Source organism: Pseudomonas benzopyrenica, assembly GCF_036884265.1.
GTDB lineage: Bacteria > Pseudomonadota > Gammaproteobacteria > Pseudomonadales > Pseudomonadaceae > Chryseomonas > Chryseomonas benzopyrenica.
The window spans coordinates 4,405,185-4,519,383 of sequence record NZ_CP145723.1; the positions used below are offsets into that span (position 1 = coordinate 4,405,185).

Genomic DNA, 114,199 nt, shown 5'->3' on the forward strand with positions numbered 1-114,199 from the left:
TCCCGAAGCCGCGTTCCGACGCGGCTTTTTCATGCCTGGCGCTTTTCCACGGGTCGGATACGCGCCGCCTCGCCTGGCAGGATCGGCGGCGGCGGACAATAGTTATCCCTAGCGCTGGAGACCGCAGTACCGGCACGCCCCCACGCCAAGAGGTGTCCCGATGAAGCCCGCCCTGTCACGTCGCCAACTCCTGCACTGCGCCTGCTGCCTGCCGGTGGCCGCTGCCCTGGCCCCGTTGGCCCTGCCTGCCCTGGCCGCGCCGGCCAAGGCCCACACCACCCTCACTGCCGAGCAGGCCCTGCAACGGCTGATCGACGGCAACCAGGGCTTCATGGACGACCAGCCCCTGCATGGAGAAACCAACCGCGATCGGCGTCTGGCGATCGCCAAGGGCCAGACGCCCTTTTGCGTGCTGGTGTCCTGTTCGGATTCGCGGGTCTCGCCGGAGCTGCTGTTCGGCCGTGGCCTGGGCGAGCTGTTTATCGTGCGCAACGCCGGCAATACCCTGGACACCACCGCCCTGGGCTCGGTGGAATACGCCATCAGCCAGCTGGGCGTGCCACTGATCGTGGTCATGGGCCACGAGAAATGCGGCGCGGTGGAAGCCGCGGTGGCGGTGGTGGAGCAGAACGCCCTCTATCCCGGTGCCATCGGCGCCATGATCGAACCCATCCTGCCGGCGGTGCTCAGCGCCCGCGCCGGCAATCCAACGGATCTGTTGGAAGCCGCGGTGCGCAGCAATGTGCAGCGCACGGTCCGGCGGCTGCGCGCGGCCTCCGAGCCGACCCTGCTCGCGCCGCAACAGGACGGTCGGGTCAAGGTGGTGGGCGCCTACTACACCCTGGAAAACGGCCATGTGGACTTCTTCGACGTCTGAGGCGGGCACCCCGTGCTTCAGGTGCGGTCTAGGGCTGTATCCCCTATATGGAAAGCCCCATGAGCAAAGACGCGATCGCCCACCAGTACTACGAGACCGTCACCGGCCGCTGCTGGCTGGATGACGTGCGCGAATGGCGCCGCTTGCAGGCCGAAGCCCAGGCCGCCGCCGATCGCTACCTGGCCTGTCCGGACGACCTGGGCACGCCCGAACGCGAGCGTCTGGAACAGCGGTGGCGCACCATCAACGAAGAAGCCGGCGCCTTCTGGCAGCGCATGTGGGCGAATCTGGATCGCTAGTGAGCGGCAAAGGCCTCAGGTAGTGCTGGTGACAAGCTCCAGCAAGCCTTCGGGTACCAGTCGGCAGGTGTCGTCAAAGGAATCGAGCGAGCGCCAGGTGGCCATGAAGGCTTCACCATCGCTCTCCTGACCGGGCAGCTCGGTCTGCGCATAGAGCTGCCGATCGGCAAATTCGGCCCGGTAGACCAGCACCACCTCGTGACCCGGCCGTCCCGCGTAGCTGAACAGCGATTCCAGGGTGCCCAGCAGCCTCAACTCGGCCAGCTCGACGCCCAGTTCTTCGCGGATCTCGCGACGCACGGCCGCCTGGCTGGTTTCACCGAACTCCACGCCACCGCCCAGAGGCCGGCAGAAACTCCGGCCATCGTGCGGATCCTGCGTCTCACGCACCAGGATGCGGTTGCCCTGACGCAGGACACAGAGCGCCAGGACGCGGATCTGGCCGTTCATCACACCAGCCCTTCCGCCTTCAACTCGCTCTTGAGATAGGCGTAATACACCGGCGCCGCCACCAGCCCCGGCAGGCCGAAGGCCGCCTCGAACACCAGCATGGCCACCAGCAACTCCCAGGAACGGGCGCTGATCTGGCCGCCGACGATGCGAGCGTTGAGGAAGTATTCCAGCTTGTGGATGGCGATCAGGTAGCCCAGCGCCGCCACCGCGACCCAGATCGACAGCGACAGGCCGGCGATGAAGATCAGGGTGTTGGACATCAGATTGCCGATCACCGGCAGCAGGCCAAGGATGAAGGTGAGGATCACCAGGGTCTTGGCCAGCGGCAGATGGACATCGAACAGCGGCAACACCCCGAGCAGGAAGATGCCGGTCAGGGTGGTGTTGAGCAGGGAGATCTTGATCTGGGCGAAGACGATGTTGCGAAAGGCCTGGGCCACCAGGCCGAGCCGCACCAGCAGCGCGCCGGACAGCGGGCGCAGGCGCTCGGGATCGGGGGTGGGCTGCAGGGCGACGATGGCGCCGAGGATCATGCCGATCAGCACGATGACGAAGGTTCGCGCCGCATCCCGACCGAACAGCTGCAGTTGCGCCACATGGGCGCGCACCCACTCCACCAGCTCCTGCTTCATGCTGTCGGCGTTGGCTGGCAGGTAGGCGTCCAGCGAGGGCGGCAACTGGGCGCGTGCACGCTCGGTGAGCACCATGAACTTGTCCAGCAGTCGTCCGGGATTCTGCACCTCCTGGATGATGAAACTGGTGAACCAGACGAAGAACAGCGTCAGCAGGCTCACCACCAGGGTGCCGAGCAGGGCGACGGCGAGCCAACGCGCGCCGCCGCCGGGCAGATGGCGCTGCAGGCGCCCGGCCAGGGTGTTGACCAGTTCGTACACCAGCAGGCCGGCCAGCAGGCTGGGCAGGAGCTTGAGCGGGAGAACCAGATAGAGCGCGGTGAAGACGATGATCCAGCTGGCCAAGATGGCCTGGCGTTGCGTGAAGGCGTACATAGATTACCGGCGGCAGAATCCCTGCCCGCAGTCTGACAGTCTGCCGCCTCGCCGCCCAGCCTGGACAGCGAAGAAAGCCCGGACCTCTGTTACCCGGCATTACCCGGGCGGGCGCTGTTCAACCCATCTTCCTAGCCGGCCAGTTCCGCGGCGCAGACCTGCGCGCGGCCCTGGTGCTTGGCCGCATAGAGCTGCGCATCGGCGGCGGTGATCAGGGCGGCCGGATCGACGGCGGTGGGCGGCAGCGCGGTGGCCACGCCCAGGCTCAGGGTGACGTAGCCGGTCACCGAGGAATAGCCGTGGGTCAGACGCTGGTCGCGGACCTGCTGCAGCAGCCGCTCGGCGACCTGGCTGGCCCCCTCCAGATCGGTGCCCGGCAGCAGGCAGCCGAATTCCTCGCCGCCATAGCGCGCCAGCAGGTCGTAGGGGCGGAACAGGCCCTGGCCCAACGCCTGGGCGACCTGACGCAGGCACTGGTCGCCGGCCAGGTGGCCATAGTGGTCGTTGTAGGCCTTGAAGTGATCGATATCCATGAGGATCAGCGAAAACGGCGTGCCTTCGCGCTGGCTCTGGCGCCAGCCGCGCAGCAGCGCCTCGTCGAACTGACGCCGGTTGGCGACGCCGGTGAGGCCATCGACCAGGGCGATGCTGCGCAGGGCGTCACGTTGCGCCTTGAGGGTCAGCTGGGTGCGCACCCGGGCGCGGACGATGACCGGATTGATCGGCTTGCTGATGAAGTCCACCGCGCCCAGCTCCAGACCGGTCACCTCTTCGTCCGGGCCCTCCTGGCCGGTGACGAAAATCACCGGGATGGCGGCGGTGGCCGGATCGGCCTGCAGCCGGCGCAAGACCTCGTGGCCGTCGAGCTGGGGCATCATCACGTCGAGCAGGATCAGGTCGGGCTGCTGGGCCAGGGCCAACTGCAAGGCCTGGGCGCCGCTGGTGGCCATCAGGGTCTCGCAATCCTGGCGAAAGAGTTCGTGGAGGATGCGGATGTTCAGCGGTTGGTCGTCGACGATCAGCAACTTGGGCTTGCTGCGCCGCCCGGCGGCCTCGGCGGTCGGCGGTGTCATAGGGCTTCCTTCAGATCAGGCAGGGTGGTGAGCGCCGCGGCGAAGTCGAGGGTCTCGACCTGGGCGCGCAAGAGGTCGTAGCGCACCTGGGCCTCGGCGCGGCAGTGCACCGGCAGCTCGGCGACCAGGTCCAGGGCGTCGAGGCTGCCCTGGCTGAGCAGCTGTTCGAGTTCGTCCAGCCGGGCGGGCCAGTCGACCTGGGTGTAAGTGTCAGGGTCGGTGTCCGCGTCGGTACGCACCGGCGGCGGCAGGATGTCGGCCAGGGCGACGCGCAACTCGGCCAGGGCCTCGTCGAGCAGCTGTCGCAGAGTCGCCACTTCCATCGCCACCTCCGTGGGCACGCCCGCCCCGGCCTTGCCGGCGCGTTCGCCCTCGGCGGCGCGCGCGGCCAGGCGCTGGGCACCCATGGTGCCGGCGCTGCCCTTGAGGGAGTGTAGTACGGCGATCGCGGCTTCGCTGTCGGCGGTATGCCAGGCCCGGGCGAGGGATTCCAGCAGACCGGCGGAGTCCTCGGCGAAGCGTTCCAGCAGCGAGCCGAACAGCCGGGCATCGCCACCGAAGCGACGCAGGACGATGCTCAGGGGTTCCACCTGGCGATCCTCGGCGACCGGCGCGGACGTGGGCGCGGCGTTCACCTCCTGCCCGGTCAGGCGCTGCAGGCGGGCGACCAGCAATTCCAGGTCGATGGGCTTGCCGATATGGTCGTCCATGCCGGCGGCCAGGCAGGCGTCGCGGTCGGTGTGGGAGGCATTGGCGGTCATCGCCAGGATCGGCAGGGTGCGGAAGCGACCGTCGGCGCGGATGCGCCGGGTGGCTTCCAGACCATCGATGTCAGGCATCTGCATATCCATGATGACCACGTCCAGCGGCGCGCCGGAGAGCACCCGCTCGACGCCTTCCAGCCCGCCCTCCGCCAGCTCCACCTGGGCGCCCTGGGCCAGCAACAGCTCGGCGGCCACCTGACGGTTGAGGGCATTGTCTTCCACCACCAGCAGGCGCAGCCCGACCAGGCGACGACTTTCGTCGACCACCGCGGCGGCGTGCACGCCAGCCGGGATCTCGGCGCCCAGGGCGCGCTCCACCACCTCGACGATCTGCGCCGGGGTCACCGGCTTGGTCAGGTAGTCATCGAAGGGAGCGTCGGCGCTCTGCTGGGTTTCGGTGAGGAAGTCGCGGCCGAAGCCGGTGAGCATGATGACCTTGGGTCGATTGGCCTGCTGGTGCTCGCGCAGTTGCCGGGCCGTGGCCAGGCCATCGCCGTCGGGCATGCGCCAGTCCATGAGCACCGCCTCATAGGGCTGCACCTGCTGTTGGGCCTGGGCGACCTGCGCCAGGGCGGCGGCGCCGCTGGTGACCAGATCCACCTGCCAGCCAAGGGCCGCCAGGGTCTCCACCAGCACCTCGCCGACCAGGATGTTGTCGTCGGCCAGCAGCACCCGGCGACGGACCGGCGCCAGCTGGGCCTCGCCCTGGCTGTCCACCGCCAGGGTGGCATCGAACCAGAAGCGGCTGCCCACTCCCAATTCGCTTTCCACCTGCAACTGGCCATCCATCAGCTCCACCAGGCGCTTGCAGATGGCCAGGCCCAGCCCGGTGCCGCCAAAGCGCCGGCTGATCGAAGCCTCGGCCTGGGTGAAGCCCTGGAACAGCTGCTCCTGCTGGGCCGGGCTGATGCCGATGCCGGTGTCCCGCACCGAGAATTCCAGGCGCAGCTGGCCGTCCACGCGGGACAGCTGGCGCACGCTGACCAGTACCTGCCCCGCCTCGGTGAACTTGAGGGCGTTGCCGGCCAGGTTGATGAGGATCTGTTGCAGCCGCAGGCTGTCGCCGATCAGGGCGGTGGGCAACCCGGCGTCGAGGTGATAGTTGATCTCGACGTTCTTCTCGCCGCTGTTGCCGGAGAGCACCACGCCCAGGTTGCGCAGCACCTGCTCCAGGCTGAAGGGGTGCACATCCAGCTGCAGCTTGCCCGCCTCGATCTTGGAATAGTCCAGCACGTCGTTGAGCAGCCCCAGCAGCGAGCGCGCCGCCTGCTGGGCCTTGGTCAGGTAGTCGTCCTGACGAGCGTTCAGCGTGGTGCGCTGCAGCAACTGCAGCATGCCCAGCACGGCATTCATCGGCGTGCGGATCTCGTGGCTCATGTTGGCCAGGAAGGACGATTTGGCCTGGCTGGCCAGGTCGGCGCGGGTGCGTTCCTCGCGCAACCGGTTCTCCAGTTCCAGCTGTTCGGTGATGTCGCGGTTGATGCCCACCACCCGCAGCACGCGCCCGCGCGGATCGCGCTCGGTGCGGGCACCGGCGATGATGTGCCGCAGCGAGCCGTCCTGACGACGCACCCGGAACACCGGATCGAACACCGCGCGGCCGGCCATGGCGGCGCCCAGGCGCTCTTCGGCGCTGACCAGGTCGTCGGCGTGCACACGGTCGCGCCAGTCGTTGTAGGTGATGCCGTTGGCGCGCTGGGCCTCGGTCCATTCGTAGAGCTCGAACATCCGCTCGTTGCACTGCACCTGGCCGGTATCGGGCTGCCAGCACCAGATGCCCAGCTGGGCGACGTCGGCGGCCATGGTCAACTGGTCGCGGGCCTGCAGCAGCGCCTGGCGCTGGCGGCTCTGTTCGGTGATGTCGGCGATGATGGCCACCGCCAGGCGCTCGCCGTCGGTCCACATCACCCCCAGGCTCAGGGTCATGGGGAAGACGCTGCCGTCCGCGCGACGGCCTTCCATCTCCTGCCCCTGCGGGCCGGCCTGGTCGTCGGGGATTTCCTGCGGACAGCTGAACAGCGCCTCGTAGCCGGCCAGATAGCCGGGGATCAGGCGGCGGATGGGTTGGCCGACCACCTCGTCGGCGCGATAGCCGAAGATGCGTTCGCCGGCCGGGTTGAAGGAGCGCACCAGGCCATGGCTGTCCACGGTGACGATGGGACTGACCGCGGTATCCAGGATCGCCCGGGTCAGGGCCAGGCTGGCGGCCAGCTCCTGTTCGGCGGCCTTGCGTTCGGTGACGTCCGAGGCGATGCCCAGGTAGCCGCTGATCTGGCCGGCGGCATCGCGCATGGTGGTCACCACCAGGCTGACGTCGCGGTGTTCGCCGTCGCGGCGGACGAAGGTCCACTCCCGGGCGTCGGCACCGGCGCGCTCGGAGCGCTCCACCAGCACCCGGAAACCGGCGACCGGCAGGCCGTACTCGGCTTCCAGGGCCACACCCCGGGTCGCCAGCTCGTCCGGCAGATGGAAGTCGCTGGCCTGCCAGAGTCCCACCACCTCGGCGGCGCGATAGCCGAGCAGCCGCTCGGCGCCTTCGTTGAACAGGGTGATGCGACCGGCGCGGTCGGTGGCGATGATGCCCACCTCGGATGCCGCGCGCAGCACGTCGCCGAGCAGGCGGTTGGTCTGGCTGAGTTCGGCGGTGCGCTGGGCCACCTGCTCTTCCAGTCGGGCATTGAGGGCCAGGATCTCAGCCTGGGCGGCCTTTTGCAGCGAGATGTCGCGCACCGTCTTGGAAGCGCCGACCACCCGGCCGTCACGACCGCGCATGGGCGAGACGCTGACGAGGACGTCGATCAGGTGACCGTCGCGGTGCTGACGACGGGTCTCGAAGTGCGGCACCGGCTCGCCGCGGCCGATGCGCGCGAGCACCGACCACTCCTCGTGCTCAAGCTCCGTGGGCACCACCAGATCGAGCAGGCGCTGGCCCACGGCTTCGCTGGCACGGTAGCCGAACAGCTCTTCCGCGGCGTGGTTCCAGCTCAGCACCACGCCCTGGAGGTCCTTGCTGATGATGCCGTCGGAGGAGCTTTCCACCACCGCGGTGAGGTTGGCCTGATCCTGCTGATACTGGCGGCGCCGCTGGCGGGTGGTGAACAGCGCGAAGGTCAGGCCGGCGGCAAGCAGGCTGACCAGCTTGCCGACCAGATGCACCAGGGGTATCGAGACCAGGTTGAGGCCGGCGATGAAGGCCGGGGTGGCGGTAAACGCCATCTGCCAGCGCCGCCCATAGACATCACGGGTGGCGCTCACTTCCGAAAGTCCCTCGGCGACCGGCTCCCGGGTATCGCCGCGGGTATAGAACAGCGTGGGCCGCGCCGGCTCGGTCACGTCGGTCAGGCGGATCAGCAGACCCGGGATATCCAGGCGCAGGCTGCCGAACAGTTCCTCGATGCTCAGGGGCACATAGGACCAGCCGAGGGTAGCGGCCTCGCGGCGCGCCGGGTCCTTGGGCAGCAGGCCGTCACGGTAGATGGGCAGCATCAGCAGCAAGCCGCGCTCGGGCGGTTGATAGGCCTGTAACTCCACAGGCCCCGACAGGTGCATGCTACCCCGCTGCATGGCCAGCACCGCCGTCTCGCGGCGTACCGGCTCAGACGCCGCATCCATGCCGACGGCACGCTGGTTGAGCGCCACCGGCTCGACGTACTGGACGACGAATCTGTCGCCGCCATGGGGCGCGAAACTGCGAATGGCGAAGTCCGGCCAGCCATCGGCGCGCGCTTCGTGGACGAAGCGCTCTTCCTCGTCGACGGGAACCCGGCGGATGAAGCCTATGCCACGGGCCCCGCGAAACTCCTGGTTCAGGTCGTGGGTACGACCGTAGTGCTCCAGCAATTCCCGCGACAGCCCCGCGCCGGCCACCACGATGACGTCACGCATGCCGCTCAGGCTGTACTCATAAACCCGCAGCCGCTCGGCGATCTGCTCGCGCACGTCGGTCGCCGCCGCGTTGAGGGCCGTCTGTACCTGTCGCTCGTTACGCTCGGTCAGATGGCGCATGGTCAGGCTGGTCAGCAGGACGCCGAACAGAAAGACGCCGAGGCTCCAGCGTACGCGAGAGGATTTGCACAGCCTGCTGAACATGAAGCCCCTGGTGGCAAAGGGTGCCACGCCGTAGGTTAGGCGGTGCCAGGCCGGGCCGGCGCCGTGCTGGACGCGGGCCGCTAGCAGACCTGGCGGTAACGCTTAGCCCATCGGCGGGAAAAAAGACTTTCTTGATGCCATAGATCGCCGGCCTGGCTAGACCCCAGCGGCGAAGGCGCTAAAAACAGCAGACCAGAGCGAGTTCGCGCGCTAATTAGTTTTACTTTTTCTGACGAATGGCAAGCAGACCACGGCGTTCATGCGCGCGTTGCTGACCCGCCGGACAACAAAAAGGGAGAGCCAACCTGAGGTCAGCTCTCCCTTTCGAGGGTTGCCGCGAGGGCTAGATGCGGAAGCCGCCCACCAGCCGCTGCAGGCGACCAGCCTCGGCTTCCAGCGCGGTGCAGGCCGTCAGGGTCGCCTGGAGGTTGTCCACGCCCTGCTGGTTCAGCAGGTTGATCTCGCTGATGTCCATGTTCAGGGTCTCCACCACCGAGGTCTGTTCCTCGGTCGCCGTCGCGACGGACTGGTTCTGGCCGTCGATCTCGCCGATGCGCTCGGTCACGCTGCCCAGCCGCTCGCCGGCGCTCTTGGCCACCTGCATGCTGTGGGCGCTCTGCCGCTGGCTTTCCTGCATCAGGGCCACGGCGTCGCGCGAGCCGGTCTGCAGTTCCTCGATCATCTGCTGGATCTGCTGCGCCGAACTCTGGGTACGGCTGGCCAGAGAACGTACCTCGTCGGCCACCACGGCGAAGCCACGCCCGGCTTCACCAGCCCGAGCGGCTTCGATGGCGGCGTTGAGCGCCAGCAGGTTGGTCTGCTCGGAGATGCCGCGGATGACTTCGAGGATCTGGCCGATGTTGGCCGTCTTGCCGTTGAGGGCTTCGATGTGTTCGCAACTGGTGCCGATCTTGCTCGACAGCGCCTGCATGGCGTGCAGGGCCTCGTCGAGCACCTCGCGGCCCTCCTCGCCCTGGGCGCGGGCCGTGCTGGCCTCGCCCGAGGCGTGGGCGGCGTTGCGGGCGATCTCCTGGGCGGCAGCGCCCAACTCGTTGATCGCCGCGGCCACGCTGGTGGTGCGCTGGGCCTGCAGATCCGACTGCTGCATGGAAGATTGCGAAGACTCCAGCACGCGCCGAGTACTCTGATTCAACTCACCGGTGGTCTGGGCCACGTCGCGGATCGAGGTATGGATCCGCGCCACGAACTTGTTGAAGGCCTCGGCCAGGGCGCCGAATTCGTCGCGAGCCTGTACCGGCAGGCGACGGGTCAGATCGCCCTCGCCTTCGGCGATGTCCGCCATGGCGCGGGTCAGGTCGTGCAGCGGGCGCAAGAGCACGCGAATCAGCAGCCCCAGCAGCAGGATGATGGCGACCACCGCCACCAGGGTGGCGACGATGGCCAGGTTGCGCGCCTGGGTCACCGGGGCATAGGCCTTGGCCTGGTCGATGGACAGACCCAGGTACCACTTGACCGAGGGCAGCCCATTGACCGGGGTAAAGCTCACCAGGCGGTCACTGCCATTCTGGGTGACGGCGTGCAGACCGGGCTGCAGGGACGGGGTCTGCTGGGGGAAGACGTCCTTGAGGGTCTTGAGCACCTGCTCGGGATGGCTGCTGACCAGAATCTTGCCGTCACCGTCCACCAGGAAGGCTTCGCCGAGGCCGCCGACGTTGAGCGAGGTGATGATCTCCACCAGCGCCGAGAGGTTGAGGTCGCCGGCCACCACGCCGGCCAGCTGGCCGTCACGCTGCAGCGGGGTGGCGATGGTCACGCCCAGCTGTCCGGAGGAGGCGAAGATATAGGGCGGGGTCAGCACCGTGGTGCCGGCGGCGGTGGCGGCCGCGTACCAGGGCCGCTTGCGCGGATCGTAGCCGGCCGGCAGGTTGCGCAGCGGTCGGGTGGTGTAGGTGCCGTCGACTTCGCCTAGGTAGGTGGAGTCGAAGTTGCCGGTATAGATCTTCTGATCCAGCAGGCCCACCAGCCCCTCGGGCGAGCGGTCGCGTGCCAGGGTCTGGGCCTCGCCTTCGATGAGCTTGACCCGGGCATCCAGCCAATAGGCGATGTTGCCGGCGGTGACCCGACCGGTTTCCGCGAGGTTGGCACTCAGGCTCTGATCAATGGCCTGACGTTGCAAGTAGGCATTGAAGCCGGCCGAGGCAGCCAGCGCGGTGGTGATGACCAGCGCCGCGACCAGGAGGATCTTGTGGCTGAATTTCAGGTGTCGCTTCATACAGGTCTGCGTCCGTAGCCAGGGGGAGCCATGCCGTGTGCGAGGCATGGCCTATCGCCCTCGTTATCGGGTATCAATCAGACTACTTGAGCGTAGCGGCGATACCTTTTTACCTTCCCCTCTAGATCCGGAAGCCGCCCACCAGTCGCTGCAGGCGACCGGCCTCGGCTTCCAGGGCGGTGCAGGCCGCCAGGGTGGCCTGGAGGTTGTCGACGCCCTGCTGGTTCAGCAGATTGATCTCGCTGATGTCCATGTTGAGGGTCTCCACCACCGAGGTCTGTTCCTCGGTCGCGGTGGCCACCGACTGGTTCTGGCCATCGATCTCGCCGATGCGCTCGGTCACGCTGCCCAGGCGCTCGCCGGCGCTCTTGGCCACCTGCATGCTGTGGGCGCTCTGCCGCTGGCTTTCCTGCATCAGGGCCACGGCGTCGCGCGAGCCGGTCTGCAGTTCCTCGATCATCTGCTGGATCTGCTGCGCCGAACTCTGGGTGCGGCTGGCCAGGGAGCGCACCTCGTCGGCCACCACGGCGAAGCCACGCCCGGCTTCACCAGCCCGCGCCGCCTCGATGGCGGCGTTGAGCGCCAGCAGGTTGGTCTGCTCGGAGATTCCGCGGATGACTTCGAGGATCTGGCCGATGTTGGCGGTCTTGCCGTTGAGGGCTTCGATGTGTTCGCAACTGGTGCCGATCTTGGCTGACAGCGCCTGCATGGCGTGCAGGGCTTCGTCGAGCACCTCGCGCCCCTCCTCGCCCTGGGCGCGGGCCGTGCTGGCCTCGCCCGAGGCGTGGGCGGCGTTACGGGCGATCTCCTGGGCGGCGGCGCCCAGCTCGTTGATCGCCGCGGCCACGCTGGTGGTGCGCTGGGCCTGGACATCCGACTGCTGCATGGAGGACTGCGAGGCCTCCAGCACCCGGCGGGTACTCTGATTCAGCTCGCCAGTGGTCTGGGCCACATCGCGGATCGAGGTATGGATCCGCGCCACGAACTTGTTGAAGGCCTCGGCCAGGGCGCCGAACTCATCGCGAGCCTGTACTGGCAGGCGACGGGTTAGATCGCCCTCGCCTTCGGCGATGTCCGCCATGGCGCGGGTCAGGTCGTGCAACGGACGCAGCAGCACGCGGATGAGCAAGCCCAGCAGCAGGATGATGGCGATCACCGCCACCAGGGTGGCGCCAATGGCCAGGTTGCGCGCCTGGGTGACCGGGGCATAGGCCTTGGCCTGGTCGATGGACAGACCCAGGTACCACTTGACCGAGGGCAGCCCATTGACAGGGGTGAAGCTCACCAGGCGGTCACTGCCGCCCTGCAGGACGTGATGGAAGCCCGGGGCCAGGCTCGGGGTCTGCTCGGGGAAGACGTCCTTGAGGGATTTCAGCACCTGGTCGGCGTGGCTGCTGACCAGGATCTTGCCATCGCCGTCCACCAGGAAGGCCTCACCCAGGCCACCGGCGTCCAGCGAGGTGATCATCTTCATCAGGCTGTCCATCACCAGGTCACCGGCCACCACGCCGATCAGCTTGCCGTTCTGCAGGACCGGCGCGGCGATGGTGATGCACAGGAAGCTCTGCGGCGGTGCGGTGAGATAGGGCTCGGTGAGGATGGGGCCACCGGCGCTGACCGCGGCCTTGTACCAGTCGCGCTGGCGAGCGTCGTAGCCGGCCTCCATGGGGGTATGGGGGCGGTCGGTAAAGGTGCCGTCGACCTCACCCAGGTAGGTGGAATCGAAGTTGCTCGTGTAGAGCTTCTGTTCGAGCAGGCCTGCGACATTGGCCGGGCTGCTGTCGCGGCTGAGCGCCTGGGCCTGGCTGTCGATCAGCTTGACCCGCGCATCCAGCCAGTAGGCGATGTTGCCGGCGGTGATGCGGCCGATCTCGCCCAGGGAGGCTTCGAGACTTTGAGTGATGGCCTGGCGCTGCAGATAGGCGTTGAAACTGGCGAAACCGGCCAGGGCGATGGTCACCACGAGGGCAGCCGCCAGCAGGATCTTGTGGCTGAATTGGAGCGAGCGTTTCATGGATACCACGCGAAAGGCTTAGGAAAGGGCAGCCGCACTCCTCGCACATGCTGATTACGATAATTATCTGGAGGGCAAACCGACCTGGGACGGTCGAGAGCGCACTATTACGGTAAAATCTGACTGTTAGCTGGCACCAGCCGATAAACGCTCTCACAACGCCGATGCCCGGCCAGCACGCCCTACAACAGGCTGAATCCTTTCAGTAGCAGCAGGCCCAGATTGGTGGTCAGCATCCCGCCCAGGGTACTGAGCACCACGATGGTGGCCGCCAGCTGGGCATTGCTGCCGGCGGCGCGGGCCATGACGAAACTCGAGGCGGCCGTCGGGCAGCCCAGGTAGAGGAAGAGAATGCCCAGCGCCGGCCCCTGGATGCCCAGCGCCAGGGCGCCCAGCACGCCCAGCAGCGGAATCCAGACGATCTTCCACAAGCTGGCACCCACCGCCAGGCCACTGCTTTCGCGCAGCGAGGCCAGCGACAGGGTGGCGCCGATGCACATCAGCGCCAGCGGCAGGGTTAGCCCGGCGAAATAGCGCGCCGAGGTGTCCAGCCAGCGTGGCAGCTGCCACTGGAAATAGGCGAAGGGAATCGCCACCAGGATGCCGATGATCAGCGGGTTGCCGAGGATGCTGCGCAGCAGGGTGCGCCAGTTGGCCTCCAGCTGCGGACTATAGAGCGCCAGCACGATGGTCGAGAGCACGTTGTAGAAGAGGATGACCATGCCGGCCATGATCCCGCCCACCGACAGACCGTAGTCGCCGTACTGGGTGGCCGCGAGGGCCAGGCCGACGATGCCGCAGTTGCCGCGGAAGGCGCCTTGCACGTAGACCCCGCGATCGGCATGAGGGCAGCGCCAGATCGCCCAGCCCCAGGCAGCGAGAAAGCTCACCACCGTGGCCAGGGCGAAGTAGCCCAGCAGCAGCGGTTGCAGGGCCTCGCCGAGGTCGGCCTTGAGGATGCCAAGAAACAGCAGAGTCGGCATGGTGGCGCGAAACACCAGGGCGGACGAGGTGTTGATGAAGGCGGTATCGATCCAGTTCAGCCGCTTGAGCACACAGCCGAGCAGCACCAGGGCGAAGACCGGGGCGGTGACGTCGAAGGTCGCCTGGACCAGGGCAAGCACGTCGAACATGGCAGAAGGCATCGCGGAAACGGCTCGCGATGGTAGCAGGCACGGCGCGCCACGGGTCCCTTCCTTCCGTCATCGCGAAGTGACATCAATCAATGCTTAGCTTACTATCTACCCGCCCGATTCAGACGACGCCCCCGATCCATCCCTCGCTTCGCCTCAGCGCGACCGCTCTAGCCTCCTGCCAAGGAAGCCGGCGAAGGGGTGGAACAATAAGACAGACAACAGGTTCAGACGTAGCAGACGACAGATCCGCATGCGGTTCCGATTTGCGATGTCGTCGATCGAGTCGAAGTCTCTTTTCACGATTGCATTGCGAGCGCTGCCATGACTGTCACTTCCAACGCGAGACCGGGAGGCCTGCCTGCCAGGTTACTCGGCATCCTGTTCATGCTCCTGGGCCTGGGCCTCTTGGGGCTGGGCATCAAACTGGCCACCCTCGGGGGCTCCCTGTACTACCTCGGCGGCGGCGTGCTGCTCGCCCTGAGCGGTTACCTGCTGTGCATCCGGCGGGCCAGCGGGGTCTGGGTCTATGCCTTCTTCCTGGTGGTCTCCACCGCCTGGGCCGTACTGGAAGTCCAGTTCGACTGGTGGCAACTGGTACCGCGCCTGGCGCTCTGGTTCGTCCTTGGCCTGGTCCTGCTGATCCCGGTGTTCCGCCGCCCGCTGGACAGCCGTAGCGGCGGCCTGCCACTGGTCGGCTCGCTGGTGATCGCGGCGGTCGTCGCCCTGGTCGCCCAGTTCGTCAACTACAACCGTCTGGACGGTGACCTGGGCCGCGACACCGCCGGCACCGAAAGCGCCGCCCCGACCGCCGCCGATGGCGACTGGCCCTCCTATGGCCGCACCGCCTTCGGTGATCGCTACTCGCCGCTCAAGCAGATCGACGTCAACAACGTGAAGAATCTGGAGCCCGTCTGGACCTTCCGTACCGGCGACATCCCCGGCCCGAACGATCCCCAGGAGACCACCGCGGAAAACACCCCGCTCAAGGTCAACGGCATGCTCTATGTCTGCACGCCGCACAGCCAGGTGATCGCCGTGGACCCCGACAGCGGCAAGGAAATCTGGCGCTTCGATCCCAAGCTGAGCACCCAGCACGCCGACAGCTTCAAGGGCTGGGCGCACATGACCTGCCGCGGCGTGGCCTATCACGACGACGCCACCTACGCCGGCACCACCACCGCGGGCCAGAGCCCGGCCACCGGTAGTGCCGTCCCGGTCGATGAGCAGAGCACCCCGGCCGCCAGCAGTTGCCCGCGGCGTCTGTTCCTACCCACCGCCGACACCCGCCTGATCGCCATCAACGCCGACACCGGCAAGGTGTGCAGCGACTTCGGCGACAACGGCCAGGTCGATCTGACCGCCAACATGGGCAGCTTCACGCCCGGCGGCTACTACTCCACCTCGCCGCCGGCGGTGACCCGCAACCTGGTGATCATCGGTGGCCACGTCACCGACAACGTCTCCACCGACGAGCCGTCCGGCGTGATCCGCGCCTACGACGTGCACACCGGCAAGCTGGTGTGGAACTGGGACAGCGGCAACCCGGACGCCACCGCGCCCATCGCCGCTGACGGCATCTATACCCGCAACTCGCCCAACATGTGGTCGATGATGGCGGTCGACGAGAAGGTCGGCATGGTCTATCTGCCCATGGGCAACCAGATGCCCGACCAGTGGGGCGGCAACCGTACCCCGGCGTCCGAGAAGTACAGCGCCGGCGTGGTCGCCCTCGACATCGCCACCGGCAAGGTGCGCTGGAACTATCAGTTCACCCACCATGACCTCTGGGACATGGACGTCGGCGGTCAGCCGACCCTGGTGGACATCAAGACCGCAGGCGGCGTGAAACCCGCACTGATGGCCTCGACCAAGCAGGGCAGCATCTATGTGCTGGACCGCACCAATGGTCAGCCCATCTACCCGATCACCGAAACCCCGGTGCCCCAAGGCGCGGTGGAAGGCGATCGCACCTCGCCGACCCAGCCGGTCTCCTCGATCAACCTGGCGGCGCCGACCCTCAAGGAAAGCGACATGTGGGGCGGTACGCCCTTCGACCAGGCGCTGTGCCGTATCGCCTTCCGCGAGCACCGCTACGAGGGCATCTACACCCCGCCGTCCACGCAAGGGTCGATCGTCTATCCGGGTAACTTCGGCGTGTTCGACTGGGGTGGTATCTCGGTCGATCCGGTGCGCCAGATCGCCTTCCTCAACCCCAGCTACATGGCCTTCACCTCCAAGCTGGTCCCCCGTGAAGAGATCGCCAACCAGCCGGCGCGCAAGAGCGAGACCGAGGGCATCCAGCCCAACAAGGGCGCGCCCTACGGCGTGATCCTGTCGGCCTTCCTGTCGCCCCTGGGCCTGCCCTGCCAGGCACCTGCCTGGGGCTATGTGGCCGGTCTCGACCTGACCACCGGCAAGCTGGTCTACAAGCACAAGAACGGCACCGTGCGCGACAACTCGCCGGTTCCGCTGCCCCTGCCCATGGGCGTGCCCAGCCTGGGCGGCACCGTCACCACCGCCGGTGGCGTGGCCTTCCTGAGCGGCACCCTGGACCAATACCTGCGTGCCTATGACGTGAAGAACGGCAAGGAACTGTGGAAAGGCCGCCTGCCGGCCGGTGGCCAGACCACCCCCATGACCTACACCGGCAAGGACGGTCGCCAGTACGTGCTGGTCTACGCCGGTGGCCATGGCTCGCTGGGTACCAAGCAGGGTGACTACGTGATGGCCTTCGCCCTGCCCGAGAAGAAGTAAGGGCGCTTGCGCCCGAACTCCCCTCTCCTCCGGGGGAGGGTCCGGGGCGAGGATGCTTCGAGCACGTTGACATCCTGTTGGAACCCCCCTCGCCCCACCCCGAAATCCCGGCCTGGCCGGGATTTTTTTCGCCCGGGTTTTTCTTTCTATGAAAAGAGCCCCCTGGCACCTAAGGCCCAGCGGAAAAGGCTGCGCCGTTCTCCACGCTACGGGGTCAAGACCGTGCCTCGAACGCTCCCTCTCCCCCTGGGAGAGGGCTGGGGTGAGGGCAAACCCCGCTCCATCCCGTCCACCCGACTCGGTTAAGCTACCCCCATGCCCAGCTCCCCGCCCCACCACCGCCGCCTGCGCCTGGCCAATGGCCTGGCCGTCGCCCTGCTGCACGATCCCGAGCTGCCCCAGGCCGCCGCCCTGATGCGCATCGGCGCCGGGAGTCACCAGGCACCGCGGGCCTATCCGGGGCTGGCGCACTTTCTCGAACACCTGTTCTTTCTCGGCAGCCGTCGCTATCCGGCGACGGACGGCTTGATGCCGCTGGTGCAGCGTCTGGGCGGCGAACTCAACGCCAGCACCCGCGAGACCACCACCGACTTCTTCTTCGCCCTGGCGCCCGAACACCTGGCCGCCGGCCTCGCTCGCCTGCTGGACATGCTCGCCGCACCGCTGCTGGCAGCGGACGCCCAGCGCCGCGAGCGCGAGGTGTTGCACGCCGAATTCATCGCCTGGTCGCGCAGCGCCGATACCCGCCGCGACCTGGCCCTGGCAGCCGGATTGCCCACGGACCATCCAGCCGCCGGCTTCCATGCCGGCAACCGCTACAGCCTGCCGCTGCAAAGCCCTGCCTTCCAGAGGGCGCTGCGCGACTTCCAGCGCCAGCAGTACTGCGCGGAGAACGCCCTGCTGGTGCTGGCCGGGCCGCAATCGCTGGCCGAACTGGCAGAGCTTGCCCGCGAGCACGGTGCCCTGCTGCCCTCCGGTCCTGCACCCAGCAACGCAATGCCTCGATCACTCCCGGCCACAGGCGAACACTGGCAGACCAGCAGCGCCTCGCCGCCAATGCTGGCCCTGCAATTCGCCCTCAACGACCTGCCGCCTGGCAGCTGGGAAGCGGTGGAGCTGCTGGAAGCCCTGCTGCTGGGCGACCATCCCGGCGGTCTGCCCGTGACCCTGCGCCAGGCGGGCTTGGCCGAACGCCTGAGCCTCGCCTGGCCCTATCGCCAGGCACGCCAGGGCCTGTTCCGGCTGGATCTCTTGCCCGGGGCCCAGGCCAGCCCCAACGATCTGACCGGCGCCCTGTTCACCTGGCTGGCTGCCCTGCGCCAGACGCCCCTGGCTGCCTTGCAGCAGGGCCATGCCGAACGCGTCCAACGCCAATGGGCCACCCTGCCCGCCCTGGCGCGGGTGCGGCGCCTGGGCGAACGCCTCTGGCTGGATCGGCAGGGAAACACCTGGCCACAACCGGTCCTCTCGGCTGCCGCCCAGACGGCCTGGCCACGGCTACTCGCCCAGTTGCTGCCGGAACGGCTCACTGGCTTCGCCGCTGGCTTGGCCAATCCACCGAGCGTGCCGGCCCCCGTGGCCACCACCTTTGCCCTGCCCCCGCCCAATCCGCTGCTCGCTGACCCAGGCACTCCAGGTACCCCGGCTACGCAACCCTGGCCAATCAGCCCCGCCCTCGCGCCCCAGCAGCGCGAAGGCCTGCTGTTCCTGGGCTGGCGGTGGCCGGGGCCGGTACCGGTCGCGCCCGACGCCAGAGTGCTGGGCGCGTTACCGCGGCTGGCCGCCGAGGCGGGCGTGAGCCTACGTTGGAGTCCGCCCGGGGCACCCTGGGAATTGCGGCTGCAGGGCTGGGCCGCGGCGCTGCCGGCGGTGCTGGAGCAGGCGCTCGACAGGCTGGTGGCAGAGCTGGATAACATCGGACCGGCATCGGTGGTACCACCCGAACCCATGCTGATCCGCCAGTTGCTCAAGGTCCTGCCCGAGCGACTGCCGAACGGCATGGCTTTAACCGTCAGTGAAGGCGGACCGCGCTGGCAAGCCCTGGCCTGCGGCCTGCCCAAGGCGACGCAGGCATCCCTGGCCGCCGTTACCCCGCCGCCTCGGCCCCAGGCAGGGCCGCTGGGCGAGTCGCACAGCTTCACCGGTCGCCACTGGCACCCCGAACCCAGCGCCGACGCCCAGCAGGCGTTGCTGCTGTTCTGTCCGCAACCCGATGCGCGCCCCACCACCGAAGCCGCCTGGCGGCTGCTGGCGGCGCGCCTGCAGGGACCGCTGTTCCAGCGCCTACGTAGCGAGCGGCAACTGGGCTATGCGGTGTTTTCCGCCTATCGCCAGCTGGGCGATCAGAGCGGCCTCTTGATCGGTGTCCAGTCGCCCCATGCGCGGGCGGCGGAGATCCTGGCGGAAATCGAGAGCGGTTTGGCTGACAGTCTGGCCGCCATACAGGCCGAGTCCGCGACGCTGGCGCAAGACATCCGCCAGCTGGTACGCGACTTCAGCCCCGCCACCACTCAACGCGCCGCTCTGGCCGAGCGCCTCTGGTGGGGCTTCCAGCGCAGCGGTGCGCTGGATCTCGCGCCCTTGCAAGCAGCCCTGGCCGCCCTGGACGACAAGGCCCTGCAGCAGGCCTGGCAGCAGCTCACCGCCGCCGAGGCGCCGCGCTTCGTCCTGGCCAATGCCGCCGCACCATCCGGCTGGATGTCATAGCTTTCAACACTTTCCCGGGAGCGTGGGCCGCTGCTGGCGGTCAATCTGTTGCAGGATCGGTAAGACAGTTATGTCCGCCGGACCGCCGGCGATTCGTCGCGGCAAAAACCCTTAGCTAGGTAACATTTGTTAAACTCAGCGACCGGATCCATCCGGCTTTCGCAGTCAAAGAGGAGACCTCCCATGTGGACCAAGCCTGCCTACACTGACCTGCGCATCGGCTTCGAAGTCACCATGTACTTCGCCAACCGTTGATGCGCCCCACGCCCCGGTCCGCCGGGGCGTACTTTTTTCAGGTTCGACCTTTCCCATGCATATCCAGATTCTCGGCTCCGCCGCCGGCGGCGGCTTTCCCCAGTGGAACTGCAATTGCCCCAATTGCGACGGCTTCCGCCAGGGCACCCTCAGGGCCCAGGCCCGCACCCAGTCTTCCATCGCCCTGTCCGACGACGGGGTGAACTGGATCCTGTGCAACGCCTCGCCCGACATCCGCGCCCAGCTGGCCGGCTTCGCCCCGCTGCAGCCGGCGCGGGCCCTGCGCGACACCGGCATCCGCGCCATCGTCCTGCTGGACAGCCAGATCGACCACACCACCGGCCTGCTCAGCCTGCGTGAAGGCTGCCCCCACCAGGTCTGGTGCACCGAGATGGTCCACCAGGACCTCACCACCGGTTTTCCGCTGTTCAACATGCTGGAACACTGGAACGGTGGGCTCAGCTGGCAGCCCATCGCCCTGAGCGGCAGCTTCACCATTCCGGCCTGCCCGAATCTGGAGTTCACGCCCTTTCCGCTGCGCAGCGCCGCGCCGCCCTATTCGCCCCATCGCCACGATCCGCACCCGGGCGACAACCTGGGGCTGCTGGTCCATGACAGACACACCGGCGGCAAGCTGTTCTATGCCCCGGGCCTCGGCCAGCCGGACGCCGCCCTGCTGGAGCTGATGGGCCAGGCCGACTGCCTGCTGGTGGACGGCACCCTCTGGACCGACGACGAGATGCAGCGTCGCGGCGTGGGCACCCGGACCGGCACCGAGATGGGCCACCTGCCGCAGAGCGGTCCCGGCGGCATGCTGGAGGTGCTGGCCGGCTTCGCGCGCCAGCGCAAGGTGCTGATCCACATCAACAACACCAATCCGATCCTGGACGAAGACTCCCCCGAACGCGCCATCGTCGCGCGCCAGGGCGTGGAAGTTGCCTGGGACGGGATGTCCATCGAGTTGTGAACGCCATGCCCAACGCCCTCACCCCCGCCGAATTCGAAGCCGCCCTGCGCGCCAAGGGCGACCTCTACCACATCCACCACCCCTATCACGTGGCCATGTACCAGGGTCGTGCCAGTCGCGAGCAGATCCAGGGCTGGGTGGCCAACCGCTTCTACTACCAGGTCAACATCCCGCTCAAGGACGCCGCCATCCTGGCCAACTGCCCGGACCGCGAGATCCGCCGGGAGTGGGTGCAGCGCATCCTCGACCACGACGGCGAGCCCGGCAGCGAAGGCGGCATCGAGGCCTGGCTGCGCCTGGCCGAGGCCACCGGCCTGGACCGCGAGCAGGTGCTCTCCCAGGAACTGGTGCTGCCCGGGGTACGCTTCGCGGTGGACGCCTACGTCAACTTCGCCCGCCGCGCCTCCTGGCAGGAGGCCGCCAGCAGCTCCCTGACCGAGCTGTTCGCGCCGCAGATCCACCAGTCGCGGCTGGACGCCTGGCCGACCCACTACCCCTGGATCGATCCGGCCGGCTACGAATACTTCCGCACCCGCCTGGGCCAGGCGCGGCGCGACGTCGAGCACGGCCTGCAGATCACCCTGCAGCACTACACCACCTGGGAATCCCAGCAGCGCATGCTGGAGATCCTGCAGTTCAAGCTGGACATCCTCTGGAGCATGCTCGACGCCATGAGCATGGCCTACGAACTGCACCGCCCGCCCTATCACAGCGTCACCGCCGAGCGTCGCTGGCACCGAGGAATCGACCTATGAGCTTCGACCGCACCCAGGTGCCGCGCTGGCGTCCCGGCTACCGCTTCCAGTTCGAGCCGGCGCAGCACGCCCATGTGCTGCTCTATCCCGAGGGCATGATCAAGCTCAACGACAGCGCCGCCGCCATCGGCGGGCTGATCGACGGCCAGCGTGACGTGGCCGCCATCATCGAAGCCCTCGACGAACGCTTCCCCGGCGTCCCCGAACTGGGCGCCGATGTCGAACAATTCATGGAGGTCGCTCGTGCAGAGCACTGGCTCCTGCTCGGCTAAGCCTTGTTTGAGAAGTCGCCGAGCGAAGGTCAGGCAAGGCAGAAACCAGCGAGGAAGCGGAGTTTACAAATGGTAAATGAGCATTCCGAGCAGGTTTCTAACGCAGCATCACTGAGCGCAGGCACTTCTCAACTGCCTGGAGTGCCCATGCAACTCCCGCAGCCGCCGGTGGTAGCCAAGCCGAATGTCGGCCTGCCGCTATGGCTGCTGGCCGAGGTCACCTATCGCTGCCCATTGCAGTGCCCCTATTGCTCCAATCCCCTGGACTTCGCCGCCCAGGGTCGCGAGCTGACCACCGCGCAGTGGTTCAAGGTCATGGCCGAGGCACGGGAGATGGGCGCGGCCCAGATCGGCTTCTCCGGGGGCGAGCCCCTGGTGCGCCAGGACCTCGCTGAGCTGATCCGCGAGGCGCGCCGGCTGGGCTACTACACCAACCTCATCACCTCCGGCATCGGCCTCACCGAGGCGCGCATCGCCGAATTCAAGGAGGCCGGCCTGGACCATATCCAGATCAGCTTCCAGGCCAGCGACGAACAGGTGAACAATCTGCTGGCCGGCTCGAAGAAGGCCTTCGCCCAGAAGCTGGCCATGGCCAAGGCGGTCAAGGCCCATGGCTACCCGATGGTGCTCAACTTCGTCACCCACAGGCACAACATCGATCGCATCGACCAGATCATCGACCTCTGCCTGGCGCTGGAAGCCGACTTCGTCGAACTCGCTACCTGCCAGTTCTATGGCTGGGCCGAGCGCAATCGCGCCGGTCTCCTGCCGACCAGGGCCCAGCTGGAGCGCGCCGAAGGCATCACCAACGAGTACCGCGCGCGCCTTAAGGCCGAGAATCATCCCTGCAAGCTGATCTTCGTCACCCCGGACTACTACGAAGAGCGCCCCAAGGCCTGCATGGATGGCTGGGCCAAGCTGTTCCTGACCATCACGCCGGACGGCACCGCTCTGCCCTGCCACGGCGCCCGGCAGATGCCCATCGCCTTCCCCAACGTGAAGGAGCAGGATCTGCGGCACATCTGGTACGACTCCTTCGGCTTCAACGTCTACCGCGGCTACGACTGGATGCCCGAGCCCTGCCGCTCCTGCGACGAAAAGGAAAAGGACTACGGCGGCTGCCGCTGCCAGGCCTTCATGCTCACTGGGGATGCGCGCAACGCCGATCCGGTCTGCGCCAAGTCACCGCACCACGACCTCATCCTCGCCGCCCGCCAGGAAGCCGAGACCGCGACCCAGCGGATCGAGGACCTGCAATTCCGCAACGAGCGCAATTCGCGGCTGATCGCCAAGGCTTGAAGCCAGCGGCGGCGCCAGGCACGCCAAGGTCGTCGGCGGAATCCAGTCCCCCACAGCCTGGGCGCAGGCTTGCCGAGGGGACTCACCACCCACGGCTCCGGGGCATTTGCCTCCCGGCCGGGCAGTGACCATACTGCCCGGCCGGACCTTTTCCCCTCATCGTCATGCCTTCGATACGCCCGCTGCGCCCTGCCGACATCCCGGCCGTTCTCGACATCCAGGCGGCCAACTACCCCGCCGACCTGCTCGAAGACCACGCCTTCTACGCCAATCGCCTGGAACTCGCCCCGGAACACTGCTGGGTGGCGACCGATGCCGAGGATCGCCTGCGCGGCTATCTGATCGCCTATCCCTGGGACGACGGCCTACCGCCGGTACTGGGTGCTCCTCTCAAGCAATTGCCAGGCGCGGCCTCGACCTGGTTCCTGCACGATTGCGCCGTGCATCCCGAGGCCCAAGGTCAGGGCGTGGCGGGGCGTCTCTATCGTCACGCCAAGGGCCAGGCCCGACGCGCCCGCCTGCGCCAGGGGCGGCTGGTGTCGCTGTCCAACGCCATCGGCTACTGGCAACGCCACCACTATCAACCGGTCCCGGCCGACGCCGCGCTCAAGGCCAAGCTGGCCGGCTATGGCGCCGGCGCCTGCCTGATGCAGCGCCCGCTCGATACCCCGGATGCCGAGCACGCGTAAAACTTGCAAATCTAAATGCAAGTATTTCGCTTTCGCCTTAACATGGCCTGGCCCAGGAGGGCCTCCGCTGCCCGGCGCTCTGGCGCGGGTATCTTGATCGCCGCTACAAGGAATCCCTGATGAATATCGCTCCAGCGTCTTCGGCCAAGGGCCGGCGCTTCTTTTCCGTCACCCTGCTGGCCGGTCTGCTGGCGCTGGGCGGCCAAACCGCCCAGGCGCGCTCCAGCTTCGAAGCCCCCGATCCGGACTACCGCGGCGAGATCAAGGCCAGCCCCGTCACCGGCACCGCCATCCTGGCCGGCAGCGAGGTGGCGCTGGACGGCCGCGGCTTCACCCCCGGTCAGCAGATCACCCTGTCCCGCGGCGGCGTGGCGCTCAACCCCGATGCCGCCTATGTGGCCGACGCCCAGGGCACCTTCAAGGCGACCTTGCGCATCCCCGAAGACGCCGCCCCCGGCCAGCACCCCATCGTCATCAGCACCGCCCAGCCTTCGGGTGCCGCGGTCTTCCCGCTCAAGGTCTCGCCGGTGGTGCCGCTATCCGGCGCCGACGCCTATAGCCTCACCGCGGTCAAACTGGTCCCGGGGCTGTACCAGGTGGACATCAGCGCCAAGACCGGCGCCCTGTTCGTCACCTCGGCCGTGGGCCGCCCGCCGGTCAAGGTCTCGCAACTGCTCAAACTCGATCCCAAGGACCTGTCCATCCAGCGCCAGATCACCCCGGCCGCCGCGCCGGGCAGCGACGCCGGTGTCTACGCCGTCTACGGCGTGGGCGTGGACGATCGCAACGGCCACGTCTGGACCACCAGTACCCGGCAGAACACCGTGGCGGTCTATCGCCAGAGCGACCTGGGCCTGGTCAAGCAATTCGAACCCGGCCTCGTGCCCCATGCCCACACCGTGGTGGTCGACGAGAAGCTCGACCGCGCCTTCGCCTCGGCGGCCATGACCCCGGACATCATCAGCTTCGACGCCAAGACCCCGGCCGTGCGCAAGCACATCACCATCGAATCGGGCGTGCGCGGCGAGCAGTTCGCCGTGGTCGGCATGCACCTGGACCCGGCGGTTCACAAGCTCTACGCCGTCAGCCTGAAGACCAACGAAGCCGCGGTGATCGACGCCAAGACCGAGCAGGTCGAGAAGGTCTTCCCGATCCAGGGCGCCAAGACCCCCATGGGCGTAGCCCACGATCCCCAGACCGATCGCCTGTTCATCACCGCCCAGGGCAGCGACAACCTGCTGATCGTCGACGCCAAGACCGGCAAGACCCTGCACAACGTCACCACCGGCGCCGGAGCGCTGAACGTGGCCTTCGATCCGGTCAAGCGCCTGGCCTACGTCACCAACCGTGGCGCCGGCACCCTGACCGTGGTCGACCCGGACGGCACCATCAAGGCCAACCTGGAGCTGGGTACCTACCCCAACCACGCGGTGGTGGACGCCAAGGGCGTGGTCTACGCGGTCAACAAGGCCAAGGGCCAGGATGATGCCGAGGGGGATCGGATTACGCGGGTGATGGCCAAGTAAGAGGCTTGCCCCTGGCCTGGACAACCTTCTTATCGCGGCCATGGGCCGCTCCTACAGGTGAGCCCCCTGCTGTAGGAGCAGTCCATGACCGAGATAAAGGCGTGATTCCAAGCTTGAGTTGAGCGCCAGCGAAACCCAATGCCTTTGGGCTATCGGTGGCTAGCTGTTTATCGCATTTTGCTGATGTTTTTTGTTTCGCCCACCCGGGCGAGTCACTTTTGTCAGTCGCGACAAAAGTAACCAAAACCGCTTGCCCCGACCATCCGGCCCGTCGCTTCGCTGCGGGTCCGCTCACGCCAGCGCCGTTCCGGGGTCGGCCTACACGGGCCGTCCATGGCCCGTTAGGCCTCTCGCCGCATCCATGCGGCTCGACCCCTCCACGTCGCTGGCGTTCGCCCTCCTGAACGGGGCGATTCGCTAGCCTGAAAGTGTTGGTTGAAAAGCCATAACCGTTTGTAGCGTGGACAACGGCGAAACCTTGTCCACAGGGATCGACGTTACGCGCCAGTGGAAAACGCTGCGCGGTTTTCCACGCTACGACTGACTCTGGCTCTGCCTGTAAGCACCGCAGTCTCAGGCTGGCGCCCCGTCCCCGTCAGTGAGGCCGAGTGCAGGTGTTGCGGAGGGGGATGCGAGGCAGGACGCCGAGCAAGGCGCGAGGGGCAGGAGGCCCCTTCGTGCCGTGCCCCCGGAGCGGCGCCGGAGCGAGGGCACCCGGAGCGAAGCGGAGGGCCGAACTGTCGGGGTGTGCTTTCTTTTGCTTACTTTTCTTTGCACCGGGCGGCGATCCGCAAGCAAAGAAAAGTAAGTCGCCGGCCAGGCGAAACAAGGATCTTCAACAAATCGCGATGATCAGCTTAGGCAACAAAATCCAACCTCCTCCCTCCCACAAAAAAACGCCCACCAATCCAACCCGGCGGGCGCCATTCAAGGGGGCGACTGAGGGGAAACTCACCCCTCCAACGACTCCACCCCCAACTCATCCCATACCGCCTCCGCCAAATGGAAGGTGGCATTGGCCGCCGGGATGCCGCAGTAGATGGCGCTCTGCATGATCAGCTCCTTGAGCTCCTCCCGTGTCACCCCGTTGCTGCGCGCGGCGCGCAGGTGCAGGCGCAGTTCGCCCTCGCGATTCATGCCGATCAGCATGGCGATGGTGATCAGGCTGCGGGTGTGCCGCGGCAGGCCCGGGCGGGTCCAGATGTCGCCCCAGGCGTGGCGGGTGATCATCTCCTGGAATTCTTCGTTGAAGGGGGTCAGCTTTTCCAGGCTGCGATCGACATGGGCGTCGCCCAGCACGGCGCGGCGGACCTGCATGCCGGCTTCATAACGTTCTCTTTCGTCCAAGATCGACTCCTTCAGGCGCTGAGAAAGGCCAGCACGCGCTGGGTAAAGGCATCGTCCATCTGCACGTTGGACAGGTGGGCGGCGGGAAACTCGACGTACTCGGCGCCGGGAATACGCTCCTGCAGGAAGCGCCCGTCGGCCGGGGTGGTCACGGCGTCATGGGTGCCGGCGACGATCAGCGTCGGCGCACGGATGGCATCCAGCACCTCGCGGAAGTCGGCATCGCGCACCGCCGCGCAGTTGGCCGCGTAACCCTGGGGCGAGGTCCCGGCGAGCATGGCGACGATGCGGTCGACCCGTTCCGGCTCGGCGCTGGCGAAGTCGGGGGTGAACCAGCGACCGATGGAGGCGTCGCGCAGGTCGCGCATGGCCTGCTCGCCGCTGGCTTCCACGGTCTGGATGCGGGTGTTCCACACCTCGGGGGTGCCGATCTTGGCGGCGGTGTTGCACAGCACCAGGCGGGTGACCCGCTCGGGGGCGTTGATGCCCAGCCACTGGCCGATGGAGCCGCCCATGGACAGGCCGCAGAAGGCGAATTGGTCGATGCCCAGGGCGTCGGTCAGGGCCAGGACGTCGCGACCGTTCTCGTCCATCCGATAGGGACCGGGGGTCACCAGGGAGGCGCCATGGCCGCGGGTGTCATAGCGCAGCAGGCGAAAGCGCTCGCTGAAGGCGGCGGCCTGGTCATCCCACATGGCCAAGTTAGTGCCCAGGGAGTTGGACAGGATCAGCACGGGGGCGCCCTCGGGGCCCTCCAATCGGTAGTTCAGGTCGCCATCGGCGAGACGTACGCTGGGCATCAGGCAGTCCTCTGGTCTAGGGATGGGCAAGCAGGGTGCGGTGTTCAGCCAGGGCGCGGGTTACCCAGGCGCGGGCCTGGCCCTGGTAATGGGCGGGGTCCAGCAGGCGATCCAGCTCGGCGCAGGAGAGTTCGGCGGTCACTTCCGGCGTATCGCCCAGTACCTGGCGCAGGTGACGCCCCTCCTGGACGGCGCGTTTGCAGCTCTGCTCCACCAGGTGGTGAGCGGCCTCGCGCCCCAGCCGTCCGGCCAGGGCGATGCTGACCGCCTCGGCCAGCACCAGGCCATGGGTCAGTTCCAGATTGGCCTGCATGCGCGCGGCATCGACCTCCAGCCCGGCGACGATGGCTTGGGCCTGCTGCAAGGCGCCGGAGACCAGACAGAACAGTTCCGGCAAGGTCTCCCATTCGGCGTGCCAGAGGCCCAGGCTGCGCTCGTGCTCCTGGGGCATGGCGGACAGCAGCGTACTGACCAGTCCCGGCGCGCGGGTGGCGGCGGCGATCAGCACGGCTGCGCCCACCGGATTACGTTTGTGCGGCATGGTGGAAGAGCCCCCCTTGCCCGGCGCCGAGGGCTCGAAGACCTCGGCGGCTTCGGTCTGCATCAGCAGCGACAGATCCCGTCCCAGCTTGCCCAGGCTGCCGGCCACCAGGCCGAGCCAGGCGCCGACCTCGACCAGGCGATCACGCTGGGTATGCCAGGGTTGCTCCGGCAGGTTCAGGCCCAGCTCGCGGGCCAGGGCCTCGGCCACCGGCAGGGCGTCATCGCCCAGGGCGGCCAGGCTGCCCGAGGCGCCGCCGAATTGCAGCACCAGCACCCGTGGTCGCAGTTCGGCCAGGCGCTGGCGGTGACGGGTGATGGCGCCCAGCACCCCGGCCAGCTTCATGCCCAGAGTCACGGGCGTCGCATGTTGCAGCCAGGTGCGCCCGGCCAGCACGGTACCGGCATGGCGCTCGGCCTGGGCCGCCAGGGCCTCGGCCAGGTGCGCCAGATCAGCGTCCAGTAGGTCCAGCGCCTGGCGAGTCTGCAAGACCAGACCGCTGTCCATGGCGTCCTGGCTGGTCGCGCCGCGGTGCAGATGGCGCTCGGCCTCGGGGTCCTGGGCGGCGATCTGCCGGCCCAAGGCCTTGACCAGGGGAATGGCAGAATTGCCGGCGCTGACCACAGCCTGGGCCAGCTCGGCGGCATCGTATAGTTCGGCGCGGCAGGCGGCGGCGATGGGTGCCACCGCCGTCAGCGGGATTACCTCCATCGCCGCCTCGGCGCGCGCCAGGGCCGCCTCGAAGTCCAGCATGCCCTGCAGTCGGCCGTGGTCACAAAACACCGCGCGCATGGTGGCGCTGGTGAAGTAGGCATCGAACAGCAGATTGGACATGAGGGTTCCTCGGGCTTAGTGATCGTGATGCAGGTAGGTAGCTTGCCGCGGCAGCCGCAGGCTGACCAGGAAGGCCACCGCCAGCATCACCGAGACATAGATGTAGAACACCTCTTCGTGCCCCTGGGTCTTGAAGCTCAGGGCGACGAATTCCGCCGAGCCGCCAAAGATCGCATTGGCCACCGCATAGGACAGGCCCACGCCGAGGGCGCGCACCTCTGGTGGGAACATCTCGGCCTTCACCAGCCCGCTGATGGAGGTGTAGAGGCTGATGATGGCCATGGCCAGGCAGATCAGCAGGAAGGCCACGAAGGGACTCTGGACGCTGGCCAGCGCGGTGAGGATCGGCCAGGTGCAGACCGTGCCCAGGCCACCGAACAGCAGCATGGAGGCGCGCCGGCCGATGCGGTCGGAGAGCATGCCGAACAGCGGTTGCATCAGCATGAACACCAGCAGGGCGCAGGTCATCACGGCGCTGGCGGTCTTGGCGTCCATGCCGCTGGTGTTGACCAGGTACTTCTGCATGTAGGTGGTGAAGGTATAGAAGATCAGCGAGCCGCCGGCGGTGTAGCCGAGCACGGTGAAAAAGGCCGCCTTGTGATGCTTGAACAGGCCGCTCAGGGTACCGGCCTCCTTGTTGGCGCGGGTCTCGGCGGTGGTGGTCTCTTCCAGCGAACGACGCAGGAACAGCGAGATCACCGCCGCGGCGGCGCCGACCAGGAAGGGAATCCGCCAGCCCCAGGCGCGCAGATCGGCGTCGCTCAGGACCTGCTGCAGGATCACCACCACCAGCACGGCCAGGAGTTGGCCGCCGATCAGGGTGACGTATTGGAAGGAGGCGAAGAAACCGCGCTGGCCACGCAGCGCCACCTCGCTCATGTAGGTGGCGGTGGTGCCGTATTCACCGCCCACCGAGATGCCTTGCAATAGGCGCGCGAGCAGCAGCAGCGCCGGCGCCGCGACGCCGATGCTGGCATAGGTGGGCAGGCAGGCGATGGCCAGGGAGCCGGCGCCCATCATCAGGATGGAAATGACCATGGAGGTGCGCCGACCGTACTTGTCGGCGACGCGCCCGAAGATCCAGCCGCCCAGGGGCCGCATGAGGAAGCCCGCGGCGAACACCCCGGCGGTGCTGAGCAGCTGCACGGTGGGATCGCTCTTGGGGAAGAAGGCGGCGGCGAAATAGATGGAGCAGAAGGCGTAGACGTAGAAGTCGAACCATTCCACCAGGTTGCCGGACGAGGCGCCGACGATGGCGAAGATGCGCTTCTTGCGCTCCTCGAAGCTGTAATGCGGGTGAGTGCTCATGGAGATCCTTAATTATAGGTATGGATGGACGGGGGACAGCCTACCGCCATCGGACCAGGAGAGACACACGCGGTTACAGGTAGGTGTGGGCATGGGGTGAATGAGATTTGGTTGTTTGCTCAAGCAAAGGCTCTACGATCGGCCCCGAGAATCGCGGCCATGGGCCGCTCCTACAGGCGCGGCACGTGTAGGAGCGGCCGCATCGGCGGACCGCCATGGCCGCGATTTGTCGCTGCGACAAAGCCTCAGATCCCGTCCACCCGCTCCACCGCCAGCGCCAGCCCCTGGCCGACGCCCACGCACATGGTGGCGAGCCCCAGGCGGCCGCCGGTCTTTTCCAGGTGGTGCACCGCGGTGAGCACCAGGCGGTTGCCGCTCATGCCCAGGGGATGACCCAGGGCGATGGCGCCGCCATTGGGATTGACCTTGGGGCTGTCGTCGGCCACGCCCAGCTCGCGCAGGACGGCGATGCCCTGGGCGGCGAAGGCCTCGTTGAGCTCGATGACGTCGAAGGCCTCGATGGACAGGTCCAGTTGCTGCAGCAGCTTGCGCACTGCCGGGGTCGGACCGACGCCCATGATGCGCGGCGCCACCCCGCCGCTGGCCATGCCGAGTACCCGGGCGCGGGGCGTGAGGCCGTGCTTCTGCACCGCTTCCGCCGAGGCCAGGATGATCGCCGAGGCGCCGTCGTTGAGACCCGAGGCGTTGCCCGCGGTCACGGTCCGGTCCGGGCCGTTGACCGGCTTGAGCTTGGCCAGGCCTTCTGCGGTGGTGTCCGGACGCGGATGCTCGTCCTGCGCCACCACCAGGTCGCCCTTCTTGCCCTTGATCGTCACCGGGACGATTTCCTCGGCGTAGTAGCCGGATTCCTGGGCCGCCGCGGCGCGCTGCTGGCTGCGCAGGCCGAAGGCGTCCTGGTCGGCGCGGCTGACGCCATAGTCGGCGGCGACGTTGTCGCCGGTGACCGGCATGCTGTCGACGCCGTAGGTCTCTTTCATCGCCGGATTGACGAAGCGCCAGCCCAGGGTGGTGTCTTCCAGCTTCTGGCCGCGACCGAAGGCGCTGTCGGCCTTGCCCATCACATAGGGTGCGCGGGTCATGGATTCCACCCCGGCAGCGATCACCAGCTCCATCTCGCCGAGGGCGATGGCGCGATAGGCCTGGCCCACCGCCTCCATGCCCGAGGCGCAGAGGCGATTGAGGGTCACGCCCGGCACCGTTTCCGGCAGCCCCGACAGCAAGACCGCCATGCGCGCCACGTTGCGGTTGTCTTCGCCGGCCTGGTTGGCGCAGCCCATGAACACCTCGTCCACCGCCGTCCAGTCCACCTGGGGATTGCGCTCCTGCAATGCCTTGAGCGGAATGGCCGCCAGGTCGTCGGCGCGTACCGCCGAGAGACCGCCGTTGAGCCGGCCGATGGGGGTCCGAATGGCGTCGCAGATATAGACGGGGCGACTCATTCCTCAGCTCCTTTCTGGCCGCCGTGGGCGGCATTGGTCCGGGCCTGCAGATCACGCAGGGCGTCGAGTTCGGTCGCCGTCGGCGCTGCGGTGGTGGCGACCTGGTCGGCGAAACGGATGGCCCAGCCGGTGGCGGCCACCACCTGTTCGCGGGTCACACCCGGATGCAGGGCGGTCACCACGAATTCGTGGGTGCCCGCTTCCGGCTCCATGATGCAGAGGTCGGTGATGATGGCGGTCGGACCCTTGCCCGGCAGGCCCAGCTGCTGGCGGTGATCGCCCCCCTCGCCGAAGCCCACCGAGGTGATGAAGGCCAGCTTGTCGACGAAGCTGCGGTGCGACTGCTTGAGGATGATCAGCACCTCCTTGGCCGAGCCGGCGATTTCCGGGGCCCCGCCGGCGCCGGGCAGACGCACCTTGGGCTGGTGGTAGTCGCCGATCACCGTGGTGTTGATGTTGCCGAAGCGGTCGACCTGGGCCGCACCGAGGAAGCCCACGTCGATGCGTCCGCCCTGCAGCCAGTAGCGGAAGATCTCGCCGGTGGGCACCACGGTGTCGGCGGTCTCGGCCAGCTCGCCGTCGCCGATGGACAGCGGCAGCACCGAGGGCTTGGCACCGATGGGGCCGGATTCGTAGATCAGCACCACGTCCGGCGCATGGGTCAGGCGTGCCAGATTCGCCGCGGTGGATGGCAGGCCGATGCCGACGAAGCAGACGCTGCCATTGCCAAGGCGACGTGCCGCAGCCACGGTCATCATTTCATTGGTGGTGAAGTCGCTCATGATTCAGGCCTCCGCAGCCAGCTTCGCCTGGAAGGCGGCGAAGTCCGCGGTACCGCGGATGTAGGTGTCGATCCACTGGGTAAAGGTGTCGCGGTCGCGGGCGATCGGGTCCCAGGCCTGGTAGAAACGGTTGTCCCGCTCGTAGTAGCCGTGGGCATAGGACGGATGCGCCCCGCCCGGCACCACGCAGACGGCGCTGAGCGCCCAGGTCGGCAGCACGCAGGCGTTCATCGGCGCCTGCAGGTCGTCGACGATCTCCTCCACGGTGACGATGCAGCGCTGGGCGGCCAGGGCCGCTTCCTTCTGCACGCCGAGGATGCCCTGGATCAGCACGTTGCCCTGGCGGTCGGCCTTCTGCGCATGGATGACGGTGACGTCGGGGCGCACGCTGGGCACCGCGGCGAGCTGCTCGCCGGTGAAGGGGCAGGCGATGAACTTGATGTCCGGATTGACCTTGGCCAGGTCCGAGCCCTGGTAGCCGCGCAGGACGGCGAAGGGCAGGTTGGAGGCGCCGGCGACATAGGCGTTGGCCAGGGCCGCGTGGCTGTGCTCGGAAATCTCCAGCTTGTGCGGCCAGCCTTTTTCCACGGCGTCGCGCAGCCGGTGCAGGGAGCCGACCCCGGGATTGCCGCCCCAGGAGAAGATCAGCCGCTTGGCACAGCCGGCACCGATCAGCAGGTCATAGACCAGGTCGGGGGTCATGCGCACCAGGGTCAAGTCGCGCCGGTTCTGGCGGATCAGCTCGTGGGCGGCGGCGGTCGGAATGAGATGGGTGAAGCCTTCGAGGGCGACGGTCTCGCCATCGTGGACGAAGCGCTGGATGGCTTCGCTCAGGGACAGGATCTGGGCCATGGATTGTCGACTCGCGTCTTTGTTGTCGGCGCCGCCCGGTGCGGCGGTCTGGAGTCAGACTACAAAGCCCCACCCGCGCAAACAATCCGATAATCGACTAACAGTTCGATTATCGAACAGCATCGCTTTATGGACTATCGACCCCTTCGACGCGCAGTGAGCCGTTGCAGCGGCTACACTGCCCTCCCCTCATCCAGAGCCCAGCCGATGTCCGACAAGCCCCGTGCCTCCCTCGAAGGCATCACCCTCGAAGCCCTGCTCACCCGCCTGGTGGAGCATCACGGCTGGGAAGAACTCGGTCGGCGCATCCCGCTGCGCTGCTTCACCCATGAGCCCAGTATCAAATCCAGCCTGACCTTCCTGCGCCGCACGCCCTGGGCGCGGGAAAAGGTCGAGCAGCTTTACCGGCGCCTGCCCCGGCGCTAATAGCCTGACTAGAGCCTTTCGCCCCTGTCGACACCGCAGCAACCCTGCCCTATAGTCGAACGAACCACTGCGCCGTAGGCGAATACGCCGGCAGGGAGACAGGACCTGCTCGAGAAAGCACTGCTCGTCGATGCTCAAGGGCGGCCGATCGCCCAGCACCACAAGGTCTTCTCCAACGCCTGGGACGAGATCAAGGCCTGGTCGAGCGAGGTGTACATGCCCTACGACGTGGCGCCCATCGGTCGCCACATCGCCCCGGCCTCGACGATGCACTCGGCGAAGATCGGCGCCATCACCGCCACCCGCTTCGCCTATGGCATCCCGGTACACATCAAGGATTGGGACCAGGACGCCGGCAACGCCTTCGTCGCCACTACCATCGGCGGGACCGCGCGGCACTGGGTGGATCGTGAACAGGCGGTCGAAACCCCGGTGGGCAGCTCCTTCGTCGTCGACTGCAGTCGGACCGATTACTGGGTCGACTTCGATCCCGACCATCTGCAGTTCAACCTGACCATTCCTCACGAATTACTGGAGCGGACCGCCCTCGACTGGTTCGGCTTCAATCCCGGCGATGCGCTCTGGCAGGCCAAGGTGGGTCTGGGCGGCGCGGAATCCAGTTGGCTGGGGCTGATGGATTACGTCGCCCGCTCCATCGCCGAGGCGCCGGAACGGCTCACCCAGGGGCCGCTCGCTCGACACCTGGAGCAGACCATCTGCGTCCGCCTGCTCAACGAGTGGGCCTTGCGCGCCGGCTTGGACCTGAACGATCCCTGCCACCGCCTGGCCCCGCGCACGGTCCGCGCCGCCGAGCAATTCATGATCGAGCATGCTGCCGAGTTGCCCACCATGGCCGATGTCGCCCGCGCCGTGGGCACCAGCGTCCGCACCCTGAGTGCCGCCTTCAAGAGCTTTCGCGGTTATCCACCCAGCGCCTTCCTGCGCGAGCAACGCCTGCAAGGGGCGCGCCGAGTCTTGAGCGCCGCACCATTTGGTGCCAGCGTGTCCGCCATCGCCGCGGCCTGGGGCTATATCAACATGGGCGAGTTCGCCCGCAGCTATCGCCTGCGTTTCGGCGAGCGACCTTCAGACACCCTGCGCCGCGGCACCGCCTGACCGTCTCGGCTATCTGCCGATGGCAGACAGCGCCTGCCGAGGCCGGATATCACCCCGGACCCTGGTCATCGCAAGATCTCGCCACGCGCGCCCGACCGGGCGCGTAAACCAGCGCCAGAGCGAGATCAGACGATGGCAGACACTCTCAAAACGGCCGCGGACGCGATCCTGGCTAGGGCAGTCGAGAGCACCCCAGGCGTTCCCGGTGTTGCCGCCGTGGTAACCAACCGGCACGGCAATCTCTATGTGGGCGCCGCCGGCAGGCGCACCCTAGGCAGTGCCGACCTCATGGCGCCCGACAGCCTGTGCGCGATTTTCTCCACTACCAAGGCGATTACCGGGACCGCGGTACTGCAACTGGTGGAGCAGGGCCTGCTCGACCTGGATGCGCCCGCCAGCACCTATGTGCCCGCCATCGGCAAGCTGCAGGTGCTCGAAGGCTTTGCCGACGATGGCCAACCGCGCCTGCGTGCGCCGCGGCGAGCCATCACCACCCGCATGCTGTTGCTGCACACGGCAGGCTTTGGCTACGACTTCTTCAATGCGCACTACCAGCGCCTCGCCACCGAGCACGGCCAACCCAGCGTCATCACCGCTACCCGCGCCGCCCTGGAAACGCCGCTGCTCTTCGATCCGGGCGAACGATGGGAATACGGCTCGAACATCGACTGGGCCGGTCTGGTCGTGGAAAGCATCACTGGCCGGCGCCTGGACGAAGTTTTCGCGGAGCGGATCTTCGCTCCCCTGAGGATGCATGATTCCGCCTTCGTGCTTACCGCCGACATGCGCGACAGGCTCGCCACCCTGCACCAGCGCGACGCCACCGGCCAACTCGCTCCCCTCGACGACTTCGTGCTACCGCAGGAGCCGGAGGTCTTCATGGGCGGGCACGGCCTCTACTCGACGGCACTGGACTACGCCAAGTTCATCCGCCTGTGGCTCAACGACGGCGACGGCCCCGACGGGCGGGTGCTCAGGCCGGAGACCGTGCGGATGGCCGCGGCGAACGGACTCGGCGCGCTGAAGATCAGGGGCCTGCCCGGTGTCATTCCCCACCTGTCCAACCCGGCCGAATTCTTTCCCGGCATGGCGAAGTCCTGGGGACTGACCTTCATGATCAACGACACCGATGCCCCGACCGGTCGCCCAGCCGGCTCCCTGGCCTGGGCCGGGCTGGCCAACCTCTACTACTGGATCGACCGGCAGAACGGCATCGGTGGCTTCTGGGCCACGCAGATCCTGCCCTTCGTCGATCCGGCTTCGGTCAAGGGTTACCTGGACTTCGAAACGGCCGTTTATGAGGCGCTCGCGGCTCGCCGCAGAGCCTGAGAAGCGCGCCCTGGGCCGCTCCTCGGCGCGATGGGCTCTGGCAGTGGAGAGCGGTCCGCGGAGGGATTGCCGTAACGATGTGTGCCTGCGGTACCTGTGCCTGTGCCTGCCTCATCGGCGCCGGGTATCACGGCAACGCCAGGCTCAGGACTGTCCGAAGACCAGCACCTTGAGGCCGCCCTCGGGGTCCTCGTCGGCGAATTCAGGCGGATTGGCCAGGCGCTCGACGAAGGCCAGTCCCGGTGCCTCCTGGGCCATGCCGGCGATGAGGAAATCCGCCCCCACACCGGGATCGTTGACGCAGGCCAGCACCCGCCCGCCAGGGGTGAGCAGCTCCGGCAACCGGCGCAGGATGCGCGCATAGTCCTTGGTCAGGGCGAAGCTGCCTTGCTGGAAGCTGGGCGGGTCGACGATCACCAGATCATAGGGCCCGAGCTTGCGCACCTTGCCCCAGGACTTGAACAGTTCGTGGCCGAGAAAGCTGACCTTGCCCAGGTCGTGGCCATTGAGGCGGTGATTTTCGCGGCCGCGGGTCAGGGGCCCGCGAGCCATGTCCAGATTGACCACCTGGGCCGCGCCGCCGGCCAGGGCCGCTACGGAGAAACCACAGGTGTAGGCGAACAGGTTGAGGATGCGCAGGCCGGCGGCCTGCTCGCGCACCCAGCGGCGGCCCAGGCGCATGTCGAGGAACAGCCCCATGTTCTGGTGACGGGAGAGGTCCAGGCCGAACGTCAGGCCGTCTTCATGGATGACGTGCTCGCCCACCGGCGCGCCGATCAGCGCCTCGCTGGCGGCATCCAGGCGGTAACGATGCTGCAGCAGCAGACTACGGGCGCCGCTGGCGCGCCAGATCGGGGTCTCGCCCAGAGCCGTCAGGGTCGTGCGCAGGGCCTCCAGCTCGACCGCGGGCACTTCGCGGAACAGCCCTACCCGCACCACGCCTTCCAGCCAGTCGACGGTCAGTTGTTCCAGCCCCGGCAGCAACCGGCCACGGCCGTGCACCAGTCGGCGCGCCTCGGCAGGGGGCGGATCGAGGGCGACCAGGAGCAGGTCGGTAAGGCGGGCAAGGGTGGCGGTATTCATGGGCGATCACGACGGCAAAGGAGCGGCATGCTACGGCAAAAGCGCCGGCGTCGCCTCCCGAGGCCCGCTGCGGCAAGCCCGGCAACCGTCCTCTGCGACGCACCCTTCGTGCCCTTCGGCAGACAAGTTCCCCCACGAACCGACCAGTCCGATGAAAATATGTCTCAGGCGGTAACGACTCGCAGTTGTATCCACTTTGTCAGGCGCTCTAGAATCCGCCTCCCCGAATACCAGGACAACAACAATGCGCCGGCTGGCTCCTGCCTTCTATCTGCTGCCCCTCTGTGCCCTCCCCCTCACTGGTCATGCCCAGGAGCAGACGGAAGATTCGCCCCAAGCCCTGTCCGAGCTCACCATCGTCGGCGCGGCCGAATCGCCCACCGGGCCGGTGCAGGGCTACAAGGCGGAACGTTCCAGCAGTGCGACACGCACCGACACCCCGCTGCACGAGACGCCCCAGTCGGTGAGCGTGGTCTCCCGCGAAGCCCTCGACGATCTCTCCGCCACCCGCCTGCAGCAGGCGCTGGACCAGGCCGGCGGCGTCGGCCGTGGCAACAACTTCGGCGGCCAGGGCCTGACCAGCTATACGGTGCGCGGCTTCACCAGCTCCGAGTATTTCCGCAACGGCTTTCCCATGAACCGCGGCTATCCCAGTGCGCCGGATGCCGCCACCCTGGAGCGGGTCGAGGTCCTGCGCGGCCCAGCGGCGACCCTCTATGGTCGCAGCGATCCGGGCGGCACCTTCAACGTGGTCACCAAGCAGCCACTGGGTGAGCGCAAGACCACCCTTGGCAGCCAGTTCACCGACCAGGGGCTGCGCCGCGGCACCCTGGACACCACCGGTCCGGTGGATGAAGACGGCCGCCTGGCCTATCGCCTCAACCTGATCGCCGAAGGCGGCGACAGCTTCCGCGACGATGTCGAACACGAGCGCTACGAAGTCGCGCCGGTGCTGAGCTGGCAGGCCACCGACGCCACCCTCATCACCTTCGAGGCGGACATCATCCGCAGCAACGCCCCGCTGGATCGCGGTCGCACCAACTACCTCACCCAGCGTGCCGAGGCCAGTCGCTCCACCAATGCCTGGGAAAAGGGCACCACCAACCTGCTGCACAACGACAACGAGTCCTATCAGCTGCGCTTCGAGCACCAGCTCAACGACGCCTGGACCCTGGCGGGTGGCTTCCAGTACCTCGACGGCAGCCTCAAGGGCAATGCCGTGGAAGCCAACGGCGTGCAAGCCGACGGCGTGACCCTGGGTCGCAACTTCAACTACCGCAAGCTGGAGTGGACTGATCGCGACCTGCAGCTGAACCTGACCGGTCGATTCGACACCTTTGGCCTCGGCCATACCCTGATCACCGGGATCGAGGTGGAAGACTATGACTATCAGTCGATCATCCAGCGCTCGCCAGGCAGTGTCAGCGCCTATCCGGTCAACCTGGTCGATCCGGTCCTCGGCCAGCCGCGTCCGGCCCTGACCCGTACGCCGACCCATGACCACGAGACCCTCAAGACCTGGGCCGCCTTCGTGCAGGACCAGATCGCCCTCACCGAGCGCTTCAAAGTGCTGGGCGGCGTACGCCTGGAGCGCTTCGAGCACGATTACGACAACTTCGTCACCGGTGGCCAGAGCTGGTCCAACGCCGACAACGCCGTCACCCCGCGCCTGGGCGTCAGCTACGACCTCACCCCGGAACTGGCCCTCTACGCCAGCGCCTCCAAGTCGTTCAAGCCCAACACCGGCGCGGCGCGCCTGGGCGGCGGTTTCGACCCCGAGGAAGGCAAGGCCTACGAGGTAGGCATGAAGTGGGCGGCGCTGGATGGCCGCCTCAGCGTCGACACGGCGATTTTCCATACGGTCAAGGAAAACGTCCTGACCCTGGACCCGGTCGATCCGAATTTCAACGTCGCCGCCGGCGAGGTACGCAGCCGTGGCTTCGAGGTCAACGTGACCGGCGACCTGACGCCCAACTGGCGCATCCTCGGCGGCTACGCCTTCACCGATGCCGAGGTCACCAAGGACAACACCCTGGCCCGCGGTACGCGCCTGACCAATATCCCGCGCAATGCCGTCAACCTGCTCAACGTCTACGAATTCCATGACGGCGTGCTGCGCGGCCTGGGACTGGGCGCCAACCTCAAGTACGTGGGCGAACGCGAAGGCCAGAAGACCGCGGTCAGCGACTACACAATGGACAGCTACACGGTCACCGACCTGTTGAGCTTCTACAAGGTCGACGAGCACCTGCGGCTGAACCTGGACGTGCGCAACGTCTTCAACAAGGGCTACGACGAGAGCTCCTGGAACGCCTACAGCTATCCGGGCGAGCCGCGTACCGTGCAGGCCGGTTTCACCTACACCTTCTGACGCCCCACCCTCTGCAACCCTGCGGTCAGGCCTCGCTGAAGGCCTGGCCGGTCAGCGGCTGGACCACTGGACGGCCCTGGCGGTCCTGCAGGATGTCCACCGCCACGCCGTAGGTGGCCTCCAGCAGGTCGGCGGTGACGATGGCCGCGGGTCGCCCGGCGGCCAGCAGGCCACCGTTCACCAGCACCAGCAGCGAATCGGCGTACTGGCAGGCCAGGTTGAGATCGTGCAGCACCACCACGGTCACCTGCTGGTGCAGCCGGGTCTCGTGGCGTACCCGATCGAGCAGGTTGATCTGGTGCCGCAGATCCAGCGCACTGACCGGTTCGTCCAGCAGCATCACCTCGGGTTCGCGCATCAGCACCTGGGCGAAGAACACCAGCTGCCGCTGACCGCCACTCAGGGCGCCCAGCTGGCGCGACGCCAGATGGCCGATCCCCACCTCGTCGAGCTTGCCCAGCGCCCGTTCCAACAGCTCATCGTCCAGATGCAGGGTCAGCCGTTCCAGGCTGCCCATGGCCACCGTCTCCAGCACCGACAGCGCCGCCTCGGCATGGGAATCCTGGGGCATGTAGGCCACGCCCTGGCGCCAGCCCTCGCGCTGAGCGCGGAGCGAAGCCCCCGCCACCAGCCGCCGCTCGCCGCGTTCGATATGGCCGGCCGCCAGCGGCAGGTCCCCGGCCAGGGCGCGCAGCAGGGTGGTCTTGCCGGTGCCGTTGGGGCCGAGGATCACATGGACCTGGCCGGGATGCAGCTCGGTGCTCAAACCGGAAATCACGGTGCGGTCGCCGCGCTTCAGCGCGAGGTCATGGAGGCGGATCATAGGCTGGACCTGCGCGGGGCGAAGATGAGCCAGAGCAGGAAGGGCACCCCGACGATGGCGGTGACGATGCCCACCGGAAACAGCGCCCCGGGCAGGATCGACTTGGACAGCACCGAGGCGAAGGACAGCATAAGGGCGCCGCAGATGGCGGACAGTGGCAGCAGGAAGCGCTGATCCCCCCCCACCTGCCAGCGGGCGATATGGGGCGCGACCAGGCCAACGAAGCCGATCACCCCGACGAAGCTGGTGGCCGTGGCGGTCATCACCGCCACCAGGATCAGTACCTTGAGGCGCAGGCGGCGGATGTCCACGCCCAGGCTCTCGGCACGCGCCTCGCTCAGGCGCAGCGCGGCCAGTTTCCAGGCATCGCGCAGGAGCAGAATGCAGCACAGCAGGGTCACCCCGGCAACGATGGCCAGGGTGGTCCAGGTGGCGCGACCGAGGCTGCCGAACAGCCAGAAGAGGATCTGCTGGGAAAGCTCCGGCGAGGACAGGAACTGCACCAGCGACAGCAATGACTGGAAGAGGAACAGCAGGGCGATGCCACCGAGGATGATGGTGTCGCTGCCGGTGCGCTTGAGCGAAGCCAGGGCGAAAAGGAACAGTGCCGCCAGCATGGCGAAGACGAAGGCGCCCAGCGGCACCCCGATCAGCGCGCCCAGGCCGAAGCTGCCCAGTGCCAGGCTGAGGGCCGCGCCACAGCCGGCGGCAGCCGCCATGCCCAGGGTGTAGGGACTGGCCATGGGATTGTTGAGCAGCGTCTGCATCTGCGCTCCGCCGGCGCCAAGGGCGGCGCCTACCGCCAGGGCCATCAGCGCCACCGGCAGGCGCAGGTCGCGAACGATGGCGTCGGTCATCGGCTGCCGCTCGCCGAGGCCGGTCAGGGACTTGAGCACCTCCAGCGGTGAAAGCAGCGAAGGCCCGGTGGCGATGTCCAGCACCAGACCCGCCAGGGTCAGCAGCAGAAACACCCCGCAGGCCCGCCAGCGCCGCCGCTCGCGGGCGCGCTGGTCGGCGATGGCGTCCGCGTGGCTGGAGGGTGAGGAAGCGCTCATGGATTCAGGCCTATGGCGAAGGTGCCCTGGGGCTGGATCGGCATGTAGCGGCGGTAGAACTCACGGTAGTTGGCCATGGGATCCACGTCCTGGAACAGATCCGGATAGAGCTGCTTGGCAATGAACTGCAGCATGGCGAAGTCTTCCAGGCTGCGCGAGGCACCCTGGTAGACGCCATAGAGACGCCCGTCGCGGATCGCCGGCAGATTGCTCCAGCCCGGTCGCTGCATGAAGGCGCGCAGGTGGCTGCGGGCGTCATCGGCGGTCACGCCGGGGCCCATGGGCAAGGCGATGGGATTGCTGTTGTCCTCGCGCCCGGAGATGAAGATGACCTCTGGCTGGGCCATGAGCACCTGCTCCGGATTCATCACCCCCCACCACTGGATGAAGGGCGCGGCGATGTTGTCGCCGCCGGCCAGGGTGACCATGGCGCCCCACATGTTGCGGCCATAGGTGAAGGAGTACTCGGCCGGCCCCTTGTTGCCGAACTCGGCATAGACCCGCGGCTTCGGACGATGAGCGGCCGCGATGCGGGTCTGGATGTCCTCCACCACCTTGGCATAGAAATCGGCCAGCTCGGCGGCCCGTGCCTCCTGGCCGGTGATGATGCCGAGCAAGCGGGTGGAGGCCAGGTGGCGCTCCAGGGTCTGGGCGTTGTAGTCGATCGCCACCACCGGGATGCCGAGCTGTTCGAGGCGCTTGACCTCGCTGTCCAGCGCCTGGAATTGCCAGGCGGCCAGCACTACCAGGTCCGGCTTGAGAGCGAGGACCTTCTCCACGGAAAAACTATTGTTTTCCGTCTCCCCCACATCGGGAAGGGTGGCCAGGGAGGGTCGGTGGGCGACGTTGAGCGCCCAGTTGGCCGGCACCTTGCGCTCCCAGGCACCGCGGGAGACACCGACCACGGCGTCGAAGGCGTGCTCGCCACCGACCGCCAGGTAGTCGCCATAGTGGAAGCCCAGCACCACGCGCTTGGCCGGCGCGTCGATGGTCACCGTGCGCCCGAGGACGTCAGTGACTTGGCGCGTCTCGGCGAAGGCCGGAGCAATCAGAAAGCAAGCGATAAGCGTTACCAGCCGGACAGCCCACTGCCCGCGGCGAGCGAAACCTTTCATGGAACCCCTTGGACGTCTGCACCGCTCTAGCCGGGTGACTGCGGAGCGTGCAAAGGGTGCAACTTTACGCGGTGGCAGCGCCTGCGCCTAGCGCCCGCCACCGGCAAAGGGGAAGCCGTCGACGCTAGGTCGCGTCGGCGTGGCTGACCACGCCCTTGATCAGCACGGCCAGGGCCGCGAGACCCGCGGGCAGGAGCAGTGCGGTGAGCACCTGGGTGAAGGTCCAGCCCAGGCCCAGCAGGGTCGCGCCCATCCAGGCGCCGGTGATGGCGCCGAAGCGGCCGATGCCGAGCATCCAGGACACCCCGGTGGCGCGGCCATGGGTCGGGTAGTAGCGCGCCGCCAGCGACGGCATGGCCGACTGGGCGCCGTTGATGCACATGCCGGCCACCAGCACCAGGGTGGCGACCAGGGCGACCTGGCCCAGGCTCTGGCCCACGCAATAGGCGAAGATCCCAGCCAGCACATAGAACAGGCCGATCACCTTGTGCGGATTGAATCTGTCCATGGCCCAGCCGACGAACACCGCGCTGAGCACCCCGCCGAACTGGAACAGCGCGCCGATCAGTGCGGCCTGCTCCAGGCTGGCGCCGGCGTCGCGCATCAGCGTCGGCAGCCAGCTGGTGAGCAGGTAGACGATCACCAGGCCCATGAAATAGGTCAGCCACAGCAGCAGGGTGCCTGCGCTGTAGTTGCGGTTGAAGATCACCGCGAAGACGTTGCCGGTCTTGACCGACTTCTGCTCGGGCACCACGAAGTGCCGGGCCTCGGCGGCCTCGCGGCCGATGGGCGCCAGCACCCGCCGGATGCGCTCGGCGCTCTTGCCGTGCACCACCAGATAGCGCGCCGATTCCGGCAGCCAGAGCAGCAGCACCACGGCCAGTGCCAGCGGCAGTACCCCGCCCAGCACCAGCAGGCTGTGCCAGCCATAGGCCGGGATCATCCAGGCCGAGACGAAGCCACCGCCGGCCATGCCCAGGTTGAAGCCGCAGAACATGCTGGTCACCAGTAGCGACTTGAGGCGCTCGGGGGTGTATTCCGAGAGCAGCGTGGTGGCGTTGGGCATGGCGGCGCCCAGGCCCAGCCCGGTGAGGAATCTCAGGATCACCAGCTGTTCGAGGTTGGCGCTGAAGGCCGACAGCAGGCTGAAGCCGCCAAAGATGAAGGTGGCGACCACCAGCACGCCCTTGCGGCCGAAGCGATCGGCCAGGGGCCCGGAGCCCAGGGCGCCGAAGACCATGCCGCCCAGGGCGGCGCTCATCACCGGCCCCAGGCTGGCGCGTGGGATGCCCCACTCCACCGACAGCGCCGGGGCGATGAAGCCCATGGCCGCGGTGTCCAGGCCGTCGAGAAAGACGATGAGAAAGCACAGGGCGACGATGCGCCACTGGTAGGCGGACAGTGCCTGGCGATTGATGAACTGCTGGACGTCCAGGGTGCCGACTGTCGCCGTGGCCGGATGATCGGCCAGGGGCATGGCGCCCGCGAGGGTTTGCGTCATGGTGGTCTGCTCGTGTTGTTGTTATCGGCGTAGTGCGCCACTGCGCCGACGTTAAGCCCAACTCCGAACAGCTGACAATTCGATTATCGGCGATATGGCCGATAATCGACCAGATTCGCTAGTGAAACAGCCGGGTACTCAATTCCTGGCTGGCCGCCAGCAGCACCGGCAGGAAGCGCGTCTCCAGCTCCTGGCGACTGACCCGACTGGCGTGGGTGCCGACGTTGAGTGCCGCCAGCACCTGGCCAGCGGCGTCTCTCAGGGGCACCGCCAGGGATCTCAGCCCCACTTCCAGCTCCTGGTCGACGATGACGTAGCCCTGCTGGCGCACCTGGCCCAGGCACTCGATGAGCGCTGGCGGCTGATAGAGGGTGCGGCTGGTCTTGGCCTGCAGGTCGGCGTGTTCCAGGTAGTCGTGCAGCGCGGCATCGTCCAGGGCGGCGAGCAGGATGCGGCCCATGGAGGTGCAATAGGCCGGCAGCCGGCTGCCGACGCTGAGGTCCACCGAGATCAATCGCTGCGGCGTCGCCGAGCGGGCGATGTAGAGGATCTCGTCGCCTTCCAGGGTGGCCATGGAGCAGGCCTCGTGCAGTTGCTCGCTCAAGCGATCGAGCACCGGCTGGGCGGTGACCGCCAGCGGCGTGGACGACAGGTAGGCGTGCCCCAGGGTCAGCACCTTGGGCAGCAGCGAGTAGGTGCGGCCGTCGGTGGTGACGTAGCCCAGCTTCATCAGGGTATGCAGGCAGCGGCGCACCGCGGCGCGCGGGATCTCGGTGCGATGGCTGATCTGGGCGATGGTCAGCTGGCGCTTGCGCTCCTGGAAGGCATGGATGACCGCCAGGCCGCGGGCCAGGGAGGTCATGAAGTTGGGGTCGCCGGTGAAGGCTTCGATGCGCTTGGCCGGCGAGGCGATGATGGGCGGCGCGGCCAGTGGCGGCAGGCCCGTGGCGTGAGCGGTGCGGTTATCGTCCATCGGACCGGTCCTCGGCAGGCTTTTGATCGATTATCGAGCGAGGGGGCGATTATCGCAATCGCATTTCTCCTGGTGCCCGCTGACGCGCAGGGTCTTCCCGGTGCATGCTGAGGCTTCCCGCCCAGCCGCCTGGATGCCTGCCGATGAAGACCCTGGAAGATCATCTCAGCCATTACGCGAGCTACCACCGCGATCCGCGCAACATCGCCAGCCACTTTCCCGGCATCCTGCTGATCGTGCTGGCGGTGGCCATCCTGCTGTCGCGACCGGTTTTCAGCCTGGCCGGCTGGCCGCTGTCGCCCGCGGTACCGGTGGCCGGGGCGGTGGCGGTCTTCTACCTGCGCCTGGATCGGCCGCTGGGGCTGCTGATGAGCGTCCTGCTCGCGCTCGCCCTCTGGCTGGGCGCCGCGCTGGCGGCCCAGACCACGGGCGTCTGGCTGGCCTGGGGACTGGGTCTTTTCCTGGTCGGCTGGGCCATCCAGTTCGTCGGTCACCACTACGAGGGGCGCAAGCCGGCCTTTCTCGACGACCTGGCCGGCCTGGCCATCGGCCCGCTGTTCATCGCCACCGAAGCCGTCTTCTGGCTGGGCGGTCGCCAGCAGCTCAGGCAGGCGATCGAAGAACGGGCCGGCCCGGTACGGCGCCGTCAGCCCAGCCGATAGCGGATCGACGGCCGACCGTCGGGACCGTCCAGCGTCACCTGCGCCCTCACCCCCCAGACCTGCTGGATCAACTCGGCCGTCAGCACCTCGCCCGGGCCGCCTTCGGCGACCAGGCGGCCGTCGCGCAGCACCGCCAGCCGATCGCAGAACAGCGCGGCCAGGTTGAGATCGTGGATGGCCAGCACGCAGGTCGCCGGCAGGCGGCGGACCAGGTCGAGGATCTCCAGCTGGTGCTGGATATCGAGGTGGTTGGTGGGTTCGTCCAGCAGCAGTTCGCTGGGCTCCTGGGCCAGGGCGCGGGCGATCTGGGCGCGCTGGCGCTCGCCGCCGGAGAGGCTGTGCCAGCGCCGTGCCGCCTTGTCGACCAGACCGACCTGGGCCAGGGCGCGCTGGCAGACCTCGGCGTCGCGCGCGCTCCAGGCATCGAGCAGGCCACGATGGGGCGTGCGCCCCAGGCGCACCACCTCGGCCACCGAGAGATCGGCCTCGGTACCGGCCTGCTGCTCCACCAGGGCGACCCGGCGCGCCAGGTCGCGGCGGCGCAGCTCGGCCAGCGGCGTCGCGTCGAGACTGACCCCACCCTCCTCCGGCCGGCGCAGCCCGGCCAGCAGCCGCAGCAGGCTGGACTTGCCCGAGCCATTGGGGCCGAGCAGTCCGAGCACCCCGCCGGGCGGCACCGCGAGGGTCACCCCGGCGAGGATCGGCTGGCCACCGGCGCTCCAGGCCACGTCCCGCGCGGCGAGGCTCATCGGACCTCCCGCGCGCGGTAGAGGATGAAGGCGAAGGCCGGCGCGCCGACCAGGGCGGTGACCACGCCGATGGGCAGGGTCTGCTTGGCCACCAGGGTGCGGGCGACGATGTCGGCCAGCACCATGAACAGCGCGCCGATCAGCGCGCAGGTGGGCAGCAGCCGGCCATGCCCGGGGCCGACCAGGAAGCGCGCCACATGGGGGATCACCAGGCCGACGAAGCCCACCGCGCCCACCAGGCTGACCAGGCAGGCGGTGATCAGGCCGGTGACCGCCAGCAGCAGCAGGCGCAGCGGCCCCACCGCCACGCCCAGGCTGGCGGCGGCGTCCTCGCCAAAGGCAAAGGCGTCCAGCGCCCGGGCGCAGGCCAGGCACACCAGCAGACCAGCGAGCACCACCCCGGCGGCTAGCCAGACGTCCGGCCAGCGCACCCCGGCCAGGCTGCCGAGCAGCCAGAACATCACGCTGCGCGCCTGCTCGGCGTTGGCCGCGGTGGCGACGATGTAGGCGGTCAGGGCATTGAACAGCTGGGAGGCGGCCACCCCGGCGAGGATGATGCGGGTGCTGCCGCCACTGCCCAGAAAGGGCAGCACCACGGCGAAGGCCAGCACGGCGCCGAGAAAGGCGCCGAGCGAGACCCCGAGCACCCCGCCGCCGACGCCCAACAGCATCACCAGCACCGCACCGGTGGAGGCGCCGGCCGACAGCCCCAGCACATAGGGTTCAGCCAGGGCGTTGCGCAGCAACGCCTGGAGGATGGCGCCGGAGACCGCCAGGCCCGCACCGCAGCAGGCGGCGACCAGGGCGCGACTAAGGCGGTATTCCCAGACGATGCCCTGGACGATGCGCTCCACCGGATAGGGCCCCAGGCCCAGGCCGTTGGCGATGGCCTGCAGACTGGTCAGCGGGGCGATGGGCATCTCGCCGAAGGAGGCCGCCAGCACCACGCTCGCCGCCAGCGCCAGCACGGCGGTCAGGCCCAGCAGCCAGCGCCAGGGCCGGGCCCCCTCGGCTGCCAGGGGCAGGCTCATGGTTGCGGCTTGGCCAGATCGGCGGCCAGGGTCTCGACGCTGTCCACCACCCGCAGCGAGGGATTGAGGGTCGGGGCGTCCACCACCAGCAGGTGGTTCTCGCGCACCGCGCGCAATTCGCGGGTCAGGGGATCGCTGCGCAGGAAGGCCAGCTTCTTGTCGACGTCATCGGCGGGATAGAGACGGCGGTCCATGCGCGCCACCACGATATAGTCAGGGTCCAGACTGGCGATGCGTTCCCAGCTCACCGCCGGCCATTCCTCAGCGCTGTCGACCACGTTGCGCAGGCCCAGGGCGCGGGCGATCCAGGCCGGTGCGCCGAGGTTGCCGGCCACCCAGGGATCGCCTTCCAGGCGCGGGCTGGAGAACCAGAACAGCACCGAACGCCCCTGGACCCCGGCAGCCTTGGCCTGCTCCCCAGCGGCGGCGATGCGGCGGTCCAGCTCGGCGACCAACTGCTTGCCGGCCGGCTGCACATCGAGAATGGCCGCCAGCTCCTGGGCCTCGCGGGTCACCAGCTGCATGTCGAAGGGCGCGCTGCGGCTGCCGTCGCTGTTGGAATCGGCGGTCACTGCCTTGCCTTCGCAATCGCTGGGCGCCACATAGGCGGCGATGCCCAGCTTAGCGAAGCGCGGGAAGTCCGCCACCTCGCCGCCCGGGCCGACGTGATAGGTGTACTGCGCCGCCACCAGGTCCGGCCGGGTGCCGACCACGGCTTCGAAGCTGGGGGCGTTGTCGGCCAGGCGCGGAATGCCCTTGCCCTCCTCCTGCAGGTCCTTCGGCAGGCCGCCGAACCAGACCCCGGTACCCACCAGGCGCGCGCCCACGCCCAGGCGCAAGAGCAACTCGGTACTGGCCTGACCCAGACTGACCAGCCGTTGGGGCGCACGCTCGAAGACCAGGTCGCGACCGCAGTTGTGGATGGTCAGCGGATAGGTCGTGGCAGCCTGGGCGCTAAGGGCGGAAACAGATAGCAGGCCGGCGGCGAGCAGCGGTGAAAGACGGCGAAGCATGGACTCTCCTTGGGATGACGCGTCCCTTGTGGATGATGGGTATCCCCTGGCGAGGTCTGGCTCGCTTCTTACGAAGCTCACAGTGGCGCGACCGCGCCGGACTCTCACCGGCTTCCCGCCAGGGAACAGGAAGGTCGCCGAGGGTGGGCCAGCGGCGACCAGGATTCAAGCATTAAATGTTACTTTATAACAATTCCGGATCATACCAGCGCGGCGTATAGACCCACTCGCCGCCATCGGCCCGCGGAAAGCGCCGGGTATGGCTGGAGCCGAGGATCACCAGGGTGCGCGAATCCACCATGTCGCTGCGCAGGGCGCCGAGGCTGGTGTATTCGAGACCGCCACCCGGACGGCCGACATCGCGACCGAGGATCACCGGGGTGTTCGCCGGACGGCAGCTGCGCAAGACGTCCAGCGCCCGCTCCAACTGGTGCGGGCGGGCCTTGGAGATGGGGTTGTAGAAGGCCATGGCCAGGTCCGCTGCTGCGGCCTGGCGCAGGCGCTGCTCGATCACCGCCCAGGGCTTGAGGTTGTCGGACAAAGAGATCAGGCAGAAGTCGTGGCCCAGGGGCGCCCCGGCCAGGGCGGCGCTGGCCATGGCCGCGGTGATGCCCGGCAGGATCTCCAGCTCGACCGCCGCCCAGCGCGGATCATCGGCGCCTTCCAGTACCTCCAGCACCGCGGCGGCCATGGCGAAGACCCCCGGATCGCCGGACGACACCATGACCACCTGACGACCGCTGGCAGCCAGCTCGAAGGCATGGCGGGCACGCTGCAATTCTTCACGGTTGTCGCTGGCATGGGCCAGCTGGTCCGGACGCAAGGGGCCGGCCATCTGCACGTAGGTCGCGTAGCCGAGCACGTCCTGGGCCTCGTCCAGAGCGCGGCGCACTACGGGTGCCATGAGCTCGGCCGCACCCGGGCCGAGGCCCACCACGCTGAGGCGTCCGCGGTGCTGGCCGAGGTCCTCGGCGTCCAGGGGCCGGTCATGCAGGTGCAGGGCGATGCCCCGCTCCTGGGCCCGTTCCACCGTCGTCAGGGCGAAGTCCGGCGTGTTGGCGTCGACGAATCTCAACGGCACATCCAGTGCCTGGCTCAGCTCGGCCAGGCCGGGCACGGCCATGTCTTCCGCCCGCGCCAGCAGCACTGCCACGGCACATGGCGCATAGCCGGTGCTGGCAAGCAGTTCGGTGACGGCGGCAGCGGTGGCATCGGCGCGTACCGCCACCAGCACGGCGCGGGGATGGATCAGCAGGGTATGGTCGTCGGCGCTGGTCATGGGCGAGACCAGGATGCGCTGCCGCGCCTCGGGATCGCGAGCCAGGGGTACCTCATCCAGCCAGGGCGCCTCGCCCTCGATGCGTACCGGGGCGCCGGCCAGCAGATCGGCCACCCGATGCTTGGCCACGTCGACGTCGGCCAGGGCATAGCCGGCCGGTGGATCGAGCAGGCAGGTGCCGAATCTCAGTTCGCCACTGGTGGTGATGGCCGGGGCCACGTCCAGCAAGGTACCCAGCTGGCGAGCCAGACGGTTGGCACCGGCCAGACCGCCCAACAGCGGCACCACGGCGCTGCCGTCTTCGGCCACCGCCAGCACCGGCGGCTCGGCGGTCTTGTCATCCAGCAAGGACGCCAGGGTGCGGATGACGATACCGGCGGCGCAGAGCACCACCAAGGGCCGCTGCTGGCGATAGAGGTCACGCAGGTGGTCGCCGAAGGCGTTGTAGCTGACATCGCCCTCGACCCGCCCGGCCAAGCCATGCACCAGGCTGCCCGGCAGGCCGTCCTGCAGGCGGCGGGCGGTGGCCAGGGCGCCGGGGCCGAGGATGACGATGGCCGGGCTCAACCCTTCCATTTCACCCCCGGTACCACCACCAACGAGAAATACGGCGAGGCCATGGGCTCGACCTCGTCCAGCGCCACGATGCGCTGGTTGTCCATGGTGGCGCGCTCGATATAGCGGGCACGCTCGTCCAGGCCGAGCTCGCGCAAGACCTGGCGCACCTTCTCGAAATTGCGCCCGAGCTTCATCACCACGGCGGCGTCGGCGCTGGCGAGGCGCGCCTTGAGTTCCTCGGCGGAGAGCACCCCGGAAAGCACCGTGAGAGTCTGGTTGCGATAGACCAGCGGCAGACCGAGCATGGCCACACCGCCGAGCATGGAGCAGACCCCCGGCACCACCTGGGCCTCGTAGCGCTCGGCCAGGCGGTCGTGCAGGTACATGTAGGAGCCGTAGAAGAAGGGATCGCCTTCACAGATCACCGCCACGTCACGGCCGGCGTCCAGATGGTCGGCCACCTGGGCGGCGGCGGTGTCGTAGAAGTCGGCGATCACCGTCTCGTAGGACAGCGGCGGCGCCAGCTTCTCGGTAGTCACCGGATAGACCAGTGGCAGGCGCTGCTGGCCGTCCAGCAGATAGCCCTCGATGACGCCATAGGCATTGCCGCCCTGGCCCGCGTTGGCCTTGGCCTTGGCGACGAAATAGGCCACCACCGGCGCGCCCTGCAGGAGGCGCAGGGCCTTCAGGGTGATGAGTTCCGGATCGCCGGGGCCGACGCCCAGGCCGAGCAGGCGGCCGGCCATCACTCCACCTCCGTGGCCAGGGCATTGACCGCTGCCGCGGCCATGGCGCTGCCGCCACGGCGGCCGCGGACGATGACGTAGGGCACGCCGCGACTGTCGGCGGCCAGGGCGTCCTTGGACTCCATGGCACCAACGAAGCCCACCGGCATGCCGAGGATCAGCGCTGGCCTGGGCGCCCCGGCATCGAGCATCTCCAGCAGATAGAACAGCGCCGTGGGGGCGTTGCCGATCACCACCACGCTGCCGGCCAGGTGCGGCCGCCAGCGCTCCAGGGCCACCGCCGAGCGGGTGTTGCCCTGGGCCACGGCCAGCTCGCGGATACCCTCGTCGTGCAGGGTGCAGATCACCTGATTGTTGGCCGGCAAGCGAGTGCGGGTAACGCCCTCGGCGACCATGCGGGCATCGCAGAGGATGGGCGCGCCGGCCGCCAAGGCCGCGCGACCGGCCGCGCCGGCACCCGGGGAAAAGGCCAGGTCCTGGACCACGTCGACCATGCCGCAGGCGTGGATCACCCGCACGGCGAGCTTTTCCAGGTCGGCGGGGATGGCCGAGAGATCGGCTTCGGCGCGGATGGTGGCGAAGGATTGGCGATAGATCGCCTGGCCGTCGCGTTCGTATTCAAGCATCACTGGGACTCCGGGCCAGCCAGGCGGCGGCCTCGTCGAGGGATAGTTGGGTGGCGCGCCGCCGGCCCGGACCGGGCTGGGTGGTGTCGCGCACGAAGAGGTCATAGCGGCCGGGAGCCACCGCCAAGAGGGTATGGGGCGCCTGGCCGGCCAGGGCGCAACTGCGCGGGCAGCCGGAGAGATGCACTTCCAGGTCCGCCGGCAGCCGCTCGGCCAGGCGCAGGGCATTGTCCTTGGTGTCGGCCTGGCCCTTGGCGCAGCCCTGGCTGCCGGTGCAGGCGATCAGCCGGGCCAGGGGTGCGGCAGGGTCGGTGGTCAGGTCCAGGGTGGTCAAGGCCGTGAGCAGCGCCTGGGCCTTGTCGGTCGGCACATCGGGCAGCAACAGGCCCTGCCAAGGGGTCAGGTGCAGGTCGCCATTGCCGTGGTGCTCGGCCAGGTCGGCGACGGCGGCCAGGCTCGTTGCCGGCAGGCGGCCTAGGGCGGGCTGGGCGCCGATCCAGCAGTGACCCGGCTGAAGCTGGAGATGGCTGCCCAGGCGCAGCTCGGTTGCGGCAGCCGCGCGTGGGCTGCGCGGAACCGGCAGCAGGTCCAACCCCGCCAGCAGTTCGGCGACCGGACGCTGCGCCAGCAGCTGGCGCATGCGGCTCTGCTCGGGACCGGCGAGATCGAGAAAACGATGCAGCAGCCGCGTCACGGTCGCCACCTCCTGGCCCGGGACGATCAGTCCAACCGGCGCATCCAGCGGGATACCGGCGAGACCGAGCACGTAGCCCTCGGCGCGAGCAGACAGCCAGACATCATGGGCATGGTCGAGCCGCGCCAGGGCTTCGCCGCCGTCCAGTTGCAGAGCGAACTTGGGCGACAACCCATGCAGTCGACGATCGCCTTCCAGCAACGCGAGCAATTCGGCGGCCAGGGGACGGACATCCCGCAGCTGCTGCGGATCGCGCCCCGCCGCGGGGCTGAGCAGTAGATTGCGCACGTCATCGGCGGCCGGATCACTCGGGCCCAGACCGGCGGCCTGCAAGGCAGCCACCAGGGCCGCGGCTCCTTCCGGGCGCACGCCGCGCAGTTGCAGGTTGGCTCTGTTGGTCAGCTCCAGGACCCCGCTCGCCCAACGCTCGCTGGCCAGGGCGACGGCGCGGGCCTGAACTGCCGTCAGGCGTCCGCCCGGCAACTTCACCCGGCACAGGCCGCCATCGCGCGCGGGCACGATGCGCAGCAGCCCCGGACAGGCCGAAGGCCGCGGGACGAGGGCGGAGGGAGACGGAGGATTCACGGCGGAAGGTCGGGCTGAACGGGGAAAGACGTTATTATGCCCGCTTTGCCCGACCCCTTGAAAACGCCCGGTCGGCTGACGTTCGATGAGGTGTGTTCATGATCCCCTGGCTGACCGTGGTGGGTATCGGCGAAGACGGCTACCCCGGCCTGGGCAAAAGCGCCCGTCGCGCCTTATTGGAAGCGCAGGTCGTCATCGGCGGTCCGCGCCAGCTGGCGCTGCTGCCACCCTGCATCTGCGCCGTCCGCGAGCCCTGGCCACAGCCCTTCGCCCTGGCCCCGGCGCTGGACCGCCGCGGCACCCCGGTCTGCGTGCTGGCCAGTGGCGATCCCATGCTGTTCGGCGTCGGCGCGAGCCTGGCACGCCAGCTGTCGGCCGACGAACTGCAGGTGCTGCCGGCGCCCTCTTCCTACTCCCTGGCCGCTGCGCGCCTGGGCTGGCCCCTGCAGGAGGTCGCGTTGCTATCGGTGGTGGCCCGGCCCCTGGCCGGGGTGGTGCGCCATCTCCATCCCGGCGCGCGCCTGCTGGTCTTGAGCAACGACGGTCACAGCCCCGCCGCCCTGGCCGCCCTGCTGGTGGACCAAGGCTTTGGCGCCAGCCAGCTGCAAGTGCTGGAGCACCTGGGTGGCCCCCTGGAACGCCGCATCGCCGGTCGCGCCGAAGCCTGGTCGCTGACCGAGGCGGCGGCGCTCAATCTGGTCGCCATCGAGGTCCTGAGCGAGACCGGTGAAGCGGGACTGCCGCTCACCCCCGGTCTGCCGGACAGCGCCTATCGCCACGACGGCCAGTTGACCAAGCGCGACGTGCGCGCCGTGACCCTGGCGCGTCTGGCGCCGCGTCCCGGCGAACTGCTGTGGGATGTGGGCGCCGGCTGCGGCTCCATCGGCATCGAATGGGCGCGCAGCCATCCCGGCTGCCGGGTGCTGGCCATCGAGGCCGATGCCGGTCGTCAGGCCCATATCCTCCACAACCGTGACCAGCTCGGCGCCCCGGCGCTGCAACTGGTCGCCGGCCAGGCCCCGGAGGTCCTGGCCGGTCTGGCCACCCCGGACGCCATCTTCATCGGTGGTGGGCTTACCGCGCCGGGCGTGCTGGACGCTTGCTGGACCGCGCTGCGCCCCGGCGGTCGCCTGGTCGCCAACGCCGTGACCCTGCAGACCGAAGCCGCCCTGGTGGCCTTTCGCGAACGCCACGGTGGTGACCTGACCCGGTTGCAGGTGGCCCAGGCCCAGCCACTGGGCGCCTTCGATACCTGGCGTGCGGCGCTGCCTATTACCTTGCTGGAAGTGGTGAAGCCGTGAGTCTTGGCTTGGGTTTGGCCCCCTCACCCCAGCCCTCTCCCCATGGGGGAGAGGGGGTGGTTGGGTGGTGGCTTGGAAGTCTGGCGTCCGGGCTGCCGCCCGCTGCTCTGCTCAACAGAGAGACTAGCCGTCCTGCTCCCCGACTCGACGCCAAGCACCGCTCTCCCTCCCCTCTCCCTCGGGGAGAGGGGCCAGGGGTGAGGGCGCGCCATGCCTGACGAAGCCTCCGCCGCTCTTACGGAAAACCGCCCATGAAGATCCTCCTGCTCGGCGGTACTACCGAAGCCCTGGCCATCGCCCGCACGCTGCCGGCGGAGGCCATCTACAGCCTCGCCGGCCTGGGTCGGGTGCCCCAGGACCTGCCCTGCCAGGTACGGGTTGGCGGCTACGGCGGCGCCGCGGGGCTGGCCGCCTTTCTCCACAGTGAAGGCATCGAGCTGCTGCTGGACGCCACCCATCCCTACGCCGCCCAGATCAGTTACAACGCCGCCCAGGCCGCTGCTGACGCTGGCCTGCCCTGCTGGGCGCTGCGTCGCCCCGGCTGGCAGGCCGGACCGGGCGACGACTGGCGCGAGGTGGCCGACTGGGCCGAGCTGCAGACCGCGCTGGCGCCCTTCGCCCGGCCCTTCTTCACCCTGGGTCGCGAGCCGCTGGAGCATCTCCAGGAGATTCCCGGCGGGCAGTTCTGGACCCTGCGCCTGCTCGATGCCCATCCCGGCCACGCGCGGGCACGGATCATCGCCGACCGCGGTCCCTTCGCCCTGGAGGCCGAGCGCGCGCTCTTCGCCCAGGGCGACTTCGATGTGCTGATCGGCAAGAACAGTGGCAGTGCCGCTACCCAACCAAAGCTTCAGGTCGCCCGCGAGCGGGGCCTGCCGGTGCTGATCCTGCGCCGCCCTGCCCTGCCCTGCGTCGACCGCGAATTCGCCAATGTCGCCGAGTTGCTCACCGCCCTGGCCGAGGAAACCCCATGACCGTCCATTTCATCGGCGCCGGCCCCGGCGATCCCGACCTCATCACCGTCAAGGGCCAACGGCTGATCCGCCAGTGCCCGGTGATCCTCTATGCCGGCTCCCTGGTGCCGCCCGCGGTGCTGGAAGGTCACCAGGCCGAGACGGTGATCGACACCGCCAGCCTAGATCTCGACACCATCGTCGGCCACCTGGCCGCCGCCCACGCCCGAGGCCAGGACGTAGCCCGAGTGCATTCCGGCGATCCCTCGCTGTACGGCGCCATCGGTGAGCAGATCCGCCGCCTGCAGGCGCTGGGCATCGCCTACGAGATCATCCCCGGCGTAACCGCCACCGCCGCCTGCGCCGCCCTGCTGGGTTGCGAACTGACCCTGCCCGGCGTCAGCCAGACGGTGATCCTCACCCGCTACGCCAGTCGCACGGCCATGCCGGAAGGCGAGGCGCTGGCCGATCTCGCTCGCCACCGGGCGACCCTGGCCATTCACCTGGGCGTGGGCCAGCTGGAACGCATCGTCGCCGACCTCCTGCCCCACTACGGCCCCGGCTGCCCGGTGGCCATCGTCCACCGCGCCAGCTGGCCGGATCAAGACAGCGTCCAGGGCACCCTGGCCGACATCGTCGAGCGGGCGCGAGACAAGGATTTCCGCCGCACCGCGTTGATTCTGGTAGGCGAGGTGCTGGCGCCGGGGGATTTCCAGGATTCCAAGCTGTACCGGCAAGGACCGGGGTAGCACTCGTAGGTTGGGCTGAGGCGGCTCCTCCGCCGAAGCCCAACACAAGGCGGCATCGTTGGGCTTCGCTGCGCTCAACCCAACCTACAGGCGTCCTGCTCTAATACCCCGCGCCACCCTCGCCGCCGCTGACGATGGCCACGCCCGAACTGGTCCCCAGGCGGGTCGCGCCGGCGTCCAGCATGGCCTGGGCAGTGGCTCGGTCACGCACGCCACCGGAGGCCTTGACGCCCATCTCCGGGCCCACCTCCTGGCGCATCAGGCGGATATCCTCCAGGGTCGCGCCGCCGTGGCCGAAACCGGTCGAGGTCTTGACGAAGGCGACCCCGAGGTCGCGACAGATCCGGCAGGCCTGGCGCTTCTGGGTTTCGTCGAGCAGACCGGTCTCCAGGATCACCTTGAGCGGTACCGCACCGCAGGCGGCCTGGACCGCGGCAATGTCGGCGGACACCTCCTCCAGCAGGCCATCCTTGAGCCAGCCGATGTTGAGCACCATGTCGATCTCCCCCGCCCCGGCGGCGATGGCCTGCTCGGCTTCGAAGGCCTTGGCCGCGCTCAGCCCGGCGCCGAGCGGAAAGCCCACCACCGCGCAGACCTTGACCGCACTGCCGGCCAGTTGCGCCGCGGCGTGGGGGACCTGGGCGGAATTCACGCACACCGAGTAGAAGCCATGGGTACGCGCCTCCTGGCACAGGCGCTCGATCTGGGCGCGTCGGGCATCGGCGGCGAGCAGGGTGTGGTCGATGGTCTTGGCGAGTTCGCCGGGTTCAAGCTGCATGGGGCCTCCTCAGGCACGGGTAGCGTATGATCGGATCAGAATTCTTGGTTGGTGCGGCCTGCACCTCTAGTCGGACTCCCGTAGCGCACCCCTCATGGATAGCAAGAAAGCCGCTCGGCTCAAGCTGATGCACCAGGCGCTGCAGGATCAGCACGCCATTCACCTGCGCGAGATGGCCCAGCTGCTGGGTGTCTCGGAAATGACCCTGAGACGCGACCTGCGGCTCCCGCCGGACGGCCTGCGCCTGCTCGGCGGTCACGTCACCCGCGATGTCGGCGGCAGCGAGGCGCCCGGCTACCAGGTGGTGGAACAGGACCTGCGCCAGGTCGAGGAAAAGCGCCGCATCGGTCGGCTGGCCGCGGCGCAGATCCGCGCCGGCGACACCGTCTTCCTCGATTGCGGGACCACCACGCCCTTCGTAGTGGACTTCATTCCCGATGACCTGGAATTCACCGCCGTCTGCCATTCGCTCAATGTGCTGCTCAAGCTGCAGCAGAAGGTCAACTGCACTCTGGTGGTGTGCGGTGGCACCTTCCAGCGCAAGAACCAGATCTTCGAGAGTCGCCTGGAGACCGGGGTGCTCGACGGCGTGCGCCTCACCCACGCCTTCGTCTCGGCGGCCGGGGTGAGCGAGGACTTCGGCGTCACCTGCTTCAACTTTAACGAGGTCGAGGTCAAGCAGAAGGTCCTGCGCCAGGCCCAGCAGCGACTGCTGCTGGTCGACCATACCAAGTTCGACGTGGTGCGCGCCGCGCATTTCGCGGCGCTCGACGACTTCGACTTGGTGGTCAGCGACGGGCGCATTCCGCGCAGCTATCGCGAGCGGATCGAGGCGAACGGCGCGCAACTGCTTACCTGATCCGCGCCGGGTCGGCCAGGCGCGCCAACAGCGCCTCGCGCTCGGCGGCGGCGAGGTAGCCGGTGCGCACGCTGAAGGCGCGCCGTTCACCCGGCTGCAGCTGCTGCACCTGCCCCTTGGCGGTCTCGGCCAGATAGCCCTCCGGCTCGCAGGTCGCCGGCAGCACGAAGGCCGCCACCTGCTGATCGGGGTTGTGCAGCACCCAGCGCGTGGCGTGGGGCAAGCTCTCTGGGCGATAGGCCGTGTAGAAAGCAGCGCCGCCCGGATGCTCCAGCAGGAAGTGCGCTTCCCCCGCCGCGTCGGTGCCCGGCGCATCGATGAAGCTGACGATTTCCGGCTGGTAGCGCGCCGGTGCATCCAGCACCCGCAGCCGCTCGGAGTCCTCGGCCAGCTCGGCGATGAAGGCCTGCCAGTCGGCGGTCGGCCGCACATGGGCCGGCACGCTGGTGCGCACCCGGGTGCGCGCCACGCCCAGCGGCTCGTGGAAACGACCGCCGGGTACGTAGGCGTAGTTCATGTGGGCCATGTACATCAGGTCCATGGGCTGGCCGGCCTGGTTTTCCACCTCCAGGCCCAGCTCGAACACGGCGCTGTCCGGCCTCAGGGTCACGCTGGGCTGGGCGCGATAGCGATCGCCAAACCCCATGGCGTAGTCATGGCGCCCGCCCAGGCGCAGGAAGTCACCCTCCGCGTCCCGACCCAGCTCCAGCCAGGCCTCGTCCAGCGGTGCGCAGGGCAGTTCGCCGTGCAGCTCGTGGCTGTCCTCCGGCGCCGGGCAGCCATTGCGCAGCACCCCGGCGTGGAACATGAAGCAGCCATAGGTCTCGATGATCCGCCGGGTCGGCCGCGGCTGGTCGAACAATCCGGGCATGGTCAGGCGGCAGCCGTCGAAGCTGGCGTCCCAGACCATCTGCCCCTGATAGGGCAGCACGACCAGCCGGCCGCGGCGATTCTCCAGCGCCAGGGCGCGCACCCCGGAGGGATAGGTCCAGGCGCGCACCTGGAAGGCGTCGCTGGCGAGCAGGGTGCGCTCGCACGCGGTGAATTGCTCAGGCTGCAGGGGCAGGCGTACGGACATGGCGGCGCCCTCCTCAGGCGGTCTGGGCGGCGCCCACCGGCAGCCGCTCGCTGGCCGGATGACGCAGGCAGTAGAGGGCGTAGGCGACGATCACCGTGAAGCACAGCAGCGGCACCGAATAGGCCAGCTGCATGTTGCCACCGGTGTAGTCGGACAGCAGGCCCTGGAAGATCGGGATCACCCCGCCACCGACGATGCTCATCACCAGCAGCGAACCGCCGAATTCGGTATCGCGGCCGATGCCGTCGACGGTCAGGCCATAGATGGTCGGCCAGCAGGGGCCGAGGAAGATGCTCACGCCCACGGCGGCGTACACCGCGGTGATGTTGGGCACCAGAATGGTGTAGGCCAGCAGGGCGATGCACAGCACGCCGTAGACGCCCAGCACCTTGGCCGGATGCCAGCGGCGCATCAGCAGGTTGGCGATCAGCTTGCCGACGAAATAGGCGGCGAAGGTGGTGAGCAGGAACCAGGAGGCGCTGCGCTCGTTCATGCCGCCGAGCTGCATGGCCAGGCGGATGGTGAAGCTCCAGACGCCGACCTGGGCGCCGACATAGAGGAACTGCGCCAGCACGCCAAAGACGAAGCGCGGATTGCGCCGCAGCCGCCCGAGGCTGGCGGCGATGCCGTCGCGCTCGCTGCGCACGGCATCGTTGCCCTTGCAGGCCGGATAGCGGGTACAGGCGATCAGCACGAAGATCAGCACCAGCACGCCGATCATCCACTGGTAGGGCGTCAGGGTGGCCTGGATCATCTGCAGCTGCTGGGCGGCGGCCTCGGCGGGATTCATCTGCAGCAGCTGCGCCTGGCTGGCGTCGCCGTCCTTGAACATCACGAAGCTGCCCACGTAGACACCGGTCATGGCGCCAAAGGGGTGAAAGGTCTGGGAGATGTTCAACCGGCGGGTACCGGTCTCGCGCGGCCCCAGCAGGGTCGAGTAGGTGTTGCAGGCGGTCTCCAGAAAGGACAGCCCGGCGGCGATCACGAACAGCGCCAGCAGGAACATGCCGTACTTGGCCATGGAGGCGGCCGGAAAGAACAGCAGGCAGCCGACCATGTAGAGGAACAGGCCGAAGAGGATGGTCGTCTTGTAGCTGAAGCGCCGGACCATCAGCGCGGCCGGCAGGGCCAGGAAGAAATAGCCGAGGTAGAAGGCCGACTGCACGAAGGCGGTCTGGAAGTCACTGAGCAGGAAGGCCTTCTTGAAGTGGGCGATGAGCACGTCGTTCATGCTCGCCGCGGCGGCCCAGAGCGCGAAGATGCAGCACAGCAGGATGAAGGCGAACCAGGGCGTGCGGTTCAGGTAGTAGCCGTCGGCGCTGGGCCGCAGGGGTGACTGGCTCATTGTTGTTCTCCGTAGGGGTGCCAGGGTGAGGGATTGCCGACCTTGCGTCAGAGATCCAGGGACGCGAGGTAGTCTTCGAAGACTGCGGCCTCGGGATAGGAGGTCTGGGTGCCGCGCCCGGTGACCGACAGTGCCGAATAGGCTACGGCGCGCTGCATGGCGTCCCGCAGGCCGAGGCCCTGGACGCGGCCATGGGCGAAGCAGCCGATGAAGGCATCGCCGGCGCCGGTGGTGTCGATGGCCGCTACTGTCTGGCCGGGCAGGCTGAATTCGCCCTCCTCGCCCACGTACAGCGCGCCCTGGGCACCGAGGGTAACCACCACATGGCGGATGCCGCGACCGGCCAGCACCCGCGCGGCGGCGAAGGCGCTCTCGCGATCCTGCACGGGCAGACCGCTGACCAGGGCCAGTTCGGTCTCGTTGGGGACGAAGTAATCCAGCCGGGCGAGGTGCGCGGCGCTCAGGTCGGCCACCGCAGGGGCCGGATTGAGCAGCACGGGGATACCCAGGCGCTGGCCGCAGTCGATGGCGGCATAGACGGTCTCCAGGGCGATCTCCAGTTGCAGCACGATCAGCGCGCAGTCGCGCAGATCGGCTTCCGCGGCCTGGATGTCGGCCGGGCCGAGGGCGGCGTTGGCGCCCTTCACGATGAGGATGCTGTTGTGCGAGTCGGGCTGGACGAAGATCGGCGCCACCCCGCTGGAGCGACCCGGCGCGCGAGTCACGTGACGGGTGTCGATACCGAAGCGGCGGAAGTTGGCCAGGGTGTTGTCGGCGAAGAGATCGTCGCCGACCTTGGTCACCATCAGCACCTCGCTGCCCAGCTTGGCCGCGGCGACCGCCTGGTTGGCGCCCTTGCCGCCACAGCCTAGGGCGAAGTCCGGCGCTTCCAGCGTCTCGCCCTGCACGGGCAGTCGCTCTATATAGGTGATGAGATCGACCATGTTGCTGCCGATGACCGCGATTTTGCCCATGCCGAGCGCCCCTCCGTTTTTCTTGATGTTATTAAATTAACGGTTTTTGTTAATTTTCCATCATAGATACTGCAACTCGGGGTGCAGCTCAAGCGCCGGTGATCGTCCAGGGACGACACCGGGCCGCCAGGGCTCAAGGCTGGGAGCTGCGACACGAAAATGCAGGGACAGGAGAGTCAGACCAGGGGGCGGTACCGTAGCGGGAAGCGGCGCACCGGGGACCCGGTGCGCGCGAGGATCAGTGAAACACTTCGGCGATGAAGGCCGCGCCGATGAAGGTGCCGAAGCTGGCGACCAGCGAAACCACCACGATGCGCCAGCCGAGGCGACGGAAGGCCGGGATGTCCTTGGCGATGGACAGGCCGGCGAAGGCCAGCATGGGGGTGATCAGCGCCATGATGCCGACCGCGTTGTGGGCGGCGGTGATCTGCGGCGCCAGCGGGCACCAGGGCGAGGTCAGGAACATGGCCACCAGCGATACCCAGCACACCGCCGGCACCTTGCGGCGAAACAGCTGGCAGAGCAGTTCACCGACGAAGGCCGCCAGGATCATCACCACGACGCCCAGGAAAGCAGCCGGTGGCAGGGTCTTACTCATCACCAAGGTCGCCAGCAGCGCCAGGGCACCCGAGGCCAGCCAGGCGCTGAAGCGTGCCGACCAGCCCAGTTCCACGGGCTCGTCCACCACGGCGGCATCCACCGAACTCTGCTGGAAGGAGGCCTTGGTGGTACGGCCGATGCGCGGCTCCATCACCCGGTAGCCCCAGACCGCCAGCGGCAGGGAGATGAACAGGGTGAAGTAGGTGCCCAGGGTCAGGGTGATGAGGTTGGCGGCGGCGGCCAGCGCCATGACTTCCTTGGCCACCTCGGCGGTCTGCTGGGCGGCGATGGCACCGGCCGCGGCGGCCATGATGCTGCCCGAGCCCAGGCCGGCGCCCATGGCCAGGGAATAGGGGTGAAAGATGTTCAGGCTGGCGATGAAGCCGGCGACGATGGCCATGAACACCGCGCCGAACAGGGTGCCGGTCAGGTACTCGGCGAGCACGCCGCGACCTTCCGGGGAGTCCATGCCATAGCGTTCGCTGATGATCGCCAGACTCGGTTCGCGCCCCACCGAGAAGGTGGCGCCGATGGCCTCGCGCTTGATGCCCAGCAGCAGGGCCACCGGCAGGCCGAGCAGGATGGTACCGACGAAATGCCCCAGCTCCTGGAAGGCCAGTGCCCAGCCAGCGGCGATCACCGTGGGCAGCGAGCCGCCCACCACCAGGCCGAGCTTGGCGATGAACACCAGCAAGGCGTATTGCAGAATGGCCGCCGAACGCACTTGGGTGCCGCGGTCGATACCCAGACCCAGCGGCATGCGCTTGCCCACCTGCCCCACCGCCGCACCCAGCAAGAGCGCCCAGATCATCGGCAGCAGCACCACCTTGCCCGGCCCCAGCGGTATGGTGAGGGAGCCGATCAGCTCGGCGATCAGCAGCACCAGCGCTGCCCAGATGTAGAGTCTGACGGTATTGCTGACGGCTCGGTCCTGGCCTACGGCCAGCGTCGGATTGGCGCTCATTCTTCCCCCTGCGGCCCGCTCGCGGGCTCGGTTGTTGGTATGGTTGGCAGTCGCGGGCGGCGAGGCTCGCTGGGCAGAAACGAAGGCTCCTCGAAGGAGCGCGACCCGGTCGTTCTAGGTGCCTGAGCAAAGTTGCATGCGCGTTTTCCGAAGGGTGGAACGCCTGCAGGAACGCCATCCTGTGCGGCCCTTTCCGCCTTCCGAGGCCTTGCGCCGCGGGCTTCGCCCAGGCCGGGGCGGCCGTGGTCTTGGCCCGAGTATGGACAGCGGCCTGTTCTCTCTCCAATACTGGAAATGGCCTTTTCCGTTGCCTTTAAGAGAACACACGGATGCGTGGAATTCACGAACAGCGCTTGCATTATTTCGTCGAAGCGGTGCGCCTGGGGAGCGTGCGCGCCGCAGCTGACGCCCTGGATATCGCCCCGTCCGCGGTCAGCCGGCAGATCGCCCAGGTCGAGGCGGAGCTGGGCGTCGACCTCATCGAAAGACACCGCCGCGGCATCACCCCGACCGAGGCCGGACGTCTGGTGCTGGACTATTTCCGCCAGCGCCAGACCCAGCTCGACGGCCTGAGAGACGCCATCTCCGACCTGCAGGGCCTGCGCACCGGCCGCGTGGTGCTGGCCATCGGCGAGGGCTTCATCGGCGACCTGTCGCGCAGCCTGGGCGACTTTTCCGCGCGGCATCCGGAGATCGAGGTCAGGGTCAATGTGGTGGGCACCAACGAGGTGATTCGCCAGGTGATGGAAGACGAGGCGCAACTGGGCCTGGTGTTCAATCCGCCGCGCGATCCGCACCTGCGCGTACATGGCAGTCGCGAGCAGCCGCTCTATGCGCTGGTGGCACCAGGGCATCCGCTGGCCGGAGCCCGGGCGCCCGTGACCCTGGCTGAGCTGGGCCAGCACCGCCTGGCGCTGCCGGATATCTCCTACGGCATCCGCCAGATGCTCGACGCCGTGGAGCAGGCCGCCGGCCAGCGCCTGGCGCCAACCCTGACCTGCAACACCTTCGCCCTGCTCAAGCACTATGCCCAGCAGGGCGGCGTGACCCTGCTGCCGCTGTTCGCCGCCACCCAGGAGCTGGACAGCGGCGCCTTATGCGCCCTGCCCCTGGCCGATCCGGGTTTCGCCCGCGCCCACGTCGAGCTGGTGACCCGTCTGGGACGCAAGCTCAGTCGCGCCGCGGACGAGTTGCGCACGGCCATGGTGCAGCGGATGACCGCCTTTCGCTGAGCGTCGGCTCAAAGCCAGCTGCGCGTCGGCCAAACTGCGTTGAAGATGCCCTGGGTCGCCAGCCCGGTCGGAATGCTCATTTACCACTTGTAAACTCGCCCGCGAGTCCGATCCGCTTCCTCAGGCCTCTTCGCCTTGTTTGGCTCTAGCTCGCAAGGCTTTAGGCTTTGACCAAACGCTGAAGACTAATCAGGCGGGCAGTTCCTGGCGCACCAGCTCGGCCCACAGCCGTACGGCCGGCTCGATGATGGCGTCGTTGAAGTCATAGGCCGGGTTGTGCAGCGGTGCCGAGGGCTGGGCGCCGTCGACGCCCAGCCAGAGATAGGCCCCCGGGCGCGCCGCCAGCATGAAGGCGAAGTCCTCGGAGGCCATGGACGGTGGTACGCCATCGCTGACCCGCTCGGCGCCAAAGGCGGTCACCGCCGCCTGACGTACCCGCGCCGCCTGCTCGGGATGGTTCTGGGTCACCGGATAGCCGCGGGTGAATTCCAGCTCGCCGCGCACCCCCTGGGCCAGCGGCGCCTGGGCGACGATCTCGCCGATCAGCCGCTCCACCTCGGCACGTACCGCGCCATCCAGGCAGCGCACCGTGCCCCTGAGCCGGGCCACCTCGGGGATGACGTTGATGGCCTCCCCCGCCTCCATCATGGTCACGCTGACCACCGCGGCAGCCAGCGGCGAGATCCGCCGGGCGACGATGGTCTGCAGCTGCAGGATCAGGTCCGCCGCGGCGACGATGGGATCACGCCCGCGCTCGGGCATGGCCGCGTGGCAGCCCTTGCCGGTGAGGGTGATGGCGAAGGTGTCCAGCGAGGCCATCATGGCGCCCGGATTGACCACCACCTGGCCGGCTGGCAATCCCGGCCAGTTGTGCAGGCCATAGAGGGCGTCCATGGGGAAGCGCTCGAACAGGCCGTCCTCGATCATCTTCTGGGCGCCGCCAAGATTTTCCTCGGCGGGCTGGAAGACGAAATAGAGGGTGCCGCGGAAATCGCGGTTTTCGCTCAGGTGACGCGCGGTGGCCAGCAGGATGGCGGTATGGCCGTCATGGCCGCAGGCGTGCATGCGCCCGGCGGCGGTGGAACGGTGGGGAACGTCCCCCACCTCCTGCATCGGCAGGGCGTCCATGTCGGCGCGCAGGCCCAGGCTGGGGCCCTCGCCGTGGCGCAACACCCCGACCACGCCGGTGCCGCCGAGGCCGCGATGGACCTCCAGGCCGAAGCCTTCCAGCAATTCGGCCACCCGCGCCGCGGTGCGGTGCTCGGCGAAACCCAGCTCGGGGTGGGCGTGGAAATCGCGACGCCAGCGGCGGGCGTCGTCCAACAAGGCTTGATGGAGGGTCATCCGTTACTCCAGGCTGGCGCCATAGCCGAAGCCAGCGGCGGGCACCGCGGCGGTTTCCACCCAGACGCTCTTCACTTCGCTGTATTCGCGCAGGGCATCGAGGCCCGAGGAGCGACCGTAGCCGCTCTCGCCGTAGCCGCCGAAGGGCGAGCTGACGTGGATGGTCTTGTAGCCGTTGACCCAGAAGGTACCGGCGCGCACGCCACGGGCCACCCGGTGGGCGCGACCGACATCGCGGGTCCAGACCGCCCCGGCCAGACCGAAGCGGCTGTCGTTGGCGATGCGGATGGCGTCAGCCTCGTCCTTGAAGGGGATAGCAACCACCACTGGCCCGAAGATCTCTTCCTGGGAGCAACTCAGGCCGTTGTGACCGGCCAGTACCGTGGGATTGACGTAGTAGCCGGTCCCGGCGGGCAGCGGCTCGACGCCATTGGCGACATGCCGCGCGCCTTCACCCAGGGCGCCTTCCACCATGTTGCGCACATGGGCGAATTGCTTGGCGTTGTGGATCGGGCCGATCTGGGTCTCGGGATCGCTCGGATCTCCCACCTTGAACTGGCTGGCGGCGCGGGCCACCGCCTGGATGAAGCGCTCGTAGATGGATTCCTGCACCAGCAGCCGCGAACCCGAGACGCAACTCTGACCGGCGCCGGAAAAGATCGCCGCCTGGGCGCCGCGTACGGCGAGGTCCAGGTCGGCGTCTTCGAAGACGATGTTGGCCGACTTGCCACCCAGCTCCAGCACCACCGGGATGCAGCGCTGGGCCGCGGCGGCGGCGATGTGCCGGCCGGTGGCCGGCGAGCCGACAAAGACCACCTTGCGGATGTCGGCGTGGGCGATCACCTGCTGGCCGACGGTATGGCCCTGGCCGGCGAGCACGTTGACCAGGCCCTTGGGCGCACCGGCGCGTTCCACCAGCACGCCCAGCAGCAGCGAGGTCACCGGAGTCAGCTCGGAAGGCTTGAGGATCACCGCGTTGCCGGCGGTGATGGCCGGGGCGATCTGCCAGCCGCCGGTAAAGATCGGCGCATTCCAGGGGGTGATCTGCAGCACCGTGCCCAGGGGTTCGTAGGTCACGTAGTTGAGGTGGCTGGTGGGCACCGGGATGACTTCGCCATGCAGCTTGTCGGCCCAGCCGGCGTAGTACTCGAACATCTCGGCGACCTTGAGCACCTCGACGCGGGCATCACGGATCGGCTTGTTGGCAGTCAGCGATTCCAGCTGCGCCAGGGCCTCGGCCTCCTCACGGATCAGCGCGCCGACACGGTAGATGATGCGCCCGCGCGCCTGGGCGGTCAGGGCGCGCCATTCCTCGCGTGCCCGGCGGGCGGCGGCATCGGCGCGCTCGACCACGGCCAGGTCGGCATCGGGGTAGCTGTAGGCCGGGCTGTCGTCATGGGCGTTGCGCACGGTGATCCGCTCGCCGCTGCCATCGACGAAGGCGCCGTCCACGAAGCTTGCGACCTGCTGGCGGTCGCCCCAGAAGGGCTTGAGCAATTCCAGTGTCTTGGCGTTCATCATGATCATTCCCCCTTGCCGAACAGGTCTTCGCTGGTGCGTCGCGCGATGGCGCAGAAATCCTCGCCATCGACCAGGGTCTCGGCGCTCGCCTTCCAGGCCTGGGCCGTGGCCGCGGCCAGCGGCAGGTCGAGGCCGAGTTCGGCGATGAGCTGCTGGGCCAGGCCCACGTCCTTGCGCATCAGGCCCATGGTGAAGCCGGAATCGTAGGCCTTGTTCAGCACCCAGGTAGGGAACATGCCCTGGCTGGCGGCGCTGCGCCCGGAACCGGCATTGATGCCTTCGAGCAGCTTCTCCGGGGCGACGCCGGCACGGGCGGCCATGGTCACCGCCTCGGCGGTGGTGATCAGGTGCGCCGCGGCGAGCAGGTTGTTGGCGATCTTGGCGATGTTGCCGGCGCCCACGGCGCCGATGTGCACCCGGGTCGCGCTCATGGCTTCCAGCGCCGGCAGCGCCTTGGCCAGGGCCGCCTCGCTGCCGCCGATGACCATGGTCATGGTGCCGGCCGCGGCACCGGCGGGGCCGCCGGAGACCGGAGCATCGAGGAAATCGGCGCCGACCTCGGCGAAGGCTGCCGCTACCCGGCGGCTGGTCTCCGGGGTGGAGGTGGTGGTGTCGACCACCACGGTGCCCGGCCGCACGCGGCTGACCAGGCCCGCCTCGCCCAGGCACACGGCCTCGACGTGCTCGGCCTTGGGCAGCGACAGCACGATGACGTCGCTGCTGGCGGCCAGGGCCGCCAGATCGCCGGCGATGGCCACGCCCTGGGCAGCGACCCGCTCGCAGGCGGCGCTGGAAGGATCCAGTCCGGTGACGGCAACGCCCTTGCGCGCCAGGGTGATCGCCATGTTGCCGCCCATGTTGCCGAGTCCGATGACCCCGACCTGCCTGCCCATGCCTTGTTCCTCTTCTTCGAATGGGTGGTGACCGACCCGGTGGCCGGCCCCTTGCGATCGAGTATGGGAGGGCCAGGCATCACCACCAATACGGCATTCGGACTTTCATGTTGCGCAAAAGGCAACGGCAAACGAGGGCACCAGCATCGTGCAAAGGCGCCGTCGGCGGGCACTGGCAAGCCCCAGGCTGGTGCAAGGCAACTGGCCGCAAGATCCCGGTTTAGAGGCAAGAGGCCAGTCGCCATGCGCCTTGCCGAGGTCTGGCACAGTTCCTGATAAGCGCCCTGGCGGGCCAGCAGCCCAGCCCAACAACAGCGCACGTTCGCTTAGGAGCCTTTCGCATGAAGCGCCGCCCTCTACTGAAGACCACCCTCGCCGCCTCCGCCCTGCTCATGAGCGGCCTGTTCCCCTGGAGCGCCGCCCACGCTGCGGACACCATCAAGGTCGGCATCCTGCATTCGCTGTCCGGCACCATGGCCATCTCCGAGACCTCGCTCAAGGACATGGCGCTGATGACCATCGACGAGATCAACGCCAAGGGCGGCGTGCTGGGCAAGAAGCTGGAGCCCGTGGTGGTGGATCCGGCCTCCAACTGGCCACTGTTCGCCGAGAAGGCGCGCCAGCTGGTGACCCAGGACAAGGTCGCGGTCACCTTCGGCTGCTGGACCTCGGTCTCGCGCAAATCGGTCCTGCCGGTCTATGAAGAACTCAACGGCCTGCTGTTCTACCCGGTGCAGTACGAAGGCGAAGAGATGTCGCCCAACGTCTTCTACACCGGCGCGGCGCCGAACCAGCAGGCCATCCCGGCGGTGGAATACCTGATGAGTGAAGAAGGTGGCGGCGCCAAGCGCTTCTTCCTGCTGGGCACCGACTACGTCTATCCGCGCACCACCAACAAGATTCTCAGATCCTTCCTGCACAGCAAGGGCGTGCAGGACAAGGACATCGAAGAGGTCTACACCCCCTTCGGCCACAGCGATTACCAGACCATCGTCGCCAACATCAAGAAGTTCGCCGCCGGCGGCAAGACCGCGGTGGTCTCCACCATCAACGGCGACTCCAACGTGCCCTTCTACAAGGAACTGGGCAACCAGGGCCTGAAGGCCACCGACGTGCCGGTGGTGGCCTTCTCGGTGGGCGAGGAAGAACTGCGCGGCATCGACACCAAGCCACTGGTGGGCCAGCTGGCCGCCTGGAACTACTTCGAGTCGCTGGATAACCCGGTGAACAAGAAGTTCGTCGAGGCCTGGAAGGCCTACGCCAAGGCCAAGAACCTGCCTAACTACCAGACCGCCGTGACCAACGACCCCATGGAAGCCACCTATATCGGCATCCACATGTGGGCCCAGGCGGTGGAAAAGGCCGGCAGCACCGACGTCGACAAGGTCCGCAAGGCCATGGCCGGCCAGACCTTCGCCGCACCGGACGGCTACACCGTGAAGATGGACGAGAAGAACCACCACCTGCACAAGCCGGTGATGATCGGCGAGGTCCAGGACGACGGCCAGTTCAACGTCGTTTGGCAGACCGAGGGCCCGGTCCGCGCCCAGCCCTGGAGCCCCTACATCCCCGGCAACGACAAGAAGTCCGACGAACCGGTGAAGAGCGGCAAGTAACGACCAGCCCTCACCCCCGGCCCCTCTCCCGGAGGGAGAGGGGCGCAAAACGCCGCTCAGCCTGCAGCTCTTACCCCCTCTCCCTCGGGGGAGAGGGTTGGGGTGAGGGCAAAAGGCGTTCCGCAGCCAACAGGAAACACCCGCACCACCACCGCTCCGCTCCTCCCCCTCTCCCCCTGGGAGAGGGCCGGGGTGAGGGCTCGCCAGCGCACCCGGTCAGACCGCCAGGCGCCCGACACCAGAAACGAGGCCACGCCCGCCCTCCCCCGGGAGACGTCGTGCAGGAGCCTTTACCCATCGACGAGGCCGAGTATGTCCCTACGCCTTTTTCTTCTGCCCCTGCTGTTGCTGCTCGTGGGCACCGCCCAGGCCGGTCCCGCCGCCGAGCTGGCCGCCGCCAGCGCCAACGACCAGGCCAAACTCCTGCAAGCATGGGCCGCCGAACCCGACACCGCCCAACTCCCGGTCCTCCAGGCGCTGCAGGACGGCCGCTTCTATGTCGACGAAGACAAGCGCCCCTTCTACAAGACCGGCGACAGCTACAGCGCCGCCGAAGGTGACGCCACCGCCCCCACCGGCACGCCCAAGCCGGTGCGCCTGAACAACCGCCTGCGCATCCTCATCGGCGCCGCCCAGGCCAGCGGCGGGTTGCTCTCCGCGGATGCCGGCGTGCGCCTGGCCGCCGCCCAGGCCCTGCGCCAGGAGGCCAAGCCCGAGCAGCGACCCTTCCTGGAAAAGCGCCTGCAGAGCGAAGCGGACAAGGACGTGAAAGGCGCCCTTGCCGCCGCCCTGGCCAATCTGCAGCTGACCGATCCCGATCCCGCCGTGCGCCTGGCCGCGGTGCGGCTGCTCGGCGAATCCGGCGAGCCCCAGGCCAAGACCCGCCTGCAGGCCCTGCTCGATCCGGCCGTGGAAGCCAACGAAGACGTCCGCAAGGCCGCCGCCACCGGCCTTGCCCAGGTCGAGCGCAAGCTGTTGCTGGGCGACCTGCTCGGCCAGGCCTTCACCGGGTTGTCGCTGGGCTCCATCCTGCTGCTGGCCGCCCTGGGCCTGGCCATCACCTATGGCCTGCTCGGCGTCATCAACATGGCCCACGGCGAGATGCTGATGCTCGGTGCCTACAGCACCTATGTGGTACAGCTGACCCTGCAGCGCCTCGCCCCCGAGTGGCTGGCCTGGTACCCGCTGCTGGCGCTGCCGGTGGCCTTCGCCGTCACCGCCGCCATCGGCATGGCGCTGGAGCGCACCGTGATCCGCCATCTCTATGGCCGACCGCTGGAAACCCTGCTGGCCACCTGGGGGATCAGCCTGATGCTGATCCAGGCGGTGCGGGTGCTGTTCGGCGCCCAGAACGTCGAGGTGGCCAACCCCGCCTGGCTGTCCGGCGGCATCCAGGTGCTGCCCAACCTGCTCCTGCCGTGGAACCGGGTGATCATCCTCGGCTTCGTGGTCTTCGTACTGGTCCTGACCTGGGCCCTGCTGAACAAGACCCGGCTGGGCCTCAACGTGCGCGCCGTGACCCAGAATCGCAACATGGCCGCCTGCTGCGGCGTCCCCACCGGGCGCATCGACATGCTCGCCTTCGGCCTTGGCTCCGGCATCGCCGGCCTCGGTGGCGTGGCCCTGTCGCAGATCGGCAACGTCGGCCCGGACCTCGGCCAGAGCTACATCATCGACTCCTTCCTGGTGGTGGTGCTCGGTGGCGTCGGCCAATTGGCCGGTAGCGTACTGGCGGCCTTCGGCCTGGGCATCGTCAACAAGATCCTCGAACCCCAGATCGGCGCCGTGCTGGGCAAGATTCTCATCCTCGGCCTGATCATCCTGTTCATCCAGAAAAGGCCCCAGGGCCTGTTCGCCCTCAAGGGGAGGGTCATCGATTGAACCAGCCACTCGCGCTTACCGCTGTGCAGAAAGCCGGCCCGCGCCTGAGCCTGGCCGTGCTCGGCCTGGCCCTCGCCGTGCTGATCGCCCTGCCGCTGCTGTCCCTGCTGCCGGCCGACAACCCCTTCCAGGTCTCGGCCTACACCCTGACCCTGGTGGGCAAGATCCTCTGCTACGCCATCGTCGCCCTGGCGCTGGACCTGGTCTGGGGCTATGCCGGGATGCTCTCCCTCGGCCACGGGCTGTTCTTCGCCCTCGGCGGCTACGCCATGGGCATGTACCTGATGCGCCAGGCCGCCGGCGACGGTCTGCCGCCGTTCATGAGCTTTCTCTCCTGGACCAGCTATCCCTGGTTCTGGGCCGGTACCGACCATTTCCTCTGGGCGCTGTGCCTAGCGGTGCTGGCCCCCGGCCTGCTGGCCCTGGCGTTCGGTTTCTTCGCCTTCCGCTCGAAGATCAAGGGGGTCTATTTCTCGATCATGACCCAGGCGCTGACCTTTGCTGGCATGCTGCTGTTCTTTCGCAACGAGACCGGCTTCGGCGGCAACAACGGCTTCACCGGCTTCACCACCCTGCTGGGCTTTCCGGTGGCCGCCCAGGGCACCCGCGCGGTGCTCTTCCTGCTCACCGTGGCCCTGCTGGTGGCCAGCCTCTGGCTGGGCTGGCGCCTGGCGCAGAGCAAGTTCGGCCGCATCCTCACGGCGATTCGTGACGCCGAGAACCGGGTGACCTTCTGCGGCTACGATCCGCGCGGCTTCAAGCTGTTCGTCTGGGTGCTCTCGGCAGTGCTCTGCGGCCTGGCCGGCGCCCTCTATGTGCCCCAGGTGGGCATCATCAACCCCAGCGAGATGGCTCCGACCAACTCCATCGAAGCGGCCATCTGGGTCGCCCTCGGCGGACGCGGCAGCCTGATCGGCCCGGTGCTCGGCGCCGGCATCGTCAACGGAGCCAAGAGCTGGTTCACCGTGGCCTTTCCCGAATACTGGCTGTTCTTTCTCGGCGCCCTGTTCATCGTCGTCACCCTCTACCTGCCGCGTGGCGTGATCGGCCTCATCAAGAAGGAGCGCGACGCATGAAAGCCGCCCCCATTCCCCCCACCGCCGCGGAAGTGCTCGATCCCGGCATCGGCGCCGAGGCCAGCGGTCTCGGCCATCGCGCCGGCAAGGGCCTGGACACTCGCCACGGCACCATCCTCAGCCTGGAAGGCATCGAGGTCAGCTTCGACGGCTTCAAGGCCCTGCGCGACCTCAATCTCTACATCGGCGTCGGCGAATTGCGCTGCATCATCGGCCCCAACGGCGCCGGCAAGACCACCATGATGGACGTCATCACCGGCAAGACCCGCCCCGACCGCGGCAGCGCCTGGTTCGGCGAGACCCTGGACCTGACCCGCCTGCAACCGGTGCAGATCGCCCAGGCCGGCATCGGCCGCAAGTTCCAGAAGCCCACGGTGTTCGAGGCCCTGACCGTCTGGGAAAACCTGGAGCTGGCGCAACGGACCGACAAGTCGGTCTGGGCCAGCCTGCGCGCGCGACTCTCCGGCGAACAGCGCGACCGCCTGGAGGAGGTGCTCGGCACCATCCGCCTGCAGGAGTCGCGCGGGCGCACCGCCGGGCTGCTGTCCCACGGCCAGAAGCAATTCCTCGAGATCGGCATGCTGCTGGTGCAGGAGCCGCAACTCTTGCTGCTCGACGAACCCGTGGCCGGCATGACCGACGCCGAGACCGAATTCACCGCCGAGCTGTTCAAGTCGCTGGTGCCCCGGCACTCGCTGATGGTGGTGGAGCACGACATGGGCTTCGTCGGCAGCATCGCCGACCACGTCACCGTGCTGCACCAGGGTCATGTCCTGGCCGAAGGCTCGCTGGACCAGGTCCAGGCCAACGACCAGGTGATCGAGGTGTATCTGGGGCGCTAGCGCCCCTGCTTTCAATTGATCGCGGCCATGGCGGTTCGCCGCTGCGACCGCTCCTACAGGTGCCGATGTCGCCGTAGGAGCGGCCCATGGCCGCGATAAAATCTTTACGAGGCGCCCATGCTCCAGGTCAACGAACTCCATCAATACTACGGCGGCAGCCACATCCTGCGCGGCCTGTCCTTCGAGGCCCCCATCGGCGAGGTCACCAGCCTGCTCGGCCGCAACGGCGTCGGCAAGACCACCCTGCTGCGCTGCCTCATGGGCCTGATCCCGGCCAAGCGCGGCAGCGTCATCTGGGAAGGCCAGGACATCACCGCCCGCAAGCCGCACCAGCGGGTGCAATCCGGCATCGCCTACGTGCCCCAGGGCCGCGAGATCTTTCCGCGTCTCACCGTCGAGGAAAATCTGCTCATGGGCCTGTCGCGCTTTCCCGCCCGCGAGGCCCGCGAGGTGCCGGAGTCCATCTACGAACTCTTTCCGGTGCTCCGGCAGATGCGCCAGCGTCGCGGTGGCGACCTCTCCGGCGGCCAGCAGCAGCAACTGGCCATCGGCCGCGCCCTGGCCAGCCGCCCGCGGCTGCTGATCCTCGACGAACCCACCGAGGGCATCCAGCCCTCGGTGATCAAGGAGATCGGCACCGTCATCGCCCACCTGGCCAAGCGTGGCGACATGGCCATCCTGTTGGTGGAGCAGTTCTACGACTTCGCCAGCGAACTGGCCGACGGCTACCTGGTGATGTCCCGCGGCGAGATCGTCCAGCGCGGTCGCGGCGCCGACATGGAGGCCGAAGGAGTGCGCGGACTGGTGGCGATCTAGGTCACCAGGGTCGATAATCGAACGCTTCCGGCGCAACACCCCGGCGGCGGATTGACGAAATTAACCAGCTGGTACATTTTCTCTGCAACGCCGGGCGTTGGTCCGCCCGGCTAGACAACAACAGAGAGAACGCCATGTCCCGCCGCATCCTGGTCCTCAACGGCCCCAACCTCAATCTGCTCGGCACCCGCGAGCCCGCCACCTACGGCCACGAAACCCTGGCCGACGTCGCCCGGCTGTGTACCGAGACCGCCGCCGCCGAGGGTTACGAGGTGGACTTCCGCCAGACCAACCACGAGGGCGAATTGCTCGACTGGATCCACGCGGCCCGCGGCGCCTATGCCGGGGTGGTGATCAATCCCGCCGCCTGGACCCACACCTCGGTGGCCTTGCGCGACGCCCTGGTGGCCAGCGAGCTGCCGGTCTACGAGGTGCACCTGTCCAACGTGCATCGCCGCGAAGCCTTCCGTCATCATTCCTATGTCTCGGGCATCGCCGTCGGCGTCACCTGCGGCCTCGGCAGCCAGGGCTATCGCGCCGCCATCGCCGCCCTCATCGCCCACCAGGGAAACTAAGTCCATGACCGCATCCAAATCCGTCCTCGCCGGCCTGATCGGTGCAGGCATCCAGGCCTCGCTGACGCCTGCCATGCACGAACGCGAAGGCGACGCCCAGGGCCTCAGATACCTCTACCGCCTGATCGACCTGGACGTACTCGGCCTCACGGCCGACGCCCTGCCCGAGCTGCTGCAGGCCGCCCAGCGCACCGGCTTCACCGGCCTCAACATCACCTTTCCCTGCAAGCAGGCGATCATCCCGCTGCTCGACGACCTCTCCCCCGAGGCGCGCGGCATCGGCGCGGTGAACACCGTGGTCCTGGCCGACGGTCGCACCGTGGGCCACAACACCGACTGCCTGGGCTTCGCCGAAGGCTTTCGCCGCGGCCTGCCGGACGTGGCCAAGCGCCTGGTGGTGCAACTGGGTGCCGGTGGCGCCGGTAGCGCCGTGGCCCACGCCCTGCTCGCCGAGGGAGTGGACCAGCTGTTCATCTTCGACGTCGAGGCCGAGCGCGCCCAGGCGCTGGTGGACAACCTGACCCGCCACTTCGGCCCCGGTCGCGCCGCGGTCGGCACCGACCGGGCCGCCGCGGTCGCCGCTGCCGATGGCCTGGTCAACACCTCGCCGGTGGGCATGGCCAAGCTGCCCGGTATGCCACTGCCGGCCGAACTGCTGCACCCCGGCCTCTGGGTCGCCGAGATCATCTATTTCCCGCTGGAAACCGAGCTGCTGCGCCAGGCCCGCGCCCTCGGCTGCCGCACCCTCGACGGCGGCACCATGGCCGTGTTCCAGGCGGTCAAGGCCTTCGAACTCTTCAGCGGCCGCAGCGCCGACGCCGAGCGCATGCAGGCCCATTTCGCCGAATTGCGCGGGTAGCGCGGTGGATCGCGGCCATGGCGGTCCGCCGATGCAGCCGCTCCTACGGCACCTTCTTATCGCGGCCATGGGCCGGGGACTGTAGGAGCGGCCCATGGCCGCGATAAGACCCGTGGCACGATCTACAACCACACCGCATCCCAAAACGGATAATCGCCCACCCTCCGCACCAATCCTGCCCTTACCGGATTGGCAACGATGTACCGCGCCACTGCCTGGACGTCTTCTTCGGCTCTGAGAGCATGGTCATGATAGGCCGGCGCCCAGATTGCCCCTTGTGTCTTTCGGATAGCATTGATGCGGCGCGCACTCGCCGACTTCAAACGAAGAACCAACTCGCCCAGACTGAATCGCTCGCCGAGCGCTATCAGCCAATGCGCGTGATCTGGCATCAACACCCAGGCCAGCAACTGAGCGTCACCGAACAAACGATGGTCGTTGAAAGTACGGGCAGCCGTGCACGCCACGGGGAAGTTGGCGAACAGTGGTTGGCGCTGCACGGTGGTAGTGGTGAGGAGATACAGCTGGCCAGGCAAAGAAACCCGGCCCCTGCGTAGCGCCGCATGACGTGATGGCATCGCTCGTCCTTGAGAGATGAAAATCATTAAGAGCCATCGCGGCCATGGGCCGCTCCTACAAAAGCATCGCTCTCTGTAGGAGCGGCCCATGGCCGCGATCAAAGGATTTTACCGCGGCATGTTCGGCTGGCGCCGCGACTTCTTGCGCGGACCGCCCTTGGCGTAGCCGGCGGCCTGGCCTTCCTGGCCCTTGTCCCAGGCCTTGCTGCCGTCGCTGGCGCGGGGCGGCAGGCCGGTATGCTGGGTGAGGATGCGGCCACCGCCCGTCCCGGTTTTCTTACTGCCCACCGGGGTGGAGTTCTTGCGCCGCGCGCTCTGGTAACCGGTGTCGCCCACCGGCTGGGTGGCCGGGATCAACTGGTGCTTGCCCGGCCCGATCAGGTCGGCGCGGCCCATCTCCTTGAGCGCCTCGCGCAGCAGCGGCCAGCCCTTGGGATCGTGGTAGCGCAGGAAGGCCTTGTGCAGGCGGCGCTGCTGGTCGCTCTTGACGATGGTCACGCCGTCGCTCTTGTAGGTGACCTTGCGCAGCGGATTCTTGCCCGAGTGGTACATGGCCGTGGCGGTGGCCATCGGCGAGGGATAGAAGGCCTGGACCTGATCCGCACGGAAGCCGTTGCGCTTGAGCCACAGCGCGAGGTTCATCATGTCCTCGTCGGTGGTACCCGGGTGCGCGGCGATGAAGTAGGGGATCAGGTACTGCTCCTTGCCAGCCTCCTTGGTGTACTTCTCGAACATCTGCTTGAAGCGGTCATAGCTGCCGATGCCCGGCTTCATCATCTTGTCCAGCGGACCACGCTCGGTGTGCTCGGGCGCGATCTTCAGGTAGCCGCCGACATGGTGGGTGACCAGTTCCTTGACGTACTCGGGCGACTCCACGGCCAGGTCGTATCTCAGCCCCGAGGCGATCAGGATCTTCTTCACCCCCGGCAGCGCCCGCGCCTTGCGGTACAGCTCGATCAGCGAGGAGTGATCGGTGTTGAGGTTCTCGCAGATGCCGGGGAAGACGCACGACGGCTTGCGGCAGTGGCGCTCGATCTCCGGGTCCTTGCAGGCGATGCGGTACATATTGGCGGTCGGCCCGCCCAGGTCCGAGACCACCCCGGTGAAGCCCGGCACCTTGTCGCGCATCTCCTCGATCTCGCGGATGATCGAGTCGTGGGAGCGATTCTGGATGATCCGGCCTTCGTGCTCGGTGATGGAGCAGAAGGTGCAGCCACCGAAGCAGCCGCGCATGATGTTGACCGAGAAGCGGATCATCTCGTAGGCCGGGATCTTTTCCTTGCCATAGGCCGGGTGCGGCACGCGCGCATAGGGCATGCCGAACACATAGTCCATTTCCTCGGTGGTCATGGGGATGGGCGGCGGCGTGAACCAGACGTCCACCTCGCCATGCCGCTGCACCAGCGCGCGGGCGTTGCCCGGATTGGTTTCCAGGTGCAGCACGCGGTTGGCGTGGGCATAGAGCACCGGGTCGTTGCGCACCTTCTCGAAGGACGGCAGGCGGATCACCGTCTTGTCGCGGGTCATGCGCGGGCTTTCCAGCAGCTGCACCACCTTGGCTTCGTTGGGATCCTCGACCTCACCTTTCGCCTGCTCGATGGCACAGGCCTCGGTGTCCTGCGTATTCACGTAGGGATTGATGATCTTGTCGACGCGACCGGGACGGTCGATGCGGGTCGAGTCGACCTCGAACCAGCCCGCGGGCGTGTCCCGCCGGATGAAGGCGGTACCGCGTACGTCGGTGATGGCCTCGACGCGCTCGCCACGCGACAGCCGCTGGGCGATCTCCACCACCGCCCGCTCGGCGTTGCCATAGAGCAGGATGTCGGCGGTCGCGTCCATCAGAATCGAGCGCCGGACCTTGTCCTGCCAGTAGTCGTAGTGGGCGATCCGGCGCAGCGAGGCCTCGATGCCACCGAGCACGATCGGCACGTGGCTGTAGGCTTCCTTGCAGCGCTGGCTGTAGACCAGGCTGGCGCGATCCGGACGCTTGCCGGCGACGTTGCCCGGGGTATAGGCGTCGTCGGAACGGACCTTCTTGTCCGCGGTGTAGCGATTGATCATGGAATCCATGTTGCCCGCGGCCACACCGAAGAACAGATTCGGCTCGCCGAGCTTCATGAAGTCGTCCTTCGAATGCCAGTCCGGCTGGGCGATGATGCCCACGCGGAAGCCCTGGGCCTCCAGCAGCCGGCCGATGATGGCCATGCCAAAGGACGGGTGATCGACGTAGGCGTCCCCGGTGACGATGATGATGTCGCAGCTGTCCCAGCCGAGTTGCTCCATCTCCGCCCGACTCATGGGCAGGAAGGGTGCAGGACCAAAGCACTCGGCCCAGTATTTCGGATAGTCGAACAGCGGCGTGGCGGCTTGCATGGCAGCTTCCGGGAAAGGGGTGTTTTTGGGAGGGCGCGAAGAATAGCACAAAAAATGACCAGTTCAGCCCCCGGACATCGATTGCCTTTGGCTATCGACGGCAGCTCTGGACCCACCCTCAATGCCGCCTCCACCAGGAGTGCTACCATAGCGCCCCGCTCCTTCCTCACCACCGAGACACCCTCCTCCATGTCCCAGCCCCAACCCGCCGCCGGCCAGTTGCAGCGCGGCCTGAAGAATCGTCACATCCAGCTGATCGCCCTCGGCGGAGCCATCGGTACCGGTCTGTTCCTCGGCTCGGCCGGGGTGCTCAAGTCGGCCGGTCCGGCGATGATCCTCGGCTACGCCATCGCCGGCTTCATCGCCTTCCTGATCATGCGCCAGCTCGGCGAGATGATCGTCGAGGAACCCGTCGCCGGCTCCTTCAGCCACTTCGCCAGTCGTTACTGGGGTCGCTTCCCGGGCTTTCTCTCCGGCTGGAACTACTGGGTGCTCTATGTGCTGGTGGGCATGTCGGAACTCACCGCGGTGGGTAAGTACGTGCAGTACTGGTGGCCCGAGGTGCCGACCTGGGCCAGCGCCCTGGTGTTCTTCGTGCTGGTCAACCTGATCAACCTGTTCAACGTGAAGGCCTTCGGCGAGACCGAATTCTGGTTCGCGCTGATCAAGGTGGTGGCCATTCTCGGCATGATGGCCTTCGGGCTCTGGCTGCTGGTCAGTGGCAGCGGCGGTCCCGAGGCCTCGGTGAGCAATCTCTGGAGCCATGGCGGTTTCCTGCCCAACGGCTGGAGCGGCCTGTTCGCCGTGCTGGCGATCATCATGTTTTCCTTTGGCGGCCTGGAGCTGGTGGGCATCACCGCCGCCGAAGCCGACCAGCCGCGCACCGTGATTCCCAAGGCCATCAACCAGGTGGTCTGGCGCATCCTGATCTTCTATGTCGGCGCCCTGACCATCCTCTTGTCGCTGCACCCCTGGGACGAACTGGTGCGCAGCATCGGCGCCGGCGGTGACGACTATGCCGGCAGCCCCTTCGTGCAGACCTTCGCCCTGCTCGGCAGCGATACCGCCGCCCACCTGCTCAACTTCGTGGTGCTGACCGCGGCGCTGTCGGTCTACAACAGCGGCGTCTACTGCACCAGCCGCATGCTCTATGGCCTGGCCGAACAGGGCGATGCCCCGCGCGCCCTGCTGCGCACCAATCGCCGCGGAGTGCCCCTGCTGGGCATCGCGGTGTCCTCGGCGGTGACCCTGCTCTGCGTGGTGGTCAACTATCTGCTGCCGCAGAATGCCCTGGAGCTGCTGATGTCGCTGGTGGTGGCCTCGCTGGTGATCGCCTGGGCGCTGATCAGCCTGACCCACCTGAAATTCCGCGCCGCCCAGCGTCAGGCCGGGCGCACCTCGCACTTCCCGGCGTTCTGGTCGCCGGTTGCCAACTGGCTGTGCCTGGCCTTCGTCGGCATGATCCTGGTGCTGATGCTGCGCATACCCGGCATCGCCGTTTCGGTCTACGCCATTCCGTTCTGGCTGGCCTTCCTGTTCCTCTGCTACAAGCTGCGCCGCGGCTGATCGCCCTCGCACCCGTAGATTGGGCTGAGATGGCTCCATCGTCGAAGCCCAACAGTCCGCGCACGACCTGACAATGTTGGGCTTCGCTGCGCTCTGCCCAACCTACCCCTCAAGCCCCCCCTACTCGAACGGCACCCAGGGCCGCTGTGGCTTCATGATGATGCAGCCGTCCTCGCCCAGCGCCCAGATGTCATAGAAACGGTTGTCCACCAGCGGCGTGGCGGCCCCGGGCACGGCTACGCGCTGGCTGCAGCTGTCGCTGTCGGCATCGTCGATCACCCCCAGGTCCAGCAGCCGCTCGGCGATCATGAAGTTGCCCGGCGACAGGCCGAGGATGAAGGGCAAGGCCGGCACCTGCTCGAAGGTCTTCTGCGCCAGCGGCAGCCAGGCCACCTCCAGCGGACCGCCGGTCCAGAGCAGGCGCTTGAGCGGCCGCAGCTCCGGACGACTGCTGAGGTCATGGTGCAGCTCCTGGACGAAACCGCGCTCGAAGGTCTTCTGCGCCGAGAGCACCTGCCCATAGGCATAGGCCAGGGCCAGCATCCACAGCACCGGCAGCACCAGCAGCCAGGTCAACCGAGGCTGGAGGCGCTCCAGCAGATCGTGGGCCAGCAGCAGCGCCAGGGTCAGGACGACCGCCAGCCCCATCAGGGTGCGGGCCTCGAGGATGAAGTCGCTGAACAGCAGGGTGATGCCGGCCACGCAAAAGGCCAGTACCGGCAGGGTCGCGCCGTACAGCAGCAGGGGCAGCAACGCCCGGCGGCCGTAGGCGCGGGCATAGGCCAGGCCGCCCAGGCCGTAGCCGAGCGCGGCCAACCCACCGAACAGCCACCACAGCCAGAGATTGCCCGGGGTGATCAGCAGCCCAACGCTGTGCAGCACCTCGCCCAGCCGGTGCCAGAGCTCGGGCAGCACCTGGCCGCCCACGCCGGCGTGCCGCGTGGTCGCCATCAGCTGGTAGGCCGTCAGGTAATAGAGCACGCCACCCAGCAGCAGCTGCAGGCCCTGGCGCAGCACCAGCCGCAGCGCCTGCTCGGGCGCCTCGCGGCGCTGTACCGTACGGATCAGTTCCAGGCAGCAGAGCCCGATGAAGACATTGAGCGCCACCTGGTAGAAGGCCATGGCCGCCGCCAGCAGCGCCGCCGGCACCAGCAGCGCCAGCGCGGTATGACGACTACGAAAGATCACCGCGTAGATCACCGCCACCAGACTCAGGGCCATGGTCGGGCCATCGTACTGGTAGGTCAGATTGCCCAGCCAGAACGGCGAGAACCATAGCGGCAGGAGCGCCAGACACTGGGTCGGTCGCGGCGCGCCGAAGCAGTGGCGGGCCAGATCGGTCAAGGCCCAGGCGGCGGCGGCGCAGGCGATCAGCAGCGGCAGGGGAAAGAGATTGAGGGTGCTGCCGCTGAAGGTCAGCAGCCGGTAGAAGACCTCGGTGAGCACCCGCCCCTGCTGGCGCCACTCTGGGCCGTTCTCCAACTGGATGCGCCAGTTGTCATCGACGTAGGGAAAGTCGACCAGGATGAAGGGCAGGACGAACAGCAGCAGTGCGGAAAGGAACAACGCCCGGGTCTGCACCGGGGTGAGCGTCTGGGGCATGGCGGCGGATCCGGATCCGGCTTCGACAGGAGACGCAGCCGCCACCACCCGAAGCGATAGCGGCGCCGGCTGCGTAGCGGTCAGTCTTGCAGGGCCAGCTGGCAGATCCGCTCGCAGAGTTCGTCGAAGTCGATGCCCATGGCCGCCGCCGATTGCGGTAGCAGACTGGTAGCGGTCATGCCCGGCAGGGTGTTGACCTCCAGGCACCAGAGCCGCCCCTCGGCGTCCAGGCGGAAGTCGGCGCGGCTATAGCCGTCGAGCTTGAGCGCCCGATGCGCGGCCAGGGCCAGCCGCCGCGCTTCCTCGGCGATCTCGGTCGAGACCTCGGCCGGAAACACTTCCACCGCGCCCTTGGGCTGGTACTTGCTGGTGTAGTCGAACACGCCACTCTGGCCGAGCACGATCTCGCCCACCGCCAGTGGCTGGTCACCCAGCACCCCAACGGTCAGCTCACGACCGGCAACGAAGCGCTCGATCATCACCTCGCGGTCGTAGCGCAGCGCCAGCTCGATGGCCGATTGCAGGTCCTCGGCGCGGCTGACCTTGCTCAGGCCCACGGTGGAGCCCTGCTGGCTGGGTTTGACGATCACCGGAAAGCCCAGCGTCGCGGCTACGGTCGCGGCGTCCGCGGGCGCCATCAGCCAGTCGGCGGTGGGCACCCCGGCAGCACGGAACAGCCGCTTGCTGAGATCCTTGTCCATGGCCACGGCGCTGCCCACCCGGCCGCTGCCGGTGTAGCGCAGCTCGGCCAGGTCGAGCAGGGTCTGCAGGGTGCCGTTCTCGCCGGTCCCGCCATGCAGGGCGAGGAACAGCAGATCCTGGTCGCCCAGCTGGGCGCGGCTGAGCACCGCACCGGCATCCTGGCCGCGCATCCGCACCAGGGCGGTCCGCTCCGGTGGTTCGAGGCCGACGCGGGCTTCCAGCAGCGCGCGCTCGGCGTCTTCGTCGAGCAGGCCCAGGGCGGTGTCCACGGTCACCACCTGGTGCCCGCGCCGGCGCAGGGCCGCCACCACCTGGGCACCGCTGGCGATGGATACGTCGCGTTCTTCGCTGGTGCCACCGAGCAGGACCGCGATCTTCAGCTTGTCCTTGACCATCATTCGTCCTCGAAAACGTAGCTGCCGGGCGCGAGATTCTCGAACCGGGTGTATTTACCGATGAAGGCCAGCCGCGTGGTGCCGATCGGCCCGTTACGCTGCTTGCCGATGATGATTTCCGCCACGCCCTTGTACTCGGTCTCCGGGTGATACACCTCGTCCCGGTAGACGAACATGATGACGTCGGCGTCCTGCTCGATGGCGCCCGATTCACGCAGGTCGGAGTTCACCGGCCGCTTGTTCGGCCGCTGCTCCAGCGAGCGGTTGAGCTGGGAGAGCGCCACCACCGGGCAATTGAATTCCTTGGCCAGGCCCTTGAGCGAGCGGGAGATCTCGGAGATCTCGTTGGTGCGGTTCTCGCCGCTGCTGCCACCGATCTGCATCAGCTGCAGGTAGTCCACCATGATCAACGCCAGGTCGCCGTGCTCGCGCACCAGGCGCCGGGTCCGGGCGCGCATTTCCGAAGGGCTGATGCCGGCGGTATCGTCGATGAACAACTTGCGGTCGTTGAGCAGGTTGACCGCCGAGGTCAGGCGCGGCCAGTCGTCATCGTCCAGCTTGCCGGAACGCACCTTGGTCTGGTCGATGCGACCGAGGGACGAGAGCATCCGCAGCACGATGGAGTCGGCGGGCATCTCCAGGGAGAACACCAGCACCGCCTTGTCGGTGCGCAGCACCGCATTCTCCACCAGGTTCATGGCGAAGGTGGTCTTGCCCATCGACGGGCGGCCGGCAACGATGATCAGGTCCGCCGGCTGCAGGCCGCTGGTCTTTTCGTCCAGGTCGGCGAAACCGGTGGAGACCCCGGTGATGGCGTCGCTGGAGTTGAACAGGGTATCGATGCGGTCGATGGCCTTGGTCAGGATGTCGTTGACCCCGATCGGACCGCCGGATTTCGGCCGCGCCTCGGCGATCTCGAAGATCTTGCGTTCGGCTTCGTCGAGCAGCTCGTTGGCGCCGCGCCCTTCCGGGTTGTAGGCGCTGTCGGCGATGTCGGCACTGATACCGATCAACTGACGCAGGGTGGCCCGCTCGCGCACGATCTGCGCATAGGCCTTGATGTTGGCCACCGAGGGGGTGTTCTTGGCCAGCTCGGCCAGATAGGCCAGGCCGCCCACCTGGGGCAGCTGGCCTTCATTGTCCAGCTGTTCGGACAGAGTCACCACGTCGAACGGCTGGTTGCGCTCGGCCAGACGGGCCACGGCGCGGAAAATGAGTCTGTGATCGTGACGATAGAAGTCGCCATCGGACACCTGATCGAGCACGCGCTCCCAGGCATTGTTGTCCAGCATCAGACCACCCAGCACGGCCTGCTCGGCCTCGATGGAGTGCGGCGGGACCTTGAGGGCAGCGGTCTGCAGATCGTACTGCTCGGGCAGGGAAATCTCGTTCATGCGCAGGTCTTGGGCCCCCATTGCGGGCGGCGAAATAATTTTCGATAGGGCAGAAAAGACAAAGGGCACGTCACTGCCTTGGCAATGACGTGCCCGATTGTCGACAGACCGGCGCCGGGGCGCAAGTCCGCCAGTCAGGCGACGGCGCGCTTATTCAGCGACGACGACGACCTTGACCGTAGCTTCGACGTCGGTGTGCAGGTGCACTTCGACGTCGTATTCGCCAACACTGCGCAGCGCGCCGTTGGGCAGGCGAACTTCGCTCTTGTCCAGCTCGACGCCAGCGGCGCTGACGGCTTCGGCGATGTCGCGGGTGCCGATGGAACCGAACAGCTTGCCTTCGTCGCCGGAGTTGGCGGCGATGGTTACGGTCAGTTCAGCCAGCTTGGCGGCACGGGCATCAGCCTCGGCCTTCTTCTCGGCAGCCTGCTTCTCGAGCTCGGCACGACGAGCTTCGAAAGCCTCGACGTTGGCAGCGGTGGCTGCGGTGGCCTTGCCCTGCGGCAGCAGGAAGTTACGGGCGTAACCGCCCTTGACGTTCACTTTGTCGCCCAGGTTGCCCAGGTTGGCGATCTTTTCCAGCAGGATGACATCCATTGAGTCTTTCCTCTTAACTTTTAACCTTCACCGTCCGCGGGCCCCTGCGGCTCTTGCGCGGACCGCCCACGGAAATCGAACACGCTATCGATCACAGCCAGAATCACCAACAACGGATAGATCAGCTGCCCGAACAGCAGCAGCGTCACGTACAGCCCCACCAGCCAGAATCCTGCCAGGCGCTTGGCCGCCACCAGCCCGTGTAGCAGGGCGATGCCGGCAAAGGCCAGCGGCACGCTGCACAGCGGGGTCAGCAGGCCAAGCCCACTGCCCAGGTTCGGCGCCAGCACCAGCAGGGCCAGGAGGCCGAGCGCGATGGCTGGACGCAGACGCAGGGCGCGAAATTCGCGACCGAACCCCTGGGGGTTGTACAGCGCCGCCTGCCAGTAGCGCCCGAGCATCAGGCACAGCAGGCAGGTGATCTGGAAGAACGCCGCCATCAGGCCGGTCAGCACGGGCAGCAGCAACTGCTGCAACTGCGCCTGCTTTTCCGGCGGCAACTGCGCCGCGCTCGGGCCCAACACCTGGGGCAACAACCGACGGATTTCCTCCGCCAGCTGCGCGATGCCCTCGGCATAGACCTGACCCAGCACCAGGGCGAAGACCAACCCCAGCGGGACACTGGCCAACAGCACCCGTATCCAGGATCGGCTCTGGCGCAGTAGTGCCGCCAGCAGCGTCGAACCCAGCATCACCAGCACGATGCTGGCATCCCCCAGATACAGCCAGAACAGCGCCGGCAGCAGGGCCCAGACCAGCACCCCGGCCGCCGCGGCAGGTCCCCGGCGCAACAGCACCAGGCTGCCACCGGCAGCGGTCATCCAGTACAGCAGCGGCACGACTGCACCCAGTACCACCACGAGAGTGGCTTGGGTGCGGCCGCGCATGATGAACTCAGCCAGAGGCCGCATGCCGTGTTTATCCGTTATCCGTGATCAGGCGTCGATCAACGACCGTGGCTGTCGGTGTAGGGCAGCAGGGCCAGGTAACGGGCACGCTTGATGGCGGTGCCCAGCTGACGCTGGTACTTGGCCTTGGTGCCAGTGATACGGCTCGGGACGATCTTGCCGGTTTCGGAGACGTAGGCCTTCAGGGTGTTGAGATCCTTGTAGTCGATCTCTTTCACGCCTTCGGCGGTGAAACGGCAGAACTTACGACGACGGAAGAAACGTGCCATGACAATGATTCCTCGCTAGATCCAGATTACTCGGCGCTGTCGGCGTCGTCGGAGTTGCCTTCGGCGGACTCGGACTCGGACTCGGCAGGACGCTCGCGACGCTCGCGACGCTCGTTGCGGTTTTCTTCGGCCTTGAGCATCTCGGATTGACCGGTGACGGCCTCGTCACGGCGCAGGATCATGTTACGGATCACGGCGTCGTTGTAGCGGAAGTTGTCTTCCAGCTCGGCCAGGGCCTTGGCGCTGCACTCGATGTTCATGAGTACATAGTGAGCCTTGTGAACGTTGTCGATGGCGTAAGCCAGCTGACGACGGCCCCAGTCTTCCAGGCGATGGACTTTGCCACCGTCTTCTTCGATAGCCTTGGTGTAGCGCTCGACCATGCCGCCCACCTGTTCGCTCTGGTCCGGATGAACCAGGAACACGACTTCGTAATGACGCATTTAATGCTCCTTACGGGTTGCAGCCTGCCGCGGAAACGCGGTCAGACAAGGAGTGAATAGTTCGGATGACTTACCCAGCGGAATGCGGACGCACTCCGGGCAAGGGGCAACATTCTAGAGAAGGACGCCGAGGGGCGCAACCGCAGGCATGACCGGCGCGACCGCCGGGCAGCCACAGGCACTCAGCGTTGCACGTCGGCCAAGGCTTGGCGGATCTTGTTCAGGTCATAGGGCTTGATCAGCACCCCGACCCGCGCCTCCATGCCGGGCTCGCGCTCGAAGGCATAACCCGAGGCGACGACGATGCGCAGCGTCGGATCCATCGCCAGGGCACGCCGGGTCAACTCGATCCCGGACATGCCGCCCAGCCCGATATCGGTGAACAGCACATCGTGCTCGCGTTGCGGCAGCAACTCGAGGGCAGCCTCCGCCGAGGCGACGGCCGTGACCTGATGGTCCAGCTCCTCGATGACTTCGGTGGTCAGCATGCGCAGCGTGGCATCGTCTTCGACGAGCAGCACTCGCAAGCCTACCGGCTCTTGGATCTCCTGACTCACGCGGGCATCCTCTTGTTGACAGGTCTCGCCCCGGGCTTTCCCAGGGCGAGGCCGGTATTTTGCGCACTGCAGCGCGATTCGTATAGTGCGATACGCGCCAGGTCGGTACCCAGACGTTTCCTGGGGCAGTCTATCTGGACGCAGAGGCGCGTCTTTGACGCACGGCCTCGAACAGGCAGACGCCAGTCGCCACCGAGACATTGAGACTGCTGACGCTGCCGGCCATGGGCAGGCGGGCCAGATGATCGCAATGCTCGCGGGTCAGCCGGCGCATGCCCTTGCCCTCGGCACCCATGACCATCACGGTCGGGCCGCTCATGTCGACGTCATAGATCTCCTGGGTCGCCTCACCGGCGGTCCCAACGATCCACAGCCCGCGCTTCTGCAGCTTCTCCAGGGTCCGCGCCAGGTTGGTGACGGCCACCAGCGGCAGCACCTCGGCGGCGCCGCAGGCCACCTTGCGCACCACCGCGGTCAGGGTGGCCGACTTGTCCTTGGGCACGATCACCGCCAGGGCCCCGGCGGCATCGGCGCTGCGCAGGCAGGCGCCGAGGTTGTGCGGATCGGTGACACCATCGAGCACCAGCAGCAGCGGCGGACCTTCGGCCCGATCGAGCAACTCCTCGAGCATGGCCTCGCCCCAGACCTGGCTGGGACTGACCTGGGCCACCACGCCCTGGTGGACGCCCTCGGCCAGTTCGTCGAGCAGTGCCCGCGGCTTGGTTTCCACCGCCAGGCGTTGACCAGCGGCCAGCTCCAGCAGGGCCTCGACCCGCGGCTCACGCCGTCCTTCGGCGATCCAGAGCTGCTTCACCCGCCGCGGATGGAAGCGCAACAGCGCTTCCACGGCGTGGATACCGTAGACGGTTTCCAACTGGCTCATGCGTCATCCTTGGGGCGCGACTGACCCTTGCGATGGGGCTTCTTCGCCTTGGCCTTGGTCTTGGTCTTGCTCTTGGCTGCAGCCTTGGCCTTGGCCTTGGCCTGGTCTTCGGTCTTGGGCTTGCCTGCCGATTTCTTCTTGGCACCTGCAGCCTTGGCCTTCTTGACCCTGGCATCCACCGCCGCGGCACCTTCGGCAGCCGCCCCCTTACCCTGACGGGCTGGCGCGGTCCGCGTCTTGGCCGTGTCGCTGGCCTTGCCCTTGTCGGCATTACCCTTGGCTTTGCCATTGGCCTTGCCTACGGTTTTGGGCTTGCCGCCCTCGACCTTGGCTTCGGCCAGCAGGGCCTGCTTTACCGCGCGACTACGTCTGACGTCGGTATTACCGAGCAACTGATCGTCCTGCCTGGACGATTTCGACGGAGTCGCCTCAACCGAAGCTGGCATAGGCGTACTGGCGTTCTGCTGTTGCGCCGAGGAGGTCGCGCGCCGGCGCTCGCTACGCGAGCGACGCGGCTCAGACTCCGACTCCGGTTCTGGCGAAACGCTCGCAGGCGTTGCCTCGACCGTTGCGGCGACACCCTGATCCTGCGTCGGCGCATCACGACGACGACCATTACGCGAACGGCGGGGCTCACGCTCCGGCTCCGGCGAGACGGCCTCAGTGGCGGTCTCGGCGTCCGGAAGAGCGCTTGGTTCCTGCACTGGCGCCGGCGTACCGCGACGACGACCGTTACGCGAGCGACGGGGCTCACGCTCTGGCTCCGGCGAAACGGTCTCAGTCGCGGTCTCGGCGACCGGAAGAGCGCTTGGTTCCTGCGCTGGCGCTGGCGCACCACGGCGACGGTTGCCACGCTTCTGACGCGGCTCGCGCTCTTCCCGCACACGCGGCGCCCCGGCGCTGGCCGGCAGCACGAAGTCGATCTTGCGCTCGTCCAGGTCGACCCGGGCCACCACCACCTCGAGGGGATCGCCCAGTCGATAGCTGCGACCGCTGCGCTCGCCGGAGAGGCGATGGTGAACGCTGTCGAAGTGATAGTAGTCGTCCGGCAGCGCGGTGACGTGCACCAGGCCCTCGACGAACACTTCGGACAACTCGACGAACAGGCCGAAACCGGTCACCGCGGTGATGACGCCGGCATAGGTCTCGCCGACGCGATCCTTCATGAACTCGCACTTGAGCCAGTTGGACACATCCCGCGTGGCTTCGTCGGCGCGGCGCTCGGTCATGGAGCACTGCTCGCCGAGCTGATCCAGGCGCAGTTCGTCATAGGGATAGATGCGCGCCTTGGCCATGCTCGTGGCGCCTGCGCGCTTGACGTGCTTGGTCTCCAGCTTGGAGCGGATGACGCTGCGGATCGCCCGATGCACCAGCAGATCCGGATAACGGCGGATCGGCGAGGTGAAGTGGGTATAGGCCTCGTAGTTGAGACCGAAGTGACCGTTGTTGTCCGGACTGTAGACCGCCTGGCTCAGGGACCTGAGCATCACCGTCTGGATCAGCCGGAAATCCGGTCGCTCGCGGATCTGCTGCAGCAGCGCCTGGTAGTCCGAGGGCACCGGATTGGCCTTGCCCTTGGTCAGCGACAGCCCCATCTCGCCGAGGAACTGACGCAGATTGGTCTGCTTTTCCAGGGGTGGAGCGTCGTGCACCCGGTAGAGTGCCGGCACCTTGTGCTTTTCGAGGAATTTGGCAGTGGCCACGTTGGCGCACAGCATGCATTCCTCGATCAGCTTGTGGGCATCGTTGCGCTGGGTCGGGCGGATCTCGGAGATCTTGCGATCGGCGCCAAAGACGATGCGCGTGTCCTGGGTCTCGAAATCGATGGCGCCGCGAACGTGACGGGCGGCCAGCAGTACCTTGTACAGGCTGTAGAGCTGCTCCAGGTGCGGCACCACCTCGCCGAGCTGCTTGCGCAACTGCTTGCCTTCAGCCGACTTGGGCTGCTCCAGCACCGTGGAGACCTTGTTGTAGGTCAGGCGCGCATGGGAGTGGATGACCGCTTCGTAGAACTGGTAGCCGGTCATGCGCCCGGAGCCGGCGATGGTCATCTCGCAGACCATGGCCAGGCGATCCACCTGGGGATTGAGCGAGCAGAGGCCGTTGGAGAGGGCCTCGGGCAGCATGGGGATCACGCGCTCGGGGAAATACACCGAGTTGCCGCGCTTTTCCGCTTCGGCGTCCAGTGCCGAACCCACCTTGACGTAGTGGGAGACGTCGGCGATGGCGACATACAGCCGCCAGCCACCGGACTTCTTGGCTTCGGCATAGACGGCATCGTCGAAGTCACGGGCGTCTTCGCCATCGATGGTGACGAAGGGCAACTGGCGCAGGTCGATGCGCTTCTGCTTGTCCTTTTCCTCCACCTCAGGCTTGAGCTTGGCGGCTTCCTTCTCGACGGCCTTGGGCCATTCGTTGGGGATGTCGTAGCTGCGCAGGGCGACCTCGATCTCCATGCCCGGCGCCATATAGTCGCCGAGAATCTCGACCACTTCGCCCTGGGCCTGACGGAAGGTGGTGGGCCATTCGTCGATGCGCACCTGCACGAACTGGCCGTGGGCGGCGCCGCCATGCTTGCCCTCGGGCACCAGCACCTGCTGGCCGATCTTGGGATTGTCCGGCACCACGTAGGCCAGACCGCTCTCCTGGAAGAAGCGCCCGACCAGGGATTCGTGCGCCCGGGTGACCACCTCGACCAGGCCGCCTTCGCGACGACCGCGCCGATCATGGCCGGCGACTCGCGCCAGGGCGATGTCGCCGTCGAACACCAGGCGCATCTGCGCCGGGCTGAGGAAGAGATCGTCGCTGCCGTCGTCGGGGATCAGGAAGCCGAAGCCATCGCGATGGCCGGCGATGCGACCACGCACCAGATCCAGCTTGTCGATGGGGGCATAGGCGCCGCGGCGGGTATAGATCACCTGGCCGTCGCGCTCCATGGCGCGCATGCGCCGCCGCAGGGCTTCGAGTTGGTCTTCGGTGACCAGGCCAAATTCCTCGGCCAGCTGGGGCCGTGTGGCCGGAGCACCGCGATCGGCGAGATGAGCCAGAATGAGTTCGCGACTCGGAATGGGGTTATCGTACTTTTCCGCTTCCCGGGCGGCCTCGGGATCGAGGGATTGCCAATCGGCCATCAGTCTGGGGTTACCTTCTAAGTCTGGGTTCGGTAGGAACTGCCATAAAGCCTATTGAAACGTGAAAACCGCGCAATAGTTAGCCTGGCATGCTCAATAAAAATATTTTTCACAGCAGGGGTTTACAAGCAAACGCCCCCTGAGTAAAGTGCCGCCCCACGACGCCGTGAGCAATCGCGACGCCGGAGATGAGCAATCATCGCCTTGAGTGCCCAGGTGGCGGAATTGGTAGACGCACTAGGTTCAGGTCCTAGCGGTGGCAACACCGTGGAAGTTCGAGTCTTCTCCTGGGCACCACTCATTATAGTCGATCGATTTGCAGATCGGTCGACGAAAAGCCGGCGCTAGCCGGTTTTTTAATCCTGAAATCCGCAAGGATGACGGGAAGCGATCAGAAGTCGCACTGCAGGCCCAGGTGGCGGAATTGGTAGACGCACTAGGTTCAGGTCCTAGCGGTGGCAACACCGTGGAAGTTCGAGTCTTCTCCTGGGCACCAATACCAAGCGGACGATCCCTGATCGGACGCAACGGAAAAACCGGCTTCGGCCGGTTTTTTCTTGCCCGCGAAAAGATGCGACCCCCTCCCCTACCCCTTGAACCGCCCCAGACTGCTGCGTAACTGGGCAATCCGCTCCGCTAGCCCTGGGCCTCCTGGAGGGCCACGAAGAGACCCTGAATCGCCCTGGACGCGACACCGGCCAGCGGCGCGGCCAGGCACTGCCCTGCCAGCTTCGTCGAGACCATCACCCACATCGCCTCCAGCCCGTCGCAAGGACAGGTCTGGCGTTCGGACTTTCCCGACCGACGCTCGGCCACACTTCCTTGCAATCTCTCACGGCATCAGAGATTAGCCACAGCGCCAGAACTACCCGGATGACGACCACGGGCAGCAGACTGATGGATACCGGCAGCGGCAGGCGACTGCGCAGCAGCGACAGGAGAAACGACCGGGGGTATTCAGTGGCGAAGGCTATCGGCAACTCATGACGAGCGGACCACAGCGGTAGAAGGTCATAGCGATAAGCTGGCCATTTCGGAACAGCGACCGCCCCTGAGCACCCAAGCGCCCCGCCTCAACCCCTGGAAAGCGAAAAGCCCCGCGGGGCGGGGCTTTTCCGGCTGCATCCTTTTAGCGCATCAGGCGAAAGGATGGCGTAGCACGATGGTTTCCTTGCGATCCGGACCGGTCGAGACGATGTCGATCGGCGCCTCGACCAGCTCGGCGATGCGGCGGATGTAGGCCTGGGCATTGGCCGGCAGTGCCTCGAGGCTCTGGGCGCCCACGGTGGATTCGCTCCAGCCCGGCATGTCTTCGTAGACCGGCTGCAGACCGTTGTAGCTGTCGGCGTCGGTGGGCGCCTCGGTCAGCAGGTTGCCGGCAGCGTCCTTGTAGCCGGTGCAGATACGTACGGTTTCCAGGCCATCGAGCACGTCCAGTTTGGTCAGGCACAGGCCGGAAATGCTGTTGATCTCGATGGAGCGACGCAGGATGACGGCGTCGAACCAGCCACAACGGCGCGGACGACCGGTGACGGAACCGAATTCATGCCCCTGCTTGGCCAGGTAGGCACCGGTCTCGTCGAACAGTTCGGTCGGGAAGGGACCGGAGCCGACGCGGGTGGTGTAGGCCTTGGTGATGCCGAGGATGTAGTCCAGGTACAGCGGGCCCACGCCGGAACCGGTCGCCACGCCACCGGCGGTGGTGTTGGAACTGGTGACGAAGGGATAGGTGCCGTGGTCGATGTCCAGCAGGGTGCCCTGGGCGCCTTCGAACATCAGGTTCTCACCGGCCTTGCGCAGCTCGTGCAGACGGCTGACGACGTCCATGACCAGCGGCCGCATGACCTTGGCGTGCTCCATGGCCTCGTCGTAGGTCTTCTGGAAATCCACCGGCGGCTCGTTGAAGTAGTTCTGCAGGACGAAGTTGTGGTAGTCCAGCACTTCCTTGAGCTTGATGGCGAAACGCTCCGGGTGGAACAGGTCGCCGACGCGCAGACCGCGACGGGCGATCTTGTCTTCGTAGGCCGGGCCGATGCCACGCCCGGTGGTGCCGATCTTGGCTTCGCCGCGGGCCTTCTCGCGAGCCTGATCCAGGGCCACGTGATAGGGCAGGATCAGCGAGCAGGCCGAGCTGATGCGCAGGCGCTCGCGTACCGGGACGCCACGGGCTTCCAGCTCGCCGACTTCCTTGAACAGGGCTTCCGGCGAGAGCACCACGCCATTGCCGATCAGGCACTGGGTGTCGGCGCGCAGGATGCCCGAGGGAATCAGCCGCAGGATGGTCTTCTGGCCATCGATGACCAGTGTGTGGCCGGCGTTGTGACCGCCCTGATAACGCACCACGGCAGCGGCCTGGTCGGTCAGCAGGTCCACGATCTTGCCCTTGCCCTCATCACCCCACTGGGTGCCCAGGACGACGACGTTCTTACCCATAACCTTATCCCCTGTCAGGAAGATTTCTGTCGGCCAGGCCGACGATGCTCACGTTCACCCGGATGCCAGATCCGGTGTTTAGGAATTCAAGGGCACCACGACCCAGGCGCCCTGCCGCTCGATCAGCCGGCGATCGCAACCCGAGCTGTGCAACTGGTCCGCGTCGTCATGACCGGTGGCCTGGACCACCCGTTCGCCTGCGGCACGCAATTCGCGCACGGCTTGCCAGAGCACCGGGGCATGGCCAGCCGGCGCCCAGATGCCGCGGCGCGGCTCGTCGAGCACGGCGTTGCCCAGCTCGACGAGGGTCTTCAGATCGGTGGAAAAGCCGGTGGCAGGACGCGAACGCCCGAAGTCGGCGCCGATGTTGTCATAGCGACCGCCCTGGGCGATGGACTGCCCATTGCCCGGCACGAAGGCGGCGAAGACCACCCCGGTGTGGTAGTGGTAACCCCGCAACTCGCCCAGATCGAAATACAGCGGCACGCCCGGGAAACGCCCCTTAAGCGACTCGGCCAGGGCAATCAGCTCGTCCAGCGCCTGCAGGACGCCCGCGGGCGCACCCGCCAGACGCTGCCGGGCCTGGTCGAGCACCGCGGCATCGCCGCTGAGCTCGACCAGTGCCTGCAGCCAGCCACGCTCGGCGACCGGCAGGTCGGCGGTCAGCTCGGCGATCTCGTCGACCGCCTTGCGCTGCAGGGCATCGAACAGCTGCTGCTCGCTGGCGCCGGAGACACCGGCTGCCTGGCACAGGCCGCGATAGATGCCCACGTGCCCCAGATCCATGTGGACGTCGGGCACCTGGGCCTGCTCGAGCACATCGAGCATCAGGCTGATGACTTCCAGATCCCCTTCGCTGCCGGGCACGCCATAGAGCTCGGCGCCGACCTGGATCGGGCTGCGCGAGGTGGACAGGGCACGGGGACGGGTATGCAGCACGCTGCCGGCATAGCACAGCCGGCTCGGACCGCGCTGCTTGAGGCTATGGGCCTCCATGCGCGCCACCTGGGGCGTGATATCGGAGCGGAAGCCCATGAGGCGACCGGAATTGGGATCGGTCACCTTGAAGGTGCGCAGCTCCAGCTCCTTGGCTGCGCCGGTGAGCAGCGATTCCAGGAATTCCAGGTGCGGGGTGATGACGAACTCATAGCCCCAGCAATGGAACAGTTCCAGCACCCGACGCCGAGCGCCTTCGATGCGCGCCGCGTCGGGCGGCAGGATTTCCTCGATACCGTCAGGCAGCAGCCAGCGGTCTACCGTAGCCATTAGGCCTCTTCTCCATGTCATGGATCGGCACGCGGCTGCCGAGGTCGGCGCAGTGGATTCCTGGAGAATCCTGCCGCCGGATCAAGCCGCTCTGCCGTGGATTGCTACCCGGATCAGCCAGGGCGTCGCCCTTCCACGGGTTTCGTACGGACGCAAAAAAGCCGGGGATGGCCCCGGCTGATTCATGATAACACGAAAAAATCGGCGATCGGGGATGAACGACGAGCGAAGCCTAGGCGCCGTTCATCCCTGACCTCACTGCCCGGGGCTTTGGAAATACTTGAAGAAATCGCTCTTCGGATCCAGCACCAGGACATCGCTCTTGCTGGAGAAGCTGGAGCGATAGGCCTGCAGGCTGCGATAGAAGGAGAAGAACGACGGATTCTTCGAGTAGGCCTGGGAATACACCTGGGCCGCCTGGGCATCACCTTCACCGCGGGCCTGTTCGGCCTGGCGATAGGCTTCGGCCAGCAGCACGCGGCGCTGACGATCGGCGTCGGCACGGATGCCTTCGGCCAGTTCGCGACCCTTGGCACGGTGCTCGCGGGCTTCCCGCTCGCGCTCGGTGCTCATCCGCTCATAGACGCTGCGGCTGACTTCCTTGGGCAGGTCGATGGCCTTGACGCGCACGTCCAGCACCTCGATGCCCAGCTCCTGGTTGGCCATCTTGTTCAGGGCCGCGGTCAGCGAACCGACCATGGCATCCCGCTCACCGGAGACCACCTCATGCAGGGTGCGACGACCGAACTGGTCACGCAGTCCTGCTTCCAGGCGACGCAGCAGGCGCTCGTCGGCAATCTGCTTGAGACCCGAAGTCGCGGTGTAGTAGCGATCGGCATTGAAGATGCGCCACTTAGCGTAGGCATCGACCATTACCGCCTTCTTTTCCAGGGTCAGGAAGCGCTGCGTCGGGGTATCCAGCGTCTGCAGGCGGGCATCGAATTTGCGCACCCGGTTGACGTAGGGAATCTTGAAGTGCAGTCCGGGCTCCAGATTGGGCTCGACCACACGACCGAAGCGCAGCATCACCGCCCGCTCGGTCTCCTTCACCACGAACAGACTGCTCCAGGCGGCGAGGCCCAGAACGACCACGACGATCAGCGCGGCCAGCGATTTATTGCTCATCAGCGGCTCTCCCTGGTACGCGGCTCGGTGGACTGCGGCAAATTGCGAATGACCGAAGCGGCCGTGTCGCTCGACGCCGCCGGGGCAGCACCGCTGCTGATGGCCGAGGTCGGTGCCGGGGCACGGTTCTGCATCAGCTTGTCGAGCGGCAGATAAAGCAGATTCTGGCCGGCCTGACCGGTGACCATGATCTTGCTCGACTGGCCAAGCACTTCCTGCATCGTCTCGATATACAGACGCTCGCGGGTCAGCTGCGGATTGGCCGCGTACTGCACCGCCAGCTGGCTGAAGCGCGAGGCATCACCCTGGGCACGGGCGACCACTTCGTCGCGATAGCCGTTGGCTTCTTCGATGATGCGCTGGGCAGCACCGCGGGCCTCAGGGATCACGCCGTTGGCATAGGCTTCGGCCTGGTTCTTCTCGCGCTGCTCGTCTTCACGAGCCCGGATCACGTCGTCGAAGGCTTCCTGAACCTCACGCGGCGCCGAGGCGCTCTGGATGTTCACCTGGGTCACGGTGATACCGGTCGCATAGGTGTCGAGGAAACGCTGCAGCCGCTCGCGGACGCTAGTGGCGACCTGCTCACGGCCGTCGGTCAGCAACTGGTCCATGGTCGAGGAGCCGGCCACGTGGCGCACGGCGCTGTCGGTCGCCTGCTGCAGGCTGACCTCGGGCTGGTCGACGTTGAGGACGAAGTCCTTGAGGTTGGTGATGCGGTACTGGACGGTTAGCGGTACCTCGACGATGTTCTCGTCCTGGGTCAGCATGGCGCCCTGTTTGCTGTAGGCCCGCTCACGGGTCACGTTTTCCTGATACTTGGTCTCGAAGGGCGGGAAGTAGATGTTCAGGCCGGGCCCTACCGTCTCATGGTATTTGCCCAGGCGCAGCACCACCGCCTGTTCCTGCTCGTCCACGACGTAGACGGCGTTGTACAGCCAGAGGGCTCCGACCAGCAATACGCCCAGTAGCAGCAGACCCTTGCCACCACCCGAGCCAAAGCTGTCGCCGCCACTGCCGCCGGACCGCTTCTTGCCGCCGACCAGGCGGTTGATGCGGTCCTGAAACTTACGCAAGGCTTCGTCGAGATCCGGCGGCCCCTTGCGTCCACCATTGCCGCCACCGTTGTTGTTGCGGCCGCCCCAGGGGTCTTGATTGTTCGAGTTGCCACCGGGCTCGTTCCAAGCCATAGCGCTCTCCCTACTGATAACGCGAAAACGCGCCGAAATGGCGCGCCGACCAATGCTACCGGATGGTCCCTGCCCGAACAAAAGCGCCGAGCGGGGGTTTATTGCAAAACATGTTGCTGGATAAAGACTTCCGGTTCTTCACCGGCCCGGCTGAGCAGTCGATTGAGTTCGGCGCGGGGTACTCGTACAGACAACAGGATGTTGCCTTCGTCATCATGATCGTCCTGGCGAACCACGCCCAGCTCGAACAACTGGGCCCGCAGCCGGGCGTGCCGCTGGGGCAGCCGCAACACCCCAACGAAGAGATCCTCGCCGAGCAATTCGGCCACGGCCTGACCGACCAGCTCCAGACCGCGCCCCTCGCGTGCCGACACCCAGACCCGAATCGGGCGTCCGGTCTCGTCGTCGCGCTGGATATGCGGCTCGACCCCGTCGAGCAGATCGAGCTTGTTGTAGATCTCCAGCATCGGCAACTCGTCGGCGCCGATTTCGTGCAGCACCGCCTCGACCTGCTCGATCTGCAACTGGCGATCATCCTCGTGGGCATCGATCACGTGCAGCAGCAGATCGGAGTTGCTGGATTCCTCCAGGGTCGCGCGGAAGGCCTCCACCAGCTTGTGCGGCAGATGGCGGATGAAGCCCACGGTATCGGCCAGCACGATCGGCCCCAGATCCGGCAGCTCCAGACGGCGCAGGGTCGGATCGAGGGTGGCGAACAGGAGGTTGGCGGCGTAGACGCCGGATTCGGTGAGGCTGTTGAACAGGGTGGACTTGCCAGCGTTGGTGTAACCGACCAGGGACACCGAAGGAATCTCGGCGCGCCGACGACCGCGCCGAGCCTGCTCGCGCTGGCTGCGTACCTTGTCCAGGCGCTGGCGAATCTGGCGGATGCGGATCCGCAGGAGACGACGGTCGGTTTCCAGCTGGGTTTCACCCGGGCCGCGCAGACCGATACCGCCCTTCTGGCGTTCGAGGTGAGTCCAGCCGCGTACCAGCCGGGTGCTCATGTGCTCGAGCTGGGCGAGTTCCACCTGCAGCTTGCCCTCGTGGGTGCGAGCACGCTGGGCGAAGATGTCGAGAATGAGGCCCGTGCGATCCAGGACGCGGCACTCGAAGGCTTTTTCGAGGTTGCGTTCCTGACTGGGCGTGAGGTCATGGTTGAAGATGACCAGATCGGCGGCATGAGCATGCACCTGATCGTGCAATTCCTCGACCTTGCCGGTACCGATGAGATAACGCGCCGTCGGCTGGCTGCGGTTCACCGTGACGAACGCCACGGTCTCCGCACCCGCCGATCGCGCGAGTTCGAGAAACTCCTGAGGATCTTCGCGCGCCTCGGGATGCAGGCCTTCCAAATGGACCAGAATGGCCCGTTCACCACCTTCGTGACGCTCGAAGAACAACAGGGCGCTCCTCTTGTTATTTATTCGCTATCCGACTCGCTCGTCTCGGAGCTAGGCAGACGGACCGGGCGGCTGGGCACCACGGTGGAAATCGCATGCTTGTAGACCATCTGGCTGACGGTGTTCTTGAGCAGGATCACGAACTGGTCGAAGGACTCGATCTGACCCTGCAGCTTGATACCGTTGACGAGATAGATGGAAACCGGAACGCGCTCTTTACGCAGGGTGTTCAGGTAAGGGTCTTGTAGCGAATGCCCTTTTGACATCGTGTCGCTCTCCTAAAGAAATGAAAATACTGATCTGGCGACATGCCAGTTTCCGCTGCCCACCATGGACACGCGGACAAAAACGATTCAGCTGCGAGGCGATATGGAGTCGCCGGCCAGGCATTTCAAGATCCGTGGCAGATTGTCACAAGCCAGGCTGTCGAAGGTGTGCGCGGCGGGCCAGCCACGCAACCAGGTCAACTGCCGCTTCGCCAATTGCCGCGTCGCCGCAACGCCACGCGCCACCATCTCTTCCCGCGTGCAATCCCCTTCCAGGAACTCCCACACCTGACGATAGCCTACGGATCGCATGGACGGCAGACCAGGATGCAGATCGGGACGTTCCCGCAAGGCTGAAACTTCGTCGATGAAGCCCTGTTCCAGCATCAGACCGAAGCGCTCGGCGATACGCGCATGGAGCACCTCACGCCGACCAGGCGCCAGGATCAATTGGGCGACAGTATAGGGTAATTGCGTCTGGGGCGCGCCGTTCGAATCGGCATTGGCACTCATTTGCAACGCGCGATGCGCGGTCATCGACTGGCCGCTGACGCGATACACCTCGAGGGCGCGCAGAAGGCGCTGGGGGTCGTTGGGATGGATGCGCGCCGCCGACACCGGATCGACCTCGGCCAGTTGCCGATGGATCTCGCCCCAACCTGCCGCGGCCGCCAGGGCTTCGATCTCGGCGCGGACCCCGGCATCGGCACGGGGCATGTCGGCCAGGCCTTCGAGCAGGGCCTTGAAGTAGAGCATGGTGCCGCCGACCAGCAGAGGGATGCGGCCGGCGGCGGTGATCTCGGCCATGGCCGCCAGGGCATCGGTGCGAAATTCGGCGGCGGAATAGCTCTCGGCAGGGTCGCGGATGTCCACCAGCCGGTGCGGATGGGCAGCCAGCACCTCGGCGCTGGGCTTGGCGGTACCTATGTCCATACCCCGGTAGATGAGCGCCGAATCCACGCTGATCAGCTCGATGGGCAGCAACCGGGCCAGTTCGATGGCGAGGTCGGTCTTGCCGGAGGCGGTCGGCCCCATGAGAAAGATGGCGGGCGGCAGGGGGGCGGTCATTGAGGATTCTCGGAGGACGCCGCGCAGGACGCGGCGGGGCGGTCAGCGGCCGCGCAGGAAGAGTTTGTCCAGGTCATCCAGGCTGAGCTGGGCCCAGGTGGGACGACCGTGGTTGCACTGGCCGCTGCGCTCGGTGGTTTCCATGTCGCGCAGCAGGGCATTCATCTCCGGCAGGGTCAGCCGCCGGTTGGCGCGTACCGAGCCGTGGCAGGCCATGGTGCCGAGCAGTTCGTTGAGGTGCGCCTGAATGCGATCGCTGGTGCCATAGTCGAGCAGATCGGCGAGCACGTCCTGCACCAGCCGCGCGGCCTGGGCCTGCTTGAGCAGCGCGGGGATCTGCCGGATGGCCAGGGTCTCGGGGCCCAGGCGCTGCAGCTCGAAGCCGAGGCGCTCGAACCACTGGCCGTGCTCTTCGGCGCAATCGGCCTCGCGCTCGCTGACCGCCAGAGACTCCGGCACCAGCAGTGGCTGGCCGCGCAGGCCTTCGCTGGCCATGGCCACCTTGAGCCGCTCGTAGGTGATGCGCTCGTGGGCGGCGTGCATGTCCACCAGGATCAGGCCCTGGGCGTTCTCGGCCAGGATGTAGATACCCTTGAGCTGCGCCAGGGCATAGCCCAGCGGCGGTACGTCGCCCTGCTCCGCGGGCAGGGCCGCGGCCTCGGCACCCTCCGGCAGCGGCGCGAAGAAGGCCTTGTAGGCGCTCTGCACCTCGGCCACCGGCGCACCCGCATAGGGCTGCGGGGCAGGACTGTAGTGCGCGGCACCACCCGATCCGCCACCACCGGCGAAGGGCTGGGCCGGCGGCGCAGGACTGTCGTGCAGGACGGCGGCGGCCAGGCGCATCTCGCCCTGGGGGCCGAATTCACCGGCGGCCGGACCGCTCAGGGGCGCCGGCGCCGTGGGTGCCACCACGGCGAGCTGGTCGTCCGGGCGGATGTCGCCGAGGGCGCGGTGCAGGGTGCCGTAGAGGAAGTCGTGCACCTGGCGGCTGTCGCGGAAGCGCACCTCGTGCTTGGTGGGGTGGACATTGACGTCCACCGTCGCCGGATCCACTTCGAGGAAGAGCACGAAGGCCGGGTGACGGCCGTTGTAGAGCACGTCGCGATAGGCCTGGCGCACCGCGTGGGCGACCAGCTTGTCGCGCACCATGCGGCCGTTGACATAGAAGTACTGCAGATCGGCCTGGCTGCGGGAGAAGGTTGGCAGGCCGACCCAGCCCCAGAGGCGCAGGCCGTTGCGCTCGTGCTCCAGCGGCAGGGCCTGTTCGAGAAAGCCGGGGCTGCAGACGGCGCCGACCCGCCGCCCCTGGCTCTGGGGATCGCCCGCCGGATGCAGGGCCAGCACGCTCTTGCCGTTGTGCCTCAGGTGAAAACCCACGTCGAAGCGCGCCAGCGCCAGGCGCCGCACCACTTCCTGCAGGTGATCGAATTCGGTCTTTTCGGCGCGCAGGAACTTGCGCCGCGCAGGCGTATTGAAGAACAGGTCGCGCACCTCCACCGAGGTGCCCTGGGGGTGGGCGGCAGGCTGTACCCGTGGCTGCATCTCGCGCCCCTCGGTCTCCACCTGCCAGGCCTGGTCCTCGCCCCGGTAGCGCGAGGTCAGGGTGAGCCGGGACACCGAGCTGACCGAGGCCAGGGCTTCGCCGCGAAAGCCCAGACTGGTGACGCTTTCCAGTTCGTCCAGGTGGTAGATCTTGCTGGTGGCGTGGCGCGCCAGGGCCAGCGGCAGGTCGTCCGCCGGGATGCCATGGCCGTCGTCGCGGATACGCAGCAGCTTGACCCCGCCCTGCTCCACCTCGACGTCGATACGCCGAGCACCCGCGTCCAGGCTGTTCTCCAGCAGCTCCTTGGCCACCGAGGCGGGCCGTTCGACCACCTCGCCGGCAGCGATCTGGTTGGACAGCCGCGGACTGAGCAGCTGGATGCGCCGGGGTTCAGTCATTGCTGGCCGCCAGTTCGTGGGTGGGGATGGTCAGGACCTGGCCGGAGCGGATGCGGTCGCCCTTTAGCCGATTGGCGGCGCGCAGGGTGGAGAGGTCGACATCATAGCGACGGGCGATCAGGCTCAGGCTTTCGCCCGGCTGCACCCGGTGCTGATCGATGCCGCGCACGCTGCCGACCTTGTCGCCCCGCTGCTCGCGCTGCCAGGCCAGGTAGGTGCCGGGCGGCGGGCGGTGCTGGAAGTACTGCACGATACCGGCCTGGATCTGCCGGGCGAGCAGGCCCTGGTGCGCCGGACTGGCCAGCTTGGCCGACTCGTTGGCATTAGTGATGAAGCCGGTCTCCACCAGGATCGAGGGAATGTCCGGCGATTTCAGCACCATGAAGCCGGCCTGCTCCACCCGCGAATGCAGGAGCTTGGTCGCCCGCCCGACCTGACCGAGGATGGTCTGGCCGACCTCCAGGCTGGAGGCCACGGTGGCGGTCATGGACAGGTCCATGAGCACCCCGGCGAGCATGGGATCCTTGTTGTCCAGGGCATCGGATACGCCACCGACCTGGTCGGAGCGGTTTTCCGCATCGGCCAGCCAGCGTGCGGCCTCGGAGGTGGCGCCGCGCTGGGACAGGGCGAAGACGGTAACGCCCTCGGCGCTGGCGCTGGGCGCGGAGTCGGCATGGATGGAGATGAACAGGTCGGCGCCCTTCTTGCGGGCGATGACCTGCCGTTGGCGCAGCGGGATGAAGTAGTCGCTGGTGCGGGTCAGCTCGGCGCGAAAGCCTTTCTGCCGGTTGAGATTGGCCTGCAGCTGCTTGGCGATGGCCAGCACCACGTTCTTCTCGTACAACCGACCGCGGCCGATGGCACCCGGGTCTTCACCGCCGTGGCCGGGATCGATCACCACCACCACGTCGCGCTTGCCGCTGGGGCTGGAGGGCAGACGGGTCGCCGGCTGGGCCGGGGTCACCGGGGTGGCCGGCAGATTGGGCGTGACGGTGGCGGGGATGTCGCTGGCGGCCGGATCGGTGCCCTGATCGTAGAGATCGACCACCAGGCGATTGCCGTATTCCTTGTTGGGCGCCAGGGTGAAACTCTTGGGCGTCAGGGCACCCTTGGTGTCCAGCACCAGGCGCACCTCGCCGGGCGAGCGCTGGGCCGCCCGCAGGCCGGTGATGGGAGTATTGCGCAGCGGCTTTTCGTTCAACCCACCGTCGAGCTGCGCGCCGGACAGGTCGATGACGATGCGGTCCGGGGCACTGAGGGTGAACACGCTGGCCTTGACCGGGCCGGTCAGATCGAACACCAGACGGGTATTGTCGGGCGCACGCCAGACGCGCATGCCCTTGATCTGGGTGGCGGCCAGCAACTGACTGCTGAGAATCAACAACAACAGGCCGAGTCCCGACCTGAAAAAACACTTGCGCATGCCTGCGACCGTATAGCTGGAGAACGAAGGATCGGCGCCTAGGGCGCGAGGGCGGCGCACCAGGCCTCGCCGTGAGCACCATGACTAGTCAGGCGCAGATCACGGCCGTCGGCGCGTGGCGTAATGGTAATGTCCAGGTCGGGCTTTGGCAAAAAGCCCTGACCGCGCTCGGGCCATTCCACCAGGCACAAGGCCTCGGCTGTGAAGTAGTCGCGAATCCCCATGAATTCCAGTTCTTCGGGATCGGCCAGGCGGTAGAGGTCGAAGTGGTAGATCGCACCACTGGGCAACTCGTAGGGCTCGACCAGGGTGAAGGTGGGGCTCTTCACCGCTCCTGCGTGGCCGAGGCCGCGCAGGATGCCACGCGACAGGGTGGTCTTGCCGGCGCCCAGATCGCCGTGCAGATAGAGTACGCCACGACCGCCGCTGGCCTGGGCCAGGCGGGCACCCAGGGCATACATGGCGTCTTCGTCGGCGGCGTGCAGGGTCAGTTCAGGCATGGCTGGAGTTCCTCGAGCAACTGGCGGGCGACCGGGGGCAGATCGCTGGCGGCGAGACCGCGGCCCTGGCGACCCAGCTCGGCGCCGGCACGGCCGTGCAGCCAGGCGCCCAGGCAGGCGGCCTCGAAGGGCGCCAGCTCCTGCCCCAGCAGGGCGGCGATGATACCGGTGAGGATGTCTCCCAGGCCACCCGTGGCCATCGCCGGATGCCCCTCGCCGCACAGCGCCATGCGGCCATCCGGATGGGCGATAAGGGTACCGAAGCCCTTGAGCAGCGCCACGCCGCCGTAGCGCCGCGCCAGTTCGCGGGCGCTGCCTGGGCGATCGGCTTCGATGTCCTGGATCGAGACCTGCAGCAGCCGCGCCGCTTCGCCCGGATGGGGCGTCATCACCCAGGGCCCGCGCGGCGCCTCGACCACGCCGGCGGCCAACAGATTGAGGGCATCGGCGTCCCAGACCTGGACGACGTCCAGCGTCGCGGCGGCACTGGCCAGCGCCTTGCCCCAGGCGCCCTGGCCCAGGCCCGGCCCGACGGCGAGCACATCGGCCTTCTTGGCCAGTTCCAGTACGGCGAAACTGGAACGTACGCCGGCGACCATCACTTCCGGCCGCCGCGCCAGCACCGCGGTGACGTTGGACGGCCGGGTCGCCAGGCTGAGCATGCCGGCACCGCAGCGCAGCGCCGCCTCGCTGGTCATGATGGCCGCGCCGCCGGTGCCTTCGTCGCCGCCGATCACCAGCAGATGGCCGTATTGCCCCTTGTGCGCGTTGAGCGGGCGCGCCGCCAGGCGCGGCAGGTTGCCGGGCGCCAGACGCTGAGCGGTGGCATGGGCGGGATTCTGCGGTTCCTCCATCAGCGGCTCGAACACCAGACTGCCGACGTGATCCGGCCCCTTGCCGGTGAACAGCCCGAGCTTGAGACCGATGAAGGTGATGGTCAGATCGGCGCGCACCAGGGCGCCCGCCGCAGCGCCGGTATCGGCATCCAGCCCGGAGGGAATGTCGATGGCCACCACCGGCAATTCGCTGGCGTTGATCCGTTCGATGGCCGCGGCATAGGGCTCACGTGCGGCGCCCTTGAGCCCGGTGCCCAGCAAGGCATCTACCACCACGCCTTCCAGCGCGGCATCCGCGCGCCAAGGCTGGATGTCCACGCCGGCGGCCAGGGCCTCGGCATGGGCCAGGGCGGCATCGCCCTGGAGTCCGGCCGGATCGGCCAGGTGCAAGACCCGCGCCTGCCAGCCGGCCTTGCGCGCCAGACTGGCGACCAGGTAGCCATCACCGGCATTGTTGCCACCGCCCGCCAGTACGCAGAGGGCGCCGGCATGAGGCCAGCCATGGCGCAATGAGCGCCAAGCCGCCCCCGCCGCACGTCTCATCAACTCAAGACCGGGCAGACCGCCGGCGATCAGTTGGGCGTCGAGATCCCGCACCTGCTGGGCGCTGTAGAGCTGGAACGGCAGTTCGTCGTGCATGCTGGGAAAGCCTCCGGAGTCTGGCAAAATAGGCGGCCCTCCTGCCTGTGCGCTCCCGTCGATGTCCGCTGTCGCTCTCGATCTCGCCGCCCTGGCCGACCTCATCAAGACCTGGGGTCGGGAATTGGGCTTTCAACAGACCGGCATCGCCGGGCTGGATCTGGCACGTCACGAGGAACATCTGGAGCGCTGGCTGGCCGCCGGTTTCCACGGCGAGATGGACTATATGGCCGCGCACGGCAGCAAACGTTCGCGACCGGCCGAACTGGTCCCGGGGACTCTGAGGGTGGTTTCCCTGCGCATGGACTACCTGCCCGGCGACACCCGCATGAGCGAGCGCCTGGCCGATGGCAATGCGGCCTATATCTCCCGCTACGCCCTGGGTCGCGATTACCACAAGCTGATCCGCAAGCGCCTGCAGCAGCTGGCCGAGCGCATCCAGGGAGAGATCGGTCCCTTCGGCTATCGCGCCTTCGTCGACAGCGCGCCGGTGCTGGAAAAGGCCATCGCCGAACAGGCTGGCCTGGGCTGGATCGGCAAGAACACCCTGGTGCTCAATCGCAAGGCCGGCAGCTGGTTCTTTCTCGGCGAACTCTTCGTCGACGTGCCCCTGCCGGTGGACGAACCCACCCCACGCGACCACTGCGGCACCTGCCGCGCCTGCCTGGACATCTGCCCGACCCAGGCCTTCGTCGGCCCCTATCAGCTCGACGCCCGGCGCTGCATTTCCTACCTGACCATCGAGTTCAAGGGCTCCATTCCACTGGAGCTGCGGCCCTTGATCGGCAACCGGGTCTTTGGCTGCGACGACTGCCAGTTGGTCTGCCCCTGGAATCGCTTCGCCAAGCCCACCGCCGAAGGAGACTTCCAGCCACGCCACAGCCTGGACAGCGCCAGTCTGGCCGAGCTCTTTCGCTGGACCGAAGCCGAATTTCTCAGCCGCACCGAAGGCTCGCCGCTACGCCGCGCCGGTTACGAGCGCTGGCTGCGCAACCTGGCCGTGGGCCTGGGCAATGCGCCAACCAGCATCCCGGTGCTGGAAGCCCTGAAGCTGCAGCGCGAACATCCCTCTCCCCTGGTGCGTGAGCACGTGGAATGGGCGCTGCAGCGGCACGGCGAGGCCTGAGCGGAAAGCTAGGCGCTCACGGCCCTACCGTGGTGTAAGGGATGGGTGCCCACCAGCTGCCGTAGGGGACGCCGTACTTGTCGACATAGCGCTTGACCACCGGCGACAACGGCCGGTACTTGCCGTTGGATTTGCCGCCATAGGGCCCCTTGGGCTCGATCTCGGCCTGGAGGGTCAGGACTTCGATGGGATCGAGGCACGGCCCCATGATCCAGACCTTGACCACCCCGCCGGGCGCCAGGCCGATGGTAAGGTCCTTACGGTAATCCGAAGTGCGACCACTGACCGGACACTCGGCTGGTAGACGCTCGATCATTTTTTTCCTGGCCCAATCAGGGATGGTGAAAAGCGCGTGATAGGTTTGAGGTTCGACCATGGATTGCCAGCGTAGGGATACGACATAGGGCAGATCCAGGCCGGTCAGAGTCCGGCCTTTGCCTGAGCCGATTCTTTCTGGCCAACCCTCTGCGCGAATCGCCAGATTTTCAGGTTTGCCATAAGACACTACTCCCCCCATGGCATTGGGAAAGATGCGCCCGCTGTTATCACCAATATTGACTTGCTCCAGCCAAACTTCCATGTAGTTAGGCGCTATAAAGCCCAAATACCAGGATTCGTAAGGCATTTTTGGTTTGGTCGAGGTATTGGATTGGCAGCCAGTAATACATAACACCAAGATGAGAAGCAGCCAAAAGCGACTCATATCGGATACCCCGCCTGCGGTCGATTGGGGTAGACGTTGCGCCGACCATCGACGGTAGGAGCATCGACGAATATCGTATCCACATTGCCCAGGCCACTACCCATGCGCGCATTCCAGTGAGCCGACCTGTGTACATAGCGACTGAGCAGCAGACGATTTTCGGCCTGATTCAGGGGCTCAGGCGCAGGCGAAGCGCCTGCCTGGAGCTTGCTGGCTATCGGAGCGAGTTCGGCCGGCAAACGCCATTCCGGATCCTCGTCATCGAGGGTCGTGAAAGGGACATCCTGAGCAGTGGCCAGACGGTGCATCATCCGCAGGTAAACCAGGGATAGCTCTCCACGAACCTTTCGCTCCAGCCGTATCGCAGCGAAGACTTCGACTTCCGGCAGGTCGCCCCGGACGCGGGGCAACTCGAGGCGCCAGGTATCGATGCCAAGACGAGTGCTGGTTGAGACGTACCAAGGCGCCCCTTGCAGGCGCCGCAACTCCAATTCGGCCTGACGATAGCTCCAGGCCTGGTGGCTATCCGTGCCCCTGGGCTCACGGGAAGCCCTCGGCCGGGTCAACAGCAATCGCTCCTGCATCTCATCCAGGTAGCCGCCCCCGACATCGGCGTGGGCGCCGGGCAGGAAGATCTCCTCATGCTCTGGCGCCACGCTGGTCAGGGCGAAATTGCGGCGGTACTCGTGCTGCGCCGCCAATTGCACAACCTTGAGCGCGCAATTAGCCGGCAGATAGAGATTGAGCCCCGGATTGACTGCATTGGCTGGACTGAAGTCACCGCGCAAGGGATCGGCGACTGCCGCCACGGTATCGAACAAGCCGATAAAGCTGAGTCGTGCCTTGGCGCGCTTCCAGGTAAAACATGGCAATAGTCCTGCGGCGGCAATACCACCATCGGCCTTGAGTACTTCATTGGCAAAATGCCGCGCTGCCGCTGCCCCTCGACTGAAGCCAAAAAGATCGAATTCAACCGCCTCGACGATAGTGTTGGGATTACTACGCTTGAATTGATCGTAGCGATCCGCGAAGGCTGAAGGAAAGTTTTGAACGCAAGCAAGAACGCCGCTTTTCCCTACGCCCGTCCCCATGGAAAACAAATTGTCCGGCTGGCCAGCTTGAGTCCCAATACCTTCGATATAGACAGAGATACTGGCTTGAACCTCGCTTTTATCGAGCTTTCGATCCACATCGCTCTCATACAACCGATACAGCCGCGCAATATTCGTCTCCGCCCCCGCATAGCTGCCATCAACACTCAGCATGAACTTCTCGCAATGCCTTGCGATGCTGCGCGCCTGATCCTGGCGAAAGCCCTGCTCTTCCGCCCGGCAGGCGGCACCGGTAGCGGCGTTGAAGAGGTTGTTGCCGGTGCCGTCGAAGAAGACGCCGATGCGCAGGGTGATGCGCTGGTCTATCGGGCGCTCCGCCTGTTCGCCGACTTCATCCCTGGCACCGGGTGCGCCATGCGAGTGTTTGGCAGGCCCCTCGATACCCTGTCGCTCCCGGTCGCGCAGCGCCGAAGGCTTGCCCTGCCCCGGTGCCAAACCGGTAGTGCCTGCACGGCTCGCGCAGGCGCCCTTGGTCGCACCGCCCGCATCCAGGCCGATGATGACGCTGCCCGATCCGCCGATCACCACGCCGCCATGGCTGGTAAGGCTGCCGAGCACCGCCGCCGGTTGGCCGTTGATCAGGACGGTGGGGATGACCGCGGCGCTCAGGACCGCGCCACAGCCGCAGGCATGACCGAGGGTCGCGGCAGGCAGGCCGTCGAAAGACACATCGGAGGAGCCCTGGGCCAGGGCCGTGGTACCGCACTTGGGGCAGGCGACGGCGTCGCCCAGGCGAACAGCAGGCTTTCCAGACATCACCGATCTCCCTATCGGTCACTGGGGCCCTGAAAATGCCGCATAAAATGCTCTAGAACAAGGATTTCAGCGCAGCGCCGCGCAATCTGTCACGACCCTAGCCGTGGGGATCGTCCGGATAGGTGAAGGTCGGCATCTGCCAGTTGAATCTCAGCGCCAGCAGGCGCAGCAGCAGCCCCGCGGCCAGGGTGATCAGCAGCGCCTGCTCCTCGCCGAGCCACGGGCGGCAAAGCAGATAACAGCCGGCGGAGAGTACCGCCACGCTGGCATAGAGCTCGCGCCTGAGGATCAGGGGCACGTCGTTGCAGAGGATGTCGCGCAGGATGCCGCCGCAGGTGCCGGTGAGGGTACCGCTGACGATGACGATGGCCGGACTCAGGCCCATCTCCAGGGCCACCTGGCAGCCGATCACGGTGAAGGCCACCAGGCCCAGGGCATCGAGCACCAGGAACAGCCGGCGCAGATAGCGCATGACCCGGGCGATGGCCACGGTGGCGAGGCCCGCACCGACGGTGAGCGCTAGGTACTCCGGGTGCTTGACCCAGCCGAGCGGATAGTGCCCCAGCAGGACGTCGCGCACCGATCCGCCGCCCAGGGCGGTGACGCTGGCGATCAGCGCCACGCCGAACAGGTCCATGCCGCGGCGCCCTGCGGACAGGGCGCCGGTCATGGCCTCGGCGGTGATGGCCACCAGATAGAGGATGGACAGCAGCACGGCTGCGCGGCCATCAGACCTTGATGAAGTGCTCGCGGTAGTGACGCAGCTCGGCGATGGAATCGCGGATGTCGTCCAGCGCCAGGTGGCTGCCGCTCTTCTTCACGCCGTCACGCACATGGGGCGCCCAGCGCGCGGCCAGTTCCTTGAGGGTGGAGACGTCCAGGTTGCGGTAGTGGAAGTAGGCTTCCAGCGCCGGCATGCGGCGATAGAGGAAGCGGCGATCCTGGCAGATGCTGTTGCCGCAGATCGGCGATTTGCCCTTGGGTACCCACTGCTGCAGGAATTCCAGGGTCAGGGCCTCGGCCTGGGCGGTATCGACGGTGCTCTCGCGCACCCGCTGGGTCAGTCCCGAACCGCCGTGCTGACGGGTATTCCACTCGTCCATGCCGGCCAGGATCTCGTCCGACTGGTGGATGGCCAGCACCGGGCCCTCGGCCAGCACATTGAGGTCGCTGTCGGTGACGATGGTGGCCATCTCGATGATCACGTCCCGATCCGGATCCAGGCCGGTCATTTCCAGGTCGATCCAGATCAGGTGCTGCGGATTGGGGGTGGTCATGGTGAACTCCTTGATGATGGCAGCAGTGTAGCAGTGCGCCTGCCGCGCACCTACCGGCGCCAGAGCAGCAGCCGGCTGCCACGCAGGTCGCCCACTTCCAGCACCCTGTCCGCTGGCTGGCCGGGAATCTCGAAGGTGTTGCTGATCAGCCAGCTGCCGGCCCGCAGCTCCGTGCTGGCCTTGTCGCCCAGGCGCGGCATGGGCGCCGGGGAGAGAAAGCAGTAGACGACGTCGAACTCGCCCAGCTCCACTCGCCAGAGATCGCGATAGCGCACCTGGCAGTTGCGCCGTGGCAGGCAGCGCAGCCAGGCCAGGGCGAAGCTCAGCGGCGCCGTCTCCACACCGACGAAGGTGGCCTGCGGAAAGCGCCGGGACAGGTCGACCAGGGTATCACCCAGGCCGCAGCCCAAGTCGACGAAGCGAAAGGTCGGCTCGCGCTCGGCGAGCAGTTCGGCCAGCCGCTCGCGGGTTTGGCGCCCGGTGAGATAGAGCGGCACCCGCTCGCGCAGGCTGTTCCAGTTCAGCAGCAGGAGCAGCAGGAAGCCGAGCGCGGCGATACCCGCCGACAGGCCGCGACCACTGACCAGGTAGAGCGCCGGAGCGAACAGCAGATTGATGAAGACCCACCAGCGCGCCAGGCCCAGGCGTTCGCCCAGCAGCGCCGCGAGCACGGCCTGCAGGCACACCAGCAGCAGCAACGACGGGCGCTGCCCGGTGAAGCCAGCCCACAGCCGCAGTCCGACGACCGCCAGCACCAGGGCGGCCAGTTGCACCAGCACGGCCAGCAACAGGGGATAGCGCGAGGCGAGATGGGCCAGCATGGGGGCTCCAGAGCGACGAGGTGCGCCAAGTTTAGGTAATCCGCGAGAGGCGGCCAATGCTAGACTCCTCGACCCTGAAACCCGCGGACTTCCCATGGCCAAACGCCACCTGACCCGTCGCCAGAGCTGGCGGATCGAAAAAATCCAGACTGAACGCGCTGCTCGCGCGGAAAAGCGCGAATCCAAGCTGGTCGACGAACTGGAAGGTGGCGACCTGGGCCCCGAACAACAGGGCCAGGTGATCGCCCATTTCGGCGTTCAGGTGGAGGTCGAAGATGGCGAAGGTCGGCTGCAGCGCTGCCATCTGCGCGCCAACCTGCCGACCCTGGTCACGGGCGACCAGGTGGTGTTTCGCTCCGGTATCCAGGGCAATGGCGTCATCGTCGCCCAGTTGCCGCGCCATTCGGAGATCTGCCGGCCGGACATGCGCGGTCAGCTCAAGCCGGTGGCGGCCAACGTCGACCGCCTGGTGATCGTCTTTGCCCCGCTGCCCACGCCCCATGCCAACCTCATCGACCGCTACCTGGTGGCGGCCGAGCATGCCGGCATCCAGCCGCTGCTGCTGCTCAACAAGGCCGACCTGATCGACGAGCACAACGGTCCGGCGCTGGACGAACTGCTGGGCATCTACCGCGAGCTGGACTATCCGCTGCTGGAGGTGTCGGCCCACAACGGCCTGAGCATGGACCAGCTCAAGAGCGCTCTGGACGAACACGTCAGTGTCTTCGTCGGTCAGTCCGGCGTGGGCAAGTCGTCGCTGGTGAACGCCCTGCTACCGGGCGTCGATACGCGCGTCGGGCCGCTGTCCGAGCTGACCAACAAGGGCACCCACACCACTACCACCGCCAGGCTCTTCCACTTTCCCGATGGCGGCGACCTGATCGACTCACCCGGTATTCGCGAATTCGGCCTCAGTCACGTCAGCCGCGACGACGTCGAAGCCGGCTTCAAGGAATTCGGCGACTACCTCGGCCACTGCCGCTTCCGCGACTGCAAGCACGAGCGCGAGCCCGGTTGCGCCCTGCTCGCGGCCCTGGAACGCGGCGATATCCATCCGCAGCGGATGGCCAGTTACCGGCATATCCTGGCTAGCCTCGAAGGCGAGTCACGCTACTAACGAAAACGCCGGGCAAGCCCGGCGTTTTTATCGATCGACGACTATCAGCCAAAGACGCGGAAGCGCTCGGCATCGTCCATGAAGCCCTTCTCCGGGAAGTCGCCCTCGTTGGAACCGAAGGGCATCTGGGCGCGCAGGTGCCAGGTCTCCGGCAGCTTCCACTCGGCGGCGGCCAGGGCGTCGGGCAGCGGATTATAGTGCTGCAGGCTGGCGCCTATGCCGGCGTTGGCCAGGGCGGTCCACACCGAGAACTGGGCGATGCCGCTGGCCTGTTCCGACCAGATGGGGAAGTTGTCGGCATAGGCGGGATACTTGTCCTGCAGGCCGGCAACGACATGCCGATCCTCGTAGAACAGCACGGTGCCGGCGCCGGCCGCGAAGCTGTTGATCTTGCCCTCGGTAGCGGCGAAGGCGTCGGCCGGCACGATCTGCCGCAGCGCCTGCATGACGAAGCCCCAGAACTTGTCGCTCTCGGCGCCGAACAGGATCACCGCCCGCGAGCTCTGCGAATTGAAGGCGGAGGGCGACAGCTTGACCGCCTCCTGGATCAGCGCGGTGACCTGGTCCTGGGCCAGCGGCAGATTCTTGCCCAGCGCGTACTGGCTGCGGCGGCGCTTGATGGTGTCGATAAAGGCGTTGCTCATCGGAAGGCTCCTGCAAGGGAATCGGAGATCGGGAGACCGCGCGCCAGGGCGCAAGGTGCCCGATCCGTCATGAAACCCCTGCAGCTTAACCAGCCGTCTTCACGTCAACGTACGAAAAAACCGAACGCTAGCAGCGAATTTTCCTATCGATCGCCATGACCGCTCAGGGCTTGCTCTGGATGACGCCGGCGTCGAAGGCGTTGATCTGCTGCTTGAAGGCGGCGTTGTTGATGGGTTGCGCCAGATTGCCGGTGGCGCTGACGCCACCACTGGAGACCCCGCTGCGACTGGCAGCCGGCGCGCCATCGGTCGCCGGCTTCGGTGCCTGGCTGCTCCCGGCCCGTCCCTCGATGGCCTGCTGGGCCTTCTTGGTCAGGACGATGATATCGATGCGGCGGTTGACCGGATTGAGCGGATGCTCGCGATCGAAGGGGGCCGAGGAGGCATAGCCGACGATCCGCGCCACCTGCTCTTCCGGATAGCCACCGGCGATCAGCGCCCGGCGTGCGGCGTTGGCGCGACCGGCGGACAACTCCCAGTTGCTGAAGTCACCCTTGCCGTTGTAGCGCGCCGCATCGGTATGGCCGCTGATGCTGATCTTGTTCGGCACCTGGCGAATGGTGTCGGCCATGGCCAGCAGGATGTCCTCGAAATAGGATTTCAGTCGCGGACTGCCGGAATCGAACATCGGCCGGTTCTCGGCATCGACGATCTGGATGCGCAGGCCGTCCTGGGTGATTTCCAGCAGGATCTGGTCCTTGAACTTCTGCAATTCCGGATTCTGCTCGATCTTGTTCTGCAGCTCCTGCAGCAACAGCTCCAGGCGCTCCTTGTCGACCTGCTCGGCGATCTTTTCCGCCTGGCTCGGATCCATCTTCGCCTGACTGGCATCCTTCTGCTGCTGGGTCGCGTCGTTGGGCTGGCGCTTGTCGGACGGATCGAGCGCCTGGGTGGGATCGGGCGCGACGCGGTTGGAGTCGTTGGGATCGGCACGCTCCTGCACGTCCGGATTGACCTTGTTCTGGGTCGAATCCGGTTGCGCCTGGATCTCGGGATTCAGGGTGCGATCGGGCGCCGGCGTCGGCGTGCCGCCCAGGTCGATGACATAGGGACTGGCGCTTTCGGTGAAGCCGATCGGATCCTGGAAGTAGCCGGCGATGGCCTTCTTCTGCTCTGGGGTGGCCGAGGACATCAGCCAGAGCACCAGGAAGAACGCCATCATGGCGGTGGCGAAGTCGGCGAAGGCGATCTTCCAGGCGCCGCCGTGGTGGCCGGCGGCGCTTTTCTTGATGCGCTTGACGATGATCGGCTGGTTGTTGTCCATCAGCTGCCCCGCATGGCCTGCTCGAGCTCACTGAAGGACGGCCGGTGCGCCGGGAACAGCACCTTGCGGCCGAATTCCACGGCGACGGTGGGCGGCATGCCGCTGGCGGCGGCGACCAGGCAGGCCTTGATGGCCTCCAGCACATTGAGCTCTTCCTTGGCGTCGTGCTCCAGGCAGGTCGCCAGGGGGCCGAAGAAGCCGTAGGCCGCGAGAATACCGAGGAAGGTACCTACCAGCGCGGCGCCCACGTGGCCACCGATGGCCGCCTGGTCACCCTCGCCGAGCATACCCATGGTGATCACGATACCCAGTACCGCGGCGACGATACCGAAGCCGGGCAGGCCGTCGGCGACCCGCGATACCGCGTGGGACGGATGCTCCAGTTCTTCCTTGATGCCGGCCAGCTCCATGTCGAACAGGCCTTCCAGCTCGTGGGGCGCCATGTTGCCGGAGGACATCAGCCGCAGGTAGTCGGCGACGTAGGCGGTCATCCGCTCATCCTTGAGGATGTTCGGGTACTTGCTGAAGATCGGACTGGCCTTGGGATCCTCGACGTCCGCCTCGATGGACATCATGCCCTCGCGCCGGCTCTTGTTGAGGATCTCGTAGAGCAGCTTGAGCACGTCCAGGTAGAAGGCGTGGGTGAAGCGGTTGCCAAACATCTTCAGCGACTTCTTGAACACCTGCATGAAGGTGCTGCCCGGGTTGGCTTGCAAGAAGGCCCCCAGGGCGGCACCGCCGATGATCA

97 protein-coding genes, 2 tRNA genes, 2 pseudogenes and 1 riboswitch (1 of these 102 running past the window's edge) are annotated in these 114,199 nt (G+C 67.1%); of the genes and pseudogenes, 33 read left to right on the forward strand and 68 right to left on the reverse strand.

Annotated elements, in window-relative coordinates:
- Positions 1-160 precede the first annotated feature (160 nt).
- Entirely contained in the window at positions 161-877 is a 717-nt protein-coding gene (locus tag V6W80_RS20880) for a carbonic anhydrase (RefSeq protein WP_064308404.1), read from the forward strand.
- A gap of 59 nt (positions 878-936) precedes the next feature.
- Positions 937-1,176 (forward strand): hypothetical protein, encoded by a 240-nt coding sequence (locus V6W80_RS20885; RefSeq protein ID WP_257705159.1) that lies wholly within the window; start codon positions 937-939, stop codon positions 1,174-1,176.
- Between the two features lie 15 nt (positions 1,177-1,191).
- On the opposite strand, the gene V6W80_RS20890 is transcribed toward V6W80_RS20885, so the two are convergent.
- The 9 genes and pseudogenes from V6W80_RS20890 to V6W80_RS20920 all read right to left on the reverse strand — a co-directional run bounded on the left by V6W80_RS20890 (position 1,192) and on the right by V6W80_RS20920 (position 13,933).
- Positions 1,192-1,626 carry an NUDIX hydrolase gene (locus V6W80_RS20890; RefSeq protein WP_338545295.1) on the reverse strand — a complete coding sequence of 145 codons (435 nt, stop codon included), beginning with the start codon at positions 1,624-1,626 and terminating at the stop codon, positions 1,192-1,194.
- The gene (locus V6W80_RS20895; RefSeq protein WP_007161081.1) at positions 1,626-2,636 is read right to left on the reverse strand and encodes an AI-2E family transporter; all 1,011 of its coding nucleotides are present in this window, start codon (positions 2,634-2,636) and stop codon (positions 1,626-1,628) included. The genes V6W80_RS20890 and V6W80_RS20895 overlap by 1 nt, the downstream gene beginning before the upstream one ends.
- Before the next feature lie 131 nt (positions 2,637-2,767).
- On the reverse strand, positions 2,768-3,709 hold the full coding sequence (locus V6W80_RS20900) for a diguanylate cyclase domain-containing protein (RefSeq protein WP_017639997.1): 942 nt from the start codon (positions 3,707-3,709) through the stop codon (positions 2,768-2,770).
- Positions 3,706-8,562 (reverse strand): PAS domain S-box protein, encoded by a 4,857-nt coding sequence (locus tag V6W80_RS20905; RefSeq protein WP_338545296.1) that lies wholly within the window; start codon positions 8,560-8,562, stop codon positions 3,706-3,708. Before V6W80_RS20905 ends, V6W80_RS20900 begins: the two co-directional genes overlap by 4 nt.
- A gap of 343 nt (positions 8,563-8,905) precedes the next feature.
- Positions 8,906-9,670 carry a methyl-accepting chemotaxis protein gene (locus tag V6W80_RS24165; protein ID WP_430707823.1) on the reverse strand — a complete coding sequence of 255 codons (765 nt, stop codon included), beginning with the start codon at positions 9,668-9,670 and terminating at the stop codon, positions 8,906-8,908.
- Between the two features lie 141 nt (positions 9,671-9,811).
- Positions 9,812-10,843 (reverse strand): annotated as a pseudogene (locus V6W80_RS24170) (HAMP domain-containing protein); the annotation flags it as partial.
- Positions 10,844-10,916: 73 nt separating this feature from the next.
- On the reverse strand, positions 10,917-11,681 hold the full coding sequence (locus V6W80_RS24175; RefSeq protein ID WP_430707824.1) for a methyl-accepting chemotaxis protein: 765 nt from the start codon (positions 11,679-11,681) through the stop codon (positions 10,917-10,919).
- Between the two features lie 141 nt (positions 11,682-11,822).
- Positions 11,823-12,809 (reverse strand): annotated as a pseudogene (locus V6W80_RS24180) (HAMP domain-containing protein); the annotation flags it as partial.
- Between the two features lie 182 nt (positions 12,810-12,991).
- A complete protein-coding gene (locus V6W80_RS20920; RefSeq protein ID WP_064308433.1) occupies positions 12,992-13,933 on the reverse strand; it encodes an AEC family transporter in 942 nt (313 codons plus the stop codon).
- A gap of 333 nt (positions 13,934-14,266) precedes the next feature.
- Here V6W80_RS20920 and V6W80_RS20925 point away from each other — a divergent pair, with 333 nt between their 5' ends.
- The 9 genes from V6W80_RS20925 to V6W80_RS20965 all read left to right on the forward strand — a co-directional run bounded on the left by V6W80_RS20925 (position 14,267) and on the right by V6W80_RS20965 (position 25,168).
- Positions 14,267-16,699 (forward strand): glucose/quinate/shikimate family membrane-bound PQQ-dependent dehydrogenase, encoded by a 2,433-nt coding sequence (locus V6W80_RS20925; RefSeq protein ID WP_173147123.1) that lies wholly within the window; start codon positions 14,267-14,269, stop codon positions 16,697-16,699.
- Between the two features lie 315 nt (positions 16,700-17,014).
- Positions 17,015-19,405, forward strand: coding sequence for a pyrroloquinoline quinone biosynthesis protein PqqF (gene pqqF / locus V6W80_RS20930; RefSeq protein ID WP_338545300.1), 2,391 nt, complete (start codon positions 17,015-17,017; stop codon positions 19,403-19,405).
- A gap of 183 nt (positions 19,406-19,588) precedes the next feature.
- Positions 19,589-19,660: a pyrroloquinoline quinone precursor peptide PqqA gene (gene pqqA / locus V6W80_RS20935; protein ID WP_003243383.1), complete on the forward strand. Its 72-nt coding sequence runs from the start codon at positions 19,589-19,591 to the stop codon at positions 19,658-19,660.
- A gap of 55 nt (positions 19,661-19,715) precedes the next feature.
- Positions 19,716-20,627, forward strand: a complete 912-nt coding sequence (gene pqqB, locus V6W80_RS20940) for a pyrroloquinoline quinone biosynthesis protein PqqB (protein ID WP_338545301.1) — start codon at positions 19,716-19,718, stop codon at positions 20,625-20,627.
- Between the two features lie 5 nt (positions 20,628-20,632).
- Entirely contained in the window at positions 20,633-21,382 is a 750-nt protein-coding gene (gene pqqC / locus V6W80_RS20945) for a pyrroloquinoline-quinone synthase PqqC (RefSeq protein WP_133862264.1), read from the forward strand.
- Positions 21,379-21,654, forward strand: a complete 276-nt coding sequence (pqqD, locus tag V6W80_RS20950) for a pyrroloquinoline quinone biosynthesis peptide chaperone PqqD (protein ID WP_160921904.1) — start codon at positions 21,379-21,381, stop codon at positions 21,652-21,654. The genes pqqC and pqqD overlap by 4 nt, the downstream gene beginning before the upstream one ends.
- Positions 21,655-21,801: 147 nt before the next feature.
- Positions 21,802-22,953 (forward strand): pyrroloquinoline quinone biosynthesis protein PqqE, encoded by a 1,152-nt coding sequence (gene pqqE, locus V6W80_RS20955; protein WP_184290106.1) that lies wholly within the window; start codon positions 21,802-21,804, stop codon positions 22,951-22,953.
- A gap of 164 nt (positions 22,954-23,117) precedes the next feature.
- Positions 23,118-23,642: a GNAT family N-acetyltransferase gene (locus tag V6W80_RS20960; protein ID WP_017642970.1), complete on the forward strand. Its 525-nt coding sequence runs from the start codon at positions 23,118-23,120 to the stop codon at positions 23,640-23,642.
- Positions 23,643-23,761: 119 nt separating this feature from the next.
- Positions 23,762-25,168, forward strand: a complete 1,407-nt coding sequence (locus tag V6W80_RS20965) for a YncE family protein (protein ID WP_338545302.1) — start codon at positions 23,762-23,764, stop codon at positions 25,166-25,168.
- Between the two features lie 951 nt (positions 25,169-26,119).
- On the opposite strand, the gene pcaC is transcribed toward V6W80_RS20965, so the two are convergent.
- The 7 genes from pcaC to V6W80_RS21000 all read right to left on the reverse strand — a co-directional run bounded on the left by pcaC (position 26,120) and on the right by V6W80_RS21000 (position 33,092).
- Positions 26,120-26,515: a 4-carboxymuconolactone decarboxylase gene (gene pcaC / locus V6W80_RS20970; RefSeq protein ID WP_093257243.1), complete on the reverse strand. Its 396-nt coding sequence runs from the start codon at positions 26,513-26,515 to the stop codon at positions 26,120-26,122.
- A gap of 11 nt (positions 26,516-26,526) precedes the next feature.
- Entirely contained in the window at positions 26,527-27,315 is a 789-nt protein-coding gene (pcaD, locus tag V6W80_RS20975; protein ID WP_338545304.1) for a 3-oxoadipate enol-lactonase, read from the reverse strand.
- Between the two features lie 16 nt (positions 27,316-27,331).
- Positions 27,332-28,690, reverse strand: a complete 1,359-nt coding sequence (locus V6W80_RS20980; protein WP_338545305.1) for a 3-carboxy-cis,cis-muconate cycloisomerase — start codon at positions 28,688-28,690, stop codon at positions 27,332-27,334.
- 15 nt (positions 28,691-28,705) lie between these two features.
- Positions 28,706-29,998, reverse strand: a complete 1,293-nt coding sequence (locus tag V6W80_RS20985) for an MFS family transporter (protein WP_017642965.1) — start codon at positions 29,996-29,998, stop codon at positions 28,706-28,708.
- A 245-nt stretch (positions 29,999-30,243) separates the two neighbouring features.
- The gene (pcaF, locus tag V6W80_RS20990) at positions 30,244-31,458 is read right to left on the reverse strand and encodes a 3-oxoadipyl-CoA thiolase (RefSeq protein WP_187981042.1); all 1,215 of its coding nucleotides are present in this window, start codon (positions 31,456-31,458) and stop codon (positions 30,244-30,246) included.
- Positions 31,455-32,240 carry a CoA-transferase subunit beta gene (locus V6W80_RS20995; protein ID WP_017642963.1) on the reverse strand — a complete coding sequence of 262 codons (786 nt, stop codon included), beginning with the start codon at positions 32,238-32,240 and terminating at the stop codon, positions 31,455-31,457. Before V6W80_RS20995 ends, pcaF begins: the two co-directional genes overlap by 4 nt.
- Before the next feature lie 3 nt (positions 32,241-32,243).
- Positions 32,244-33,092 carry a CoA transferase subunit A gene (locus tag V6W80_RS21000; protein WP_017642962.1) on the reverse strand — a complete coding sequence of 283 codons (849 nt, stop codon included), beginning with the start codon at positions 33,090-33,092 and terminating at the stop codon, positions 32,244-32,246.
- A gap of 207 nt (positions 33,093-33,299) precedes the next feature.
- Between V6W80_RS21000 and V6W80_RS21005 the strand changes: the two genes are divergently transcribed.
- The 3 genes from V6W80_RS21005 (at position 33,300) to V6W80_RS21015 (ending at position 35,963) form a co-directional block, all read left to right on the forward strand.
- A complete protein-coding gene (locus V6W80_RS21005; RefSeq protein ID WP_017642961.1) occupies positions 33,300-33,518 on the forward strand; it encodes a VF530 family DNA-binding protein in 219 nt (72 codons plus the stop codon).
- Between the two features lie 216 nt (positions 33,519-33,734).
- Positions 33,735-34,634, forward strand: a complete 900-nt coding sequence (locus V6W80_RS21010; protein ID WP_338545306.1) for an AraC family transcriptional regulator — start codon at positions 33,735-33,737, stop codon at positions 34,632-34,634.
- 216 nt (positions 34,635-34,850) lie between these two features.
- A complete protein-coding gene (locus tag V6W80_RS21015; protein WP_338545307.1) occupies positions 34,851-35,963 on the forward strand; it encodes a serine hydrolase domain-containing protein in 1,113 nt (370 codons plus the stop codon).
- A 144-nt stretch (positions 35,964-36,107) separates the two neighbouring features.
- On the opposite strand, the gene V6W80_RS21020 is transcribed toward V6W80_RS21015, so the two are convergent.
- Positions 36,108-37,046 (reverse strand): class I SAM-dependent methyltransferase, encoded by a 939-nt coding sequence (locus V6W80_RS21020; protein ID WP_338545308.1) that lies wholly within the window; start codon positions 37,044-37,046, stop codon positions 36,108-36,110.
- 244 nt (positions 37,047-37,290) lie between these two features.
- Between V6W80_RS21020 and V6W80_RS21025 the strand changes: the two genes are divergently transcribed.
- Positions 37,291-39,417, forward strand: a complete 2,127-nt coding sequence (locus tag V6W80_RS21025) for a TonB-dependent siderophore receptor (RefSeq protein WP_338545309.1) — start codon at positions 37,291-37,293, stop codon at positions 39,415-39,417.
- A gap of 25 nt (positions 39,418-39,442) precedes the next feature.
- On the opposite strand, the gene V6W80_RS21030 is transcribed toward V6W80_RS21025, so the two are convergent.
- The 5 genes from V6W80_RS21030 to V6W80_RS21050 all read right to left on the reverse strand — a co-directional run bounded on the left by V6W80_RS21030 (position 39,443) and on the right by V6W80_RS21050 (position 44,884).
- Positions 39,443-40,240, reverse strand: a complete 798-nt coding sequence (locus V6W80_RS21030; protein ID WP_093257274.1) for an ABC transporter ATP-binding protein — start codon at positions 40,238-40,240, stop codon at positions 39,443-39,445.
- A complete protein-coding gene (locus V6W80_RS21035) occupies positions 40,237-41,295 on the reverse strand; it encodes a FecCD family ABC transporter permease (RefSeq protein ID WP_338545310.1) in 1,059 nt (352 codons plus the stop codon). The genes V6W80_RS21030 and V6W80_RS21035 overlap by 4 nt, the downstream gene beginning before the upstream one ends.
- Positions 41,292-42,410 (reverse strand): ABC transporter substrate-binding protein, encoded by a 1,119-nt coding sequence (locus tag V6W80_RS21040; RefSeq protein WP_338545311.1) that lies wholly within the window; start codon positions 42,408-42,410, stop codon positions 41,292-41,294. Before V6W80_RS21040 ends, V6W80_RS21035 begins: the two co-directional genes overlap by 4 nt.
- A gap of 124 nt (positions 42,411-42,534) precedes the next feature.
- On the reverse strand, positions 42,535-43,887 hold the full coding sequence (locus V6W80_RS21045) for an MFS transporter (protein WP_338547487.1): 1,353 nt from the start codon (positions 43,885-43,887) through the stop codon (positions 42,535-42,537).
- A 142-nt stretch (positions 43,888-44,029) separates the two neighbouring features.
- Positions 44,030-44,884, reverse strand: a complete 855-nt coding sequence (locus V6W80_RS21050; protein ID WP_068383265.1) for an IclR family transcriptional regulator domain-containing protein — start codon at positions 44,882-44,884, stop codon at positions 44,030-44,032.
- Between the two features lie 143 nt (positions 44,885-45,027).
- On the opposite strand from V6W80_RS21050, the gene V6W80_RS21055 reads away from it, so the two are divergent.
- Entirely contained in the window at positions 45,028-45,546 is a 519-nt protein-coding gene (locus V6W80_RS21055; RefSeq protein WP_338545312.1) for a DUF962 domain-containing protein, read from the forward strand.
- Here V6W80_RS21055 and V6W80_RS21060 read toward each other — a convergent pair.
- The 7 genes from V6W80_RS21060 to cobG all read right to left on the reverse strand — a co-directional run bounded on the left by V6W80_RS21060 (position 45,531) and on the right by cobG (position 52,827).
- Positions 45,531-46,295, reverse strand: a complete 765-nt coding sequence (locus V6W80_RS21060; RefSeq protein ID WP_338545313.1) for an ABC transporter ATP-binding protein — start codon at positions 46,293-46,295, stop codon at positions 45,531-45,533. The genes V6W80_RS21055 and V6W80_RS21060 overlap by 16 nt on opposite strands.
- Positions 46,292-47,326 (reverse strand): FecCD family ABC transporter permease, encoded by a 1,035-nt coding sequence (locus V6W80_RS21065; protein ID WP_068383260.1) that lies wholly within the window; start codon positions 47,324-47,326, stop codon positions 46,292-46,294. The genes V6W80_RS21060 and V6W80_RS21065 overlap by 4 nt, the downstream gene beginning before the upstream one ends.
- On the reverse strand, positions 47,323-48,339 hold the full coding sequence (locus V6W80_RS21070; protein ID WP_184290077.1) for an ABC transporter substrate-binding protein: 1,017 nt from the start codon (positions 48,337-48,339) through the stop codon (positions 47,323-47,325). Before V6W80_RS21070 ends, V6W80_RS21065 begins: the two co-directional genes overlap by 4 nt.
- A gap of 31 nt (positions 48,340-48,370) precedes the next feature.
- Positions 48,371-48,517, reverse strand: a riboswitch (cobalamin riboswitch).
- Positions 48,518-48,523: 6 nt separating this feature from the next.
- Positions 48,524-50,194, reverse strand: coding sequence for a precorrin-3B C(17)-methyltransferase (gene cobJ, locus V6W80_RS21075; RefSeq protein WP_338545314.1), 1,671 nt, complete (start codon positions 50,192-50,194; stop codon positions 48,524-48,526).
- Entirely contained in the window at positions 50,182-50,922 is a 741-nt protein-coding gene (locus V6W80_RS21080) for a precorrin-2 C(20)-methyltransferase (RefSeq protein ID WP_173147168.1), read from the reverse strand. Before V6W80_RS21080 ends, cobJ begins: the two co-directional genes overlap by 13 nt.
- Complete coding sequence (locus tag V6W80_RS21085) at positions 50,922-51,548, reverse strand: precorrin-8X methylmutase (RefSeq protein ID WP_017642945.1); 627 nt, start codon at positions 51,546-51,548, stop codon at positions 50,922-50,924. The genes V6W80_RS21080 and V6W80_RS21085 overlap by 1 nt, the downstream gene beginning before the upstream one ends.
- Positions 51,541-52,827, reverse strand: coding sequence for a precorrin-3B synthase (gene cobG / locus V6W80_RS21090; protein WP_338545315.1), 1,287 nt, complete (start codon positions 52,825-52,827; stop codon positions 51,541-51,543). Before cobG ends, V6W80_RS21085 begins: the two co-directional genes overlap by 8 nt.
- 98 nt (positions 52,828-52,925) lie before the next feature.
- On the opposite strand from cobG, the gene cbiE reads away from it, so the two are divergent.
- The 3 genes from cbiE to cobM all read left to right on the forward strand — a co-directional run bounded on the left by cbiE (position 52,926) and on the right by cobM (position 55,830).
- Positions 52,926-54,128 carry a precorrin-6y C5,15-methyltransferase (decarboxylating) subunit CbiE gene (gene cbiE, locus V6W80_RS21095; RefSeq protein ID WP_338545316.1) on the forward strand — a complete coding sequence of 401 codons (1,203 nt, stop codon included), beginning with the start codon at positions 52,926-52,928 and terminating at the stop codon, positions 54,126-54,128.
- A 251-nt stretch (positions 54,129-54,379) separates the two neighbouring features.
- Positions 54,380-55,102, forward strand: a complete 723-nt coding sequence (locus V6W80_RS21100; RefSeq protein WP_338545317.1) for a cobalt-precorrin-6A reductase — start codon at positions 54,380-54,382, stop codon at positions 55,100-55,102.
- Positions 55,099-55,830: a precorrin-4 C(11)-methyltransferase gene (gene cobM / locus V6W80_RS21105; protein ID WP_338545318.1), complete on the forward strand. Its 732-nt coding sequence runs from the start codon at positions 55,099-55,101 to the stop codon at positions 55,828-55,830. The genes V6W80_RS21100 and cobM overlap by 4 nt, the downstream gene beginning before the upstream one ends.
- A 100-nt stretch (positions 55,831-55,930) precedes the next feature.
- Here cobM and deoC read toward each other — a convergent pair whose 3' ends face one another.
- Entirely contained in the window at positions 55,931-56,608 is a 678-nt protein-coding gene (gene deoC, locus V6W80_RS21110; RefSeq protein ID WP_338545319.1) for a deoxyribose-phosphate aldolase, read from the reverse strand.
- A 94-nt stretch (positions 56,609-56,702) separates the two neighbouring features.
- Here deoC and deoR point away from each other — a divergent pair, with 94 nt between their 5' ends.
- Positions 56,703-57,467 carry a DNA-binding transcriptional repressor DeoR gene (gene deoR / locus V6W80_RS21115; RefSeq protein WP_017642939.1) on the forward strand — a complete coding sequence of 255 codons (765 nt, stop codon included), beginning with the start codon at positions 56,703-56,705 and terminating at the stop codon, positions 57,465-57,467.
- On the opposite strand, the gene V6W80_RS21120 is transcribed toward deoR, so the two are convergent.
- The 4 genes from V6W80_RS21120 to V6W80_RS21135 form a co-directional block, all read right to left on the reverse strand.
- Positions 57,460-58,545: an aldose 1-epimerase family protein gene (locus V6W80_RS21120; RefSeq protein ID WP_338545320.1), complete on the reverse strand. Its 1,086-nt coding sequence runs from the start codon at positions 58,543-58,545 to the stop codon at positions 57,460-57,462. The two genes, deoR and V6W80_RS21120, sit on opposite strands and share 8 nt — an antisense overlap.
- Before the next feature lie 13 nt (positions 58,546-58,558).
- Complete coding sequence (gene fucP / locus V6W80_RS21125; protein ID WP_271653187.1) at positions 58,559-59,890, reverse strand: L-fucose:H+ symporter permease; 1,332 nt, start codon at positions 59,888-59,890, stop codon at positions 58,559-58,561.
- A gap of 47 nt (positions 59,891-59,937) precedes the next feature.
- Positions 59,938-60,864: a ribokinase gene (gene rbsK, locus V6W80_RS21130; RefSeq protein ID WP_338545321.1), complete on the reverse strand. Its 927-nt coding sequence runs from the start codon at positions 60,862-60,864 to the stop codon at positions 59,938-59,940.
- Positions 60,865-61,102: 238 nt separating this feature from the next.
- On the reverse strand, positions 61,103-62,428 hold the full coding sequence (locus tag V6W80_RS21135) for a DUF3100 domain-containing protein (protein ID WP_338545322.1): 1,326 nt from the start codon (positions 62,426-62,428) through the stop codon (positions 61,103-61,105).
- A gap of 329 nt (positions 62,429-62,757) precedes the next feature.
- Between V6W80_RS21135 and V6W80_RS21140 the strand changes: the two genes are divergently transcribed.
- A complete protein-coding gene (locus tag V6W80_RS21140) occupies positions 62,758-63,660 on the forward strand; it encodes a LysR family transcriptional regulator (RefSeq protein WP_338545323.1) in 903 nt (300 codons plus the stop codon).
- A 189-nt stretch (positions 63,661-63,849) separates the two neighbouring features.
- On the opposite strand, the gene V6W80_RS21145 is transcribed toward V6W80_RS21140, so the two are convergent.
- Genes V6W80_RS21145 through V6W80_RS21155 form a run of 3 tightly spaced genes read right to left on the reverse strand, consistent with a single transcriptional unit; the run spans position 63,850 to position 67,418 of the window.
- Entirely contained in the window at positions 63,850-65,004 is a 1,155-nt protein-coding gene (locus tag V6W80_RS21145) for a M20 aminoacylase family protein (protein WP_338545324.1), read from the reverse strand.
- 3 nt (positions 65,005-65,007) lie between these two features.
- Positions 65,008-66,525 carry an aldehyde dehydrogenase family protein gene (locus V6W80_RS21150; RefSeq protein ID WP_338545325.1) on the reverse strand — a complete coding sequence of 506 codons (1,518 nt, stop codon included), beginning with the start codon at positions 66,523-66,525 and terminating at the stop codon, positions 65,008-65,010.
- 2 nt (positions 66,526-66,527) lie between these two features.
- The gene (locus V6W80_RS21155; RefSeq protein ID WP_338545326.1) at positions 66,528-67,418 is read right to left on the reverse strand and encodes an NAD(P)-dependent oxidoreductase; all 891 of its coding nucleotides are present in this window, start codon (positions 67,416-67,418) and stop codon (positions 66,528-66,530) included.
- 341 nt (positions 67,419-67,759) lie between these two features.
- On the opposite strand from V6W80_RS21155, the gene urtA reads away from it, so the two are divergent.
- From urtA to V6W80_RS21190, 7 genes are all read left to right on the forward strand, one after another.
- Positions 67,760-69,034: an urea ABC transporter substrate-binding protein gene (gene urtA, locus V6W80_RS21160; protein ID WP_017642930.1), complete on the forward strand. Its 1,275-nt coding sequence runs from the start codon at positions 67,760-67,762 to the stop codon at positions 69,032-69,034.
- A 312-nt stretch (positions 69,035-69,346) separates the two neighbouring features.
- A complete protein-coding gene (urtB, locus tag V6W80_RS21165) occupies positions 69,347-70,915 on the forward strand; it encodes an urea ABC transporter permease subunit UrtB (protein ID WP_338545327.1) in 1,569 nt (522 codons plus the stop codon).
- Positions 70,912-71,991, forward strand: a complete 1,080-nt coding sequence (gene urtC, locus V6W80_RS21170; protein WP_068383233.1) for an urea ABC transporter permease subunit UrtC — start codon at positions 70,912-70,914, stop codon at positions 71,989-71,991. Before urtB ends, urtC begins: the two co-directional genes overlap by 4 nt.
- Positions 71,988-72,833: an urea ABC transporter ATP-binding protein UrtD gene (gene urtD, locus V6W80_RS21175; RefSeq protein ID WP_064307639.1), complete on the forward strand. Its 846-nt coding sequence runs from the start codon at positions 71,988-71,990 to the stop codon at positions 72,831-72,833. The genes urtC and urtD overlap by 4 nt, the downstream gene beginning before the upstream one ends.
- A 117-nt stretch (positions 72,834-72,950) precedes the next feature.
- Positions 72,951-73,649, forward strand: a complete 699-nt coding sequence (gene urtE, locus V6W80_RS21180) for an urea ABC transporter ATP-binding subunit UrtE (protein ID WP_338545328.1) — start codon at positions 72,951-72,953, stop codon at positions 73,647-73,649.
- Positions 73,650-73,783: 134 nt separating this feature from the next.
- A complete protein-coding gene (aroQ, locus tag V6W80_RS21185) occupies positions 73,784-74,224 on the forward strand; it encodes a type II 3-dehydroquinate dehydratase (protein WP_338545329.1) in 441 nt (146 codons plus the stop codon).
- A gap of 4 nt (positions 74,225-74,228) precedes the next feature.
- Positions 74,229-75,083 carry a shikimate dehydrogenase gene (locus V6W80_RS21190; RefSeq protein ID WP_064307637.1) on the forward strand — a complete coding sequence of 285 codons (855 nt, stop codon included), beginning with the start codon at positions 74,229-74,231 and terminating at the stop codon, positions 75,081-75,083.
- 122 nt (positions 75,084-75,205) lie between these two features.
- On the opposite strand, the gene V6W80_RS21195 is transcribed toward V6W80_RS21190, so the two are convergent.
- Positions 75,206-75,661 carry an REP-associated tyrosine transposase gene (locus V6W80_RS21195; protein WP_338545330.1) on the reverse strand — a complete coding sequence of 152 codons (456 nt, stop codon included), beginning with the start codon at positions 75,659-75,661 and terminating at the stop codon, positions 75,206-75,208.
- Positions 75,662-75,769: 108 nt separating this feature from the next.
- The gene (locus V6W80_RS21200) at positions 75,770-78,037 is read right to left on the reverse strand and encodes a YgiQ family radical SAM protein (protein WP_338545331.1); all 2,268 of its coding nucleotides are present in this window, start codon (positions 78,035-78,037) and stop codon (positions 75,770-75,772) included.
- A gap of 189 nt (positions 78,038-78,226) precedes the next feature.
- On the opposite strand from V6W80_RS21200, the gene V6W80_RS21205 reads away from it, so the two are divergent.
- Positions 78,227-79,603 (forward strand): amino acid permease, encoded by a 1,377-nt coding sequence (locus V6W80_RS21205; protein WP_017642922.1) that lies wholly within the window; start codon positions 78,227-78,229, stop codon positions 79,601-79,603.
- A gap of 120 nt (positions 79,604-79,723) precedes the next feature.
- Here the strand turns inward: V6W80_RS21205 and V6W80_RS21210 are convergent, their stop codons facing one another.
- The 10 genes from V6W80_RS21210 to rnr all read right to left on the reverse strand — a co-directional run bounded on the left by V6W80_RS21210 (position 79,724) and on the right by rnr (position 90,484).
- The gene (locus V6W80_RS21210; RefSeq protein WP_338545332.1) at positions 79,724-81,205 is read right to left on the reverse strand and encodes a glucosyltransferase domain-containing protein; all 1,482 of its coding nucleotides are present in this window, start codon (positions 81,203-81,205) and stop codon (positions 79,724-79,726) included.
- A gap of 80 nt (positions 81,206-81,285) precedes the next feature.
- Positions 81,286-82,302, reverse strand: a complete 1,017-nt coding sequence (locus V6W80_RS21215) for a D-alanine--D-alanine ligase (RefSeq protein WP_338547489.1) — start codon at positions 82,300-82,302, stop codon at positions 81,286-81,288.
- Positions 82,302-83,696: a replicative DNA helicase gene (dnaB, locus tag V6W80_RS21220; RefSeq protein WP_017642919.1), complete on the reverse strand. Its 1,395-nt coding sequence runs from the start codon at positions 83,694-83,696 to the stop codon at positions 82,302-82,304. Before dnaB ends, V6W80_RS21215 begins: the two co-directional genes overlap by 1 nt.
- Before the next feature lie 150 nt (positions 83,697-83,846).
- Positions 83,847-84,293 (reverse strand): 50S ribosomal protein L9, encoded by a 447-nt coding sequence (rplI, locus tag V6W80_RS21225; protein WP_017642918.1) that lies wholly within the window; start codon positions 84,291-84,293, stop codon positions 83,847-83,849.
- A gap of 20 nt (positions 84,294-84,313) precedes the next feature.
- Entirely contained in the window at positions 84,314-85,204 is an 891-nt protein-coding gene (locus V6W80_RS21230; protein WP_338545333.1) for a hypothetical protein, read from the reverse strand.
- Positions 85,205-85,239: 35 nt separating this feature from the next.
- The gene (rpsR, locus tag V6W80_RS21235; protein ID WP_007161145.1) at positions 85,240-85,470 is read right to left on the reverse strand and encodes a 30S ribosomal protein S18; all 231 of its coding nucleotides are present in this window, start codon (positions 85,468-85,470) and stop codon (positions 85,240-85,242) included.
- A gap of 26 nt (positions 85,471-85,496) precedes the next feature.
- Positions 85,497-85,913 carry a 30S ribosomal protein S6 gene (rpsF, locus tag V6W80_RS21240; RefSeq protein WP_007161146.1) on the reverse strand — a complete coding sequence of 139 codons (417 nt, stop codon included), beginning with the start codon at positions 85,911-85,913 and terminating at the stop codon, positions 85,497-85,499.
- Between the two features lie 182 nt (positions 85,914-86,095).
- Complete coding sequence (locus V6W80_RS21245; protein WP_007161147.1) at positions 86,096-86,470, reverse strand: response regulator; 375 nt, start codon at positions 86,468-86,470, stop codon at positions 86,096-86,098.
- Positions 86,471-86,600: 130 nt separating this feature from the next.
- The gene (gene rlmB / locus V6W80_RS21250) at positions 86,601-87,353 is read right to left on the reverse strand and encodes a 23S rRNA (guanosine(2251)-2'-O)-methyltransferase RlmB (protein ID WP_017642915.1); all 753 of its coding nucleotides are present in this window, start codon (positions 87,351-87,353) and stop codon (positions 86,601-86,603) included.
- The gene (gene rnr / locus V6W80_RS21255) at positions 87,350-90,484 is read right to left on the reverse strand and encodes a ribonuclease R (protein ID WP_338545334.1); all 3,135 of its coding nucleotides are present in this window, start codon (positions 90,482-90,484) and stop codon (positions 87,350-87,352) included. The genes rlmB and rnr overlap by 4 nt, the downstream gene beginning before the upstream one ends.
- A gap of 210 nt (positions 90,485-90,694) precedes the next feature.
- Between rnr and V6W80_RS21260 the strand changes: the two genes are divergently transcribed.
- Together V6W80_RS21260 and V6W80_RS21265 are read left to right on the forward strand one after the other, a co-directional pair.
- Positions 90,695-90,781 (forward strand) — tRNA-Leu (locus V6W80_RS21260).
- A 112-nt stretch (positions 90,782-90,893) separates the two neighbouring features.
- Positions 90,894-90,980 (forward strand) — tRNA-Leu (locus V6W80_RS21265).
- A 641-nt stretch (positions 90,981-91,621) separates the two neighbouring features.
- On the opposite strand, the gene V6W80_RS21270 is transcribed toward V6W80_RS21265, so the two are convergent.
- The 11 genes from V6W80_RS21270 to V6W80_RS21320 all read right to left on the reverse strand — a co-directional run bounded on the left by V6W80_RS21270 (position 91,622) and on the right by V6W80_RS21320 (position 104,571).
- Positions 91,622-92,917, reverse strand: coding sequence for an adenylosuccinate synthase (locus V6W80_RS21270; RefSeq protein WP_338545335.1), 1,296 nt, complete (start codon positions 92,915-92,917; stop codon positions 91,622-91,624).
- Positions 92,918-92,995: 78 nt separating this feature from the next.
- Positions 92,996-94,183 (reverse strand): ATP phosphoribosyltransferase regulatory subunit, encoded by a 1,188-nt coding sequence (locus V6W80_RS21275; RefSeq protein ID WP_338545336.1) that lies wholly within the window; start codon positions 94,181-94,183, stop codon positions 92,996-92,998.
- Between the two features lie 255 nt (positions 94,184-94,438).
- Positions 94,439-95,308 (reverse strand): protease modulator HflC, encoded by an 870-nt coding sequence (gene hflC, locus V6W80_RS21280; RefSeq protein WP_017642910.1) that lies wholly within the window; start codon positions 95,306-95,308, stop codon positions 94,439-94,441.
- On the reverse strand, positions 95,308-96,495 hold the full coding sequence (gene hflK / locus V6W80_RS21285; protein WP_017642909.1) for an FtsH protease activity modulator HflK: 1,188 nt from the start codon (positions 96,493-96,495) through the stop codon (positions 95,308-95,310). Before hflK ends, hflC begins: the two co-directional genes overlap by 1 nt.
- A gap of 98 nt (positions 96,496-96,593) precedes the next feature.
- The gene (hflX, locus tag V6W80_RS21290; protein ID WP_017642908.1) at positions 96,594-97,898 is read right to left on the reverse strand and encodes a ribosome rescue GTPase HflX; all 1,305 of its coding nucleotides are present in this window, start codon (positions 97,896-97,898) and stop codon (positions 96,594-96,596) included.
- A gap of 20 nt (positions 97,899-97,918) precedes the next feature.
- Complete coding sequence (hfq, locus tag V6W80_RS21295; protein ID WP_007161156.1) at positions 97,919-98,164, reverse strand: RNA chaperone Hfq; 246 nt, start codon at positions 98,162-98,164, stop codon at positions 97,919-97,921.
- An 87-nt stretch (positions 98,165-98,251) separates the two neighbouring features.
- Positions 98,252-99,232: a tRNA (adenosine(37)-N6)-dimethylallyltransferase MiaA gene (miaA, locus tag V6W80_RS21300; protein ID WP_017642907.1), complete on the reverse strand. Its 981-nt coding sequence runs from the start codon at positions 99,230-99,232 to the stop codon at positions 98,252-98,254.
- 42 nt (positions 99,233-99,274) lie between these two features.
- A complete protein-coding gene (mutL, locus tag V6W80_RS21305; RefSeq protein ID WP_338545337.1) occupies positions 99,275-101,173 on the reverse strand; it encodes a DNA mismatch repair endonuclease MutL in 1,899 nt (632 codons plus the stop codon).
- Positions 101,166-102,596, reverse strand: a complete 1,431-nt coding sequence (locus V6W80_RS21310; protein WP_026084069.1) for an N-acetylmuramoyl-L-alanine amidase — start codon at positions 102,594-102,596, stop codon at positions 101,166-101,168. Before V6W80_RS21310 ends, mutL begins: the two co-directional genes overlap by 8 nt.
- A gap of 38 nt (positions 102,597-102,634) precedes the next feature.
- On the reverse strand, positions 102,635-103,096 hold the full coding sequence (gene tsaE, locus V6W80_RS21315) for a tRNA (adenosine(37)-N6)-threonylcarbamoyltransferase complex ATPase subunit type 1 TsaE (protein WP_093256398.1): 462 nt from the start codon (positions 103,094-103,096) through the stop codon (positions 102,635-102,637).
- The gene (locus V6W80_RS21320) at positions 103,084-104,571 is read right to left on the reverse strand and encodes an NAD(P)H-hydrate dehydratase (RefSeq protein ID WP_338545338.1); all 1,488 of its coding nucleotides are present in this window, start codon (positions 104,569-104,571) and stop codon (positions 103,084-103,086) included. Before V6W80_RS21320 ends, tsaE begins: the two co-directional genes overlap by 13 nt.
- A gap of 61 nt (positions 104,572-104,632) precedes the next feature.
- Here V6W80_RS21320 and queG point away from each other — a divergent pair, with 61 nt between their 5' ends.
- The gene (gene queG, locus V6W80_RS21325) at positions 104,633-105,697 is read left to right on the forward strand and encodes a tRNA epoxyqueuosine(34) reductase QueG (RefSeq protein ID WP_338545339.1); all 1,065 of its coding nucleotides are present in this window, start codon (positions 104,633-104,635) and stop codon (positions 105,695-105,697) included.
- A gap of 16 nt (positions 105,698-105,713) precedes the next feature.
- Here the strand turns inward: queG and V6W80_RS21330 are convergent, their stop codons facing one another.
- From V6W80_RS21330 to V6W80_RS21350, 5 genes are all read right to left on the reverse strand, one after another.
- Positions 105,714-106,400 carry a DUF2931 family protein gene (locus V6W80_RS21330; RefSeq protein WP_338545340.1) on the reverse strand — a complete coding sequence of 229 codons (687 nt, stop codon included), beginning with the start codon at positions 106,398-106,400 and terminating at the stop codon, positions 105,714-105,716.
- Positions 106,397-108,268, reverse strand: coding sequence for a PAAR domain-containing protein (locus V6W80_RS21335; RefSeq protein ID WP_338545341.1), 1,872 nt, complete (start codon positions 108,266-108,268; stop codon positions 106,397-106,399). The genes V6W80_RS21330 and V6W80_RS21335 overlap by 4 nt, the downstream gene beginning before the upstream one ends.
- Positions 108,269-108,365: 97 nt before the next feature.
- Positions 108,366-108,980 carry a trimeric intracellular cation channel family protein gene (locus tag V6W80_RS21340; protein ID WP_042137396.1) on the reverse strand — a complete coding sequence of 205 codons (615 nt, stop codon included), beginning with the start codon at positions 108,978-108,980 and terminating at the stop codon, positions 108,366-108,368.
- A 16-nt stretch (positions 108,981-108,996) separates the two neighbouring features.
- Positions 108,997-109,545, reverse strand: a complete 549-nt coding sequence (orn, locus tag V6W80_RS21345; RefSeq protein WP_017642897.1) for an oligoribonuclease — start codon at positions 109,543-109,545, stop codon at positions 108,997-108,999.
- A gap of 50 nt (positions 109,546-109,595) precedes the next feature.
- The gene (locus V6W80_RS21350) at positions 109,596-110,366 is read right to left on the reverse strand and encodes a class I SAM-dependent methyltransferase (RefSeq protein ID WP_173147231.1); all 771 of its coding nucleotides are present in this window, start codon (positions 110,364-110,366) and stop codon (positions 109,596-109,598) included.
- A 94-nt stretch (positions 110,367-110,460) separates the two neighbouring features.
- Between V6W80_RS21350 and rsgA the strand changes: the two genes are divergently transcribed.
- Positions 110,461-111,483 (forward strand): small ribosomal subunit biogenesis GTPase RsgA, encoded by a 1,023-nt coding sequence (rsgA, locus tag V6W80_RS21355; protein ID WP_064307623.1) that lies wholly within the window; start codon positions 110,461-110,463, stop codon positions 111,481-111,483.
- A 44-nt stretch (positions 111,484-111,527) separates the two neighbouring features.
- Here the strand turns inward: rsgA and V6W80_RS21360 are convergent, their stop codons facing one another.
- The 3 genes from V6W80_RS21360 to motA all read right to left on the reverse strand — a co-directional run.
- A complete protein-coding gene (locus V6W80_RS21360; RefSeq protein ID WP_007161171.1) occupies positions 111,528-112,127 on the reverse strand; it encodes a nitroreductase family protein in 600 nt (199 codons plus the stop codon).
- Between the two features lie 163 nt (positions 112,128-112,290).
- Positions 112,291-113,451 (reverse strand): flagellar motor protein MotB, encoded by a 1,161-nt coding sequence (locus tag V6W80_RS21365; RefSeq protein WP_338545343.1) that lies wholly within the window; start codon positions 113,449-113,451, stop codon positions 112,291-112,293.
- Positions 113,451-114,199: the 3' portion of a flagellar motor stator protein MotA gene (motA, locus tag V6W80_RS21370; RefSeq protein WP_017642892.1), read on the reverse strand. The gene runs 103 nt beyond the window's last position; 749 of the gene's 852 nt are visible here — the last part of the coding sequence; its start codon lies off the right edge, out of view — the gene reads right to left on this strand; it ends in the stop codon at positions 113,451-113,453. The genes V6W80_RS21365 and motA overlap by 1 nt, the downstream gene beginning before the upstream one ends.

Coding starts and splice junctions, on each gene's coding strand:
- V6W80_RS21010 (WP_338545306.1), top strand. CDS start 33,735: ATGCCCTACGACGTGGCGCCCATCGGTCGCCACATCGCCCCGGCCTCG.
- V6W80_RS20980 (WP_338545305.1), bottom strand. CDS start 28,690: ATGTCCAATCTGCTGTTCGATGCCTACTTCACCAGCGCCACCATGCGC.
- V6W80_RS20905 (WP_338545296.1), bottom strand. CDS start 8,562: ATGTTCAGCAGGCTGTGCAAATCCTCTCGCGTACGCTGGAGCCTCGGC.
- V6W80_RS21365 (WP_338545343.1), bottom strand. CDS start 113,451: ATGGACAACAACCAGCCGATCATCGTCAAGCGCATCAAGAAAAGCGCC.
- pqqB (WP_338545301.1), top strand. CDS start 19,716: ATGCATATCCAGATTCTCGGCTCCGCCGCCGGCGGCGGCTTTCCCCAG.
- mutL (WP_338545337.1), bottom strand. CDS start 101,173: ATGACTGAACCCCGGCGCATCCAGCTGCTCAGTCCGCGGCTGTCCAAC.
- V6W80_RS21000 (WP_017642962.1), bottom strand. CDS start 33,092: ATGGCCCAGATCCTGTCCCTGAGCGAAGCCATCCAGCGCTTCGTCCAC.
- V6W80_RS20995 (WP_017642963.1), bottom strand. CDS start 32,240: ATGAGCGACTTCACCACCAATGAAATGATGACCGTGGCTGCGGCACGT.
- V6W80_RS21085 (WP_017642945.1), bottom strand. CDS start 51,548: ATGCTTGAATACGAACGCGACGGCCAGGCGATCTATCGCCAATCCTTC.
- V6W80_RS21360 (WP_007161171.1), bottom strand. CDS start 112,127: ATGAGCAACGCCTTTATCGACACCATCAAGCGCCGCCGCAGCCAGTAC.
- V6W80_RS21310 (WP_026084069.1), bottom strand. CDS start 102,596: ATGCGCAAGTGTTTTTTCAGGTCGGGACTCGGCCTGTTGTTGTTGATT.
- urtB (WP_338545327.1), top strand. CDS start 69,347: ATGTCCCTACGCCTTTTTCTTCTGCCCCTGCTGTTGCTGCTCGTGGGC.
- V6W80_RS21035 (WP_338545310.1), bottom strand. CDS start 41,295: ATGAGCGCTTCCTCACCCTCCAGCCACGCGGACGCCATCGCCGACCAG.
- rsgA (WP_064307623.1), top strand. CDS start 110,461: ATGGCCAAACGCCACCTGACCCGTCGCCAGAGCTGGCGGATCGAAAAA.
- V6W80_RS21230 (WP_338545333.1), bottom strand. CDS start 85,204: ATGCGGCCTCTGGCTGAGTTCATCATGCGCGGCCGCACCCAAGCCACT.
- V6W80_RS21005 (WP_017642961.1), top strand. CDS start 33,300: ATGTCCGACAAGCCCCGTGCCTCCCTCGAAGGCATCACCCTCGAAGCC.
- V6W80_RS21045 (WP_338547487.1), bottom strand. CDS start 43,887: ATGCCCCTGGCCGATCATCCGGCCACGGCGACAGTCGGCACCCTGGAC.
- V6W80_RS21070 (WP_184290077.1), bottom strand. CDS start 48,339: ATGCTTCGCCGTCTTTCACCGCTGCTCGCCGCCGGCCTGCTATCTGTT.
- V6W80_RS21200 (WP_338545331.1), bottom strand. CDS start 78,037: ATGCAAGCCGCCACGCCGCTGTTCGACTATCCGAAATACTGGGCCGAG.
- cbiE (WP_338545316.1), top strand. CDS start 52,926: ATGATCCCCTGGCTGACCGTGGTGGGTATCGGCGAAGACGGCTACCCC.
- cobM (WP_338545318.1), top strand. CDS start 55,099: ATGACCGTCCATTTCATCGGCGCCGGCCCCGGCGATCCCGACCTCATC.
- pqqF (WP_338545300.1), top strand. CDS start 17,015: ATGCCCAGCTCCCCGCCCCACCACCGCCGCCTGCGCCTGGCCAATGGC.
- V6W80_RS24165 (WP_430707823.1), bottom strand. CDS start 9,670: ATGCAGCAGTCGGATCTGCAGGCCCAGCGCACCACCAGCGTGGCCGCG.
- V6W80_RS20960 (WP_017642970.1), top strand. CDS start 23,118: ATGCCTTCGATACGCCCGCTGCGCCCTGCCGACATCCCGGCCGTTCTC.
- V6W80_RS20925 (WP_173147123.1), top strand. CDS start 14,267: ATGACTGTCACTTCCAACGCGAGACCGGGAGGCCTGCCTGCCAGGTTA.
- V6W80_RS21020 (WP_338545308.1), bottom strand. CDS start 37,046: ATGAATACCGCCACCCTTGCCCGCCTTACCGACCTGCTCCTGGTCGCC.
- V6W80_RS21080 (WP_173147168.1), bottom strand. CDS start 50,922: ATGGCCGGCCGCCTGCTCGGCCTGGGCGTCGGCCCCGGCGATCCGGAA.
- V6W80_RS20880 (WP_064308404.1), top strand. CDS start 161: ATGAAGCCCGCCCTGTCACGTCGCCAACTCCTGCACTGCGCCTGCTGC.
- V6W80_RS21150 (WP_338545325.1), bottom strand. CDS start 66,525: ATGATGAACGCCAAGACACTGGAATTGCTCAAGCCCTTCTGGGGCGAC.
- queG (WP_338545339.1), top strand. CDS start 104,633: ATGTCCGCTGTCGCTCTCGATCTCGCCGCCCTGGCCGACCTCATCAAG.
- V6W80_RS21335 (WP_338545341.1), bottom strand. CDS start 108,268: ATGTCTGGAAAGCCTGCTGTTCGCCTGGGCGACGCCGTCGCCTGCCCC.
- V6W80_RS21155 (WP_338545326.1), bottom strand. CDS start 67,418: ATGGGCAGGCAGGTCGGGGTCATCGGACTCGGCAACATGGGCGGCAAC.
- rpsF (WP_007161146.1), bottom strand. CDS start 85,913: ATGCGTCATTACGAAGTCGTGTTCCTGGTTCATCCGGACCAGAGCGAA.
- pqqD (WP_160921904.1), top strand. CDS start 21,379: ATGAGCTTCGACCGCACCCAGGTGCCGCGCTGGCGTCCCGGCTACCGC.
- cobJ (WP_338545314.1), bottom strand. CDS start 50,194: ATGGAAGGGTTGAGCCCGGCCATCGTCATCCTCGGCCCCGGCGCCCTG.
- rbsK (WP_338545321.1), bottom strand. CDS start 60,864: ATGGGCAAAATCGCGGTCATCGGCAGCAACATGGTCGATCTCATCACC.
- V6W80_RS21210 (WP_338545332.1), bottom strand. CDS start 81,205: ATGCCCCAGACGCTCACCCCGGTGCAGACCCGGGCGTTGTTCCTTTCC.
- fucP (WP_271653187.1), bottom strand. CDS start 59,890: ATGAGCCAGTCACCCCTGCGGCCCAGCGCCGACGGCTACTACCTGAAC.
- V6W80_RS21120 (WP_338545320.1), bottom strand. CDS start 58,545: ATGTCCGTACGCCTGCCCCTGCAGCCTGAGCAATTCACCGCGTGCGAG.
- tsaE (WP_093256398.1), bottom strand. CDS start 103,096: ATGCCTGAACTGACCCTGCACGCCGCCGACGAAGACGCCATGTATGCC.
- V6W80_RS20895 (WP_007161081.1), bottom strand. CDS start 2,636: ATGTACGCCTTCACGCAACGCCAGGCCATCTTGGCCAGCTGGATCATC.
- pcaF (WP_187981042.1), bottom strand. CDS start 31,458: ATGAGTCGCCCCGTCTATATCTGCGACGCCATTCGGACCCCCATCGGC.
- V6W80_RS21030 (WP_093257274.1), bottom strand. CDS start 40,240: ATGATCCGCCTCCATGACCTCGCGCTGAAGCGCGGCGACCGCACCGTG.
- V6W80_RS21145 (WP_338545324.1), bottom strand. CDS start 65,004: ATGACCCTCCATCAAGCCTTGTTGGACGACGCCCGCCGCTGGCGTCGC.
- V6W80_RS21320 (WP_338545338.1), bottom strand. CDS start 104,571: ATGCACGACGAACTGCCGTTCCAGCTCTACAGCGCCCAGCAGGTGCGG.
- rlmB (WP_017642915.1), bottom strand. CDS start 87,353: ATGAGCCAGTTGGAAACCGTCTACGGTATCCACGCCGTGGAAGCGCTG.
- V6W80_RS21330 (WP_338545340.1), bottom strand. CDS start 106,400: ATGAGTCGCTTTTGGCTGCTTCTCATCTTGGTGTTATGTATTACTGGC.
- V6W80_RS21025 (WP_338545309.1), top strand. CDS start 37,291: ATGCGCCGGCTGGCTCCTGCCTTCTATCTGCTGCCCCTCTGTGCCCTC.
- V6W80_RS21205 (WP_017642922.1), top strand. CDS start 78,227: ATGTCCCAGCCCCAACCCGCCGCCGGCCAGTTGCAGCGCGGCCTGAAG.
- V6W80_RS21050 (WP_068383265.1), bottom strand. CDS start 44,884: ATGGACGATAACCGCACCGCTCACGCCACGGGCCTGCCGCCACTGGCC.
- V6W80_RS21065 (WP_068383260.1), bottom strand. CDS start 47,326: ATGAGCCTGCCCCTGGCAGCCGAGGGGGCCCGGCCCTGGCGCTGGCTG.
- deoR (WP_017642939.1), top strand. CDS start 56,703: ATGGATAGCAAGAAAGCCGCTCGGCTCAAGCTGATGCACCAGGCGCTG.
- dnaB (WP_017642919.1), bottom strand. CDS start 83,696: ATGAACGAGATTTCCCTGCCCGAGCAGTACGATCTGCAGACCGCTGCC.
- rpsR (WP_007161145.1), bottom strand. CDS start 85,470: ATGGCACGTTTCTTCCGTCGTCGTAAGTTCTGCCGTTTCACCGCCGAA.
- deoC (WP_338545319.1), bottom strand. CDS start 56,608: ATGCAGCTTGAACCCGGCGAACTCGCCAAGACCATCGACCACACCCTG.
- V6W80_RS21275 (WP_338545336.1), bottom strand. CDS start 94,183: ATGGCTACGGTAGACCGCTGGCTGCTGCCTGACGGTATCGAGGAAATC.
- V6W80_RS20965 (WP_338545302.1), top strand. CDS start 23,762: ATGAATATCGCTCCAGCGTCTTCGGCCAAGGGCCGGCGCTTCTTTTCC.
- rplI (WP_017642918.1), bottom strand. CDS start 84,293: ATGGATGTCATCCTGCTGGAAAAGATCGCCAACCTGGGCAACCTGGGC.
- V6W80_RS21215 (WP_338547489.1), bottom strand. CDS start 82,302: ATGGTCAAGGACAAGCTGAAGATCGCGGTCCTGCTCGGTGGCACCAGC.
- V6W80_RS21195 (WP_338545330.1), bottom strand. CDS start 75,661: ATGCCATCACGTCATGCGGCGCTACGCAGGGGCCGGGTTTCTTTGCCT.
- orn (WP_017642897.1), bottom strand. CDS start 109,545: ATGACCACCCCCAATCCGCAGCACCTGATCTGGATCGACCTGGAAATG.
- pqqE (WP_184290106.1), top strand. CDS start 21,802: ATGCAACTCCCGCAGCCGCCGGTGGTAGCCAAGCCGAATGTCGGCCTG.
- urtE (WP_338545328.1), top strand. CDS start 72,951: ATGCTCCAGGTCAACGAACTCCATCAATACTACGGCGGCAGCCACATC.
- pcaD (WP_338545304.1), bottom strand. CDS start 27,315: ATGCCCAGCGTACGTCTCGCCGATGGCGACCTGAACTACCGATTGGAG.
- urtD (WP_064307639.1), top strand. CDS start 71,988: ATGAAAGCCGCCCCCATTCCCCCCACCGCCGCGGAAGTGCTCGATCCC.
- hfq (WP_007161156.1), bottom strand. CDS start 98,164: ATGTCAAAAGGGCATTCGCTACAAGACCCTTACCTGAACACCCTGCGT.
- pqqC (WP_133862264.1), top strand. CDS start 20,633: ATGCCCAACGCCCTCACCCCCGCCGAATTCGAAGCCGCCCTGCGCGCC.
- V6W80_RS21140 (WP_338545323.1), top strand. CDS start 62,758: ATGCGTGGAATTCACGAACAGCGCTTGCATTATTTCGTCGAAGCGGTG.
- V6W80_RS21100 (WP_338545317.1), top strand. CDS start 54,380: ATGAAGATCCTCCTGCTCGGCGGTACTACCGAAGCCCTGGCCATCGCC.
- hflK (WP_017642909.1), bottom strand. CDS start 96,495: ATGGCTTGGAACGAGCCCGGTGGCAACTCGAACAATCAAGACCCCTGG.
- V6W80_RS21055 (WP_338545312.1), top strand. CDS start 45,028: ATGAAGACCCTGGAAGATCATCTCAGCCATTACGCGAGCTACCACCGC.
- V6W80_RS21060 (WP_338545313.1), bottom strand. CDS start 46,295: ATGAGCCTCGCCGCGCGGGACGTGGCCTGGAGCGCCGGTGGCCAGCCG.
- V6W80_RS20900 (WP_017639997.1), bottom strand. CDS start 3,709: ATGACACCGCCGACCGCCGAGGCCGCCGGGCGGCGCAGCAAGCCCAAG.
- V6W80_RS21040 (WP_338545311.1), bottom strand. CDS start 42,410: ATGAAAGGTTTCGCTCGCCGCGGGCAGTGGGCTGTCCGGCTGGTAACG.
- V6W80_RS21135 (WP_338545322.1), bottom strand. CDS start 62,428: ATGAGCGCCAATCCGACGCTGGCCGTAGGCCAGGACCGAGCCGTCAGC.
- V6W80_RS21350 (WP_173147231.1), bottom strand. CDS start 110,366: ATGCTGGCCCATCTCGCCTCGCGCTATCCCCTGTTGCTGGCCGTGCTG.
- V6W80_RS20985 (WP_017642965.1), bottom strand. CDS start 29,998: ATGAGCACTCACCCGCATTACAGCTTCGAGGAGCGCAAGAAGCGCATC.
- V6W80_RS21270 (WP_338545335.1), bottom strand. CDS start 92,917: ATGGGTAAGAACGTCGTCGTCCTGGGCACCCAGTGGGGTGATGAGGGC.
- V6W80_RS20890 (WP_338545295.1), bottom strand. CDS start 1,626: ATGAACGGCCAGATCCGCGTCCTGGCGCTCTGTGTCCTGCGTCAGGGC.
- miaA (WP_017642907.1), bottom strand. CDS start 99,232: ATGACCGCCCCCCTGCCGCCCGCCATCTTTCTCATGGGGCCGACCGCC.
- V6W80_RS20885 (WP_257705159.1), top strand. CDS start 937: ATGAGCAAAGACGCGATCGCCCACCAGTACTACGAGACCGTCACCGGC.
- urtA (WP_017642930.1), top strand. CDS start 67,760: ATGAAGCGCCGCCCTCTACTGAAGACCACCCTCGCCGCCTCCGCCCTG.
- hflC (WP_017642910.1), bottom strand. CDS start 95,308: ATGAGCAATAAATCGCTGGCCGCGCTGATCGTCGTGGTCGTTCTGGGC.
- rnr (WP_338545334.1), bottom strand. CDS start 90,484: ATGGCCGATTGGCAATCCCTCGATCCCGAGGCCGCCCGGGAAGCGGAA.
- V6W80_RS21190 (WP_064307637.1), top strand. CDS start 74,229: ATGACCGCATCCAAATCCGTCCTCGCCGGCCTGATCGGTGCAGGCATC.
- V6W80_RS24175 (WP_430707824.1), bottom strand. CDS start 11,681: ATGCAGCAGTCGGATGTCCAGGCCCAGCGCACCACCAGCGTGGCCGCG.
- aroQ (WP_338545329.1), top strand. CDS start 73,784: ATGTCCCGCCGCATCCTGGTCCTCAACGGCCCCAACCTCAATCTGCTC.